Annotated in this window: 102 protein-coding genes, 1 tRNA gene and 2 pseudogenes (1 of these 105 running past the window's edge); 34 read left to right on the top strand and 71 right to left on the bottom strand. The window is 71.3% G+C overall.

Annotated features, from left to right (window positions below; genetic code table 11):
- Both rimO and htpG read right to left on the bottom strand, forming a co-directional pair.
- Positions 1-1152: the 5' portion of a 30S ribosomal protein S12 methylthiotransferase RimO gene (gene rimO, locus KA217_06665; protein MBP7712134.1), read on the bottom strand. 261 nt of this gene lie to the left of the window's left edge; 1152 of the gene's 1413 nt are visible here — the first part of the coding sequence; the start codon lies at positions 1150-1152; its stop codon lies off the left edge, out of view.
- Positions 1145-3028 carry a molecular chaperone HtpG gene (gene htpG, locus KA217_06660; GenBank protein ID MBP7712133.1) on the bottom strand — a complete coding sequence of 628 codons (1884 nt, stop codon included), beginning with the start codon at positions 3026-3028 and terminating at the stop codon, positions 1145-1147. Before htpG ends, rimO begins: the two co-directional genes overlap by 8 nt.
- 102 nt (positions 3029-3130) lie before the next feature.
- Here htpG and mutS point away from each other — a divergent pair, with 102 nt between their 5' ends.
- The 4 genes from mutS to KA217_06640 all read left to right on the top strand — a co-directional run bounded on the left by mutS (position 3131) and on the right by KA217_06640 (position 9069).
- Positions 3131-5707 (top strand): DNA mismatch repair protein MutS, encoded by a 2577-nt coding sequence (gene mutS, locus KA217_06655; protein ID MBP7712132.1) that lies wholly within the window; start codon positions 3131-3133, stop codon positions 5705-5707.
- Positions 5708-5880: 173 nt separating this feature from the next.
- Entirely contained in the window at positions 5881-6987 is a 1107-nt protein-coding gene (locus tag KA217_06650; GenBank protein ID MBP7712131.1) for a hypothetical protein, read from the top strand.
- Positions 6984-8177, top strand: coding sequence for an ankyrin repeat domain-containing protein (locus tag KA217_06645; protein MBP7712130.1), 1194 nt, complete (start codon positions 6984-6986; stop codon positions 8175-8177). The genes KA217_06650 and KA217_06645 overlap by 4 nt, the downstream gene beginning before the upstream one ends.
- Positions 8170-9069 carry a ZIP family metal transporter gene (locus KA217_06640; GenBank protein MBP7712129.1) on the top strand — a complete coding sequence of 300 codons (900 nt, stop codon included), beginning with the start codon at positions 8170-8172 and terminating at the stop codon, positions 9067-9069. Before KA217_06645 ends, KA217_06640 begins: the two co-directional genes overlap by 8 nt.
- Before the next feature lie 21 nt (positions 9070-9090).
- Here the strand turns inward: KA217_06640 and cysK are convergent, their stop codons facing one another.
- The 6 genes from cysK to pstC form a co-directional block, all read right to left on the bottom strand.
- Positions 9091-9978 carry a cysteine synthase A gene (gene cysK / locus KA217_06635; GenBank protein ID MBP7712128.1) on the bottom strand — a complete coding sequence of 296 codons (888 nt, stop codon included), beginning with the start codon at positions 9976-9978 and terminating at the stop codon, positions 9091-9093.
- 17 nt (positions 9979-9995) lie between these two features.
- Positions 9996-11207 (bottom strand): hypothetical protein, encoded by a 1212-nt coding sequence (locus KA217_06630; GenBank protein ID MBP7712127.1) that lies wholly within the window; start codon positions 11205-11207, stop codon positions 9996-9998.
- A gap of 93 nt (positions 11208-11300) precedes the next feature.
- Positions 11301-12041, bottom strand: a complete 741-nt coding sequence (gene phoU / locus KA217_06625; protein MBP7712126.1) for a phosphate signaling complex protein PhoU — start codon at positions 12039-12041, stop codon at positions 11301-11303.
- Positions 12042-12075: 34 nt separating this feature from the next.
- A complete protein-coding gene (locus tag KA217_06620) occupies positions 12076-12897 on the bottom strand; it encodes a phosphate ABC transporter ATP-binding protein (GenBank protein MBP7712125.1) in 822 nt (273 codons plus the stop codon).
- 99 nt (positions 12898-12996) lie between these two features.
- Entirely contained in the window at positions 12997-14331 is a 1335-nt protein-coding gene (pstA, locus tag KA217_06615) for a phosphate ABC transporter permease PstA (GenBank protein MBP7712124.1), read from the bottom strand.
- Complete coding sequence (gene pstC / locus KA217_06610; protein MBP7712123.1) at positions 14324-15712, bottom strand: phosphate ABC transporter permease subunit PstC; 1389 nt, start codon at positions 15710-15712, stop codon at positions 14324-14326. The genes pstA and pstC overlap by 8 nt, the downstream gene beginning before the upstream one ends.
- 136 nt (positions 15713-15848) lie before the next feature.
- Between pstC and KA217_06605 the strand changes: the two genes are divergently transcribed.
- Complete coding sequence (locus KA217_06605; GenBank protein MBP7712122.1) at positions 15849-16172, top strand: ferredoxin family protein; 324 nt, start codon at positions 15849-15851, stop codon at positions 16170-16172.
- A gap of 70 nt (positions 16173-16242) precedes the next feature.
- Complete coding sequence (locus KA217_06600) at positions 16243-17199, top strand: CHAD domain-containing protein (GenBank protein ID MBP7712121.1); 957 nt, start codon at positions 16243-16245, stop codon at positions 17197-17199.
- A gap of 6 nt (positions 17200-17205) precedes the next feature.
- Here KA217_06600 and KA217_06595 read toward each other — a convergent pair whose 3' ends face one another.
- On the bottom strand, positions 17206-17721 hold the full coding sequence (locus KA217_06595; GenBank protein ID MBP7712120.1) for a histidine phosphatase family protein: 516 nt from the start codon (positions 17719-17721) through the stop codon (positions 17206-17208).
- A 225-nt stretch (positions 17722-17946) separates the two neighbouring features.
- Here KA217_06595 and KA217_06590 point away from each other — a divergent pair, with 225 nt between their 5' ends.
- Both KA217_06590 and KA217_06585 read left to right on the top strand, forming a co-directional pair.
- Positions 17947-19455, top strand: coding sequence for a 50S ribosome-binding GTPase (locus tag KA217_06590; GenBank protein ID MBP7712119.1), 1509 nt, complete (start codon positions 17947-17949; stop codon positions 19453-19455).
- Positions 19373-20740, top strand: a complete 1368-nt coding sequence (locus KA217_06585; GenBank protein MBP7712118.1) for a GTP-binding protein — start codon at positions 19373-19375, stop codon at positions 20738-20740. The genes KA217_06590 and KA217_06585 overlap by 83 nt, the downstream gene beginning before the upstream one ends.
- Positions 20741-20797: 57 nt before the next feature.
- Here the strand turns inward: KA217_06585 and KA217_06580 are convergent, their stop codons facing one another.
- The 6 genes from KA217_06580 to tilS form a co-directional block, all read right to left on the bottom strand.
- The gene (locus KA217_06580; GenBank protein MBP7712117.1) at positions 20798-21457 is read right to left on the bottom strand and encodes a membrane integrity-associated transporter subunit PqiC; all 660 of its coding nucleotides are present in this window, start codon (positions 21455-21457) and stop codon (positions 20798-20800) included.
- 5 nt (positions 21458-21462) lie between these two features.
- Positions 21463-22407: an MCE family protein gene (locus KA217_06575; protein ID MBP7712116.1), complete on the bottom strand. Its 945-nt coding sequence runs from the start codon at positions 22405-22407 to the stop codon at positions 21463-21465.
- Positions 22392-23177 carry an ATP-binding cassette domain-containing protein gene (locus tag KA217_06570; protein MBP7712115.1) on the bottom strand — a complete coding sequence of 262 codons (786 nt, stop codon included), beginning with the start codon at positions 23175-23177 and terminating at the stop codon, positions 22392-22394. The genes KA217_06575 and KA217_06570 overlap by 16 nt, the downstream gene beginning before the upstream one ends.
- Entirely contained in the window at positions 23178-24296 is a 1119-nt protein-coding gene (locus KA217_06565) for an ABC transporter permease (GenBank protein MBP7712114.1), read from the bottom strand. It abuts the gene before it with no gap.
- 24 nt (positions 24297-24320) lie between these two features.
- Positions 24321-24983, bottom strand: a complete 663-nt coding sequence (locus tag KA217_06560) for an ABC transporter substrate-binding protein (protein ID MBP7712113.1) — start codon at positions 24981-24983, stop codon at positions 24321-24323.
- Between the two features lie 127 nt (positions 24984-25110).
- Positions 25111-26592: a tRNA lysidine(34) synthetase TilS gene (tilS, locus tag KA217_06555; GenBank protein MBP7712112.1), complete on the bottom strand. Its 1482-nt coding sequence runs from the start codon at positions 26590-26592 to the stop codon at positions 25111-25113.
- Between tilS and KA217_06550 the strand changes: the two genes are divergently transcribed.
- Positions 26591-28225, top strand: a complete 1635-nt coding sequence (locus tag KA217_06550; protein MBP7712111.1) for an alpha-D-glucose phosphate-specific phosphoglucomutase — start codon at positions 26591-26593, stop codon at positions 28223-28225. The genes tilS and KA217_06550 overlap by 2 nt on opposite strands.
- Positions 28226-28255: 30 nt before the next feature.
- On the opposite strand, the gene accA is transcribed toward KA217_06550, so the two are convergent.
- The 17 genes from accA to rpsB all read right to left on the bottom strand — a co-directional run bounded on the left by accA (position 28256) and on the right by rpsB (position 47144).
- On the bottom strand, positions 28256-29212 hold the full coding sequence (gene accA / locus KA217_06545) for an acetyl-CoA carboxylase carboxyl transferase subunit alpha (protein MBP7712110.1): 957 nt from the start codon (positions 29210-29212) through the stop codon (positions 28256-28258).
- Between the two features lie 82 nt (positions 29213-29294).
- Positions 29295-32753, bottom strand: a complete 3459-nt coding sequence (gene dnaE / locus KA217_06540) for a DNA polymerase III subunit alpha (protein ID MBP7712109.1) — start codon at positions 32751-32753, stop codon at positions 29295-29297.
- Positions 32754-32835: 82 nt separating this feature from the next.
- Positions 32836-33414: a ribonuclease HII gene (gene rnhB, locus KA217_06535; GenBank protein MBP7712108.1), complete on the bottom strand. Its 579-nt coding sequence runs from the start codon at positions 33412-33414 to the stop codon at positions 32836-32838.
- A gap of 6 nt (positions 33415-33420) precedes the next feature.
- The gene (gene lpxB, locus KA217_06530; protein MBP7712107.1) at positions 33421-34686 is read right to left on the bottom strand and encodes a lipid-A-disaccharide synthase; all 1266 of its coding nucleotides are present in this window, start codon (positions 34684-34686) and stop codon (positions 33421-33423) included.
- Positions 34586-35359: an acyl-ACP--UDP-N-acetylglucosamine O-acyltransferase gene (gene lpxA / locus KA217_06525; protein ID MBP7712106.1), complete on the bottom strand. Its 774-nt coding sequence runs from the start codon at positions 35357-35359 to the stop codon at positions 34586-34588. The genes lpxB and lpxA overlap by 101 nt, the downstream gene beginning before the upstream one ends.
- A 10-nt stretch (positions 35360-35369) precedes the next feature.
- Entirely contained in the window at positions 35370-35810 is a 441-nt protein-coding gene (gene fabZ / locus KA217_06520; protein ID MBP7712105.1) for a 3-hydroxyacyl-ACP dehydratase FabZ, read from the bottom strand.
- A gap of 20 nt (positions 35811-35830) precedes the next feature.
- Entirely contained in the window at positions 35831-36880 is a 1050-nt protein-coding gene (gene lpxD, locus KA217_06515; protein ID MBP7712104.1) for a UDP-3-O-(3-hydroxymyristoyl)glucosamine N-acyltransferase, read from the bottom strand.
- A 10-nt stretch (positions 36881-36890) separates the two neighbouring features.
- Positions 36891-37412, bottom strand: a complete 522-nt coding sequence (locus tag KA217_06510; protein ID MBP7712103.1) for an OmpH family outer membrane protein — start codon at positions 37410-37412, stop codon at positions 36891-36893.
- 35 nt (positions 37413-37447) lie between these two features.
- Positions 37448-39748, bottom strand: a complete 2301-nt coding sequence (bamA, locus tag KA217_06505) for an outer membrane protein assembly factor BamA (GenBank protein ID MBP7712102.1) — start codon at positions 39746-39748, stop codon at positions 37448-37450.
- A 23-nt stretch (positions 39749-39771) separates the two neighbouring features.
- The gene (gene rseP / locus KA217_06500; GenBank protein ID MBP7712101.1) at positions 39772-41136 is read right to left on the bottom strand and encodes an RIP metalloprotease RseP; all 1365 of its coding nucleotides are present in this window, start codon (positions 41134-41136) and stop codon (positions 39772-39774) included.
- Between the two features lie 3 nt (positions 41137-41139).
- Positions 41140-42330, bottom strand: coding sequence for a 1-deoxy-D-xylulose-5-phosphate reductoisomerase (locus KA217_06495; protein ID MBP7712100.1), 1191 nt, complete (start codon positions 42328-42330; stop codon positions 41140-41142).
- Positions 42327-43157: a phosphatidate cytidylyltransferase gene (locus KA217_06490; protein ID MBP7712099.1), complete on the bottom strand. Its 831-nt coding sequence runs from the start codon at positions 43155-43157 to the stop codon at positions 42327-42329. The genes KA217_06495 and KA217_06490 overlap by 4 nt, the downstream gene beginning before the upstream one ends.
- Positions 43158-43166: 9 nt before the next feature.
- Positions 43167-43934, bottom strand: coding sequence for an isoprenyl transferase (locus KA217_06485; protein ID MBP7712098.1), 768 nt, complete (start codon positions 43932-43934; stop codon positions 43167-43169).
- 14 nt (positions 43935-43948) lie between these two features.
- Positions 43949-44509: a ribosome recycling factor gene (gene frr / locus KA217_06480; GenBank protein MBP7712097.1), complete on the bottom strand. Its 561-nt coding sequence runs from the start codon at positions 44507-44509 to the stop codon at positions 43949-43951.
- A gap of 18 nt (positions 44510-44527) precedes the next feature.
- Positions 44528-45271: a UMP kinase gene (locus KA217_06475; protein MBP7712096.1), complete on the bottom strand. Its 744-nt coding sequence runs from the start codon at positions 45269-45271 to the stop codon at positions 44528-44530.
- Between the two features lie 43 nt (positions 45272-45314).
- Positions 45315-46199: an elongation factor Ts gene (locus tag KA217_06470; GenBank protein MBP7712095.1), complete on the bottom strand. Its 885-nt coding sequence runs from the start codon at positions 46197-46199 to the stop codon at positions 45315-45317.
- 90 nt (positions 46200-46289) lie between these two features.
- Positions 46290-47144, bottom strand: a complete 855-nt coding sequence (gene rpsB / locus KA217_06465; protein MBP7712094.1) for a 30S ribosomal protein S2 — start codon at positions 47142-47144, stop codon at positions 46290-46292.
- Between the two features lie 228 nt (positions 47145-47372).
- Between rpsB and map the strand changes: the two genes are divergently transcribed.
- The gene (gene map / locus KA217_06460; GenBank protein MBP7712093.1) at positions 47373-48140 is read left to right on the top strand and encodes a type I methionyl aminopeptidase; all 768 of its coding nucleotides are present in this window, start codon (positions 47373-47375) and stop codon (positions 48138-48140) included.
- Positions 48137-50809, top strand: a complete 2673-nt coding sequence (gene glnD / locus KA217_06455; GenBank protein MBP7712092.1) for a [protein-PII] uridylyltransferase — start codon at positions 48137-48139, stop codon at positions 50807-50809. Before map ends, glnD begins: the two co-directional genes overlap by 4 nt.
- Positions 50810-50869: 60 nt before the next feature.
- Here glnD and KA217_06450 read toward each other — a convergent pair whose 3' ends face one another.
- Positions 50870-51310 (bottom strand): molybdenum cofactor biosynthesis protein MoaE, encoded by a 441-nt coding sequence (locus KA217_06450; GenBank protein ID MBP7712091.1) that lies wholly within the window; start codon positions 51308-51310, stop codon positions 50870-50872.
- A 4-nt stretch (positions 51311-51314) separates the two neighbouring features.
- Positions 51315-51545 (bottom strand): MoaD/ThiS family protein, encoded by a 231-nt coding sequence (locus KA217_06445; GenBank protein MBP7712090.1) that lies wholly within the window; start codon positions 51543-51545, stop codon positions 51315-51317.
- A gap of 75 nt (positions 51546-51620) precedes the next feature.
- Here KA217_06445 and moaC point away from each other — a divergent pair, with 75 nt between their 5' ends.
- Entirely contained in the window at positions 51621-52112 is a 492-nt protein-coding gene (gene moaC / locus KA217_06440; GenBank protein ID MBP7712089.1) for a cyclic pyranopterin monophosphate synthase MoaC, read from the top strand.
- 31 nt (positions 52113-52143) lie between these two features.
- On the opposite strand, the gene sfsA is transcribed toward moaC, so the two are convergent.
- The gene (gene sfsA, locus KA217_06435; GenBank protein ID MBP7712088.1) at positions 52144-52857 is read right to left on the bottom strand and encodes a DNA/RNA nuclease SfsA; all 714 of its coding nucleotides are present in this window, start codon (positions 52855-52857) and stop codon (positions 52144-52146) included.
- A 264-nt stretch (positions 52858-53121) separates the two neighbouring features.
- On the opposite strand from sfsA, the gene KA217_06430 reads away from it, so the two are divergent.
- Positions 53122-54678, top strand: a complete 1557-nt coding sequence (locus KA217_06430) for a dynamin family protein (GenBank protein ID MBP7712087.1) — start codon at positions 53122-53124, stop codon at positions 54676-54678.
- Between the two features lie 127 nt (positions 54679-54805).
- On the opposite strand, the gene KA217_06425 is transcribed toward KA217_06430, so the two are convergent.
- Positions 54806-55228, bottom strand: a complete 423-nt coding sequence (locus KA217_06425) for an NUDIX domain-containing protein (protein MBP7712086.1) — start codon at positions 55226-55228, stop codon at positions 54806-54808.
- Between the two features lie 443 nt (positions 55229-55671).
- Here KA217_06425 and KA217_06420 point away from each other — a divergent pair, with 443 nt between their 5' ends.
- The 3 genes from KA217_06420 (at position 55672) to KA217_06410 (ending at position 57371) form a co-directional block, all read left to right on the top strand.
- Positions 55672-55974, top strand: a complete 303-nt coding sequence (locus KA217_06420) for a hypothetical protein (GenBank protein MBP7712085.1) — start codon at positions 55672-55674, stop codon at positions 55972-55974.
- Positions 55975-56035: 61 nt separating this feature from the next.
- Positions 56036-56111 (top strand) — tRNA-Thr (locus tag KA217_06415).
- A gap of 213 nt (positions 56112-56324) precedes the next feature.
- On the top strand, positions 56325-57371 hold the full coding sequence (locus tag KA217_06410; GenBank protein MBP7712084.1) for a DUF4325 domain-containing protein: 1047 nt from the start codon (positions 56325-56327) through the stop codon (positions 57369-57371).
- Between the two features lie 371 nt (positions 57372-57742).
- Here the strand turns inward: KA217_06410 and KA217_06405 are convergent, their stop codons facing one another.
- The 7 genes and pseudogenes from KA217_06405 to KA217_06375 all read right to left on the bottom strand — a co-directional run bounded on the left by KA217_06405 (position 57743) and on the right by KA217_06375 (position 62729).
- Positions 57743-58138 carry a recombinase family protein gene (locus KA217_06405; protein ID MBP7712083.1) on the bottom strand — a complete coding sequence of 132 codons (396 nt, stop codon included), beginning with the start codon at positions 58136-58138 and terminating at the stop codon, positions 57743-57745.
- A 13-nt stretch (positions 58139-58151) separates the two neighbouring features.
- Positions 58152-59469, bottom strand: a pseudogene (locus KA217_06400) (DUF499 domain-containing protein).
- Positions 59470-59640: 171 nt separating this feature from the next.
- Positions 59641-59877, bottom strand: coding sequence for a thioredoxin family protein (locus tag KA217_06395; protein MBP7712082.1), 237 nt, complete (start codon positions 59875-59877; stop codon positions 59641-59643).
- A gap of 13 nt (positions 59878-59890) precedes the next feature.
- Positions 59891-60952: a permease gene (locus KA217_06390; GenBank protein MBP7712081.1), complete on the bottom strand. Its 1062-nt coding sequence runs from the start codon at positions 60950-60952 to the stop codon at positions 59891-59893.
- The gene (locus KA217_06385) at positions 60949-61455 is read right to left on the bottom strand and encodes an arsenate reductase ArsC (GenBank protein MBP7712080.1); all 507 of its coding nucleotides are present in this window, start codon (positions 61453-61455) and stop codon (positions 60949-60951) included. The genes KA217_06390 and KA217_06385 overlap by 4 nt, the downstream gene beginning before the upstream one ends.
- A 108-nt stretch (positions 61456-61563) precedes the next feature.
- Complete coding sequence (locus tag KA217_06380; protein ID MBP7712079.1) at positions 61564-61767, bottom strand: hypothetical protein; 204 nt, start codon at positions 61765-61767, stop codon at positions 61564-61566.
- Positions 61768-61787: 20 nt separating this feature from the next.
- Positions 61788-62729 (bottom strand): sulfur oxygenase reductase family protein, encoded by a 942-nt coding sequence (locus tag KA217_06375; protein MBP7712078.1) that lies wholly within the window; start codon positions 62727-62729, stop codon positions 61788-61790.
- 400 nt (positions 62730-63129) lie between these two features.
- Here KA217_06375 and KA217_06370 point away from each other — a divergent pair.
- Positions 63130-64941 (top strand): annotated as a pseudogene (locus tag KA217_06370) (SulP family inorganic anion transporter).
- Between the two features lie 10 nt (positions 64942-64951).
- Here KA217_06370 and KA217_06365 read toward each other — a convergent pair.
- Both KA217_06365 and pdxA read right to left on the bottom strand, forming a co-directional pair.
- On the bottom strand, positions 64952-65482 hold the full coding sequence (locus KA217_06365; protein ID MBP7712077.1) for a flavin reductase family protein: 531 nt from the start codon (positions 65480-65482) through the stop codon (positions 64952-64954).
- Positions 65482-66513, bottom strand: a complete 1032-nt coding sequence (gene pdxA / locus KA217_06360) for a 4-hydroxythreonine-4-phosphate dehydrogenase PdxA (protein MBP7712076.1) — start codon at positions 66511-66513, stop codon at positions 65482-65484. The genes KA217_06365 and pdxA overlap by 1 nt, the downstream gene beginning before the upstream one ends.
- Before the next feature lie 155 nt (positions 66514-66668).
- Here pdxA and KA217_06355 point away from each other — a divergent pair, with 155 nt between their 5' ends.
- Positions 66669-67592, top strand: a complete 924-nt coding sequence (locus tag KA217_06355) for a TIGR01777 family oxidoreductase (GenBank protein ID MBP7712075.1) — start codon at positions 66669-66671, stop codon at positions 67590-67592.
- 159 nt (positions 67593-67751) lie between these two features.
- Positions 67752-68054: a PilZ domain-containing protein gene (locus tag KA217_06350; protein MBP7712074.1), complete on the top strand. Its 303-nt coding sequence runs from the start codon at positions 67752-67754 to the stop codon at positions 68052-68054.
- Positions 68055-68159: 105 nt separating this feature from the next.
- On the opposite strand, the gene KA217_06345 is transcribed toward KA217_06350, so the two are convergent.
- The 4 genes from KA217_06345 to KA217_06330 all read right to left on the bottom strand — a co-directional run bounded on the left by KA217_06345 (position 68160) and on the right by KA217_06330 (position 70729).
- Entirely contained in the window at positions 68160-68360 is a 201-nt protein-coding gene (locus tag KA217_06345) for a hypothetical protein (protein MBP7712073.1), read from the bottom strand.
- A gap of 231 nt (positions 68361-68591) precedes the next feature.
- On the bottom strand, positions 68592-69935 hold the full coding sequence (locus tag KA217_06340) for an ammonium transporter (protein MBP7712072.1): 1344 nt from the start codon (positions 69933-69935) through the stop codon (positions 68592-68594).
- A gap of 30 nt (positions 69936-69965) precedes the next feature.
- Positions 69966-70304 carry a P-II family nitrogen regulator gene (locus KA217_06335; protein MBP7712071.1) on the bottom strand — a complete coding sequence of 113 codons (339 nt, stop codon included), beginning with the start codon at positions 70302-70304 and terminating at the stop codon, positions 69966-69968.
- On the bottom strand, positions 70301-70729 hold the full coding sequence (locus KA217_06330) for a TorF family putative porin (GenBank protein MBP7712070.1): 429 nt from the start codon (positions 70727-70729) through the stop codon (positions 70301-70303). The genes KA217_06335 and KA217_06330 overlap by 4 nt, the downstream gene beginning before the upstream one ends.
- Before the next feature lie 340 nt (positions 70730-71069).
- Between KA217_06330 and KA217_06325 the strand changes: the two genes are divergently transcribed.
- From KA217_06325 to KA217_06315, 3 genes are read left to right on the top strand one after another with little or no spacing between them, the layout of a single operon-like run.
- Complete coding sequence (locus tag KA217_06325) at positions 71070-72593, top strand: YifB family Mg chelatase-like AAA ATPase (protein ID MBP7712069.1); 1524 nt, start codon at positions 71070-71072, stop codon at positions 72591-72593.
- Between the two features lie 9 nt (positions 72594-72602).
- A complete protein-coding gene (apaG, locus tag KA217_06320; GenBank protein ID MBP7712068.1) occupies positions 72603-72989 on the top strand; it encodes a Co2+/Mg2+ efflux protein ApaG in 387 nt (128 codons plus the stop codon).
- A 21-nt stretch (positions 72990-73010) separates the two neighbouring features.
- Positions 73011-73847, top strand: coding sequence for a symmetrical bis(5'-nucleosyl)-tetraphosphatase (locus KA217_06315; GenBank protein MBP7712067.1), 837 nt, complete (start codon positions 73011-73013; stop codon positions 73845-73847).
- Here the strand turns inward: KA217_06315 and folA are convergent.
- A complete protein-coding gene (gene folA, locus KA217_06310; GenBank protein MBP7712066.1) occupies positions 73844-74347 on the bottom strand; it encodes a type 3 dihydrofolate reductase in 504 nt (167 codons plus the stop codon). The genes KA217_06315 and folA overlap by 4 nt on opposite strands.
- Before the next feature lie 3 nt (positions 74348-74350).
- Positions 74351-75145 carry a thymidylate synthase gene (locus tag KA217_06305; GenBank protein ID MBP7712065.1) on the bottom strand — a complete coding sequence of 265 codons (795 nt, stop codon included), beginning with the start codon at positions 75143-75145 and terminating at the stop codon, positions 74351-74353.
- A 66-nt stretch (positions 75146-75211) separates the two neighbouring features.
- On the opposite strand from KA217_06305, the gene KA217_06300 reads away from it, so the two are divergent.
- Both KA217_06300 and pap read left to right on the top strand, forming a co-directional pair.
- A complete protein-coding gene (locus tag KA217_06300; GenBank protein ID MBP7712064.1) occupies positions 75212-75418 on the top strand; it encodes a hypothetical protein in 207 nt (68 codons plus the stop codon).
- Between the two features lie 35 nt (positions 75419-75453).
- On the top strand, positions 75454-77004 hold the full coding sequence (pap, locus tag KA217_06295; protein MBP7712063.1) for a polyphosphate:AMP phosphotransferase: 1551 nt from the start codon (positions 75454-75456) through the stop codon (positions 77002-77004).
- Here the strand turns inward: pap and KA217_06290 are convergent.
- The 4 genes from KA217_06290 to feoB all read right to left on the bottom strand — a co-directional run bounded on the left by KA217_06290 (position 77001) and on the right by feoB (position 82867).
- Positions 77001-79052: an elongation factor G gene (locus tag KA217_06290; protein MBP7712062.1), complete on the bottom strand. Its 2052-nt coding sequence runs from the start codon at positions 79050-79052 to the stop codon at positions 77001-77003. The genes pap and KA217_06290 overlap by 4 nt on opposite strands.
- Positions 79053-79231: 179 nt before the next feature.
- On the bottom strand, positions 79232-80113 hold the full coding sequence (locus KA217_06285) for a cytochrome c (protein MBP7712061.1): 882 nt from the start codon (positions 80111-80113) through the stop codon (positions 79232-79234).
- A gap of 49 nt (positions 80114-80162) precedes the next feature.
- A complete protein-coding gene (locus KA217_06280) occupies positions 80163-80612 on the bottom strand; it encodes a cytochrome c (protein MBP7712060.1) in 450 nt (149 codons plus the stop codon).
- A 134-nt stretch (positions 80613-80746) separates the two neighbouring features.
- Positions 80747-82867 carry a ferrous iron transport protein B gene (feoB, locus tag KA217_06275; GenBank protein MBP7712059.1) on the bottom strand — a complete coding sequence of 707 codons (2121 nt, stop codon included), beginning with the start codon at positions 82865-82867 and terminating at the stop codon, positions 80747-80749.
- 129 nt (positions 82868-82996) lie between these two features.
- On the opposite strand from feoB, the gene KA217_06270 reads away from it, so the two are divergent.
- The 7 genes from KA217_06270 to KA217_06240 all read left to right on the top strand — a co-directional run bounded on the left by KA217_06270 (position 82997) and on the right by KA217_06240 (position 90332).
- Entirely contained in the window at positions 82997-84202 is a 1206-nt protein-coding gene (locus tag KA217_06270) for an MFS transporter (protein MBP7712058.1), read from the top strand.
- A 135-nt stretch (positions 84203-84337) separates the two neighbouring features.
- On the top strand, positions 84338-86260 hold the full coding sequence (locus tag KA217_06265; protein ID MBP7712057.1) for a TonB-dependent receptor plug domain-containing protein: 1923 nt from the start codon (positions 84338-84340) through the stop codon (positions 86258-86260).
- A gap of 24 nt (positions 86261-86284) precedes the next feature.
- Complete coding sequence (locus KA217_06260; protein MBP7712056.1) at positions 86285-86899, top strand: class I SAM-dependent methyltransferase; 615 nt, start codon at positions 86285-86287, stop codon at positions 86897-86899.
- The gene (locus KA217_06255) at positions 86896-87531 is read left to right on the top strand and encodes an ATP-binding cassette domain-containing protein (protein MBP7712055.1); all 636 of its coding nucleotides are present in this window, start codon (positions 86896-86898) and stop codon (positions 87529-87531) included. The genes KA217_06260 and KA217_06255 overlap by 4 nt, the downstream gene beginning before the upstream one ends.
- Positions 87528-88352: a metal ABC transporter permease gene (locus tag KA217_06250; protein ID MBP7712054.1), complete on the top strand. Its 825-nt coding sequence runs from the start codon at positions 87528-87530 to the stop codon at positions 88350-88352. Before KA217_06255 ends, KA217_06250 begins: the two co-directional genes overlap by 4 nt.
- Entirely contained in the window at positions 88349-89293 is a 945-nt protein-coding gene (locus tag KA217_06245) for a hypothetical protein (GenBank protein ID MBP7712053.1), read from the top strand. The genes KA217_06250 and KA217_06245 overlap by 4 nt, the downstream gene beginning before the upstream one ends.
- 133 nt (positions 89294-89426) lie before the next feature.
- Positions 89427-90332 (top strand): TonB family protein, encoded by a 906-nt coding sequence (locus tag KA217_06240; GenBank protein ID MBP7712052.1) that lies wholly within the window; start codon positions 89427-89429, stop codon positions 90330-90332.
- A gap of 107 nt (positions 90333-90439) precedes the next feature.
- On the opposite strand, the gene KA217_06235 is transcribed toward KA217_06240, so the two are convergent.
- The 3 genes from KA217_06235 to KA217_06225 form a co-directional block, all read right to left on the bottom strand.
- Positions 90440-91162 carry a 3'-5' exonuclease gene (locus KA217_06235; protein MBP7712051.1) on the bottom strand — a complete coding sequence of 241 codons (723 nt, stop codon included), beginning with the start codon at positions 91160-91162 and terminating at the stop codon, positions 90440-90442.
- Positions 91159-93087, bottom strand: coding sequence for a CBS domain-containing protein (locus tag KA217_06230; protein MBP7712050.1), 1929 nt, complete (start codon positions 93085-93087; stop codon positions 91159-91161). The genes KA217_06235 and KA217_06230 overlap by 4 nt, the downstream gene beginning before the upstream one ends.
- Positions 93088-93159: 72 nt before the next feature.
- A complete protein-coding gene (locus KA217_06225) occupies positions 93160-93540 on the bottom strand; it encodes an RNA-binding protein (protein MBP7712049.1) in 381 nt (126 codons plus the stop codon).
- Between the two features lie 704 nt (positions 93541-94244).
- Between KA217_06225 and argA the strand changes: the two genes are divergently transcribed.
- Complete coding sequence (gene argA / locus KA217_06220; protein ID MBP7712048.1) at positions 94245-95579, top strand: amino-acid N-acetyltransferase; 1335 nt, start codon at positions 94245-94247, stop codon at positions 95577-95579.
- Here argA and pyrF read toward each other — a convergent pair.
- The 13 genes from pyrF to mtnA all read right to left on the bottom strand — a co-directional run bounded on the left by pyrF (position 95560) and on the right by mtnA (position 111190).
- Positions 95560-96264: an orotidine-5'-phosphate decarboxylase gene (gene pyrF, locus KA217_06215; GenBank protein MBP7712047.1), complete on the bottom strand. Its 705-nt coding sequence runs from the start codon at positions 96262-96264 to the stop codon at positions 95560-95562. The two genes, argA and pyrF, sit on opposite strands and share 20 nt — an antisense overlap.
- Positions 96257-97426 (bottom strand): lipopolysaccharide assembly protein LapB, encoded by a 1170-nt coding sequence (gene lapB, locus KA217_06210; GenBank protein MBP7712046.1) that lies wholly within the window; start codon positions 97424-97426, stop codon positions 96257-96259. The genes pyrF and lapB overlap by 8 nt, the downstream gene beginning before the upstream one ends.
- Positions 97427-97518: 92 nt before the next feature.
- A complete protein-coding gene (locus KA217_06205; protein ID MBP7712045.1) occupies positions 97519-97896 on the bottom strand; it encodes an integration host factor subunit beta in 378 nt (125 codons plus the stop codon).
- A 45-nt stretch (positions 97897-97941) separates the two neighbouring features.
- Positions 97942-99612, bottom strand: coding sequence for a 30S ribosomal protein S1 (rpsA, locus tag KA217_06200; protein MBP7712044.1), 1671 nt, complete (start codon positions 99610-99612; stop codon positions 97942-97944).
- Positions 99613-99742: 130 nt separating this feature from the next.
- A complete protein-coding gene (locus tag KA217_06195; GenBank protein MBP7712043.1) occupies positions 99743-100456 on the bottom strand; it encodes a (d)CMP kinase in 714 nt (237 codons plus the stop codon).
- The gene (gene aroA, locus KA217_06190; protein ID MBP7712042.1) at positions 100453-101784 is read right to left on the bottom strand and encodes a 3-phosphoshikimate 1-carboxyvinyltransferase; all 1332 of its coding nucleotides are present in this window, start codon (positions 101782-101784) and stop codon (positions 100453-100455) included. The genes KA217_06195 and aroA overlap by 4 nt, the downstream gene beginning before the upstream one ends.
- Before the next feature lie 85 nt (positions 101785-101869).
- On the bottom strand, positions 101870-102748 hold the full coding sequence (locus tag KA217_06185) for a prephenate dehydrogenase/arogenate dehydrogenase family protein (protein MBP7712041.1): 879 nt from the start codon (positions 102746-102748) through the stop codon (positions 101870-101872).
- Positions 102745-103839, bottom strand: a complete 1095-nt coding sequence (locus tag KA217_06180) for a histidinol-phosphate transaminase (GenBank protein ID MBP7712040.1) — start codon at positions 103837-103839, stop codon at positions 102745-102747. Before KA217_06180 ends, KA217_06185 begins: the two co-directional genes overlap by 4 nt.
- A gap of 32 nt (positions 103840-103871) precedes the next feature.
- Complete coding sequence (gene pheA / locus KA217_06175; protein ID MBP7712039.1) at positions 103872-104945, bottom strand: prephenate dehydratase; 1074 nt, start codon at positions 104943-104945, stop codon at positions 103872-103874.
- Between the two features lie 63 nt (positions 104946-105008).
- A complete protein-coding gene (locus KA217_06170) occupies positions 105009-106175 on the bottom strand; it encodes a phosphoglycerate dehydrogenase (GenBank protein MBP7712038.1) in 1167 nt (388 codons plus the stop codon).
- A gap of 7 nt (positions 106176-106182) precedes the next feature.
- Positions 106183-107265, bottom strand: a complete 1083-nt coding sequence (gene serC, locus KA217_06165; GenBank protein ID MBP7712037.1) for a 3-phosphoserine/phosphohydroxythreonine transaminase — start codon at positions 107263-107265, stop codon at positions 106183-106185.
- A gap of 174 nt (positions 107266-107439) precedes the next feature.
- Complete coding sequence (gene gyrA, locus KA217_06160) at positions 107440-109995, bottom strand: DNA gyrase subunit A (GenBank protein MBP7712036.1); 2556 nt, start codon at positions 109993-109995, stop codon at positions 107440-107442.
- A 151-nt stretch (positions 109996-110146) separates the two neighbouring features.
- Entirely contained in the window at positions 110147-111190 is a 1044-nt protein-coding gene (gene mtnA, locus KA217_06155) for an S-methyl-5-thioribose-1-phosphate isomerase (protein ID MBP7712035.1), read from the bottom strand.
- A 154-nt stretch (positions 111191-111344) separates the two neighbouring features.
- Between mtnA and KA217_06150 the strand changes: the two genes are divergently transcribed.
- Both KA217_06150 and ubiG read left to right on the top strand, forming a co-directional pair.
- Entirely contained in the window at positions 111345-112760 is a 1416-nt protein-coding gene (locus tag KA217_06150; GenBank protein MBP7712034.1) for a TRZ/ATZ family hydrolase, read from the top strand.
- A gap of 19 nt (positions 112761-112779) precedes the next feature.
- Positions 112780-113499: a bifunctional 2-polyprenyl-6-hydroxyphenol methylase/3-demethylubiquinol 3-O-methyltransferase UbiG gene (gene ubiG / locus KA217_06145; GenBank protein MBP7712033.1), complete on the top strand. Its 720-nt coding sequence runs from the start codon at positions 112780-112782 to the stop codon at positions 113497-113499.
- The last annotated feature ends 434 nt before the right edge of the window (positions 113500-113933 follow it).

Raw genomic sequence — 113933 nt, 5'->3', positions numbered from 1 at the left:
CGCGCTGATCCGGGCCTGCAGTTCCATCAGGCGCCGGCGCCGCTCTTCGCGCACCGGCTCGGGCACGGCGCCCGGCAGGGCGTTGGCCGCCGCACCCTGCACCGGTGAGTAGGCGAAGCAGCCGACGCGGTCGAGCTCCGCCGCGCGCAGGAATGCGAGGAGCTCCTCGAACTCCTCCTCGGTCTCCCCGGGAAAACCCACGACGAACGTGCTGCGCAGGGTCAGCTCCGGACACTCCGCGCGCCAGGCCTGGATCCGGGCCAGGGCGTCCTCGCTGTCCGCGGGCCGGCGCATCGCCCGGAGGACCCGTGGGCTCGCGTGCTGGAGGGGCACGTCGAGGTAGGGCAGGACCCGCCCCTCGGCCATCAACGTGACGAGCTCGTCCACGTGGGGGTAGGGATAGACGTAGTGGAGCCGCACCCACGCGCCCAGCCCCCCCAGGGCCTCGGCGAGGTCCCGGATGTGCGTGCGCACCGCCTTCCCTCCCCAGGTCTCCCGCCGGTGCCGGACGTCCACCCCGTAGGCGCCCGTGTCCTGGGCGATGACCAGCAACTCCTTCACCCCCGCCGCGACCAGCGTCTCGGCCTCGCGCATCACCTCCGGGAACGGGCGGCTCTGCAGGTCACCGCGCAGCGACGGAATGATGCAGAAGGTGCAGCGGTGGCTGCAGCCCTCGGAGATCTTCAGGTAGGCGTAGTGAGGCGGAGTCAGGCGCACGCCCTGGGGCGGGACCAGGTGCTCGAAGGGGACGTGGGCGGGCGGGAGGTGGGCGTGCACCGCCGCCATCACCTCCTCGAGGGCGTTCGGCCCGGTAACGGCCAGCACCTCCGGGTGCGCCCGGAGGACGACCTCGCTGCGGGCGCCGAGGCAGCCCGTCACCACGACGCGCCCGTTGGCCGCGAGCGCCTCGCCGATGGCCTCGAGCGACTCCTCCACCGCGGGGTCGATGAACCCGCAGGTGTTCACCACCACCAGGTCCGCTTCCGCGTAGCTCGGCACGATGCGGTAACCCTCCGCCCGCAGGCGGGTGAGGACCAACTCCGAGTCACGCGTCGCCTTGGGGCAGCCGAGGCTCACGAAGCCGACGCGGGGCGCGGTCCCGGCGGGCCTCGCCGCCCTCCCCGCCCTGCGGCGCCCACCCCCCTCAGGCACCTCCGCTCAGCTCCAGGAGCATGCGGTTCAAGCGGCCGACGAAGGCCGATGGGTTCTCCAGTTGACTGCCCTCCGCGAGCAAAGCCTGGTCGAAGAGGATCTCCACCCACTCGCCGAACCGGTCACCCGTCTCCTGCTCCAGGCGCTTCACCAGGGGGTGGGTGGGGTTGAGCTCGAGGACCGGCCGCGCCGCCGGGAGTTCCTGGCCCGAGGCCCGCAGGAGGCGCTCCAGGTGACGCCCGAAGTCGTGCTCTCCCGCCACCAGGCACGCGGGAGAGGTCAACAGCCGCTGGCTCACCCGGACCTCCTGCACCCGGTCGCCGAGCACGGCCTTGACCCGCTCGGCAAGGGGCTTCAGGGCGTCCGCGGCCGCCTCGGCCGCCTGCCGGGCCGTCTCGTCCCGGAGCTTGCCCAGGTCGAGCTGCCCCTTCGCCACCGAGCGCAGGGGCTTGCCCTCGAACTCGGTCAGGTTGCTCACCACCCACTCGTCGATGCCGTCGGTGAGGAGCAGCACCTCGATCCCCTCCTGCTCGAAGACCTCCAGGTGCGGACTGTGGCGGGCGGCGGAATAGGAGTCGGCCGTGATGTAGTAGACGGCGTCCTGCCCCTCCTTCATGCGGGCGACGTAGTCGCCGAGGGAGACCGAGGGCTTCTCGCCTTCGCCCCGGGTCGACGCGAAGCGCAGGAGCCCGGCGATGCGCTCCCGGTTGACCGGGTCGTCGACCACGCCCTCCTTGAACACCCGGCCGAACTCCTTCCAGAACGTCGCGTACTTCTCCGGCTCCTCCTTCGCCAGGTGCTCGAGCAGTCCGAGCAGCTTCTTCACGGAGCCGGAGCGGATCGAGTCGATCTGGCGGTTCTGCTGGAGGATCTCCCGGGAGATGTTCAGGGGCAGGTCCTGGGCGTCGATGACCCCGCGCACGAACCGAAGATAGGGCGGCATCAACTGCTCGGCGTCGTCCATGATGAACACCCGGCGCACGTAGAGCTTCACGCCGTGGCGCTCGCGCCGGTCCCAGATGTCGAAGGGGGCGCGCGCGGGCAGGTAGAGCAGGGAGGTGTACTCGAGGGCACCCTCGACCCGGTTGTGGGTCCAGGCAAGCGGCTCGCCAAAGTCGTGGCTGACGTGAGGGTAGAACTCCCGGTACTGCTCCTCGGTCACCTCGGCCTTCGGCCGCGCCCAGAGGGCGGTGCCCTGGTTCACCACCTCCCACTCCAGCGGGTTGCCCTCCTTCGGCATCCGGATCGGGAGCGCGATGTGGTCGGAGAACTTGCGCAGGATGGCGCGCAGGCGCCAGCCGTCGAGGAACTCGTCCTCGTCCGGCCTCAGGTGCAGCACCACCTCGGTGCCCCGCTCCGCCCGCTCCAGGGTCTCCAGCGTGTATTCGCCCCCGCCGGTCGACTCCCAGCGCACCCCGTGCTCCGCCCCGAGCCCGGCCCGGCGCGTCGTCAGGGTGACGCGGTCGGCCACGATGAAGGCGGAATAGAACCCGACCCCGAACTGGCCGATCAGCTGGCTGTCCCTGGCCTGGTCTCCGGTCAGGCTCTGGAAGAAGGCCCGCGTGCCGGAGCGGGCGATGGTGCCGATGTGGTCCACCACCTCCTGGCGGCTCATCCCGATGCCGTTGTCGCGGACCGTTACGGTGCGGGCCTCCTTGTCGTAGGTGACCCAGATCTGCAGCTCGCCCTGGCCTTCGTAGAGGGCGTCGTCGGTCAGCGCCTCGAAACGCAGCTTGTCTGCCGCGTCGGAGGCGTTCGAGACGAGCTCGCGCAGGAACACCTCCTTGTTGCTGTAGAGCGAGTGGATCACCAGATCCAGCAGCTGGCGGACCTCGGTTTGAAACCCGAGGGTCTCCTTGTGGGCTTCGACGGTCATGGCTGTGCCTATCCTCCCGGGGGCTCGACGCGCTCTACCGAAGGTGGGGTGCCCACCGCCGTTTTCAACCCCCGGCCGGTCCGCCTCCGGTACACTGGTCCCATGCGGAGCAGCCCCGAGGACCTCTCCCGCCACACCCCCGTGATGCAGCAGTACCTGCGGCTGAAGGCCGAGCACCCCGACTGCCTGCTCTTCTACCGCATGGGGGACTTCTACGAGCTGTTCTTCGACGACGCCCGGCGCGCCGCGGCGCTGCTCGACATCGCGCTCACCCGCCGGGGACAGACCGCGGGCGAGCCCATCCCCATGGCCGGGGTGCCGGCCCACGCGGTCGACGGCTACCTGGCACGGCTGCTGCGCCACGGCGAGTCGGTGGCGATCTGCGAGCAGTTCGGGGAGGTTCCCGGGCGCGGTCCGATGGAACGGAGGGTGACGCGGGTGGTCACCCCCGGCACGGTCACCGAGGACGCCCTCCTCGAGGAGCGCCGGGACAATCTGCTCGTCGCGGCGCACGTGCTCGGTGGGCGCTGGGGCGCCGCGGCGCTCGACCTCGCCAGCGGGCGGTTGACCGTCATGGAGGGGGACGCCTCCGAGGGGCACGGCTCGGAGGGACTGGCGGCCGAGCTCGCCCGGCTGCAGCCTGCCGAACTGCTCGTCCCGGAGACCGGTCCGTTGCCGGCCGGGGCCCCGGGCGCCGCCCTGCGCCGGCGCCCACCCTGGCACTTCGACCCCGAGGCGGCGACGCGCCTGCTCTCCGAGCACTTCGGGACCCGCGACCTCGCCGGCTTCGGCTGCGCGGGCCTCGCTGCGGCCGTCGGGGCCGCCGGCAGCCTGCTCATCTACGCGCGCGAGACCCAGCGCTCTGCGCTGCCCCACGTCCGGGGCCTGCGGGTCGAGCGCCGGGAGGACAGCCTGTACGTCGACCCCGTCGCCCGGCGCAATCTCGAGGTCGAGGTCAATCTCGCCGGGGGCCGGGAGAACACGCTGGCGCAGGTGATGGACGCGACGCGGACCCCGATGGGCGCCCGCCTGCTCCGGCGCTGGCTGGCCCGCCCCTTGCGCGACCGGGCCGCGCTCAGGGGGCGCCAGCAGGCGGTCGAGACGCTCCTGGGTGACCGGCTCTGGGAGGCGCTCGACTGCGCGTTGCGGGCGGTGGGCGATCTCGAGCGGGTGCTCGCCCGCGTGGCCCTGCGCTCCGCCCGTCCCCGCGACCTCGTCCAGCTCCGGCTCGCCCTCGCGGTGCTTCCCGAGCTCCGGGACGTCCTGGGCGCCGCCGGGGACCCGCGGCTCGGCGCCCTGGCCGAGGCGGTGCGCCCGTTCCCGGAGCTGCGCGAGCGCCTGGAGCAGGCCCTGGTCGAGTCGCCTCCGCCCACGGTGCGCGACGGGGGCGTGATCGCGGACGGCTACGACCCGGAGCTCGACGAGCTGCGCGCCCTGGACCGGGACACGGGACAGGCGCTCGCCGACTTCGAGGCCCGGGAGCGCGCCCGGAGCGCAATCCCCGGCCTGCGCGTGGGCTACAACCGCGTCTCCGGCTTCTACATCGAGCTGAGCCGCGCCCAGGCGGCGAACGCCCCGGCCGACTACGTCCGCCGGCAGACGTTGAAGGGCGTCGAGCGCTACGTCACCCCCGAGCTGAAGGCCTTCGAGGACCGGGTGCTCAGCGCGCGGGAACGAGCGCTCGCGCGCGAGCGTACCCTGTACGCGGACCTGCTGGAGGGGGCCGCGGGGCATCTCGCGGATCTGCTGGCCTGTGCCGAGGCGGTGGCGGAGGCCGACGTCCTCGCCAATCTCGCGGAGCGGGCCGACGCGCTGGACCTGACCCGGCCGGAGCTGACCGAAGAGCCGGGGATCCTGGTGACGCGGGGCCGCCACCCGGTCGTGGAGCGTTGCCTCGACGGACCGTTCGTGCCGAACGACCTGGAACTGGCTGCGGGACGCCGGATGCTCGTGGTCACCGGCCCCAACATGGGCGGGAAGTCGACCTACATGCGCCAGGCGGCGCTCATCGTGCTGCTGGCCCACACCGGCAGCTTCGTGCCCGCGGAGCGCGCCGTCATCGGGCCCGTGGACCGCATCTTCACCCGCATCGGGGCGGCGGACGACCTGGCGGGAGGGCGCTCCACCTTCATGGTGGAGATGACCGAGGTGGCCAACATCCTTCACAACGCGACCCGGGAGAGCCTGGTCCTTGTGGACGAGGTGGGCCGCGGGACCAGCACCTTCGACGGCCTGGCGCTCGCCTGGGCGAGCGCCGAGCACCTCGCGCGGGAGATCGGCGCCTTCACCCTGTTCGCCACCCACTTCTTCGAGCTGACCGTGCTCGCCGACACGCTCGAGGGAGTGGCGAACGTGCACCTGGACGCGCTCGAGCACGGCGATCGAATCGTCTTCCTGCACGCGGTCAAGGAAGGGCCGGCCAGCCAGAGTTATGGTTTGCAGGTGGCGGCGCTGGCCGGCGTACCCGCCCCCGTGGTCGGCAGAGCGCGGGCTCGCCTGGCGGAGCTGGAGACCCGCCCCCTCGACGCCGGTGCCCCCCGGCGGCAGCTCGACCTGTTCGCCACCGCGGACCCCGCACCGGCCCTGGACGCTTTGCGCCGGGTGGACCCCGACCGCTTGACCCCGCGCCAGGCCCTGGACACGCTCTACCGTCTGCGGGAGCTCGCCGGGCGGGGGTGACCGGGACCGCGCCCCCCCGCGGCCGAGTCGCGGGCGGCCCGCCGCCGCTCACCGGAAGACCTGCCGCTGCCCGGGCCAGGATGCGCTAAAGTTTCACCAGGAACCCCGGGGGTGCTGCCTCCCGGGCTTCCTGGCGGACCGGTACAGGAAGTCTTGGGAGGCTCGCACGCAACATGCTGATGGATATGCCGTTGTTCCGCCGGCTGCTCCCTCTACTCCTCCTCCTGGCGACGACTCCGCTCCCCGCGCACGTGGAGCCGAGTGGTGACGCCGCCATCGAGCTCGAGGAATGCCGGTTCCTCTCGCCGACCCGCGGCGAGGACGAGACCCGGACCCCTCTCTCTCCGGAGCGCGTCACGGTGCTCTATGAAGTCCTCCGGGGCACGCATGTGGGCAGTCTCGTCGTCAGCGCAATCGAGCGCTTCCGCACACACGGGATTGGCGGTGCAGGTCACCACCTGCGCCTGGTCGAGGTGCGCCGCGACGGTGGGCCAGCCGCCGAGTACTTCGAGAGCGGAGAGCTCGCCGTCAGCGCGAGCCTGTTCGAGGGGTCTGGCGGGGATACCCCGGAGGCCCGCGGGCGCCTCTACACCGCCGCGAGCTTCGTCGTCCACGAGGCGGTGCACGCGATCGCGCACCACCTGTTCCTGGAGGGGCGCTTCGCGCCGTACAACTCCGAGACCAAGGTGAATGAGGCGCTCGCCTATTTTATCCAGGGGCTGTATCTGGAGGAGATCCGGGAGCGTGACCCGGATTACCTGGAGCCCGACGCCGTGCCTTCCTGGGACCGGTGCACGGCCCACATCGTGCGCATCCTGCGCCAGTACGGGATCACCCCGCAGACGGGGTTCGACGAGGCCTACGACCACCTCGCCGAACTGCAGCTCGAGGCGGACGAGGCCACCGCCCAGATGCTGGCGAAGCTCTGGCAGTACTTCCAGTTCATCCACGGGAGCGGCGAGGCCGCCGAGCTGTGGAAGCTCGGCGACCAGAACCCTCCGCGTTTCCGGGTGGTGGAGAGGCTCACGACGATGATCGCGAGGGACGTGGAACAGCGGCGCTGCAACCTGGACGAGACCTTCGCGTTCATGACCAACCGCATCATCCTCTACGGACACTACCCGGACACGCCGCCGGAGACGACGGCCTGCCAGTACTTCGGCGACTTTCTGCGGGCGGTCCGCGTCGAAGGGGAGCTCACCGACGTCCTGCGGGAGCAGATCGACCGCTGGCTCGCTCGGCGAGGGCTGTCCTCGAAGCCGCCGAGGGCATCGAAGTGAACCGGGGCTGGTGTCTCGCGTGCGGCACGCTCGGGGCCTTCCTGCTCCTCGACAGCGGCTGGGCACAGCCGCCCCCGGTTTCCGGGGTCGCCGAGGAGGCCGGGCAATTGCTCCAGCCCTGGGTACCCTTCTTCTCGTCGGCTGCGCCGACCCAGGGGCCGGCGCCCGACCGGTTGTCCAACGCAGCGGCCGACGGCGACGAGCAGGAGGTCCGGCGGCTCCTCTCCGAGGGCGCGAGCCCGAACGGCACGGGTGCCGGCGAGCCGCCGCTCGTGACCGCCGTCCAGCGAGGCCACACCGGGGTCACCCGCGTGTTGCTGGAGGCCGGGGCCGACCCGAACCGCCTGCCCCCCGGAACGGGGGACCCCCTGCTTCACCTGGCGGTGCGCACCCGGGACCTCGCCCTGGTGAAGCTCCTGCTCGAGCACGGCGCCGCCGTCGGCGCCGTGAGCCAGCGCGAGGACCGCCAGAACCCCGACCACGCGGGGGACAGCGCCCTGCACGAGGCGGCGGCGTTCGGGGAGTCAAAGCTCTGCGAGCAGTTGATCCGCGCCGGCGCGGACCCCAACGCGGTCAACCGCCGGGGGCTCACGCCGTTGCACCACGCGGCGGGCGCCGGGCACGTGGAGACCGCGGCCTGCCTGCTCGACCGCGGGGCGCAGATCGACCGGCAGAACCGGATTGGCGTCACCCCCCTGCACTGGGCGGTGCGCCACGGGCAGGTCGGGACGGCCCGGCTACTCACCGACCGGGGGGCCTCGGTGAACGTCGCCAGCCAGCACGGCAGCTCCCCGCTGCACAGCGCGGTCGCGAGGCGGGACGCCGAGATGGTCAAGCTCCTGCTCGCGGCGGGGGCCGACCTCGGGGCCGTGGGCATGAGCGGAGAGACGCCGCTCAATCTCGCCCGCCGCCTGGGTGCGCCGGAGTTGGTGGGCCTCCTGGAGACTGCCGCAGCCGCACCACGTCCCGACGACGCCGGCGCACCCCGCGCCGAGGCCCGTGGGGGGACAGCGACCGGTCCGGGCAACTCCCCCGCCACCCTCGTCGGCGCCGTGGTGCTCGGGGTGGTGCTGACGGCCCTGCTGCTCTATTTCCTTCTCCGCCGGGCCGCCGTAAAGGAGAGGTCGCGCCTGCAGCGCCTCCTGGAGGCGCTGCGCGGACTGCACCAGCGCTTCGGGCGGCATGCCTGAGCCCGGCGCGGGACCACGCGGGGCGCCCCCAGGGTGGGGAGTCGCCTGGTGGGGGCCCGGCGTGGCGCTGACCCTGGGCATCGTCTGGGTCGCCGTGCAGCAGGGGGCGACCGACCTCGCCACCCCCATGGGCAAGGCCGTACAGGGGGGATTCCTGGCCGCCCTGGCGACGGCCCTGGGCGCCCTTCCCGCGGTGTTGGTCGAACGCATCTCCCCCCGCTCGGAGGACGTCATGCTGGGCTTCGGTGCCGGGGTCATGGCGGCCGCCTCGTGCTTCTCCCTGATCATCCCGGGCGTCGAAGCAGCCGACGGCATGCTCGGCCACCGCGCCCTCGGAGCGGGCTGGGTGTCTTTCGGGCTCGCGCTCGGTGCGCTCGCGCTCCTCTTCGCCAACCGGCTGATCCCTCACGACCACGTGGCCGTGGGTCATCACGGCCCTGACGTGGCGGGTCTGCGGAAGCTCTGGCTGATGGTCTTCGCCCTTGCCCTGCACAACTTCCCGGAGGGCATGGCGATCGGGGTCGCCTTCAGCGGAAACGACAACGCCGTCGGCATGCCGCTCACGGCGGCCATCTCCGTTCAGGACGTCCCGGAGGGTCTCGTGGTAGCCGTCGCCCTGCGCGCCGCGGCCGTCAGCCCGTTCCGGGCCGCCGGGGTCGCAGCCCTCACGGGGTTGGCGGAGCCCATCGGCGCCGTCGTCGGTAGCCTGCTCACCACCGGGCTCGCCCTGCTCTACCCCCTGGGCCTCGGCTTCGCCGCCGGTGCGATGATCTGGGTGGTCTCGCACGAGATCATCCCGGAGACCCACCGCAAGGGCCACGAGCAGTTCGCATCCCTGGGCCTGATGGGCGGCTTCATCGTCATGATGCTGCTGGACACGGCGCTCGCGTAACGCCCCGGACGGCGCACCGCCCTACATGAGGGAGGTGCTGAAATAGCGCTCCGCCCGGTCCGGCAGCACCGTCACGATGTTGCCCGGGATCCGCTCCGCCAGCCGCCGCGCGGCCCACACGTTGGCCCCCGAGGAGATGCCCACGAGCAGCCCGAAGTCCCGGTTGAGCTCGCGCGTAGTGGCGATGGCATCCTCGTCCGTCACCTCGATCACCTCGCTGATCATCGAGACGTCGAGGACCGCGGGGACGAACCCGTCACCGATCCCCTGGATCTGGTGCAGCCCCGGCTCGTGGCCGAGGAGGGCCGAGACGTTCTTCGGCTCGACCGCGGCGATCACCACGCCGGGCTTGTGCTCGCGCAGGAACTGACCGATCCCCTGCAGGGTACCTCCGCTGCCCACCCCCGCAACGAAGCACGCGATGTCCCCGTTCATCTGCCGCCAGAGCTCGTGGGCCGTCTCCTCGTAGTGCACGCGCGGGTTGTCGGGGTTCTCGAACTGCTGGGGGACGAAGACGCGGGGGTCCTCGCGCTGCATCTCGCGGACCTTCTCCACCGCCCCGGCAATGCTCTTCTGCGCGGGGGTCAGCACCAGCTCCGCCCCGAGGGCCCGGATGAGCTTCTTCCTCTCGTCGCTCATGTTCTCCGGCATGACGATGCGGACGTGGTAGCCCTTGAGCCGGCCCACCAGGGCCACACCAATCCCGGTGTTGCCGCTCGTGGGCTCCACGATGATCGAGCCGGGCTTCAGCAGGCCCCTGCTCTCCGCACCGTCGAGCATGGCCATGGCCACGCGGTCCTTGATGCTCCCGCCGGGGTTCAGGAACTCGGCCTTGGCAAAAACGGACTCTCCCCGCAGCCGAACGACCGGGGTATTGCCAATCAGGTCCAGGACGTTGTCGGTGAACACGGTATCCCTTCAGTGAGTCAGGCCCGCTTGCGCGGCGCCTCGGGGCTCCCGAAGACATGCCGCGGCGTGGCCCGGAAGCCAATCATGAGGGTGTCCACCACCCTCGCCAGGATCGCCTGCACGGCGCGGTCCTTGTCTTCGTTCACGATGATGGGGATCTGCTGGCGGTCCGCCCCCGAGAGCAGGAACTCCTGCAGCCCCCAGATCGACTCGAAGCTCCGGAGATAGCGCTCGGCCCGGCGCTGGACGGCGCGCGCGGCCCGCCCGCGAATGCGGGCCCGCAGGAGGTCCGGCTTCAGCACGGCCAGCATCACCGGCACCACCACCGCGTCCCCCTCGGCCGGGACGCGCGAGATCAGGGACGGGCACACGTGCACGCCCTCCATGATGAGCGACACACGCTCCTTCAGGGCGCGTCGGATGACGGCCTCGCAGGGCAACGCGATCAGGTCTGCCTGGCTCTGGTAGCCCTCCGCGAGGAGCGCCACGCGGTCCGCCGCCGGGTCCTGCGCCCGCGGCAGGGTGCGCCAGGCCTCGAAGGAAGAGGCGTAGAGCACCGGCAGGAGCCGTTGCGGGAGCATCATGCGCATGACCTCCCGCAGCATGTCGGTCGACTGGGTCCGCGGGATGTCGAGCCGGGTGGCGAGGTCCGTGGCCACCGTGCTCTTGCCGACGCCAGCGGTCCCGCCCAGCAGGATGACGAGGGGCCGCCCACTGTGAAGGAAGTCGACCCACGCGAGGTAGCGGCGTGCCACGGCCTCACCGAGGTCCTGGGCGAGCCAGTGGTGGGTGGTACGCCCGAGGGTGGCCGAGCTGACCTCAGCCTCCGCCCGCTCGGCGAGGAAGCGCGAGACCCGCGCGGCCATGACGGCGGCCGTGTCGTCGGACAGCCCGCAGATCTGGAGCGTGCGCCGGTAGAGGGCGTCGGAGAACGGAACCGCCTGCTCCGCGCCGTCCCGCACCAGAACCGCCGCCGCGGGCCCGGCCGGCTCCTGGTAGCGGCGCACCGCCTGGGCTCCGTGGCACTCCTGGACGTAGGCGGCGACGCGCCGGCGCAGTTCTGGAGCCGTGATCTCCGGGATGCTGCCGAGGTCCTGGCGGACCCGCGACGCGAGCTTGTAGGCGTCCTCGAACGAAAGACCCGAGTCCTGGAGGGAGCGCGTGAGGATCCCGCGCAGGAACGGAGCCCGCGTCCCCTCCTCCGGGTCGATGACCAGCGTCTTCGCCATGGAGCGCCACCTCGATACCGACCAGATTGTCGGCACGAGCAGGCAAAGATACAAGCTGACGCCCCGGGCGTTGAGAGCCTGCGCCGGTTGGGCTCAGGCGTCCGGCTTGCCGGCGACGATCTCCTGGGCGACGGTCTCGAGGTCCGCGTGGCGCACGTCGCGGCCAGTGCATAGGTAGATGACGTAGCCCGCGATGTTCTTTGCGTGACCGCCAATCCGCTCCAGCGCCCGCAGGCCGAGCACGGCGTCCACCATGTGTCCGATGGTGCGGTGGTCCTCCAGCACGAAGGTGGTCACGCGGCGCAGCGCCGACTGGAACTCCGCCTCGAGCCGCTCGTTCTCCTGGATGACCTCCACCGCCTTGCCGAGGTCGAACGCATCGAATGCCTGCATGGCTGTGCGCATCATGCGCACAGCGATCGCGGCCAGCCGGTGGATGTCCTCGAGCAGCCCGGGCTTGGGGGCGGTCGGCCCCTCGGTGTAGAGGTGCTGGACCAACCGGGCCACCCGGCGGGTCTGGTCCCCCACCCGCTCCAGGTCCACGACCGACTTGGCCACCGTCATGATGGCTCTCAGGTCGCCCGCCATGGGCTGGCGGCGGACCAGGAGCTTGACGACCTCCTCGTCGATCCGCATGTCCAACTCGTTCACGAGGCGGTCGCGCTCAATGACCTCGCGTGCCCCCTCGGGGCTCTCGTCGTCGAGCGCCTTCAGCACCCGCTCGACCTGCTCGATGGCGAGCGCACCCATCTCCAGCACCAGGCGGTGCAGGTTCATCATCTCACCGTCGAAGCGCCTGACGGTGTGTCCCGATGTCGGCCCGCTCGTGATCATGGAATTCCCTGCTGCTCGATCCTGGGCGCCTGCGTCAGCCAAAACGGCCTGTGATGTAGTCCTCGGTCAGGGGGTGCCGGGGATTGGTGAAGATGTGGTTGGTGTCGCCGATCTCGATGAGATTGCCCAGGTGGAAGTACGCGGCCCTCTGGGATACCCGCGCCGCCTGTTGCATGGAGTGCGTGACGATTGCGATGCTGAACTGCTCGCGCAGCTCGTCGATCAACTCCTCGATCTTCGCCGTCGCGATGGGATCGAGCGCCGAACAGGGCTCGTCCATCAGGATCACCTCGGGGTTGACCGCGATCGTCCGTGCGATGCAGAGCCTCTGCTGCTGACCACCAGAGAGCCCCGTGCCCGGCTGGTCCAGACGGTCCTTGACCTCCTCCCAGAGTCCCGCGCGCTCGAGGCTTCTCTGCACGACCACGTCGAGCTCGGCCCGCGTGGAGGCAAGCCCGTGGATCCGTGGACCGTAGGCGACGTTCTCGTAGATCGACTTCGGGAAGGGGTTCGGCTTCTGGAACACCATCCCCACCTGCGCCCGCAGCGGCACCACGTCGAGCTTGTCTTCGTAGACGTCCTGCCCGTCCAGGGTGATCGTCCCCGTGACGCGGCAATTGTCGATGGTGTCGTTCATCCGGTTCAGGCAGCGCAAAAAGGTGGACTTTCCGCAGCCCGACGGCCCGATCATCGCGATGACCTCGTTGGCCCCGATGTCGAGGCTCACGTCCTTGATGGCGTGCTTGTCCCCGTAGTAGACATCCACGTGGCGAGCCGTCATGCGCGGGTGCGGGTGGGTGTAGTCCCCCACGGTCTCGCGGCTGCTCCGGTCGATCACGGAGGACCTTCCCGCCATCCGGAGATGATCGGCCGGCCTCGCGACTCTGACGTCGATTTCGTGCGCGGGGACCTTTTCAGTCTCAGACATCGGCTTCTTTCCCTCGAACCCTGCGGGTCACCAACGCCGCTCGAAGCGCCTGCGCAGAATCACCGCGAGCGCATTCATGACGATCAAGAAGGCGAGCAGGACCATGATCGCCGCCGCCATCTTCTCGACGAAGGCCCGCTCGGGGCTGTCCGCCCACAGATAGATCTGCACCGGCAGCACGGTGGCCGGGTCCATCACCCCGCGCGGGATGTCCACGATGAACGCCACCATCCCCACCATCAGCAGGGGGGCGCTCTCTCCGAGGGCGCGGGCCATCCCGATGATCGCCCCCGTGAGCATGCCGGGCATCGCCAGGGGCAGGACGTGGTGCATCACCATCTGCATCTTCGAGGCGCCAACCCCGAGGGCCGCCTCCCGAATCGAGGGGGGGACCGCGGTCAGGGCCGCCCGGCTCGCGATGATGATCACCGGCAGGGTCATCAGGGTGAGCACGAGCCCGCCGACCAGCGGCGCCGAGCGGGGCACACCGAAGACGTCGATGAAGACGGCGAGTCCGAGCAGACCGAAGATGATCGACGGCACGGCCGCCAGATTGTTGATGTTCACCTCGATCAGGTCGGTCCAGCGGTTCTTCGGCGCGAGCTCCTCGAGGTAGATGGCCGCCGCGACCCCGAGCGGGAACGACAGCGCGAGGGTCACGAGGAGCGTGTAGAGGGAGCCGACGACCGCCCCACCGATCCCCGCGAGCTCCGGCTCCCGCGAGTCGCCTCCGATGAAGAACTGCCCGTTGAAGCGGGTCGCGACGCGACCCCGTGCCTGCAGGTGGTCGAACCACCCCACCTGGGCGTCGCTCAGGCGCCGCTCCCCCTCGGGGAGCTCGCGGTCGACGTACCCCTTGGCGAGCATGTCGTACTCGTCGTCCAGGGGGACCCAGAGGGTGCGGGTCTGGCCGATCACCGAGGGGTCCTTCAGCGCTGCGTCGCGCAACTGCAGGGCGGCGGCGGAGCTGACGAGACCGTACAGGGCGCGCAGCGCCTGGCGCTCGCGCACCTCGGGGAACGCATCCCGCAGCGCCTGCTTGACCGCTGCTCCGTAGTCGGCTGCGGCCAGCGCCTCGGGGTCGCGCCGCTCCTCCAGCGCGAGGGCCGCCGGGTCGAAGGGCACGTCGAGGGCAACCTCCGTGCGCAGGAAGGCCCGGTAGCCCGTGCCGATGACGCTCACGAAGAGGACCGCGAGGAAGACGAGCCCGAGGATGATGGCCCCGAGGCCGTACAACCGGAACCGCCGTTCGGCGGAGTGCCGGCGGGCGAGCGTCGCGGTAACGATGTCGATGGTGCGCGGGCTCGCTCGCTCGGAGGCTGGCGAGCGCCCGCCGGGCGCCCTGGCCGCGTCGCTACTCATATTGCTCCCGGTACCTTCGCACGACGTGCAGGGCGATCACGTTCAACACCAGCGTCATCACGAAGAGGGCGAGCCCCAGGGCAAAGGCGGCGAGCGTCTTCGGACTGTCGAACTCCTGGTCGCCCACCAGCAGGGTCACGATCTGCACCGTCACGGTGGTCACGGCCTCCAGCGGGTTCGCAGTCAGATTCGCCGACAGTCCCGCAGCCATCACCACGATCATGGTCTCGCCGATGGCGCGTGAGACCGCCAGCAGGATCCCGCCGACGATCCCCGGCAGGGCCGCCGGGATGACGACCCGCCGGATCGTCTCCGAGGACGTGGCCCCGAGGGCGTAGGACCCGTCACGCATGGACTGGGGTACGGCGTTGATCACGTCGTCGGAGATCGAGGAGACGAAGGGGATGATCATGACCCCCATCACCAGCCCCGCCGCGAGCGCGCTCTCCGAGGCCACCTCGAGCCCCAGGGACTGCCCGGCGTCCCTCACGAGGGGCGCGACCACGAGCGCGGCGAAGAACCCGTAGACGACCGTGGGCACGCCGGCGAGGACCTCGAGCAGCGGCTTGGCGACGCTGCGAAAGTGCTTGCCCGCGTACTCGGACAGGTAGATCGCCGCCATCAACCCGATCGGCACCGCCACCAGCATCGCGACGGCGGCGACCAGCAGCGTGCCCGTGAACAAGGGCACGGCGCCGAAGGCGCCCGAAGAGCCGACCTGGTCGGCGCGGATCGCCAGCTGGGGGCTCCAGCGCGTCCCGAACAGGAACTCGGTGACGGGCACGACCTGGAAGAAGCGGATCGACTCGAACAGGACCGAGAGGACGATGCCGATGGTCGTCAAGATCGCGATGCTGGAGCTGCCGATGAGGAATCCCCGAACCACCCCCTCCACCCGGTTGCGCGCACGCAGGGAAGGGGCGATGTGGGTGCGCGCCAGCAGCATGCCCCCGGCCGCCAGGACGAGGACCGACACGCCGAGCGCCGCCCGGCTGGTGAAGAGGAGGCTGCGGTAATGGTCCACCGCCGCCTGCATCGCCGGCCCGGCCTGCGCGGAGACGATGTTCCCCTTGACCAGGTTCCTCAGGTCGTTGACCAGGAGGTTCAGCCGGTCCGGGGGCACGTCCCTCACCTCCGGGGGCAGACCGGCCAGCACGATCTCGGTGACGACCGACTGCTCCAGAACGAGCCAGAGCAAGAGCACCAGGAGGGCGGGGACCAGGGTCCACAACGCGGCGTAGGCACCGTAGTACGAGGGCCGCGAGTGCAGCGCCCGGGCGTTGCCGAGCCCACCCACCAGGGCCAGGGAGCGGTGGCGCCCGGCCTGGTACCCGAAGGCGGTCAGGCCGAGCAGCACCGCGAGGAAGATCAGGGGATGCATGGGCGCGGATTATATCGCCGCCCATGTTACAGCCTCGTGTCAGCCCGGGGCGTCTTCGCGCCGGGCGCCGGGACTCGCCACGCCGGGCTTCACGGGATTAAGATGGATTCCCGTCTCACAGGGGGGGGAGTTCGTCATGGCTTATGTCGTGCTCGAGAACTGCATCCGCTGCAAATACACGGACTGCGTCGATGTCTGCCCGGTGGACTGTTTCCACGAGGGCCCCAATTTCCTCGTGATCGACCCGGACGAGTGCATCGACTGCGCGCTCTGCGAGGCGGAGTGCCCGGCCGAGGCGATTCGCGCCGAGGACGACGTGCCGGACGAGCAGCGTGAGTTCATCGCCCTGAACGCCGAGCTCGCCAAGGTCTGGCCGAGCATCACCGAGAAGAAGGAGCCTCTGCCCGACGCCGCCGACTGGGACGGCAAGAGGGGCAAGCGCCAGTACCTCCAGCGCTGAGCCTGCCGGGCACGCCCGCCGGCCCGCCCCCCGAGCCCGGTGACGGGCGGGGGGACGGAGGCGCCTCGACATGACCCCACCCATCCCGCTCACCGCGGACCAGCGCACGGACGCCGCCCTGCAGCTCGTCCTGCAGCGCCAGCTGGACAGCCTGCTGGCCAACGTGCCTGGCGTGCGCGATCAGGTCGACACGGAGTTCCTTCACGACCTTCGGGTCGCGGTCCGCCGCGCCCGGTCCCTGCTCGGACAGGTTCGCGGTGTCTTTCCGGCCCGGCGGGTGGAGGGCCTGCGCGCGGACCTGGGCTGGCTCGGGCGCTGCACGAACGCCGCCCGGGACATGGACGTCTTCCTCCTGGCGCTCGACGAGTACACCGCCCGGCTCCCGCCGGCGTCCCGCCCCCACCTCGCGCCGTTCCGGCGCTTCCTGACCACCCAGCGGGTCAGCGCCTACGCCGAGGCGGCCCGCTGCTTCGAGTGCGCGCGCTATCGCCGCATGGAAAAGCGTTGGCACTCCCTCGCCCACGGGCCCCTGCCCCGCAAGCCCACTGCGCGCCGGGCCCTGAGCCCCGTCGGCGAGGTGGCGCGCAAGCGCGTGTGGCGGGCGTACCGGCGCCTGATGAAGCTCGGCTCCGCCATCGGCCCGGAGTCGCCGGCGCGCGACCTGCACGCGGTGCGCATCGCCGGCAAGAAGCTGCGCTACCTCATGGAGTCCTTCCGCAGCCTCTTCCCCCGGAAAGCCTTGGGCACGCTCATCCGGTCGCTCAAGACCTTCCAGGACAACCTGGGCGAGATGCAGGACCTCCAGGTCCAGCAGGAGCGCCTGCGGGGCTTCGGGAAGGCGATGGCCGACGAGGACGACCTCCCCGCGCAGGCGCGCGAGGCGATGGACCGCCTCGTCCGGGAGCTCTCGCGCCGCGAGGCCCGGGTGAGGCTCGAGTTCGCCGAGCGCTTCCAGACGTTCTCGGCGCCCGAGACGGTGGGCACCTTCCGCGAGACCTTCCGGGCTCGGCCCGGCACGGACCGGTAGGGGAGGTCAGTCGTCCATCTCGTCGGGCCGCGTGAGGGAGCGCAGCGCACCCGACCCGGACCCCAGGCGGGACCAATCCTCCGGTAGCTCGAGCCCCGCGAGGGTCGCCGTGGGCAGGATCCTACCGTCCGCCGGCACCCTGGTGGTTTCGCCCCCAAGGTAGGCGAGCAGCACCTCCAGGCCGGGGTTGTGACCCACCAGCAGGACCCGCCGGGCACCGGCCGGCAGCGCCCCGAGGACCTCCAGGAGCGTGTCGGGCTCGGCCCCGTAGATGCGTGGCTCCCAGAGCACGGAGCCGGTGTCGAAGCCCACCTCCTCGCACACGCGCCGCGCGGTCTGCCGCGCCCGCCGGGCTGGCGAGCTCACCACCAGGTCGGGGACGAGGCCCCGGCGGCGCAGCCACCGGCCAACCTTCGGCGCCTCCTGCTTGCCGCGGTCCGTGAGCGGACGGTCGAAATCCCCCTCGGCGGCGTGGGAGAGGCCCGCCTTGGCGTGGCGCAGGAGGAACAACTCTCGGGCCATCGATGCCTCCGACTGCGGCTGCGGCTGCGGCTGCGGCTGCGGCTGCGGCTGCGGGTGAGACCTGGGCGACTTCGCCCCGTGCCACGCCACACGGCGTCCCGGGCGAGCCCCGGTGCGAGGATATCAATCCCCGGCGGCGTCGGGCCACCCGCTGCCAGGACGCCCGCAGTCGTCGGCAGGCGCGTGGCCGACTATGATGGGCGCCTTCGGGAAACACCGGACAACATGCGATCCTCCCTGCCCCTGCGCCTGCTCATCGCCGTCGGGCTCTCGCTCGGTCTCGCCTTGCTGCTGCTCGTCGTGCTCTACGCGACCAGTATCGCCTTCCAGGTCTGGGACCACCTGCGGGAATCACCGGTCTGGTTCGTTGCACTGTACGTGCTCGGGCTGGCCCTGCTCACGGGATTCGGCGCCCGCCTCATCTGGCGCGTGCTGACCCCCCGCCGGCGGCGGCGCGCGCGCCGCGAGGCCGAAGCCCCGCCCGCACCCACCGAGGCCGAGATCCACGCCCGGATCGAGCGGGCGGTGTCGAAGGGGGCCGTAGCAGAGGCCGAGGAGGCGCGCCAGGAGCTCGAGGAACTGGCCGCCCGGCGCGAGGCGGGACAGATCCACGTGGCGCTGCTCGGCCCCGTCAGCACGGGAAAGAGCTCGCTGGTCCGTGCCCTGCTGCCCGGGGCGACCGCGGCGGTGAGCCCGGTGGGGGGTACCACTCGGGAGATCACCCGCCACACCTGGGAAAGCCCCGCCGGAGACCGCCTCGTCATCAGCGACCTCCCGGGGCTCCTGGAGGCGGACGGGACGCTCGACACGGTCGCGCGGGAAGAGGCCCTGCGGGCGCATCTGGTGGTGTACCTCATCGAGGGCGACCTGACCCGGGACCAGCTGACCGCCCTGCACGAGGTGCTGGCCCTTGGCAAACCGGTGATCCTGGCGCTCGGGAAGAGCGACCTGATGAGCGCCGAGGACCAGGAAACCCTGCGCGCGCGGCTCGCGGCGAGGGTGGCCGGTGGAAGCCGGGTCGAAGTCGTCTCGGTGAGCGCCGGGGCCGAGCGGGAGCTCGTCCGGATGCACAGCGACGGCCGCGAGGACGTCGTGACCCGCGTTATCCCGCCCCGCACGGACGAACTGGCCCAGGCGATCCAGCGGCGCATCGACGGCGACCGCAAGGTGCTGGACGGGCTACGCGACGCCGCGGTGTTCGTCCTGGCGTCGCGCAAGCTGGACGAGTCGCTCGCTGCCCACCGACGCACGCGCGCCCTCGAGGTCGTCGCGAGCTCGACCCGCAAGGCCATTCTCGGTGCGATGGCGGCCGTAAGCCCCGGGACCGACGTCGTCATCCAGGGCTACCTGGGCTTCCAGATGCTGCGGGGCCTCACCGACGTCTACGAGGTCCCGCTGTCGAAGGTCGACGTGGAGCGCTTTCTGCTGAACGCGAGCGGTCGGGTCAACAAGACCGTCCCGGTGCTGCTCGCGGTCGCCGGCAACGCCCTGAAGGCGTTTCCGGGGGTCGGCACCCTCACCGGCGGCCTGGTCCACGCCGTCGCCTACGGATTACTGTTCGACAGCCTGGGGCGGGCCGTCGCCGATACCCTGGCCGCGCGGGGCACCCTGCCCGAGCAGGTCGCCCTGAAGACGTTCGAGGAGAGGTTGAGTGAAGACGTGGAAGGACGCGCTCGTCGCCTGGCGAAGCTCGCTCTGGCCGAAGTCCGCCTCACGCGCTCCCAGCGCTCCTGAGGCCGGCGACGAGCACCTGGAGCGGGCGCGCGATTCCCTGCGCGCCCTGGTGAGCGACACCGACGTCCCGGCGCCGGTGCGCCGGGCCCTGTCGGGCGAATTCGCCCGGGTCCAGGCGATGCTGGACAAGCTCGAGCACGGCCAGATCCACATCGCGGTCTTCGGCCGGGTCGGCGTCGGCAAGTCCGCGCTCCTGAACGCCCTGCTCGGCGAGCCACGCTTCGCGACGAGCCCGCTGCACGGGGAGACGAAGGACGCCCGCATGGCCCACTGGCGGACCGAGTCGGGCGGTGGAGGCGTCTATCTCATCGACACCCCGGGCATCAACGAGGTGGACGGCGAGGCCCGGGAGCGGCTGGCGCACGAGGTGGCGGGGCGGGCCGACCTGGTGCTCTTCGTGGTGGACGGCGACATCACCCAGCCCGAGATCGCCGCCCTGCGGCGCATCGCGGCCGAGTCCCGCCCGATGCTGCTCGTGTTCAACAAGGCCGACCGCTACACCCGGGCCGACCGCGCCCTGGTGGTCGAGTCGCTCGCCCGTCGCACGGCGGGCATCGTTCCCCCCGCGAACATCGTCACCTCGGCCGCCGCGCCCGCGCCGAGGGTCTACCTGGAGGTGGACGCCCAGGGCAACGAGCGGGAGACCCAGCGGACCCCCCCGAGAGAGGTGCAGGACCTGCGCGACCGGCTCTGGACCATCCTGGAGCGGGAGGGCAAGACGCTCGCCGCCCTCAACGCGACCCTGTTCGCCGGGAAACTGAGCGACACCCTCGCCCGGCGGGCGGTGGACGCCCAGCGGGACCTCGCCGAGCGCATCCTGCGCAACTGGAGCCTGGCAAAGGGCGTCCTCGTCGGCCTCAACCCCGTGCCGATCTCCGACCTGATGGCGGCCGTCGCGGTGGACGTGAGCCTCGTCTGGCATCTGTCCCGGGTCTACGGACTGCCGGTCACCCACAACGAGGCCGGCGCGTTGGTGCGCACCATCGGCGCCCAGATGGGGCTGGTGCTGGGGACCGTGTGGGGCGTCAACCTGGTGTCCTCCCTCCTGAAGGGGGGAACCTTCGGGTTGTCGACGCTCGTGACCGGAACGGCCCAGGGTGCGGTCGCCTACTTCGCCACCTACGTGGTCGGCCGGGCCGCCCAGCGCTACTTCCAGCAGGGCCGGTCCTGGGGCGACCTCGGCCCGAAGCGAGCGGTGCAGGAGATCCTCGACACGCTGGACCGGGACTCGCTCCTCACCTCCGCCCGCACCGAGATCCTCTCCCGGCTCCGCACGCAGGCCTAGCGGGGGTCGAAGGGATCGAGCGCGCCCGCGAGAACCCAGCCCGCCGGCACCCGCCCCTCAGCGCGCAGCACCCCGCCCGAGCCGCGACACGAAGGCCGTGAGCTCGGCGAGCACCCGGCCGAGCGCCCGATTGGTGGCGACCACCCCGCCATAGGGGTCGGCGGAATCGGCCGGCTCCACGGCCTCGAAGGTGTCGGTCGCCACCACCCGGCGCGAGGCAGGGTCGACGACCTGGGCCCGCAGTGCAACCCGGGCGACGCTCGGTGTCGAGAGGAACTCCTGTTGGAGCGCGAGAACCTCGGTCTCGAGCCGCAGGTCCGCCACCGCGGGGCTCGGCCCCGCCACGACCGCCTGGAACGCCCCGCTTCCCTCGAGCGACTGCACCAGCAGCGGCTGCAGCATGCGGGCCGGCGTGTCGGCCCACTCGCTGCGGGCGAAGTAGCTCAGCTCGAAGGGCCGCTGGACGTAGGCGATGCGCGGAGAATCGAGCCCGGCGCGCACCCCGGGGGGTGAGACGAGCAGGACCGGTCCGGCGGAGGCCGGTGCGACCCGGGGCGCCGCAGGCACCCAGAGCAGGTGCGTCTGCACGCTGTCCTGGACCAGCCGCCCACCCGAGGCGCAGCCGGCGAGCCACGCGACGACCAGGACCAGCGCCCCCAGGCCCACCGCCCTGCGCCGGCCCCGAGCGACTGGCGCCGAGTCGAGCAACCGTCCCATCGGCATCATTCCCCGGGTCCCTTCTCCCGCCCCCTGCGCCCGAACAGCAGCAGATTCGGGTCGCGCTCGATGTCGGCCCCCAGACGCTGGAACGTGCGGGTCAGCTGCTGCAACTCCACCAGCAGCGCCTCAAGCTGGGCCAGCGTGTCCGTGGAGGCCCGCACCAGGTCCCTGCGGGTGTCCCCGACCATGCGGTCGATCCCCCCCGCCGCGCGGTTCACACCTCCCAGGGCCTCGTGCACGGAGGTGGCTCCATCCTTCAGGCTGCTGACCAGCGCGGGAAGGTCCTGGCTCGCCTTGGCCCAGTTGGAGAGCAACACCCGCCCCTCGCGGATCCCGTCGCCCAGGTCGCCCACCCGCTCCGCCACGACCCGCGTCACCTGTTCCAGGTGGCGCAGGGTGCCGCCGGCGGAGGCCACGGTCTCGGGATCCAGGAGCGACGTCATCCGGTCCGTGACCTTCGAGAGGTCTCCCGCGACCTGCCCCAACTGCGTCATCAGGGTCGTGGCGGCCGTGTCGATGCGCATCATCAGGGAGGGTCCGGTCCGGATCTGCGGGTGCTCCTGCCCCGGTGGGGCCACCAGACCCTCGGCCTCGCGGCTCCCCCCCGTCAGGTCCACGAACGCCAGACCGGTCACGCCCTGGGTGGCGAGCACGGCTACGGTGTCCACCTTGATCGGGGTGCCCCGCTCGATCTCGAGGAGCAGGCGTACGCGCTCCGGGTTGTCACGGTCGAGCGCGATCTCCCGGACCCTGCCCACGTCGACGCCCCGGTACTTCACCGCCGCCTTCGGGCTCAGGCCGGACACCGACTCCGCCGTGTAGGCGACGTAGGTGTCGTAGGTCTTCTCGTCGCCGGCGGCGGCGAGCCAGGTGACCACCCCCACGAACACCGTGCTCAGCACCACGACGAAGAGCCCGATCAGGGCGTAGTTTACCCGCTCTTCCACGCGCACTCCCTCGCCGCGCGGCCGCGCGGCCCGTCGAAGAAGGACTTCACCAGGGGATGGTCCAGGCCGCAGAGGCCCCGCATCGTGTCGAGGGCGATCACGCGCCGCTCGCCGAGGAACGCCACCCGGTCGGCGGTGCGCCAGAGCGTGTCCAGGTCGTGGGTGACCATCACCACCGTGAGACCGAGCGAGTCGCGCAAGTCCAGCACCAGCTCGTCGAAGGCCGACGCGCTGTCCGGATCGAGGCCCGCCGTGGGCTCGTCGAGGAAGAGGACCTCGGGGTCGAGCGCCAGGGCGCGGGCGACCGCGGCCCTCTTCGTCATCCCGCCGCTCAGCTCCCCGGGCTGCTTGTCGGCGGCGGAGGCCGGGAGGCCGGCCAGCGAGAGCTTGAGCCGGGCGATGTCCCGCACCAGGGCCGGGGGCAGCGCCGTGTGCTCGCGCAGCGGCAGCGCCACATTCTCCAGCACGCTCAGGGAGCTGAACAGGGCCCCGTGCTGGAAGGTGACCCCGATGCGTTCGCGCAGCCGGGAGGCCTCGGCCGGTGAGGCGCCCCTCACGTCCTCGCCCAGCAGACGCACCGTGCCCGCGGCCGGGCGGAGCAGCATGACCATCGCCCGCAGGAGGGTGGTCTTGCCCGTGCCGCTGCCGCCAACGATCGCGAGCACCTCACCCCGGCGCACGTCCAGGTCGAGGGCCTCGTGCACGGTGACTCCGTCCAGCCGGGTGGTGAGCCCGCGGACCTCGACGACGACCTCGCGCGCCCCGCCCACTCAGACACCCATCCAGCCGAAGAGGACCGAAAAGGCCGCATCGGCCACGATGATGAGGAAGATGGCCTGCACGACGCTCATCGTGGTGTGCCGCCCCACGCTGTCGGCCCCCATGCCGACGCGAAAGCCCTGGAAACACCCCACGGTGGCCACGACGGCCGCGAAGACGGGGGCCTTGCTCATCCCCACCAGGAACGAGGAGAGGGTGCCCGCCTGGGGCGCCCGCTGCAGGAAGTCGTGGAACCCGACGCCGAGCTGCCCCGCCGCCATGACCATCCCGCCCGCCACCCCCATCACACCGGCCAGCACGGTGAGCAGCGGCAGGGCGAGGACGAGCCCCACGACCCGGGGCGCAACCAGCAGTTCCACGGGGTCGATGCCGATGGTGCGCAGGGCGTCCACCTCCTCGTGGACCTTCATGGACCCGATCTGGGCGGTGAAGGCCGAGCCGGTGCGCCCGGCCACGATGATCGCGGCGATCATCGGCGCGAGCTCGCGCAGCACCATCAGGATCACCAGGTCCACCACGTAGACGTTCGCCCCGTAGGCGCGTAGCTGCACGCCCCCCTGGTAGGCAACCACGACACCGATGAGGAAGGCCAGCAGCGAGATGATGGGGACGGCCTCCACGCCGGCCGACTGCAGCGTCGCGAGGAGCGCCCGCCACCGGAAGCGGGCCGGGCGGACCACGGCGCGGGCGAGCGCGCTGGTGGTCTCCCCGATGAAGCCGAGCAGGGCCCAACCCTCGGAGAGGTGCCGCCAGGTCTGGCGCCCCAGCGCCTCCACGCGCGGCTCGGGGGCCGCAGGCGGCACCGGTGACCCGGCCGCCGCCGAGCGCGAGCGCACGAGCTCCAGCAGCCGATGGTGGGCCGGGGTGAGCCCGGTCACGTCGACCGCCAGGCCCGAGCCGCCGAGGGCGTCCAGCAGCCGCTGCAGCAGGAGGGCCCCGCCGGTGTCGAGGGCGGTGAGCCCCGCCGCGTGGACCGTGACCCGTACCGGGCGGCGGGAAGGAGCGGCAGGCGCCGCCTCGACCGCCGGGATCGCGCGGGTGGTCCAGTCGCCCTTCAGGAGCCAGCGGACGTCGCCCGCGCCCGGGTCATCGACCTCGAGCCCACCCACCGGCAACCAGAGGCCTGCCACCGCTCAGCCGCAGCAGGCGCGGGGGCCCGCCTCGCCCGGGGCGACCGTGCGGTTGTGGGTCGAGAGGCGGGCCGTCAGGCCCTCGACTCCGGCCGACTCCAGCTCGCGCGCGAACGCGGCCTGGTTGGCCTGCACGAGACTGACCCCCGCGACCAGCACGTCGTAGATCTTCCAGGCCCCCCCGACCTCGCGGACCCGGAAGTCCACTTCCAGCGGCACGCCCCCTTCCAGGGTGACGCGGCCACGCACGGCGGCGGTGCGCTGGCCCTCGCCCCAGCGAGTGGGCAGGAAGCGCACCCCCTGGCCATAGCGGGCGACCCGCTCGACCTGCTCCACGAAGCCGCTGGCCAGGGTGTTGACCACGAACTCCCGGTACTCCGCCGCGAAACGGTCGAGCTGCTCGGCGGTCGCCCGCCGGCCGTGGGCGCCCAGCACCCGCCTCCCGATCCCGGTGAAGTCCACCAGCGGCGCCAGCAGCTCCCCGGCCAGGGCCCGGGCGCGGTCCGGCTCGCGCCGGTACTCCTGGCCGTGACGCGACGCCTCCTGGACCAGACGGTCCGTCACCCCCGCCAGAACGCTCGCAGGGTCCGTGGGCTCGGCGCGCGCGGCGGGCCCCGCCAGGACAACGAGACAGAACACCAGGGCCGACCCGAGCCACCCGCTCACGATTTCCCCCGCGCCTCGCGTGCGACGCCCATCGGCATCGAAACCTCTACCCCCCACGTTACACCCCCTCGTTCCCGAACAGCGGCCACCGCAGCGGCCGTGGTGGAATTCTCGGCGACCGCGACCCTCACGGCCAGCCCGCCGGACGTTGCCAGCGCAGGGCCCACCCGGCCTCACCAGGACCGGCGGCCCAGGGCTCGCACACCCAGAGATCGGCGACGGCCAGCAACTCTTCACCCCGGTAGACGAGCGGCAGACAGGACCGTACCCAAGGTGGGACACCGTGGGCCTGCAGCAGTTTCTTCAGGGCGCTCGTGTGGCCCCGGCGCGGGAGGCGGCAGCGTTCCCCGCCCGTGCGCAGCCGGACCTGCAGCGGGCCGTCCGCGAGGCGCGCGGCGGCGAGCCCCTCGCCCACGGTCACCGTCGCGCTGAGCGTGCCGGCCGGAAGCGCGAGCGGGGCCGGCGGCCGCCAGTCCCAGACCTGCGCCGCGGAGACCACCGGCGCCGGGGGCAGCGCCGCGAGCGTGTCCCGGTAACGCCAGACCTCGACGCCGGGCCAGGCGACCCGGGCCTCGGCGTCCCACCGGGCGCCCAGCACGTCGCGGACGACGTGGTCCAGGTGCGCGCTCCCGGGCGGCGGCAGGCCCCGCTGGCGCAACCACTCCCGCAAGGCCTCGACCCGTCGGGCCGGCGAAAGCTCGAGCAGGGCCCGCACGGACAACGTCCCCGCACCGGGACCGCGGGCAGCCTGCGCGTCGCCCCGCGCCAGGTCCTCGAGGACCGAGGCCGCCTCGGCCTGCAGCAGGGCGTCCCGGGCCAGGACCCCTGCGGCACCGGGCCAACGGGTCTCGAGCAGCGGCAGCACCCGCCAGCGCAGGAAATTGCGCTCGAAGCGCTCGTCCCGGTTGCTGGGGTCCTCGAGCCAGGCGAGGCCCCGGGCCTCGGCCCAGGCCCGCAGGGCCGACCGTGGCCATCCGAGGAGGGGGCGCACCAGCCAGCCTGCACCGAGCGGACGGCGCACCGGCATCGCGGACAGCCCCCGGGGCCCGCTCCCCCTCAGGAGATGCAGGAGCAGGGTCTCTGCCTGGTCGTCCCGGTGGTGGGCGGTCAGCACCGCGTCGCCCGCTTCGAGCCCCTCGGCGAAGGCCCGGTAGCGCGCGGCGCGCGCGGCCGCCTCCGGGCTCTCGCCGGCCGAGCCCACGGCATCCGGCACCGCCACCACCCGGCAGGGGACCCCGAGCCCGGCACAGACCCGCCGGCAGTGCTCCGCCCAGCGCCCCGCGTCCCGGTGCAGACCGTGGTTCACGTGCAGGGCCTCGAGCGGCCCCGGGAGGTCCCCGCGCACCTCGGCCAGGGCGTGGAGGAGGACGGCGGAATCGAGCCCCCCGCTGAACGCCACCCGGTAGCGCGGGGCCGGCGGCAACTCCGCGAGGACCCGGGCCAACGCGACACACGAGAGCTCTCTGCCCGCCACCCTGCCTCCCCCTGCGTCGATACCGTGGAACCGCACCGCACCCCTCCCCTGGCAGCACGCCCCGGTGGCCCGGCCGAGTCCGTTACGGTTACAGTAACCCGAGCCGCGGCGGACGCCGCACAGGGGGCACACCATGGACATCCGCACGGTGCCGACCCGGCCCTTTCCGGGGCAGCGCCCGGGAACGTCGGGCCTGCGCAAGAAGGTCGAGGTCTTCCGCCAACCCCATTATCTCGAGAACTTCGTTCAATCGGTCTTCGACTCCCTCGAGGGGTTGCGGGGCAAGACCCTGGTGCTGGGCGGGGACGGGCGATACCTCAACCGCGAGGCGATCCAGACCATCGTCCGGCTGGCGGCCGCCAACGGCGTGGGACGCCTGGTCATCGGGCGCGACGGGATCTTCTCCACGCCCGCCGCGTCCGCGGAGATCCGCGAGCGCAAGGCCTTCGGCGGGATCATCCTCTCCGCGAGCCACAACCCGGGCGGTCCGGACGGGGATTTCGGGATCAAGTACAACATCGAGAACGGCGGGCCCGCCCCGGAGAAATACACCGAGGCCTTCTACCGGCGCTCCCAGGCGATCGGCGACTACCGGATCGCGGATGCGCCGGCGGTGGACCTGGGGCGCCTCGGGGACACGCAGCTCGGCGGCCTGACCGTGGAGGTCGTCGACCCGGTGGCGACCTACGCCGGGCTCATGGAGACGCTGTTCGACTTCGAGCGGGTCCGCTCCGCGCTCGGCTCGGGAGCGCTGTCGGTCCTCTTCGACGCGATGCACGCGGTGACCGGACCCTACGCGACGGAGATCCTCGAGAGGCGCCTCGGAGCGCCGGCGGGCAGTGTGGTGAACGGCATTCCCCGGGAGGACTTCGGCGGAGGACACCCCGACCCGAACCTCGTGTACGCCGCGGAGCTGGTGCGGTCCATGAACGGGCCGGGCGCCCCCCACCTCGGGGCGGCCTCGGACGGCGACGGCGACCGCAACATGATCCTGGGGCGGGGCTTCTTCGTCACCCCGAGCGACAGCCTCGCGGTGATGGCGGCCAACGCCCACCACCTGCCCGGGTACCGGGCGGGGCTGAGCGGGGTGGCCCGCTCGATGCCCACCAGCGCCGCGGTCGACCGGGTGGCCGAACGGCTCGGGATCCCGGCCTACGAGACCCCCACCGGCTGGAAGTTCTTCGGCAACCTGCTGGACGCCGGGCGGGTCACCCTGTGCGGCGAGGAGAGCTTCGGCACCGGCTCGGACCACGTCCGGGAGAAGGACGGACTCTGGGCGGTGCTCTTCTGGCTGAACCTCCTGGCCGTGCGCGGGGAGTCGGTGGAGTCCATCGTCCGCTCCCACTGGCGCGCCTACGGGCGCAATTACTATTCGCGCCACGACTACGAGGGGATCGACCCGGAGCGCGCCGAGGGGTTGATGCGGGACCTGCGCGGGAGGCTCCCGGCGCTGCCCGCCGAGGGTCTCGGGGGCCGCCCCGTGCAGTACGCGGACGACTTCGCGTACACCGACCCCGTGGACGGCAGCGTGAGCGAGCGCCAGGGCATCCGCATCGGTTTCCGGGACGGGTCGCGCATCGTGTTCCGGCTCTCCGGAACCGGCACCGAGGGTGCCACCCTGCGGGTGTACCTGGAACGCTACGAGCCCGACCCCGCCAGGCAGAACCTGGACACCCAGGAGGCGCTCTCGGACCTCGTCGCCGCGGCGGAGGCCGTCGCGGGCATCCGCGAGCGGACCGACCGCGAGGCGCCAACGGTCATCACCTAGGGACGCCCGGCGCGAGCGCGAGCCGGGTTCTCACCCCTGGTAGGCCCCGTACTGCCTCAGCCGGCGGTAGCGGCTCTCCACGAGGTCGTGCAGCGGCACGGCGTTCAGGAGGTCGAGCTCCTGGATCAGGCGGTTGCGCAGGGCCGTGGCCATCGCGCCCACGTCCCGGTGTGCCCCCCCGAGGGGCTCCTCGATCACCCCGTCCACGAGACCGAGCTCCAGCAGCCGGGCCGAGGTGATCCCCAGGGCTTCGGCGGCATCGGGCGCCTTCTCCGCGCTCTTCCAGAGGATGGAGGCACAGCCCTCCGGCGAGATCACCGAGTACGTCGCGTACTGCATCATCAGCACCCGGTCCCCGACCCCGATGGCCAGCGCGCCCCCGGACCCCCCCTCCCCGATGACCGTGCAAAGCACGGGCGTGCGCAGCTCCGACATGACGAACAGGTTCCGGGCGATGGCCTCGCTCTGGCCGCGCTCCTCGGCGCCCACGCCCGGGTAGGCGCCCGGCGTGTCGATGAAGGTGATGAGCGGCAGGCGGAAGCGCTCCGCCATCTGCATCAGGCGCAGTGCCTTGCGATAGCCCTCGGGGCGCGGCATGCCGAAGTTGCGGTGGATCTTCTCCTTCGTGTCGCGCCCCTTCTGGTGCCCGATCACCACGACGGGCTGTTTGTCGAGACGGGCGAGCCCTCCGACGATCGCCGGGTCGTCGGCGAAGGCCCGATCCCCGCGCAGCTCCTGCCAATCGGTGAAGATCCGGTCCAGGTAGTCCAGCGTGTAGGGGCGCTGGGGGTGGCGCGCGAGCTGGGAGACCTGCCAGGGCGAGAGCGACGAGAAGATCGACCGGGTAAGGTCGTCGCTCTTCTTCTTGAGCCGCGCGACCTCGTCGGAGATGTTGAGCTCCGCGTCCTTGCCGACGTAGCGCAGCTCCTCGATCTTCGCCTCGAGCTCGGCGATGGGCTGCTCGAAGTCGAGAAAGTTCAGGTTCATGCCGGGGAATCGTCCTGCGCGTGCGGGCAGAGCGCAGACATTAAACGCCACCCCCAGCGATGGCAAGGCGACACCCGGGCGCTCAGTACTCGATGCGCACCCGGTCCGGCCCCGCCAGCTCCCCGAGGCTCCGCAGGAGCTTCTCCGTCGGACTCACCCGCCACTCCTCGCCGAGGCGCAGGCGGGCCGACGCGTCGGGGCGCCGGTATTCGATGTACACCGGCGTCGGCCCCTCCTGGAACGGCCTCAGCACGGGGGCGAGCCCGGCGAGGATCCCCTCGCTGGAGGGCCCTGCGTCGAGCTGGATGAGGAGGCGCTTTCCGTAGAGGGCCCGGGCCTGGTCCAGGTCCTGAACTCGGGTCGCGATGAGGGAGGCCCCCCCGGTGCGCTCGTCCAGTGTCAGCTCGCCCTCGGCGACCAGCACCCGGTCGGGCCCCAGGACCTCGCGGCACTGGGTGAAGAGCTCGGAGTACACCACCAGGTCGAGGCGCCCGCTGCGGTCGTCGAGGGTCGCCACCGCCATCCGCCCCCGCCGGCTGTTGATGGCCCGGACCTCGGTGCAGAGCCCCGCCACCAGCACCGTGCCCCCCTGTCCGGGGGCCAGGTCGGCGATGCGCCCGGACACGAACTGGCCGAGCTCCTGGGCGTAGCGCTCGATGGGGTGGCCCGTGAGGTAGAGCCCCAGGGTCTCCTTCTCGCCCTCGAGCCGCCGGTCCTCCGGCCACTCGGGAACCTCCAGCATGACCTCTGCCGCTGCCGCGGGCCCCTGCCCGCCGCCCCCGCCGAAGAGGTCGGTCTGGCCCGCGGCGCTCGCCTCACCGGCGCGGGCCGCCGCCTGCAGCGCGCGGGGCAGTGAGGCCGTCAGGGAGGCGCGGTTGGCCCCGAGCCCGTCCATGGCCCCGGCGCGGATCAAGGCCTCCAGCGTGCGCCGGTTCAGGCGCTTCATGTCCGAGCGCCCGCAGAAGTCGCTCAGGTCGCGATACGGCCCGTGGGCCACGCGCTCGGCGGCGATCCCCTCCACCGCGCCCTGACCGACGCCCTTGATGGCCCCCAGCCCGTAGCGCACGGTCCGGTCGTCGGCGACCGTGAAGCGGTATTCGCAGCCGTTCACCTCGGGGGGCAGCACCGCGAGCCCCATCCGGCGGCACTCGTCGATGAGCCCCACGACCTTGTCGGTGCGGTCCATGTCCGCCGAGAGCGTCGCGGCCATGAAGGCGGCGGGATAGCGGGCCTTGAGCCAGGCGGTCTGGTAGGCAACCAGGGCGTACGCCGCCGAGTGCGACTTGTTGAACCCGTAGCCCGCGAACTTCTCCATCAGGTCGAAGATATAGGCCGCGGTCTCCCCGGCGACGCCCCTCGCCCGGGCACCCTCGAGGAACACCGCCCTCTGCTTGGCCATCTCCTCCGCCTTCTTCTTGCCCATCGCCCGGCGCAGCAGGTCGGCCCCGCCGAGGGTGTAGCCAGCCAGGACCCGGGCGATCTGCATCACCTGCTCCTGGTAGAGGATGACGCCGTAGGTGGGCTTCAGGATGGGCGCGAGGTCGGGGTGCGGGTATTCCACCCGGGCTTTGCCGTGCTTGCGGGCGATGAAGTCCTCCACCATCCCCGACTGGAGGGGGCCCGGGCGGAACAGGGCGACCAGCGCGATGATGTCCTCGAAACAGTCGGGCTGGAGCCTGCGGACCAGGTCCTTCATGCCGCGCGACTCGAGCTGGAAGACGGCCGTCGTCGCCGCGCGCTTGATGAGCTCGAAGGTCGGCCGGTCGTCGATGGGGATCCGGGAGATGTCGATGGGCCCCTCGCCCTGCGCCAGACGCCGGGCATTCACCGTCTTCACGGCCCAGTCGATGATGGTCAGGGTGCGCAGTCCGAGGAAGTCGAACTTCACCAGCCCCATCGCTTCGACGTCGTCCTTGTCGAGCTGGGTGACGATCGCGCTCGAGCCCTGCTCGCAGTAGAGCGGGGTGAAGTCGGTGAGCACCGAGGGCGCAATCACCACGCCGCCCGCGTGCTTGCCCGCGTTGCGCGCCAGCCCCTCGAGCTTCTTCGCGAGGTCGATGAGGGCGCGCACGTCCTCCTCCTGCTCGTAGCGCCGGCGCAGCTCCTCCTCGTCCTCGAGGGCCTTGTCGAGCGTCATCTTCAGGTCGAAGGGGATGAGCTTCGCGATGCGGTCGCAGAAGCCGTAGGGGTACCCCAGCACCCGCCCCACGTCCCGCACGACCGCCTTCGCGGCCATGCTGCCGTGGGTGATGATCTGGGAGACGCGCTCGCGGCCGTAGCGCTCGGCCACGTACTCGATCACCCGGTCCCGCCCCTCCATGCAGAAGTCGACGTCGAAGTCGGGCATGGAGACGCGCTCGGGGTTCAGGAAACGCTCGAACAGCAGGTCGTAGGCGAGCGGGTCGAGGTCGGTGATCCCGAGGCAATACGCGACCAGCGAGCCGGCCCCGGAACCGCGCCCGGGCCCGACGGGGATGTCGTTCTCGCGGGCCCAGCGGATGAAGTCGGCCACGATGAGGAAGTAGCCCGCGAAGCCCATGCGGGCGATGACGCCGAGCTCCTCCTGCAAGCGCGCGTCGTAGGGCGCCCGGCCTGCGGCGCGCCCCTGCTCCTCGGGGAAGAGGGCCGCCAGGCGCCGCTCGAGCCCCTCGCGCGCCTGGCGCGCGAAGTACTCCTGCTCGCCCTCTCCGGGCGGGACCGGGAAAGCGGGCAGCGAGGTCTTTCCGAGCGCGAGCTCCAGATTGCAGCGGCGCGCGATCTCGACGCTGTTCTCCAGCGCCTCGGGCAGGTCGGCGAACAGCACCTGCATCTCCGACGCGGAGCGCAGATACTGCTGGGCGCTGTAACGGCGCGCCCGGTGCGGGTCGTCGAGGGTACGCCCGTCGTGGATGCAGACCCGCGCCTCGTGCGCCTCGAAATCCTCCGGGGCGATGAACCGGACGTCGTTCGTGGCGACCACCGGCACGCCCCGGGCCAGGGCAAGGCCCACCGTGGCCTGCAGGGAATCCTCCTCCCCGTCGCGGCCGGTCCGCTCCACCTCCAGGTAGTAGCGATTGGGGAAGACCCGCAGCCAGTCCTCGACCAGACGCCCCGCCTCCTCCTCCCGCCCCGCCGCCAGGGCGTGACCCACGTCACCCGCCGCGCCCCCCGAGAGCGCGATCAGGCCCTCGCTGGCGTCCTCGAGCCACCGGCGCTGGACAGTGGCCACCCCGCCCACCTGCCCCTCCACGTAACTGCGCGAGATGATCTCGGTGAGGTTGCGGTAGCCGCGGGCGTCCTGGCAGAGCAGGACCATCCGGTGCGGCTGGGCCCGATCCGCGGGGTTCTCCAGCCAGAGGTCCACCCCGACGACGGGTTTCACCCCGGCGGCGAGGGCCGCCCGGTAGAACTTGACCATCCCGAACAGGTTGCTCTGGTCGGTGACGGCCACCGCGGGCATCCCCGCCGCCCGCACCGCCTTGACGAGCTCCGGCACCCGGATCAGGCCGTCGACCAGGGAATACTCGGTGTGGACGCGAAGATGGACGAATCGGGCGGACATGACCGGACTACCTTACCAGGGAGCTGGAGAGGCTTGCCAGGAGCCCCGGGCGCGCGCTCAGACCCAGGGGCCCGGCACCCGCTCAGACGGTGCGTGCCGCCCTGGCCACGGGACCGAAGGAGCGGCGGTGGACCGGCGCGGGGCCGAGCCGGGCGAGGGCCTCCAGGTGCTCCCGGGTCGGATAACCCTTGTGCCCCGCCAGCCCATAGCCCGGGTAACGGGCCTCGAGCTCGACCATCTCCGCGTCCCGGGCGACCTTGGCCACGATCGACGCGGCGCTGATGGCCTCGACCAGCCCGTCGCCCCCGACGATCGCCTCGACGGGGTACGGCACCCGGGGGCAGCGGTTGCCGTCCACGAGCACCCTGTCCGGGGCGACCGGCAGGGCCAGTACGGCGCGCTCCATGGCGAGCAGAGTGGCCCGCAGGATGTTCCAGCGGTCGATCTCCTCGACCTCTGCCCGCCCGAGCGCCCAGGCGAGCGCCCGCTCGCGAACGAGGAGCGCCAGGGCCTCCCGGCGGGCCGGTGCGAGGGTCTTGGAGTCGCGCAGCCCTGCGATGGGGCGGGCCGGGTCGAGGATGACGGCGGCGGTGACGACGGGCCCCGCGAGCGGGCCCCTTCCCACCTCGTCGACCCCGGCCACGAGAACCGTCCCCCCCACGGCCCCTCACCCCTGCCCGAGGAGCTCGAGCACCGCCTCCGCCGCCCGGTCGTCGGCGCCGAGGCGCAGGGTGCGGTGCAGCGCCCGAAACGTTTCCTGCAGGCTAGCCCTCGCCCCGGGGTCCTCCAGGAAGGAGAGAACGGCCGCCCCCAACCGCTCGGGGGTCGCCCGGTCCTGGAGGAGCTCCGGCACCAGCGCCCGGCCGGCCAACAGGTTCGGCAGCGAGACGTGCGCCACCCGAACCAGGCGCCGGGCCAGGGCGTAGGTCAGCGGGTGCACGTGGTAGGTGACGACCATGGGCCGCTTGAGGAGGAGCGCCTCCAGGGCCGCGGTGCCGGACGCCAGCAGGACCACGTCGGCCGCCGCCATGACGGTACGGCCGAGGCCGTCGAATACCCGCAGGGGCAGGTCCGCCCCCGCCCGGCGCCACTCGGCCTCGAAGAGCACCCGGGTCTCCGGGCTCGCCGCAGGCACCAGGAAACCAAGCCCAGGGCGCCGGGCGCGCAGCCAGGCTGCAGCACCGAGGAGCGGTGCCGAGAGCCGCGCGACCTCCCCCGGCCGGCTCCCGGGCAGCAGGGCGACCCATTCACCACCGGCCGGCAGCCCGAGCTCCCGGCGCGCCCGGGCGGCGTCCGGCTCCATGGGGATCTGGTCCGCCAGCGGGTGACCCACCAGGCGCACCGGCACCCCGTGGCGCTCGTAGAAGTCGGCCTCGAAGGGGAACAGGACCAGCAGCCGGTCCACCGCGCGGGCCAGCTTGCGCACCCGATAGCGCCGCCACGCCCAGACGGAGGGACTGACGTAGTGAACGGTGGGCACACCCCGTGCGCGCAGCTGGCGTTCCAGCCCCAGGTTGAAGTCCGGGGCGTCGACCCCGACGAAGACCCCGGGGGGACTCGCGGCCCAGCGCGCGAGGAGGCGCCGGCGCACCCTGAGAAGCTCCGGAACGCGGCGGACCACCTCCGCCAGGCCCACGACCGAGAGCCGCTCCATGGGGTAGAGGCCCTGGCAGCCCGCGGCCAGCAGCCGCGGCCCCGCGATCCCCTCGCAGCGAAGGCTCGGGAGCCGCCGCGCGAGCGCGCCCAACAGCCCCGCCCCGATCAGGTCGCCGGACAGCTCGCCCGCGACGAGGCCGAGCCGGGGGGGCGCACCCCCCGAGACGGTCCCCGCCTCAGCGGACGATCCCGTGGCGGCTTTCCCCCTGCAGGAACTCGAGGAAGCGGGCCACGTCGGGAGTCGCCGCCGCGAGCTCCGCCAGTTGGCCGCGGGCATCCTCCAGCGTGAGGCCGTCGCGATAGAGGACCTTGTAGGCGTGGCGGAGCGCCGCGATGGTGTCCTGGGGCACCTTCCGGCGCCGCATGCCCTCGGTGTTCAGCCCGTGGGGCTCGGCCGGCTGGCCGGCCACGACCACGAAGGGCGGCACGTCCTTGCGCACGTGGCTGCCGAACGCGCACAGGCTGTGGGCCCCCACGCGGCAGAACTGGTAGACCAGGGCGAACCCGCCGAGGATGGCGTAGTCCTCGACCCGCACGTGCCCGGCGAGCGACGCACCGTTCGCGAAGACGGTGCCCGAGCCGACCACGCAGTCGTGGGCGACGTGCACGTGGGCCATGAGCCAGTTGTCATCCCCGAGCCGGGTGACGCCCGCGTCCTGCGCGGTGCCCCGGTTCAAGGTGCAGTACTCGCGGATGACGTTGCGGTCGCCGATCTCGAGCCACGTGCGCTCGCCCGAGTACTTCTTGTCCTGCGCCTGCTCGCCGATGGACGAGAATTGATAGATGCGGTTGTCGCGCCCCATCCGCGTGGGGCCGTTGACGACCACGTGGGGACCGACCCAGGTCCCCTCCCCGATTTCGACCTCAGGACCGATGATGCTGTAGGCCCCCACGCTCACGCCCGGCATCAGCCGGGCGCTGGGGTCCACGACCGCCGTCGGGTGGATCATGGGCGACGCCTCAGTCGCCGACTTCCTTCAGGACCGACATGACCTCGGCGCTGGCGACGACCTGCCCGTCGACCCTGGCCTCGCAGCTGAACTTCCAGACCCCGCGGATCGCGCGCTGGAGCTCTGCCCGCAGGACGACCTGGTCGCCGGGCTCCACCGGGCGCTTGAAGCGCGCGTTGTCGACGCCCACGAGGTAGTACAGGTGACGGTCGTCGACGCGCACCCCGGTGCTCACCTGCGCCAGGATCCCGGCCGCCTGGGCCATCGCCTCGATCAGGAGGACACCCGGCATGATGGGTCGCTCGGGAAAATGCCCGGTGAATTGGGGCTCGTTGTAGGTGATGTTCTTGATCGCCGTGAGGTACTCCCCCGGGACGTAGTCGAGGACGCGGTCGATCAGCATGAAGGGGTAGCGGTGCGGCAGGTACCGGCGCACCTCGTGGATGTCCATGGCTCTGGAGCCCGAATCGCTCACTGTTCCTCCTCCGCTCCCGAAAAGGCCGCCCGCGCCGATGCTTCCTGCTCGAGCCGCTTGACCCGGCGGGCGAGGTCCTCCAGCTGGCGGTATCGCTGGAAGGTCCGTGCCCACGTCTCCTGGGGCAGCAGGGGCACGCCCGAGGCGTACTGGCCGGGCTTCGTGATCGACTGATAGACCACGGACCGGCCCGAGATCACCGCCCCGTCGCAGATCTCGATGTGGCCGTTCACGCCGACCCCACCGCCAATCATGCAGTGGCGCCCGATGTGCGCGCTGCCGGCGATGCCGGTGCAGCCCGCGATGGCGGTGTGCGCCCCGATGTGACAGTTGTGCCCGACCTGGATCTGATTGTCGAGCTTCACCCCGTCCTCGACGACCGTGTCGTCCAGGGCGCCCCGGTCGATGGTCGTGTTGGCCCCGATCTCCACGTCGTCGCCGATCACCACCGAGCCGAGCTGGGGGATCTTCACCCAGGCGCCGCCCGCGTGGGCGAACCCGAAGCCGTCCGCCCCGAGGACCGCCCCGGGGTGGACCAGGACCCGCGCGCCGAGCCTCACCCGCGCACCGATGGTCACGTTCGCCACGAGCCGCGTGCCCGCGCCCACCACGGCCCCCTCGGCCACGACGCAGCCCGGCCCCACCTGCGCCTGGGGACCGACCTCCGCCCCGGCCTCGACCACGGCGTGCGGGCCGACCCAGGCCGTCTCGTGCACCCGCGCCTCGGGGCTCACCCACGCCATCGCGTCCACGCCGCTGCGCGGCCTGTCCTGGGGCCCGAGCAGCGCAGCCGCCCGAGCGTACCCGAGGTAGGGGTTCTCCATCACCAGGGCCGCCACCGGACACGCCGGTGCGTCCTCGGCAGAGAGGATCACCCCGGCGGCCCGGGTGGAGCCGAGGAGACGGCGATACTGCCGATTGGCGAGGAAGCTGACGCAGGCACCGTCCGCGCCCTGCAGGGTCGCCACGCGCTCGACGACGAGCCCGGGCTCCCCTGACAGCTCTGCCCCGATCGCGCGCGCGAGATCCCCGAGGCTCAGGCCCACGGCGGCCCCCTCAGTTCCCGCCCCGGCGCTCGGCCGCCTGGCGCAGGCGCTCGAGGACCCTGTCGGTGACGTCCACGCGGCCGCTCGCGAAGATCACCCCTTCGCTCAGCACCAGGTCGTAGCCCTCGCGCTTCGCGAGCCCCTGGATGGCGTCGATGACAAGCCGCTGGATGGCCGCCAGCTCCTGGCTCTTGCGCAGGTTCAGGTCCTCCCGGAACTCGTCCTGCTGGCGCTTCAACTCCCGCTTGCGGCTGCGCACGTCCAGCTCCAGGCCACCGCGCGCCACGTCGGTCATGCCCTGCCCCTCCCGCAGGAGCCGCTCCTCGAGCTCGCGCACCTCGCGCTGCAGCGCGACGATCTCGCGCTCCCTCGGCGAGAACGCCTGCTCGAGCTTCGCCGAGGCCTCCGTCGCCTGGGGAGCGTCCTCCAGGACCTTGGTCATGTTCACGTAGGCGACGCGCAGCTCTGCGCCGATCGCGCTCGTGCCCACCAAGCAGAGGAGGGCCGCCGCGGCCCCGCGCGCACACCTCACGATATGGCCACCCTCTCCGGTCCGGACGGTAAGCGTCAGAACATTGCACCCAGAGTGAACTGGAACACCTGCGTGTCGTCGCCGCTCTGCTTGTTGAGGGGCCACGCAAAGCTCACGGAGATGGGTCCGAGCGGAGAATACCAGTTCGTCGCCACGCCGGCCGAGTACCGTATCGGCCCCTCGTCCTCCGTGCTGACCTGGTCGTCCGTGATCCAGACGTTGCCCGCGTCCACGAACGTGCTGAGCCGCACGGACTTCGAGTCCTTCGCGAAAGGCATGGGCATCAGGAGCTCGGCCGAGGCATAGGCCCGGAAGTTTCCGCCCGTCGGGTCGTCGTAGTTGTCGCGCGGACCGAGCGTGTTGTCCCGGAAACCGCGCACCGAGCGGATGCCGCCCGCGTAGAAATACTCGAAGAACGGCAAGCTCTTGGTGCCACCGAAGCCGTCCCCGTAGGCCGCCTCGCCGGTCAGGTGGAAGGTGAACCGCTCGGTGAGGGCCTGATACCACTCCTGGCGCAGCGTCAGCTTGTAGTACGACAGGTCCCCGCCGGGGATGTCGACCTCACCGCTCACCCGCGTGATGCCGCCCTCGTCGGGGAAGATCGCGCGGTTGCGCGTGTCGTGCGCGTACCCGAGCGTGACGGGGACCACGGTGTACTCGTCGCCCTCCTCATCCAGGAAGTCCTGCACGACGTTCGAGGGATAGGTCCCGGTCTTGATCTTGATGTGCTCGCCGCCGACCCCGAGGTTGATGGTGTCGTGCTCCGTCAGCGGGATCCCGAAGTGCACGTTGCCGCCGTAGCGGTCCGCGGTGTAGTCGCTGATGTTCGCGTCGTTGGCGTCCACCTTGCGCTTGTAGACGTCGAACCCACGGCTGACCCCGTCCGCCGTCCAGTACGGGTTCGTGTAGGAAAAGAGGTAGGTCTGCAGGACCTTGCTGTTGTTGAAGATGAGCTGGACCCGCTTTCCAGTGCCGAGGAAGTTCTCCTGGCTGATGCTCGCGTTGAAGATCAGGCCCTGGGTCTGGGCATAGCCGATGCCCGCCATCAGGTTGCCCGACGGGCGCTCCTTCACGCTGTAATTGACGTCCACCTCGTCCGTGGTTCCGGCGACGGCCGGGGTCTCCACGTTGACCTCCTCGAAGAAGCCGAGCCGCTCCAGGCGCTGCTGGGAGCGCTTGACCTTGCTCGTCGAGATGGGGGCGCTCTCCATCTGGCGCATCTCGCGCCGCATGACCTCGTCGGAGGTGCGGGCGTTGCCCTTGAAGGCGATGCGGCGCACGTACACGCGCTTGCCCGGATCGACGAAGAAGGTCAGGTTGACCGTCTTGGTCTTCTCCTGGATGTCCGGGATCGCGTTGATGTTCGCGAAGGCGTAGCCCTCGTCCCCGAGGCGCTCGGCGATCTTGCTGCTGGTCTCGGTCACCTGCTTGCGCGAGAACTCCGCGCCCTGCCGGATCCCCACCAGCTTCGAGAGCTCGTCCGCCGCGACCGGGAGCTCCCCCGCAAGCTTGACCTCGCCAATCCGGTATCGATCACCCTCGGAGAGGTTGACCGTCAGGAAGACGTCCTTCTTGTCCGGGCTCAGGGAGACCTGCGTCGAGTCGATGTTGAAGTTGATGAAGCCGCGGTCCAGGTAGAAGGAGCGCAGCGCCTCGAGGTCGCCCGAGAGTTTCTGCTTCGAGTACTGGTCGTTCTTGGTGAACCAACTGGTCCAGGTCGGCGTCGACAGTTGGAAGAGGTCGAGCAGCGTGTCTTCCGAGAAACTCTGGTTCCCGACGATCCGGATCTGCTCGATCCGGGCGATGTCTCCCTCGGTGATGTCGAAGTTGACGCCCACGCGGTTGCGCTCGAGGGGCGTGACCGTGGTCTCCACCTTCACACCGTAGCGGCCCTGGGAGAAGTAGAGCTCGCGCAGGTCCTGCTGCACCCGATCGAGGATCGCCTGATCGAAGATGCGGCCCTCCGCGAAACCGACCTCCTTCAACGAGTCCTTGAGCTTGTCGGTCTCGAGATTCTTGTTCCCGGAGAAGGAAATCTCTCCGATCGCCGGCCGCTCGACGACGTTCACGACCAGCACCTGGCCCTCGCGCAGGAGCGTGACGTCCTGAAAGAATCCCGTCTTGAACAGGGCCCGCACCGCCTCGGCGGAGCGCGCGTCGTCGAAGGTCTCCCCGGCCTTGACGGGAAGATAATTGAACACCGTGCCGGCCGAGATCCGCTGCAACCCGTCCACGCGGATGTCGCGCACCACGAAGCTCTCCGCCGCCAGAGCGGCCGGCGAGACCCAGAGTGCGATGAGAAACGGGGCGAGGAAAGCCCGGGCAAACGAGGTCATGTCGTGATCAGAGGTACCGCGGTCTAACCCAGCACGCGCGCCAGGTCGTTCATGAACGCCAGACTCATGAGCCCGATGAGCATGGCGAGCCCGACCCGCTGACCGATCATCTGCACTTCCTCGGACACGGGCCTACCCTTAATCAGTTCAACCAGATAATACATCAGGTGCCCCCCATCCAGTAGCGGAATCGGGAGCAGGTTCAGGACCGCCAGGCTGACGCTGACGACCCCGAGGAACTCCAGAAAGCGCGAGAGGCCCCCGCGCGCCGAGTGTCCCGCGTATTGGGCGATGCTGATGGGACCGCTCAGGTTGTCGACCGAGACCTGCAGGGTCAGCATCTTGCCGATCATGCGCAGGGTGAGCGTGGAGACCTCCCAGGTCCTGGCCGCCGCCCGCCCGAAGGCCGCGAAGGGGCCATACCGTTCGGTCGTGTAGTAAGCGGCCTCGATGTCCTCGTCGACCCGCACCGCGGCGCCGACCCGGCCCACCTGCCCCTGCGCTCCCTCGACCAGGTCGGGACGCACTTCGAGGGTGACGGTGGCGCCCTCGCGCTCCACTTCCAGTACGATGTCGCGTCCCCCGTGGGAACGGACGTACTCGACCCAGCTCTGCCAGTTCCCCACGGGCTGGCCGTCTGCGCTCGTGAGCCGGTCGCCGGGCCTCAGACCGGCCCTGGCGGCGGCTCCACCGGGCTCGACCTTCCCGATCGCCGGGGCCAGTTCCTGCCGTGCCGGCCGCACCCCCAGACGCTCGAGGACCGAGCCGGCGGCGAGCTCCTCGAGCTCGGTCCCCCGGAGATCCAGCTCCACCTCCCGCGTGGCCCCACCGCTGCGGCGCACCTCCAGCAGGACGGGCGTGCCGTCGAGGGCCGCGTCGATGAGCCCCTGCAGCACCCCGTCCCAGCTCACGATGGGCTCACCGGCGACGGCCAGCACCTCGTCCCCTGCCTTGAGGCCCGCTCCCGCTGCCGGGGAGCCCGCCTCGACCGAGCCGACGAGCGGCCGCAGGCCCGTCACGCCCACGACGAACATCAGCCAGTAGGCGAACAGGGCAAAGGCGAAGTTGGCGGCCGGGCCCGCCGCGACCACGGCGAACCGCACCCACAGGGGCTGGCGGTTGAAGGCCCGCCCCCTCTCCCCCGCTGCCACGGGCCCTTCCCGCTCGTCGAGCATCTTGACATAGCCGCCGAGCGGCAGGGCCGCCACGACGTACTCGGTGCGGTCCGGCCCGTACCGGCGCATCCACAGCGGCCGCCCGAAGCCCAGGGAGAATCGCAGCACCTTCACGCCCAGCCGCTTGGCCACCGCGAAGTGGCCGGCCTCGTGCACCGTGATGAGGATGCCGAGCGCCACCAGGAACCAGACGAGGCTGGAGAGCGCTTCCATGGCTCAGGCGGGCCCGGGCTCGAGCCGGCGCACGACGGCGAGGGCAAACTCCCGCGACCTCCGGTCGTCATCGAGGATCACGCCGAGCTCCTCGGCCGGACGCGCGGGCAGGGCCGACAGGGCCGCCTCGATGACGCGCGGGATGTCCGTGAAGCGCAGCCGGCGGCCGAGAAAGGCCTCCACGGCGACCTCGTTGGCAGCGTTGAGGATCGCGGGGGCCGTGCCGCCCGCCCCCGCCACCTCGCGGGCGAGCCGCAGGCAGGGGAAGCGGTCCGGGTCGGGGGGCTCGAAATCCAGCCGCCCGATGGACACCAGGTTCAGGGTTGCGACGCCCGATCCGATGCGCTCGGGCCAGGCCAGCGCGTGGGCGATGGGGGTACGCATGTCGGGGTTCCCGAGTTGCGCCAGCACCGAGCCGTCCTGGTATTCGACCATCGAGTGGATGACGCTCTGGGGATGCACCAGGACCTCGACCCGATCGGGAGTGGTGCCGAACAGCCAGCAGGCCTCGAGCACCTCCAAGCCCTTGTTCATCATGGTGGCCGAGTCCACCGAGATCTTGCGCCCCATCACCCAGTTCGGGTGGGCGCAGGCCTCTTCCGGCGTCGCCGCAGCGAGACTCGCCAGCGTGCGGGTGCGGAACGGCCCCCCCGACGCGGTCAGCAGGATACGGCGCACGCCGACCGAATCCAACCCGCGGCCGTAGTCGGGCGGCAGGCACTGGAAGATGGCGTTGTGCTCGCTGTCGATGGGCAGGACCTCGGCACCGTGGCGGCGCGCGGTGTCCAGGAACAGGCGCCCCGACATCACAAGCGCTTCCTTGTTGGCGAGCAGTATGCGTTTTCCTGCGCGCGCCGCGGCAAGCGTCGGGAGCAAGGCTGCGGCACCGACGATCCCGGCCATCACGCTGGAGACCTCGGGCAACTGGACGACGGTCTCCAGACCCGCGACGCCCGAGAGCACCTGGACCGTCGGTGCCGAGGCGCTGAGGCGCTGCGCGAGGCGCCGGGCCGCGTCCGCGTCGGCCATGACCGCGAAGGCAGGCGTCCAGCGCTCGCACTGCTCGGCGAGCCGGGCGTCGTCGGTATTCGCCGTGAGGGCCACGACGCGGAAGCGGTCCGGGTGGCGGGCGACGACATCCAGGGTGTTCAGGCCGATGGTGCCCGTCGCGCCGAGGACAGCGACGCCCTTCACGGCGGCCCCCCGGCCCAGTGCACGAGCAGCAGGAAGACCGGCGCCGCCGCGGTCAGGCTGTCGATGCGGTCCAGAACGCCGCCGTGGCCCGGCAACAGGTCGCCGCTGTCTTTGACCCCGGCCTCGCGCTTGAAGAGGCTCTCGGTCAGGTCACCCAGCACCGACGCGGCCACGGTGCCCGCCGCCACCAGCAGCAGGGCGGGCCACCGCGCGGGCGGCAGCCCCGCCACGAGGGCGGCGGTGAGGGTCCACGCGAGCGCGGCCAGCGTGCCGCCAACGACCCCTTCCCAGCTCTTCGCCGGGCTCACCCGGACGGCGAGGCGCCGGCGGCCCCAGCGCCGTCCCGCGAAGTAGGCTCCGATGTCCGCGAGCCACACCAGGGCGGCCAGGAAGAAGACCCACGCGGGTCCCCGCGCCCCCTGCCCGTGCAACGCCACCAGGGCCAGCCAGGCCGGCACCAGCGTCAGGAGACCGGCCAGCGCCCGCAGCCCTGCCGAGGCCGGGAGCCCTGTGCCGGATCGCTCGTAGCGCAACACCAGGCCCAGGGCGGCGAGCCACCAGAGGGCCCCCGCGAACAGTACGAGGGCGAGCCCGCCCCGGTGCACGAGGAGTGCCGCCGCCCCGAGGACCGCAGCGAGCACGAGCAGGAAGACCCAGCGGTGGGCTGCGTCGGTCCAGCCGGCGAGCCGCGACCACTCCCAGCCCCCCGCGAGGACCACCCCCGCGGTGACGGTGGCGAATGCAGGGGTCGGAAGCCAGAAGATGGCCGCGAGCGCACCGAGCCCCAGGACCACGGCGGTGAGGACGCGCTGTCTCAGACCGCTCACCGTCGGCCTTCAGCCGTGCTCGCCTTCGCCCTGCTCGGCCTGTTTCCCCGTCTTCCCGAACCGCCGCTGGCGGGCCGCGTAAGAGGCGAGGGCCTGGTCGAGAGCCTCGGCGTCGAAGTCGGGCCAGAGCGTGTCCGTGAAATAGAGCTCCGTGTAGGCGAGGTCCCAGAGCAGGAAGTTGCTGATCCGCCGCTCCCCCCCGGTCCGGATGAAGAGGTCCGGCTCCGGCACGCCGTGGAGGCAGAGGTGGGAGGCGAAGGCCTCGAGGTCGACCTGCCCAGGGGTGAGCGTGCCGGAATGCACTTCCTCGGCCACCCGCCGCGCGGCCTGGACCACGTCCCAGCGCCCCCCGTAATTGGCCGCGATGATCAGTTGCAGCCCATCGTTCGCCAGGGTCAGGCGTTCCGCCTCGTCGATACGCTCCTGGAGCTTCGCGTTGAACGCGGTGCGCTCCCCGACGACCCGCACGCGGACGTTGTTCTCGTGGAGCTCCTGCACCCGCTGCTCGAGCGCGGTCAGGAACAGCCCCATCAACAGGCCGACCTCCTCTTCAGGCCGGCGCCAGTTCTCGCTGCTGAAAGCGAAGACGGTGAGGACCTTCACACCGCGCCGGCCCGCGGTCTCGACCGCGGCCCTCAGGGCATCCACGCCGGCCTTGTGGCCGGCAAACCGGGGAAGGTGACGGCGCTCGGCCCAGCGGCCGTTGCCGTCCATGATGATGGCGACGTGCCTCGGAACCCGCTTCTCGCGCCGGGCGGTCTGCTCGACGACTGGCATGGCGGGGCCCGACCTCAGATTTCCATCAGGTCCGATTCCTTCGCCTGCAGGACCTTGTCGACCTCTGCGATGAACCGGTCGGTCAGCTTCTGGACCTCTTCCTCGGCCCGCCGCTCCTGGTCCTCGGAGACCAGCTTCTCCTTGACGAGCTCCTTCAGCGCGTGGTTGGCCTCCCGGCGGACGTTGCGCACCGCGACCCGAGCCGCCTCGGCCTCGTGGCGTACGACCTTGATCAGGTCCCGGCGACGTTCCTCGGTCAGGGCCGGCAACGGAACCCGGATGAGGGTCCCCGCGGTGACCGGGTTGAGTCCCAGGTCCGAGTCCCGGATGGCCTTCTCGACCGCGCTGACCATCCCCTTGTCGTACGGCGAGACCCCCAGGGTCCGGGCATCCTGGACCGACACGTTCGCCACCTGGTTGAGGGGCATGTCGGACCCGTAGTAGGAGACCCGGACGTGGTCCAGCAGGCTCGGGTGTGCCCGCCCCGTGCGGACCTTGCTCAGCTCCTGGCGCAGGGCGTCGATGCTCCGCGTCATCCGGGTCTTGGCATCGGTGGTGACGTCGTTGATCGTCATGGAACTCTCTCCACGTACTCAGGCGCCGGGGCGTGTCGCGCTCACCAGGGTCCCCACCGGCTCCCCGGAGACGACACGCATCAGCACACCGGGCTGGTTCATGTCCACCACCCGCAACGGCAGGCCGTGGTCACGGCAGAGGACGACGGCGGTGGCGTCCATCACCTTGAGCTTGCGCTCGATCACCTCGTCGTATCCGAGCCAATCGTACCGCTGGGCCGAGGGATTGCGAACCGGGTCGTCGGAGAACACCCCGTCGACCTTGGTCGCCTTGATCATGAGGTCCGCGTTCACCTCGACCGCGCGCAGGGCGGCCGCGGAGTCGGTGGTGAAGAACGGGTTGCCGGTCCCCGCGGCGAAGACCACCACCCGCCCCTTCTCCAGGTGGCGTACCGCCCGGCGCCGGATGTAGTCCTCGCAGACCTCCTGGATCCGGATGGCGGACATCACGCGCACGAACAGACCGGTGCGCTCGAGCGAGTCCTGCAGGGCGAGGGCGTTGATGACCGTGGCCAGCATGCCCATGTGGTCGCTCGTGACCCGGTCGAGCCCCGAGGCCGCCAACGCCGCACCCCGGAAGATGTTGCCCCCGCCGATCACCAGGGCCACTTCGACGCCCGCCGCCCGGACCTCCCCCACCGCCCGCGCCACGCGGGCGAGGACGAGCGGGTCGATCCCCCACTCCCCCTCGCCCATCAGCGCCTCGCCGCTCAGCTTGACCAGAATCCGGCGATAGGCCGTGGAACCCGTCCCCTGCTCCATCTTCGCTTCCATCACGCTCCGTCCTCGCAGGGGCCGGGGCGCGTCAACGACCCACCTGGGCCATGACCTCTTCCGCGAAGTTGCCCGACTTCTTCTCCAGGCCCTCGCCGACGGCAAAACGCTCGAAGGCGAGCACCCGCGCCTTGTGCTTGGCCAGGAGTTGGGCGACGGTCGTCTCGGGGTCCTTGACGAACGGCTGACCGAGGAGCGTCACCTCCTGCATGAACTTCTTGACCCGCCCCTCGACCATCTTCTGGACGATGTCCGCGGGCTTTCCGCTCTCCTGGGCCTGGGCGAGGTAGATCTCCCGCTCCTTGGCGACCAGCTCCGCCGGCAGCCCCGCGGCGTCGATCGCCACCGGGCGGCTGGCCGCCACGTGCATGGCGATGTCCTTCGCGAGCGCGGCGTCACCGCCTTCCAGGTGCACGACGACCCCGATCCGGGTTCCGTGCCGGTAGACACCGAGCACCCCCGCCCCACCCTCACGCCAATAGACGCGGCGCACGTTCATGTTCTCGCCGATCTTGGCGATGAGCTCGCGCCGGCGTTCCTCCACGGTGAGCCCGCTGCGCCCCGGCAACGCCACCGCGCCCAGGGCGTCCACGTCCGCGGGCGCGGCCGCGAGCGCCGCGGCGGCCACCTCCTGGGCGAACGTCTGGAACTCGTCGCCCTTGGCGACGAAGTCGGTCTCACTGTTGACCTCGACCATCGCAACGGCAGCGCCGCCCGGCGACGTCTCGAGGGTCACCACACCCTCGGCCGCGACCCGGCCGGCGCGCTTGTCCGCCTTTGCCGCACCGGACTTGCGCATCAACTCCACGGCGGCCTCGATGTCGCCCTTCGCCTCCACCAGCGCCTTCTTGCAGTCCATCATGCCGGCGCCGGTCCGCTCGCGCAGCTCGCGCACGAGTGCTGCGTTGATTTCCATAGGAACAGGCCTCGCTATCCGCGCGGGAGGGGGTCCTCCCGCGGACGTGGAATCCGACCCGGCAGGCCCCTCGGAGCCCCCGGGCGTCCGTCAACCCCCTGCGGCGGCTTCCGCGGCCAAGTCGTCGGCAGCCGAATCCGGCTCCGCCGCGTCTCCTGCCGCGCCGCGCACGGGCGGGCGTGCCGCCGCCGGGCGGCGCCGGGCCGGCCGCCGCGCGGAGCCCTCGTCCGCCTCCTCGGGCTTGCCCGTCAGAACGGCCTGGGCCCGATCGCGCCCGTCGATGATGGCGTCGGCGACGCCGCCCACGTAGAGCTGGATCGAGCGAATCGCGTCGTCGTTGCCGGGAATGACGTAGTCCACGCCGTCCGGGCTGTTGTTGGTATCCACCACGCCCACCACCGGGATCCCGAGCTTGGCGGCTTCGCTGATGGCAATCTTCTCGAACCCCACGTCGATCACGAACAGCGCGTCGGGGAGCCCGCCCATGTCCTTGATTCCGCCGAGGCTGGCCTCGAGCTTCTGCAGCTCGCGCCGCAGCAGCAGGCCTTCCTTCTTGTTCACGCGGTCCACGCTGCCGTCTTCCATCATCGCCGACAGCTCCTTCAGCCGGGCGATGGACTGCTTGACGGTCTTGAAGTTCGTGAGCATGCCGCCGAGCCAGCGCCGGTTCACGAAGGGCATGCCGCAGCGCTGCGCCGCCTCGCGCACCGCGTCCTGGGCCGAGCGCTTGGTGCCGACGAACAGGATCATGCCGTTGTTCGCGGCCATGCGGCCGCAGAAGTTCACGGCGTCGAGGTAGAGAGGAAGGGACTTCTCGAGATTGATGATGTGGATCCGGTTGCGGTCGCCGAAGATGAAGGGCGCCATCTTGGGGTTCCAGAACCGGGTCTGGTGGCCGAAGTGCACGCCGGCCTCCAGCATGTCGCGCATCGTCACTGCTGCCATCGGATTCGTCCTCGCGGGTCGGGTTGAGCCTCCACGCGCCCCGCGCGCCAACCCCGGGCTTTGAGCCACGGGGCACCCCGGCGCACGTGACGGCACGTGTGAGTCGTTTCGGCCCGCTGCTCGATGCCGAGCCCGGGCCTCGGTTTGCCTTTACGGGGCGCCGGTTTATACCATAGCGCCCCTTGTGGCGACAATCGGCCTGCCGCGCCAGCCCGAGACCCGAGACCCATGGCCGTCACGATCAAGACCCCCGAGGAGATCCAGAAGATGCGCGTCGCCGGGCGCCTCGCCGCCGAGGTGCTCGAGGTCGTGGCGCCCCACGTCCAGGCGGGCGTCACCACGGCCGAGCTCGACCGGGTCTGCCACGACCACATCGTGAGGGTGCAGGGCGCCGTGCCGGCGCCGCTCAACTACCACGGGTTCCCGAAGTCGATCTGCACCTCGGTGAACCAGCAGGTCTGCCACGGCATCCCCGGCGAGCGCGTGCTGCGCGGCGGGGACATCGTCAACATCGACGTGACCGTCATCAAGGACGGCTACTACGGGGACACGAGCCAGATGTTCCTCATCGGCGACGTCTCCGTGCAGGCCCGCAGGGTCTCCCAGGTGAGCCGGGAGTGCCTGCTTCTCGGCCTCGCCCAGGTCCGCCCCGGCGCGTCCCTACGCTCGATCGGACGGGTGATCCAGCGCCACGCGGAGGCGAACGGCTGCAGCGTCGTGCGCGAGTACTGCGGGCACGGGATCGGCCGGGAGTTCCACGAGGACCCGCAGGTGCTGCACTACGACGACCCGAAGTCCTCCCTCGTACTGCAGTCCGGCATGACGTTCACGATCGAGCCCATGCTGAACGCGGGCAAACGCCAGGTGAAGGTGCTGCCCGACGGTTGGACGGTCGTCACCAAGGACCACAGCCTCTCGGCCCAGTGGGAGCACACGGTGGTGGTCACCCCCGAGGGCTGCGAGGTGCTCACGCTGCGCTCGGACGAGAGCCTGTGAGCGAGGGCGGGCCCGCCCCCGACGACGACACCCCCAGCGGCGCCCCCCCCCTCGACGTGCGGGCGCTCGCGTCGGCGCTGCCGGCGGCCCGCCTCGCCGCCGGCCTGCGCGAGGCCCTGAGGGGCGCACGCCGGGAGATCCAACTCCGCTACCAGGCCGGGCTCGCCGTGGGCGAGCGGCTGCACCAGACCTCGGACCTGGCCGACCAGGTCCTGACGGGCCTGTGGGACCACGTCCTGGGTCCCCACGCCGGGGCGGCGGCGCTGGTGGCCGTGGGGGGCTACGGGCGGCGCGAGCTCTTCCCGTCCTCCGACATCGACGTCACGGTCGTGATCGAGCCCGATTGCCGGGAGCGTTGCGCGGGCGAGGTCGAGCGCTACCTCACCCTGCTCTGGGACGTCGGCCTCGAGGTGGGGCACAGCGTGCGCACCGTGGAGGACTGCGCGCGCGAGGCCCGCGCCGACCTCACTGTGGTCACGAACCTGATGGAGGCGCGCCACCTCGCCGGCTCGCCGGCGCTCTTCGAGGGGATGCGCGAGGCGACGGGGCGCGAGCGCGTCTGGCCGAGCGCCGAGTTCTTCGCCGCAAAGCTCGCCGAGCAGCAGGGACGCCACGCCAGGCTCGACGACGCCGTCTACAACCTGGAACCGAACGTCAAGGAGGGCCTCGGAGGCCTGCGCGACGTCCAGCTCATCGGCTGGGTCCTGAAACGGCACTTCGGCGCGAACGACCTCGGCGACCTGGTCCGCACCGGGTTCCTGAGCCGCAGCGAGCACGCCACGCTCATCGAGGCGCGCGACTTCCTGTGGCGCGTGCGCTTCGGCCTGCACGACCTGACCGGGCGGCGCGAGGACCGCCTGCTGTTCGACCATCAGCGCGCCCTGGCGCAGTCCTTCGGCTACCGCGACGACGGCCACCAGCTCGGCGTGGAGCGCTTTATGAAGGACTACTACCGGGCGATCGGCGAGATCGACCGCCTCGCGGAGCTGCTGCTGCAACTCTTCCGGGAAGCCATCCTGACGGCCGACGAGCCGGGCGGGACCACGCCGATCAACTCCCGTTTCCGTGCGCGCGGCGGGTACGTGGAGGCCACCGCCGAGCGCCTCTTCGAGCGCTACCCGTTCGCGCTGCTGGAGGTGTTCCTGGTCCTGCAGCAGAACCCGAGCCTGCGGGGGGTGCGCGCCTCCACCATCCGTCTCATCCGCGACCACCGCCACCTCATCAACGACACCTTCCGCGCCGACATCCGCAATCGCAGCCTGTTCCTCGAGATCCTGCGCCAGCCCCGGGGCGTGACCCACGCCCTGCGCGCCATGCACCGCTACGGCGTGCTCGCCGGGTACGTCCCCGCGTTCGGGGCCATCGTGGGCCAGATGCAGTACGACCTCTTCCACGTCTACACGGTCGACGAGCACACGCTCGCGGTGGTGCGCAACCTCCGCCGCCTCGCCTCCGGGGGGGGCATCGAGGAGACACCCCGCGCCGTGGAGGCGATGAAGGCCCTACCGAAGCCGGAGCTGGCCTACCTCGCGGCGCTGTTCCACGACATCGCCAAGGGGCGCGGCGGGGACCACTCCGAGCTCGGCGCGGGGGATGCGCTGCAGTTCTGCCTGCGCCACGACCTGAGCGCCCACGACGCGCGCCTGGTGGCCTGGCTGGTGCGTCACCACCTGACGATGTCGGGCACGGCCCGGCGCGAGGACATCACGGACCCGGCCGTCGTGGACCGCTTCGCACGGCTCGTGGGCAACGAGGTCCACCTGAACTACCTCTACGTGCTCACGGTCGCCGACATCCGCGGCACCAGCCCCAGGGTCTGGAACGGCTGGAAGGCAGCGCTGCTCCTCGAGCTCTACGAGGCCACGCTGCGCGCCCTGCGCCGTGGGCTCGAAAACCCGGTGGACAAGGCCGAGCTCGTCGCCGAGGCGAGGGACGAGGCGTGGGGACGGCTGACCGAGCTCCGGCGCACCGACGTGCGCGTCGCGCGTTTCTGGGGCGGGCTGCCGGAGGACTATTTCCTGCGCCACTCGCCGGAGGAGATCGCGCGCCACACGCGAGCGGTGCTCTACAGCTCGCCCGAGGACTTTCCCCTGGTCGAGGTCAGCCCCCGCAGCCGGCGCGGCGGCACCGAAGTCTTCGTCCTCACCCGCGACCGGGACTATCTCTTCGCGACCGCGACCACGGTGATGGACCGGCTCGGCCTCGACATCCAGGACGCCCGGATCGCCACCTCCCGCAACGGCACGGTGCTGGACACCTTCATCGTGCTCGACGAGAACGGCGGGCCCCTCACGGACCCGGAGCGCCTGCGCGAGGTCTCGGAGACCCTGCGCCGGGAGCTCGCCGCCATCTCCGGCCCGCCGGCTCCGGTGAGCCGCAGGGCGCACCGCCGCCTGCGGCACTTCCCGGTGGCCACCGAGGTCCGGTACCGGGACGACGTCGCCGGACGCACCGTCGTCGAGGTGACGGCCACCGACCGGCCGGGCGTGCTGGCGCGGATCGCCGTCGCCCTGAGCGAGAGCGGCGTGAGCCTGCACAGCGCCCGTATCGCGACCTTCGGGGAACGGGTCGAGGACCTCTTCTACGTCACGGACGGGAACGGCAAGCCCCTCGCGGCGCCGGCGCGCGCGCGCCTGGGGGACCACGTTCTAAGGGCGCTGGCGGACTGAGCCCCACGCCCCGCGGCGGGGCGACGCCCCGGGCCACCCGGGCCCCAGCGGCCCCTCCGGTCACCCGGGCGTGTTGCTCTCCACCCAGCGTTCGCCCCCGGGGGTCACCTCCTTTTTCCACAGGGGCGCCCGATGCTTCAGCTCCTCGATGAGGTAGCGGCAGGCATCCAGGGCGGGCCCCCGGTGGGCCGACCGCGCGGCCACGAGGACGATGGGGTCCCCGGGCAGCAGGTGTCCCACCCGGTGCACGACGAGCACGTCGAGAAGCCCCCAGCGCTCCGTGGCCTCCCCCGCGATGCGCTCGAGGTAGCGCTCGGTCATCCCCGGGTAGTGTTCGAGCGTCATCTCCCGCACGGCATGGGGACCGTTGAAATCGCGGGTGGTGCCCATGAACACCGCCGTGGCGCCGGAATTGCCCGCGCCTCCCTCCCCGGCCGGCGAGGTCCAGGCCGCGAGCTCGGCCCAGGGGTCGAAGGGCGTGGGTCGAATCTCTACCCGCATGGCCTCAGCCCCCCGTGACGGGCGGGAAGAAGGCCACCTCGTCGCCGTCGCGCACCGGGTGCGAGAGGTCGACGTACTCCAGGTTGACCGCCACGAGCGTGTGGGGCGGCAGGGGCCCGCCGCCGACCTGCTCCCAGACCTCCCGCACCGTGCCGACGGTCCCCGGCCCGAGGGAGTCCCCGGCCCTTCCCATCCGTTCCTTCAGGCTGGCAAAGTACCGTACCGTGATCGCCACCCTCACCTCCTCCCGCCCCGCCGAGGGCTGCCCCCCGGGGTGTCCAGTATGCCCCGCACCGCAAGGCACATGAGTATGCGCGAGCTGACCCATTTCAACGACGCGGGCGAGGCCCACATGGTCGACGTCGGCCCCAAGCCTGCGACCCACCGAGTCGCCGTCGCCGAGGGCACCATCCGGATGGCTCCCGCCACCCTGCGCCTCATCGTCGAGGGCGGCCACAAGAAGGGCGACGTGCTCGGCGTGGCCCGGGTGGCGGGGATCATGGCCTCCAAGCGGACCGCCGACCTCGTCCCACTCTGCCACCCCATCGCCCTCACCCGGGTCGAGCTCGACCTCGAGCCCCACGACGACCCGCCATCGGTCCACTGCCGGGCCCGGGCCGAGACGGTCGGCCCCACCGGCGTGGAGATGGAGGCCCTCACCGCGGTGCAGGTGGCCCTGCTCACCGTATACGACATGTGCAAGGCCGTCGACCGGGGGATGACCCTGACCGACATCCGCCTGCTGGAGAAATCGGGGGGCAAGTCGGGCACCTGGCGGCGGCCACCGGCCGAGACCCCCTGACCGCCCCCGGGCGAGGCCGCTCCCGGCTCGCTCACTCGCAGACCACGGGAACCCGGTCGGTGAGCTCGATGCCCGCGAGGCTCACGCGGGCGCGGTAGGCCAGGACCTCCACCCCTGCGGCCACCGCCTCCCGAAGCGTGCGCCCGTAGACCGGGTCGATGGCGTCCGCGGGGCGGACCTCGCTCACGTCGGCGCGCTGAACGCAGAAGAGCAGGGCTGCCCGCTCGCCCGCCGCCACCACGGCCATCAGTTCGCGCAGGTGCTTGCTCGCCCGCCGGCTCACCGCGTCGGGAAAGAGCGCGACACCCCCCTGCACGGCCGCCGTGACATTCTTCACCTCGAGGAAGCAGCGCGCCCCACCCTCCGGCCGGGACAGCAGCAGGTCCACCCGGCTCCCCTCACTGCCGAACCGGACCTCCCCGCGCACCTCCCCGTAGCCTCCGAGCTCCGGGACCACACCCGCGCGAATCGCCTCGCGCACCAGCCGGTTGGCGAAGAGCGTGTTGACACCGACGAGGGCGCCGCCCCCCACCTCCACGAGGTCCCAGCGCAGGGCCAACTTGCGGCCCGCCCCGGACACGTCGCTCAGCCAAACCCGGAGTCCCGGGTCCGCGCAGCCCATGAGCGAGCCCGTGTTCGGGCAGTGGGCGGTCACCCGTCGGCCGTCCGGCAGGTCCACGTCCACGAAGAAGCGCTGGTAGCGCCGCGCCAGGCGGCCCCCGGTCAGCGCCGAGGAGAACTGCATCGGTCTCACTCCCCGGGGGCCGCACCCCCCGCCCGCGCGCCCTCTCCGAAACCGGGCGGCCCGCGGCCGCGGGCCCCGGACCCCGACCCCTTGCCCCGGCCGCCGGCCGGGGCCACCCCTGGGGTATACTGGCCCCGCGGCCTTGCAGTGCCAGACCGTGCCGGAAACCTCCCCACGCCCCGAGCGGGTGCACGGGTGGTTCTCCCAGAAACCCACGCCCACCGCAGCCGCCGATGCCCTGGCGCCGGCCACAGGAGCGCAACCATGAGCCACGCCGTCGAACCCCGTCAGATCGAGCAGCGCATCCGCAGCCTGGAGCACCACCTGGAGCGGGAGAACCCGATCCTGCTCGAGTCGGTGCGCAGCTTCCGCGAGCTGGACGCCGTAGCCTACCGCCTCGGACTGCTCGGTCGCGACGAGTCCTATGCCACCCGCGTCTCCTGGTGGCCACTCATCTCCATCCTGGGCACCTTCTCCTCGGGCAAGTCGACCTTCCTCAACAACTACCTCGGGGTCCGCCTGCAGTCGACGGGCAATCAGGCGGTGGACGACAAGTTCACCGTGATCACCTACAGCAACGACGGCACGAGCCGCGTCCTGCCCGGGCTCTCGCTCGACGCCGACCCGCGGTTCCCCTTCTATCAGGTGAGCGCCGACATCGAGGCCGTCGCGACCGGCGAGGGCCGGCGGGTCGACGCCTATCTCCAGCTGAAGACCTGCCCGAGCGAGAAACTGAGGGGCAAGATTCTGATCGACTCCCCGGGCTTCGACGCCGACGCCCAGCGCACGTCGACGCTGCGGATCACCGACCACATCATGGACCTCTCGGACCTGGTGCTGGTCTTCTTCGACGCCCGGCACCCCGAGCCCGGGGCGATGCAGGACACCCTCGAGCACCTGGTCACCAACACCTTCCACCGGCCCGATTCCAACAAGTTCCTCTACGTCCTGAACCAGATCGACACCGCAGCGCGCGAGGACAACCCCGAGGAGGTGTTCGCTGCCTGGCAGCGGGCCCTCGGCCAGCGCGGCCTCACCGCCGGCCGCTTCTACCGGATCTACAGCCCGGAGGCCGCCGTGCCCATCGAGGACCCGGTCAAGCGCCAGCGCTTCGAGGCCAAGCGCGACCAGGACCTGGCCGAGATCCACGGTCGCATGCAGCAGGTCGAGGTGGAACGCGCCTACCGGCTCGTCGGCGTGCTGGAGAAGACCGCGAAGAACATCGAGGGGGACTGGGTGCCGCGGCTGCGCCAGGCCAAGGAGGCCTGGAAGCGCCGGGTACTCTGGACCGACGCCGCGATCGCCGGTGTCGTGCTGGTCCTGGGGCTGGCCCTGGCCCTGTACACCGGCCTCTGGCAGGACTTCTCGCTCGAGGCCTGGCGCAAGGGCGAGACGTCCCTCGCCTGGATCATCGGGGCCTCGGTCGGGGTGCTGGCCTTGCTGACCTTGGCGCTCTACGCCCACTTCACCGCCCGGCGCGTGCACGCCCGGCGCATCGGCCAACAGCTTGGCGCCGACATCCCGCACCTGCTCACCCGGGAGTCCCTGCGCAAGGCGTTCGCGCGCAACACCGCCCCCTGGCGCTCGATCTTCTTCACCCGCCCGGCCGGCTGGGGCAAGCGCGCGCGCCGGAGACTCGCCGCGGTTCTCGCCGAGGCCGACCGTTACGTACAGAGCCTGAACGACCGCTTCACCAATCCGTCGGGGCTGAAGGCGCCCGGGGTGACAGCGGCCGAGGTGGCGGCGGCCTCCAAGCCCGCCGCGGCCCCCGGACCGGCAACGGCGCCGGAATCGCCCGCGGCAAGAGCCGGGGCGGTCTAGCCCGTCTCAATCGGGGGCGTCAGGACATCGAAGCGCCGTCCGGCGGGTCACCTGCCGGGTGGCGCCGGTGCGAGCGAGCCCTCAACCAGCGAGCCCACAACCAGCGGCCCACAACCCCGGAGTCCGGTTAGCACCCGGCGACGGACGCCGCCCAGTCCAGGATGACCGCGACCCGCGGCACCACCAGGTCGCGCGCGGCGGCCCGGTTCACCCACCGGAACTCCTCGTGCTCGGCACGCCCGAGCGCCGGGTTCACCGAGAGCGTCACCTGGTGCTCGGCGGTCTCCGCCACGTAGTACCGGGCGACCTTGCCGCGCCCGTAGGGTGGGGTATCCCTGTAGTCGAACCCCCAGCGAAAATCCAGGTCCGTGATGCCCGTCTCCTCCATCACCTCGCGACGGGCGGCGTCGATGGGCTCCTCCCCCGGCTCCACCTGGCCCTTCGGGAAGTCCCAGTAGCGGAAGGCACGCAGGAGCAGGAAGCGGCAGGTCTCCCCCTGCCGGCGCAGGACGACCACCCCGGCGGAAAAACGGGAAACGCCCTCACCCATCCTCGCACCCTCCGTCACGTGCACCGGAACCATGGTAATCCATCTGCCGTCGTTCTCGTGACGGCCCTCGACGGTGGCCCCCGCGAGCCACAGCGAGGAGGAGAAAGCGTGACGACCCCCCCGGCCCAACCGCCCGCTCCGTCGCCGGCGAACAAGAATCTATCTGAGATATCCTCCAAAACCAATTGACTTTAAAGGCTCCGACAGGTTGAAAAAGTGTCAAGCGCGTGTCAAGTTTTCCGATGAGTGCCCGGGAATGCCGCGATCTCCGTGAGGACCATCACAGATTGGAACGGTCAGGGCGCACGCGCTGTCGAGACAGTTGACGGGCGAGCCGACAAAGGGTAGGGAAGAACGGCTCATCCCCTTGTGATTGCGGGCTTTCGGAACCCCTTGCACGCTTGTTGCATCACGAGAGTCGGCATCCATTCGAGCGCACCGACATGAGACGCTGGAGCATCTGGGCGAGTTACCGCGACGTGGAAGGCCGGGGCCTGGCGGAGACCTATCACGCGCTGCTCGAAGCGCCGAGCCGCGAGGAGGCGTTGACGCTGGCGGTCACCGCGCAACGCCTGCCCGTCGGGTTCACCTGCGACGACGACGTCCCGGAACCGGAGTGGCACACGCCGGGACGGCACGTACTGCTCGAGGCCCGGGAGTCGTTCCAGACCTGGGCCGACCAGGAGGGCCACGCCTGGGAGATCGGCTTCGACTGGGTCGAGGAGCTCGCCGAGCCCGCCGCTTGAGGGATCAGACCCTGTCCCGCGTTGCGCCCGCCGCGTTCCGACACCTAGAATCCGCCGGGACGCCGGTTTAGCTCAGCTGGTAGAGCAGCCGCCTTGTAAGCGGCAGGCCGGGGGTTCGACTCCCTCAACCGGCACCACCCCCCTCCCGTAGCCATCGACCCAGCACTCGTGCCCGGCCTCCTCTCCGGTACCGGTGCTCATGAGTGCTCTCCATTATCCGCCCGTCGGCACCCCGCGGGCCCTCGGGGCCCATGCCGTTGCGGCTCGCCTCGACCGAGGGGTTAGGCATCACCGAGGTTGACAAAGTGGTGAGAAAGGTTGACAATATGACTCATGAACGTTGACAAAGCATGAGCAAGGTCCGTTCGGGCGGAGAGCCGGTCAGGAGGTTCTTGATTGAGAACGTCGAGGACCACCCCGCTGACATTGTGCGCCTGACCGCAGAAAAGTTCGGGTGCTCGCGGCAGGCCGTGCACAAACACTTGCAGCGCCTCATCGCCGAAGGCGCAGTGGTCGAGAGCGGGCAAACGCGAAACAAGCGCTACGCGCTTGCACCGTTGGAGAGGTGGGACAAGCACTACGCCGTAGGCCCATCACTGGCAGAGGACGCAGTATGGCGCGGCGAGATCGCCCCCCTGCTTGGAAAGCTGCCAGAAAACGTGCTGAGCATCTGGCACTATGGCTTTACGGAGATGTTCAACAACGTGATTGATCACTCCGGCGCGCGCCATGTATTCCTCTCCCTCTCGAAGACCGCCGCGGCGACGACTGTGGACATCTACGACGACGGGGTCGGCATCTTTAAGAAGATCCAGGCGGCATTGGCGCTTGAGGACGAGCGGCACGCTGTTCTGGAGCTCGCGAAGGGCAAGTTCACAACGGATCCGGCTAACCATTCAGGCGAAGGCATCTTCTTCGCCTCGCGAATGTTCGATCGCTTCGTCATTGCCTCTGCGGAGGTCTACTTCTCGCACCACTTTGAAGAGAAGGAGGACTGGATCCTCCAGGCCAGCTCTGCCCAGGGTGGAACGCTCGTACGTATGGTCCTTCACAACCATACCGCGCGGACAGTGAAAAAGGTCTTCGACAAGTTCACGTCTGACGAAGACTACGGCTTCACCAAGACTGTTGTGCCTGTCAAGCTCATGCGCTACGGCGACGACAACCTTGTCTCCCGGTCACAGGCGAAGCGGCTCTTGGCTCGGTTTGATCGATTCAAGGTGGTCGTCCTTGACTTCTCTGGTGTCGCATCCGTTGGTCAAGCGTTCGCCGATGAAGTCTTCCGCGTGTTCAGCTTAAAGCACCCAGAGGTTGAGGTTGTCCCGGTACGCGCGTCGTCCGAGGTCAAGCGGATGATTTCTAGGGCGCTGACGCTCGGCGCAGACCATGGCATGTGACGCCTCACCAGATTTCGATGGACGAACCGTCCGCATAGGCGGGCTTCGTGTAGGCCCTGGAGCACAGGTTGTTCCGCTGGTCAATGGCTTAGCGTCGCCGTCCGAGCTTCTTCTTAGAGCGTTATGCGGCGGTCTGGCGGCATAAGCACCGTCGCTGGCGACCGGTCCCGCAACCGGGCCTGTCAGGGGGAACGGCAGCTTGTTGATCCAGAGGGGTCCTTCGAGGCGGAGCCGCCCATGGCCGCAGTGCGTCGGGACCCGCCCTTCCCTGGCCGGGTCCAGCCGCCGCCGGAGTGTAAAGCTGGCCGACACCGGCGAATGACTGGGGCCCCAGAGGCGAGGGCATCGGGCTGTCGACGGCTGTCCGGTCATCACGCCGCCAGCACCCGCTGCACCACCGACACCCCGACACCCAGCGTGCGGGCGATCTTGCCGATGCCGGCGCCCTTCGCCCGCGCCTCCCGGATCTGCTCCTCGACCTTGGCCGACACCCTGGGCCGCCCGAGCCGCTTACCCTCCATCCTCGCCCGCTGCAGCCCGGCCTTCAACCGCTCCTGGATGAGCGCCCGCTCGAACTCCGCGAACACCCCGAGCATCTGGAACAGAGCCTTGCCGGAGGGGGTGGTGGTATCGACGCCCTGCTGGTGCAGGGAGAGGTCGATGCCAAAGGCGTGGACCTCGTTCAGGAACCCCACCAGGTCCTGCAGGCTGCGCCCCAGGCGGTCCACCGACCACGCGACCGGGTGACCCTGACCGCAGACGACCACGACAGAGCCAGTCCTACTTCGAGGCTACCGAGATGCGGTCGTTCAGCTGAACCCGCACCTCGCCCCGGTCCACCGTCTGCTCCTGGCGCCGGACCATCTGGGTCAGGTTGGCTTCGGTCAGGAAGCGCAGCGGGACGTTCGGGCGGTCGTCCAGGTAGGCCGAGGTCTCGACCAGGCGGCGGATGGCGTCGTCGATGAAGCTCGGGTCCACGCCCGGGGAGAGGATGGCGTAGCGCACCTCCTCGCGGGCGGCACCCTTCAGGGGCTCGTTGTAGGCCAGCGTTTGGAACAGGATCACCCTCGCCACGTAGGACCCGTAGGGCGGCATCCCGGCGTAGTGCTGGGCGTCCAGCTCTTGGGCGAGCGCCGGCTGGTCACCCGCGACCGCCGCCACGTCCGCCTTGATGGCGGGCGCCAGGGCGCGCTGGCCGAGGCGCGTCACGATCTCCTGGCGGATGGGCTCGTAGCCCGGGTCGACGTGGTGCAGGTGGATGGCGTAGGCGTCCTGCGGGCGCTCGGCCCACATCCGCGCCACGGTGCGGGCGAGGAGCCGCAGCATCCCTCGCACCCGCTGGAAGTTGTCCAGGGTCGAGGTCTTCTCGCGCAGGGTGTCGATCAGCTCCGGGTGGAGCGGAAAGCCGCTGCGGAAGAGATCGAGGCGCTTGTCGGTGGCGCCGTAGACCGCCAGGTGCTCGCGGTGGCTCTCCCAGAGGTGCTGGTAGGGGGCGATCACTTCGGCGGCGCGGGCGTCGTCCACCTCGACGAAGAGCCGGCGACGCAGCACCTTGACGGTCTCGTCCTCCTCGGTCGGATCGAGCAGCGCCGCTTTGCGGGCCGACACGCTCTCGGCCTCGGCCATGCAGTCAGCGATGAAGCGGTTCTCGGCGCTGTAGGCGTCGATGGCGGCCCCGCCCTTGCCTATCGCGAGCGTGTAGACGAGCGCCGCCCTCCTCGTCGCTGCGGCGCACCCGCTCGTAGCCCGCGCGCCCCGCGAGCGCGTAGGCCAGCTCGCCCCAGGGGGTGTAGGCGCGCACCCCTTCGCCGAGGGGACGACCGTTGGAGGGATCGGCGTTCTCGCCGTCGAAGGCCGCGATGCGCACCGCCCCGGTGGGCAGCAGGCCGGGGTCGACGAACTCCCTCACGTTCGGCACGCGGGCGGCGCGGCGGGCGACGTGGGAGAGCGCGATCAGGGCGTAGGTCTTGCCGCTGACCCCTCCCGGGAACGCGCCCCCAGCGGAGCGCCGGTGCGAATGCGCCGGGCTTCCGTCGCGCTGAGGTAGCCCGCGCTTGTTGTTTCGAGGATTGTCGGCCAGCAGGAGAGCGGGTACCAGCGTCTCGAGGGGCGCGCAGCCATGCCAGCTCTGAGATCACCCGGTGGGACCTGAGGTTCACCGGAGCCGAGACTCAGTTTCGAGGCCGAGGCGAGGGAGCGGCAGGGGATGCGCTCAAGATCTCGGAGCAGACCGAGGTGTAGGGAGTAGCCGGGCGTGGCGAATCACCATTCAGTCGGTCAGCCAGCCCCGCACCGTGTCGGGACCCGGGATCCCCCCCGAGTGCACCACCTTGCCGTCAATCGCCACACCCGGGGTCTGCAGGATGCCGTAGCTCACGATCCGGGCGAGGTCCGTCACCTTCTCCAACTGGACCTCCACCCCCGCCTGACGGGCCGCCTCGCGGATCACATTGTGGGTAATCTCGCAGTTGCGGCACCCCGCTCCCAGCACCTCGATGCGCTTCACTGTCGTTTCTCCTTCACAGCACCGCGTTGAACACGTAGCCCACGACCAGCACCCCGAAGGCCACCACCCCGACGAACGCGGCAATCAGCGGCCAGCGCAGCACCTTGCGCAGAATCAGGATCTCCGGCGCCGAGAGCGCGATCACGCTCATCATGAAGGCGAGCGTCGTGCCGAGCGCCGCGCCCTTGCCGATCAGCGCCTCCACCACCGGGATGATGCCGGCGGCGTTGGTGTACATGGGCACCCCGAGCAACACCGCCGCCGGCACCGCCCACCACACGTCCGCGCCCATGAACGAGGCGAGGAAGTCCTCGGGCACGTAGCCGTGGATCCCGGCGCCAAGCCCGATGCCCACCAGGACGTAGGGCCACACGCGGCCCACGATCTCGCGCAGGTGTCGGCCACCGGCCTCGAAGCGCTCGACCCACGTGTGGGCGGCTCCCTGAGGGGCCGCGGCCTCACCCAGGTGGATCGCGCGCACCCAGTCTTCCAGGTGGCGCTCCATGCGCAGGCGACCGATCACGAGCCCGGCGAGGACAGCGACCGTCAGCCCCAGCCCCAGGTAGAGCGCTGCCACCTTCCAGCCGAAGAGTCCCAGCAGCAGCGCGAGCGCGACCTCGTTGACCATCGGCGCGGAGATCAGGAACGAGAAGGTGACCCCCAGGGGAACCCCGGCGGAGAGGAAGCCGATGAAGAGCGGGACCGCCGAGCAGGAACAGAACGGGGTGACGATGCCGAGCAGCGCCGCCAGGGAATTGCCGACCCCGAGCCTGCGGCCCGCCAGCAGAGCGCGGGTGCGCTCCGGGGCAAAGAACGTCTGCACCACGCCCATGACGAAGACGACCCCGACCAGCAGGAGCAACACCTTCGGCGCGTCGTAGAGGAAGAAGTGCACGGCCTCGCCGAAGCGGGTGGCGCGGGAGAGGCCGAGCAGGGCGACGGTGGCGTCCGCAAAGTCCGTGAGGTGGACGTAGGCGAGCCACCAGAGCGCACCGGCGAGCGGCAGCCCCAGGAGCCAGGCCGGCCGCCGGGGCAGGTCACGCAGGCGGGCGGTGCCCTCACCCTGCCAGGTCATGGTGAGCCCCGGCGCCGGCCGATGGCGCTCAACTCACGCTTGAGCGCGAGGGGGTCCAGCTCGTCCACCGGGAGGGCCACGAAGCCCTGGATCCGCTCGTACAATTGCTGATACGCCCGGGCAAACGCGAGACGCTTCTCCTCGTCGGAGCCCTCCACCGCCGCAGGGTCCGGCACGCCCCAGTGGGCCGTCACGGGATGGCCCGGCCAGACCGGGCAGACCTCGTTCGCCGCGTCGTCGCAGACGGTGAACACGAAGTCGAGCGCAGGTCCCCCGGGCGCGGCCAATTCGTCCCAGCTCTTGCTGCGGTACCCATCGGTCGGCGCCCCGAGACGCTCACGGGTCTGCTCCAGGGCGAGCGGGTTGACCTTGCCGGTCGGGTAACTGCCCGCACTGAAGGCGTGAAACCTGCCCGCCCCAAGGGCTTTCAGGATGGCCTCGGCCATGATGGAGCGGGCCGAGTTCCCGGTGCACAGGAACAGCACGTTGAAAGGGCGGGTCATCCTCGGTCTCGTGTCGCACTCCTTACTTTTAAAATCCTAGAATAGTCGTGCTGCGTCAATCCCCCTCCGTGTCCGGCCTGCCCGCCGCGATGAGACCACCCCGAGCCCCTACCCGCCCCCGGACTCCCCACCCTCGTCCTCGGCCGAGTCGCCGCCGGACTCGTGCTCCGCGGACGGGGCACCCGACGCCTCGCCCGGAGTCTCGCGGCGCCTCGCCTCGGTTTTCGCCTGTTGTTTGGCCTGGCGTTTGGCGGCCTTGGCCTTGGTGCGTTGGTTGCGCTCGAATGCGTAATTGGGCTTGCGGGTTGCCATGGGCGGCTCTCCTTTGGGTTTCAGCGCAGATGGTCGCGCCAGCCGGGCTCTTCCATCATGGGACGGAAGAACTTGATGTAAGGGCCCTTGATGAGGTGGGCCATGACCCCGTCGTCGTGGATCTTCCGGATCCGGTGGTTGACCAGCACCTTGGCGAAACCGAGCTTGGCCAGCTCGGGCGAATCCCACTCGGTGTGTACCAGGTACTCGGGCGGGGTGGGCCGGGCCTCGGGAGTGGCAAAGGCCGGCCTGGGGTTGTCCGGCGGGTTGGCGCCGAGCGTCATCAGAGCCTGGGCCATGGACTCGGGGTCCAGCATCAAACTGCCGAGGGCGCAGACGCCCATCTGCTTGAGCACCATGTAGCCCAGGAACCCCGTGGAGTCCGAGAGGGCCTCCAGGGTCTCCACCACGCCCTTCTCGAAGGCAGCCTCCGTCCCGGGCTTGACGGTGTGGGGAGCCAGCGTGACGCAGCGCCCAGGGGTGGCGAAGCGCACGAAATCCTTGCCCTGCTGGAGGTCCTGGGCGAGCTTCGTGATCTCGCCCATGGAGCGGACCTGGGGGATCCTCGCCTTGACGACCCGGTACACGGGCTCCCACGGTCCCTCGACCACGGTGGGCAGGCACGCCGTGCAGAGCTCGAAGACCCGCTTGAACTGGCGGCTGTGGAAGTCGTCGTGGTCCTGCCACGTCTTCCACATGGTGTACTGGTAATTCCCGATGGGGTTGAGCTCCTTGTCCATGTCGACCCTGGCCCCGCCGTAGCGGCCGGCGATGGACATGGCGCCGGTCTGCACGTTGGCCTGGAAGCCGAGGAAACCGGGGTGGCTGGCCGTGGTGATGCACACCTTGGGCCCCACCTCGCGCATCAGCCGGAAACTCTCTTCGTTGTTGAGCACCCGCGAGATGTTCAGGGCCAGATAGATGGGGCTGTCGGGCTCGTCCGGCGCCTGCGGGGCCGCCATGCCCCGCCCGCTCACACCCATCATCGTCGCACCGCCGGCCGCCATCGCAGTCATCTTGAGAAATTTCCTGCGCTCCAGGTCGCTGCTCTTGTGTGTCATCCGACTCTCCTCCCTCCAGGGGTAAACCCACACGACCGGCCCCGGCGGGACCGGCACCACCCTGCACGCGGTTGCGGCGGGCCATGACGAGCCGCACCGCCGGGGGATGCCCCGCACACCGCGCGGACCGTTCGAAGGCTCGTGGGGCCAAGGCTATAGGGACACCCGCCGCGAGGCAATCGCGACGCGCCGCTTCGGCCTGCGGGGCTAGACTTCGGGAAATCGGTCAGAATCGTTTCCCGAGGTGCCCGGGAGCGCAGGCCCGCGCGCAGGCGCTCTCGAGGAAGACCGGAGAGTACCCATGTCCCATTCTCCCCCCGAGGTGCAGGCGCCCGTCCCGCCACCCCGCCCCAGCGCGGTCCCCCATCGGCACGGGCGGCGCTGGCTCGCGCGGCTGTTCCCCTTTCTCGCCTGGCGTGATCGGATCGACGCCGGAACCCTGCGCTCCGACCTGGCGGCCGGCCTCACCGGCGCCGTCGTCGTGCTCCCCCAGGGGGTCGCCCTCGCCACCATTGCCGGCATGCCCCCGGAGTACGGGCTCTACGCCGGGATGGTGCCGGCCATCGTGGCGGCGCTCTGGGGCTCGTCCTGGCACCTGGTGTCCGGGCCGACCACGACAGCCTCGCTCGTCGTCTTCTCCAGCCTGAGCGGCCTCGCCGAGCCGGGCAGCGCCGACTACGTCCGCCTCGCGCTCACGCTGACCCTCCTGGTGGGGGCGATCGAGCTGGCCATGGGCCTCGCACGGCTGGGGGCGCTCACCAACTTCATTTCACACCCGGTGGTGCTGGGCTTCACCGCGGGTGCGGCGCTCCTCATCGCCGCCCAACAGGCCGGAACCTTCTTCGGGGTCGACGTGCCCCGGGGCCTGCCGGTCCACGGGGTGCTGGGGACGCTCCTGTCGCGAGCGCGGGAGGTGAATCCCTTCGTAACCGCGGTCGCCGTCCTGACCCTCGTGAGCGGTCTCCTCGCACGCCACTGGTGGCGACGCGTTTCCCACCTCGTGGTCGCCATGCTCGCGGGCAGTCTCTCGGCCCTGCTGCTGAACGCCGTCTTCGGCCCGGCGCACACCGGCATCGGGACCCTCAGCGCCCTGCCAAGCGGCCTGCCGCCGCTCTCGCTTCCGGACCTCTCCCTCGAGACCATCCGGGCGCTCGCGCCGGCCGCGCTCGCGACCACCCTGTTCGCCCTCACGGAGGCCGTTTCCATCGCCCGCGCACTCGCCTTGCGCACGCACCAGCACATCGACGGCAGCCAGGAGTTCATCGGCCAGGGGCTCTCGAACCTCGCCGGCAGCCTCTTCTCCGGCTACGTCGCCACCGGTTCCTTCAATCGCAGCGCCGTCAACTTCGAGGCCGGCGCGCGCACCCCCCTGGCGGCCGTGTTCGCGGGGGTCTCTCTGGTGGTCGTACTCTGGGCCGTCGCCCCGCTCGGCACCTACCTTCCCCACGCGGCGATGGCCGGCCTGCTCTTCCTCGTGGCCTGGGGCCTTCTCGACTTCCACCACATCCGCCGGGTCGTGCGGACCAGCCGCCAGGAGACGGCGGTGATGGGGGTCACGTTCGGGGCGACCCTGGTGCTGGACCTCGAGTTCGCGATCCTCGCCGGCGTGCTGCTTTCCCTGGTGCTGTACCTTAGCCGGACCTCCCGCCCCACCATCCTGCCCCGGGTCCCGGACCCGCGCAGCCCCGACCGGCACTTCGTGACCGACCCGTCGCTGCCCGAGTGCCCGCAACTGGGGATCGTCCGGCTCGACGGCTCGATCTTCTTCGGAGCGGTCAGCCACGTGGCCGAGACGTTCCGCCGCATCGAGGCGGACCCGCCCTCCTGCAAGCACCTGGCGGTCGTCGCCACCGGCATCAACTTCGTCGACGTCGCGGGCGCCGAGTTCCTGTCCGCGGAGGCCGAGCGCCGCAGGGCCCGGGGGGGCGGCCTGTACCTGATCCGCCCCAAGCCCGGCGTCCGGGACCTCCTCGCGCGTGGCGGCTACCTGGAGGAGATCGGGAGCGGGAACCTCTTCGGAGGCAAGACCGAAGCGATCGCGAGCATCGTGCCGAGGCTGGACCCCGAGGTCTGCCGCCGCTGCCGGGTGCGGATCTTCCGCGAGTGCGCGCAACGCCCCGGGGTCAGGGCTTGCGGGAGGGGACCCGGACGATGTCCCCGTCCAGCACGAAACGGCCATGGCCCTGGTGGTGCAGGGTCTTCTCGCCCCGCAACCGGGGCTCGACCCAGGCCTGCAGGACCTCCAGGACGAACAGGCAGAAGGCGTTCACCAGCCGGGTCTCGATGACCCGGCACTCCAGGTTCGCGATGCAGGCGGGAAGGAGCGGCGCCGCGACCCGGCGGGCGGGCTTCGTGTCGAGGCCGAAGCGCGCGAATTTGTCCACGTCACGACCCGAGCAGTTGCCGATGTCCACGACGGTGCGTGCGAGCCCGGCCGGCGGGATGGCGATGACGCACTCCCCGGTCTTGCGCAGGGGGACGAAGGACTCGTTCGCGTCGCTGACGATGCAGGCCAACTGCGGCGGCTCGAAGTCCACCATCATATGCCAGGACATGGCCATGACGTTGGCCCGGTCCCGGTGGCGGGTGGTCAGCAGCACCACGGGCCCCGGCTCGATGAGTTGGTAGACGCGATTCAGCGGCAGCGTGCGCATCACGTGAGACCCTCCCTCGCAGTGTTCCAGACCTCGTGCCAGCCCGGCGAGAGGGCCGCCGCCCGCTCCATCGCGAGCACCAGGCTCGCTTCGCGGGCAGTGCCCCGGCCGGCGATGTCGAATGCGGTCCCGTGGTCCACCGAAACCCGCACCACGGGCAGGCCGACGGTGATGTTGACGCCCTCCTCCCCGTAAACGGCCTTGAAGGGCGCGTGGCCCTGGTCGTGGTAGCAGCAGATGACGACGTTCCACTTGCCGCGCACCGCCTGGGGGACCACCACGTCCCCCGGCAGCGGGCCGGTGACGGGGACGCCCCGCGCCCGGGCCGCCTCGATGGCGGGGGCGAGAATGTCCGCCTCTTCGTCCCCGAAGAGCCGGTTCTCGCCCGCGTGCGGGTTGAGCCCCGCCACCGCAATCGGCTCCCCGGGTCTCCCCAGCGCCCGGCAGAAGGCCGCCGCGAGGTCGATCACGGAGGTGGTCCGCGCCCGGGTGATCAGCTCGATGGCGCGGCGCATCGGCAGGTGGGTGGTGAGGTGGAAGAAGTACAGGTCGCCGGCCGAGAGCACCAGGGAGTACTCCTCGACCCCGAACCGTTCGGCCAGGAGCTCGGTGTGACCCGGGTAGTCATGCCCCGCCGCGTGCAGTGCGGCCTTGTTGAGCGGCGCGGTGACGATGCCGTCCACCGCACCGGCCCTGGCGAGGTCGCACGCGGCCACGACGAAACGGTACGCGCCCGCACCCGCGTCCGGGTGGATTTCGCCGGGCGGGACGTGCGCCAGCGAGGGCCCGGTCTGGATCACCTCGAGGGTCGCCGGGTCGTTCCTCGCCTCCGACGGCTCCCGGATCACCCGGACCGCACCCGGCTCGAGGCCCGCGACCCGCGCCCCTGAGCGCAGGGCCGCTTCGTCGCCGATGACGACGGGCACGCAACGCTCGCGAAGGCGCGGGTGGCGAAGGAGCGCCCTGGCGGTGATCTCGGGGCCGATCCCCGCGACGTCGCCGAGCGTGACGGCGAGCACTGGCTTGGACATGTCGACTCCTTGCGCTCCCCCGGAGCTCGAAGCTTGCACTGCGGCTCCGGTCTGCGCCAAGCGTATAGTGAAACCTCGTTCCCCGTCGGGCCGCGAAGGCATCGGGCTCGAGCGCACCGGCGGCGCCGCGGGCGGAACTGCAAGGAGGGTCCACCATGCACATCGTCATCTCTGGGGGTACGGGCCTCATCGGCGGCGCGCTGAGCCGCTCGCTGCTGGAGGGCGGTCACCGGGTCACGTGGTTGGGGCGGGACCCGGCCCGGGCCAAGCCCCTGCCCGGCGTCGAGGTCCGGCGCTGGGACGCCCGCTCTGCCGAGGGGTGGGTGGACCTGCTGGAGGGCGCCGACGCCTTCGTGAATCTCGCGGGGGAGAACCTGGCCGGCACCGGCCCCCTGCCCGCACGCTGGACGCAAGAGCGCAGACAGCGCATCCGGGACAGCCGGATCCTCGCCGGGGGCGCGGTGGTGGAGGCGTTTCGCGCGGCGCGCAAGCGACCCTCGGTGCTGGTGCAGGCATCGGGCGTGGGCTTCTACGGATCCCTGGACGAGACGGTGGCGAACGAGCAGACGCCGGCCGGCAGTGACTTCCTCGCCCGCCTCGCGGTCGACTGGGAGGCGTCCACGGCGCCGGTGGAAGCGCTCGGTGTGCGGCGCGCGATTGCCCGGACCGGGGTGGTGCTGACCATGGCGGGCGGGGCCCTGCCGCGGCTCGTACTCCCCTATCGGCTGTTCGCGGGCGGGCCCCTCGGCAGCGGGCAGCAGTGGGTGCCCTGGATCCACCTCGCCGACGAGGTCGCGGCCATCCGTTTCCTCATCGAGAGCCCGCAGGCGCGCGGGCCCTTCAACCTGACCGCCCCGGGCGCGGTGACCAACGCCGAGATGGGGCGGACCGTGGGGCGGATCCTGGGTCGCCCGTCCTGGGTGCCTGCGCCGGCGTTCGCCCTGCGGGCCCTGCTGGGAGAGGTCGCCGACCTCGTCCTCAGCGGACAGCGCGCCGAGCCCAGCCGGCTTCTTGAGGCGGGTTTCCGGTTCCGTTTCCCCGACCTCGAGACAGCCCTGAAGGACCTGCTCGGGGGCTGAGGAAAGGCCGCCCGCTCGAATCGCGCACAGTTTCCGCAGCGGCCGCTAAAGGAGTCCCGATTCCGGCCGACGGATCCGTGGACGGCGTGCCGGGAGGACGGCCCTGGGGCCGACCGCGGACGCCCGGATGAGAGGGCGGCAGAGATGATGGAGCGGCGCTTGGAGCAACGACACCCACTGCGCGTCGGTGTCCGGGTGCGTGACCGGTCGGGCCGGGTTTTCTTCTCTCCGACGCGGGACATCAGCCGCAGCGGTGCGTTCATCGAGACGGGCCGGGTGGACCTGTCCTGCGAAGGGGTGCTCTGGGTGGACCTCCCGGACCCCGACGCGGAAGGCGGGTGGAACGACGTCGCGGCGCTCGTGGTTCACCACCACCCGGACGGGGTCGGGGTGATGTTCAGCCACCCCTACGCCGCGCTTGAACGGCTCTCGGCGCTCCACCGACAGCCCCAGGCAGCATGAACGGCGCGCGGCGCTTCTACGGCGCCGCGCGCCCCCCTCTCCTCGACTCGGTGGACTCACGGTCCTGGCGGTCGGTCCCTCGACGCCCCGGGGGACTGCCTCCGTCTAAGGCGCCGACTTCGGCCTACCGGGCACGCGGCGGCCGCTCCTCGGTGCCGAGAGCCGGTGCTCGGCCAGGTAACGGTCCCACAGCCACTGGATCAGTTGCTCGGTCGGCCGGCGCTCCGCCGGCGCCCGGTTGGGCTTCGAGCGGGCGACCCTCCGCACCGACCGGTGCCCGGGGTCTTCAAGTGGGTCGTCCGTCATCGTTCCTCTCATCCGGGGCTCGAGGGACTCACTGGAGTCCTCTACAGCAAGACCCAGGCCAAGTCAGGTAACCCGTTGAGCCGTTTGACACCCCCCAGCCGGCAGGCGTCGCGGACTGTAAAGAACGCTCGACGGGTCCGAGAACGGGGTCGCAAACGGGCAGGGGCCGGGAGAGGTGAGCGCGGGGGGCGGCCCCGCGGTGCGCTCCCCGGGCCCGCCCCCAGCAGGGGCTCAGAGGACGTAGCCGCGCTCGTCGTGCTCGGAGAGGTCGAGGCCCAGCGCCTCCGATTCCTCGTCCACGCGGAGCCCCATGACGAGGTCGATCCCCTTCAGGATGACGTAGCTGGCGACCGCCGTGTACGCCGCGGTGAGCAGGACCCCCTGGACCTGAGCCCAGACCTGCCCGGCCAGGGTCATCCCCTCGGCCAGCCCCTTGCCCCCGAACGCCGCGTCGGCGAACACCCCGGTCAGCACGGCCCCGACAATGCCACCCACCGCGTGAACCCCGAAGGCATCGAGCGCGTCGTCGTAGCCGAGCGCCCTCTTCATCCGGGTCGCGCTGAGGAAGCACACGACGCCCGAGACCACGCCGATGGCCATCGCGCCCATCGGGCCGGCCGTGCCGGAGGCCGGGGTGATCGCCACCAGACCCGCCACGGCACCCGATGCGATCCCGAGGACGCTCGGCTTTCCGTGGGACACCCACTCCGCGAACATCCAGGCCAGGGCCGCCGCGGCGGTCGCCAACTGCGTCACCGCCATCGCCATCCCCGCGCTACCGTCCGCCGCCACCGCGCTGCCCGCATTGAAGCCGAACCAGCCAACCCACAGCATGCCCGCGCCCACCACGGTCAGGGTCAGGTTGTGCGGGGGCATGGCGGTCGTCGGGTAGCCGCGGCGCCTTCCGAGCACGAGCGCCGCCACCAGGGCCGCGACGCCCGCGTTGATGTGCACGACCGTGCCGCCGGCAAAGTCCAGCACACCGAGGTCCCACATCAACCCGCCATCGCCACCCCACACCATGTGAGCGATCGGTGCGTAGACGACGACCGACCAGATCCCCATGAACCAGAGCATCGCCGAAAACTTCATGCGCTCGGCGAAGGCCCCGACGATGAGGGCCGGCGTGATGATGGCGAAGGTCATCTGGAAGACCATGAACACCGTTTCCGGAATGGCGAGCGTGACGCTGTCCCGCGTGACGCCCCCGAGGAAGGCCTTCTCGAGCGAGCCGACGAAGGAGTGAAGGTTCACGACCCCCTTCTCCATACCCGAGTTGCCAAACGCCAGGGTGTAGCCCACCAGGGCCCAGATCACCGTCATCAGCGAGGTGATCGCGAAGCACTGCATCAGAACCGAGAGCACGTTCTTGGACCGAACCATTCCCGCGTAGAAGAGCGAGAGTCCCGGGATGGTCATGAACAGCACCAGCGCCGTCGCCGTGAGCATCCACGCGGTGTCTCCGGAGTCGACGGCAGGCGCCGCGGCCTCCGCCGCCAGCGCGGCCCCCTGCCCCACCACCAGCGCGGCGAGCGACGCCAGCGCCGCCGTACCCGTCCGGACTGCACCTCTCATCGATGGAGCTCTCATCACCGTCATCCCTACTCAGATCGCCTCAGGGCCGGTCTCGCCGGTCCGGATCCGGACCACCTGGTCCAGCGTGGAAACGAAGATCTTGCCGTCACCGATCTTTCCGGTGCGCGCGGCATTCGTGATCGTCTCGATCACGAGCTCGACCATGTCGGCCTTCACGGCCACCTCCAGCTTGACCTTGGGCAGGAAGTCGACCACGTACTCCGCGCCGCGGTAGAGCTCCGTGTGCCCCTTCTGCCGGCCGAAACCCTTGACCTCGGTGGCTGTGATCCCCTGGACGCCGACGCCGGAAAGGGCCTCGCGGACGTCGTCGAGCTTGAACGGCTTGATGATGGCGGTGATGAGCTTCATGGACGGCGATCTCCTCTCGTGAGTGAGCCGGCGGGACGCAGCCAGCGGGCCGCGCAAACCCCGAGCTCGGTGAAATTGTTCGCCGTGACGTGGTCCGGACGGTCGCTATCCGGATAGGTGTACGCGGTGACCCCCGCCTTCCAGGAAACGTCGGCGACCGAGCCCGCGAAACCGGCGTAGAGATCGAGCTCCGCGCCCTTCTCGTCGTAGTACTCCACGTTGGACGCCCAGGTGCCGACGTAGAGCCCGCTCTCGTGCCGGTAGTCGATCCCGCCCTGGATCGCGGGTCCGTCGGAGGTCTGCGTGACCCCGCGCCAGACGTTGTTGCTGGTGACCCCGACGTTCATGCTGACCTCGGCCTGCGCGCCCTGCGCAAGGGCCAGCCCCACGGCCACGGCCACGATACGTCTGTCCACGTGTTTCATGCCCTTTCCCTCCCGATGGGGTCGAGATGTGTCCCGGGTTACGCCGCGTGCTCGAGGCGCCTTGCGAAGGCGACCGCTCGCGGCTCGCGGGGAGGGCCTCTACAAGGTCCGTGCCAAACCCTCTGGATGGGCGGAACCACGCGGCGCGGCGGGCACGGCGCCGGGCGCCGGCGACCTCGGGGACCCCGTTCGGGCCCGCGCTCCGCACCAGGGGAGCACCGGGCGGGGGCCGGGTGCTCCATCCTGGTGCGCGCAGGCGGGCGACCCCCCGCCCGACCTTGCGGAGGGCAGGAAGTCGGGGCTACCGTAGCCGGGCCTTTGCCGCTCAGGGAGGGACCCCGTGAGCCTCGCCATCGTCAGGACGCGCGCCCAGGTCGGCGTGGAAGCACCCCCGGTGACCGTGGAGGTGCACCTCACCAACGGGCTGCCCGGCCTCGCCATCGTCGGCCTGCCCGAGGCGGCGGTCCGGGAGAGCAAGGACCGCGTGCGCAGCGCGCTGCTCAATGCCCAGTACGAGTATCCGCTGCGGCGCGTCACCATCAATCTCGCCCCCGCCGACCTCCCCAAGGAGGGCGGACGGTTCGACCTGCCCATCGCGCTCGGCATCCTCGCCGCCTCCGGACAGGTCCCCGCCGCAGCCCTGGCCGGGTGCGAGCTCATCGGAGAGCTCGCCCTCTCGGGTGAGCTGCGGCCGGTGCGGGGCGTGCTTCCGGCCGCGCTGCAGACCCGCCGCGCCGGGCACAGCCTCGTCGTCCCCCGGGCCAACGCGGCCGAGGCCAGCCTGGCCGAGGGCGCCGTCGTCCACGGGGCCAGTCACATCCTGGAGGTGTGCGCCCACCTGAACGGCTCGGCGCGACTGCCTCCGGCCCGGCACGCGCCACGCCCCGAGCGGCCGGCCCCCGGGGGCGACCTCGCCGACGTCCTGGGTCAGTTCCACGCGAAGCGGGCGCTCGAGGTCACCGCGGCCGGACACCATCACCTCCTTTTCGTAGGGCCCCCAGGCACCGGCAAGACCATGCTGGCCACCCGCCTGCCGGGGATCCTCCCGCCGATGACCGAGGAAGAGGCCATGGAGTCGGCCGCGATCCAGTCGGTCAGCGCGCGCGGGTTCGACCCGGACCTCTGGGGCGCGAGGCCCTTCCGGGCCCCTCACCACACCGCCTCCGGCGTGGCCCTGGTCGGCGGCGGCAACATCCCCCGGCCGGGCGAGGTCTCCCTCGCCCACCACGGCGTGCTGTTCCTGGACGAGCTGCCCGAGTTCGACCGCCGGGTCCTCGAGGTGCTCCGCGAGCCCCTCGAGTCGGGCTCCATCGTGATCTCCCGCTCCGCCCACCAGGCGGAGTTCCCGGCGCGCTTCCAGCTCGTCGCCGCCATGAACCCCTGCCGGGGGGCGGGACTCGACGCGGGCGAAGAGGACTGCCCACCCGCCGAGGCCCGCCGCTACCTCTCCAGGCTGTCCGCACCGCTCGTGGACCGTTTCGACCTCCAGGTGGAGGTGCCCCGGGTACCCCGGGACCACCTGTTCGCCGGCGCGGGCCCGCCCCCGGAGACCAGCCGCGAGGTCCGGGCGCGGGTCATGGCAGCACGGGAACGCCAGCTCGCCCGGGCCGGAAGACCGAACGGCACCCTCAGCGTGCCGGAGGTCGCCCGCGACTGCGCCCTCGCAGCCCCCGAGCGGCGCTTGCTGGAGACGGCGGTCGAGCGCATGGGCCTCTCCGCGCGCGCCTGGCACCGGGTCATGAAGGTCGCGCGCACGGTCGCGGACCTGGCGGGCGCGACCCGCATCGAGGCCCCGCACCTGGCCGAGGCCCTCGGCTACCGCTCGCTCGACCGCCGCCTTGCAGGGGGCACCCGATTCGGGTGAAATGCGGTCATGCGCAAGAACCCGAGCCCCTACCGGATCGAGGTGAACGCCGAGACCTCCTACGTCGAGGAACAGTCCTCGCCGGAAGAGTCCCGCTACGTCTTCGCCTATACGATTACGATCCGCAACACCGGCTCGGTCCCGGCCAAGCTGCTCGGCCGGCACTGGTACATCACCAATGCCGACGGAAACGTGCAGGAGGTCGTTGGCGACGGCGTGGTCGGAGAGCAACCCCACCTGGAGCCGGGAGAGGGCTTCCGCTACACGAGCGCGGCGATGATCGCCACCCCCGTGGGCACCATGCACGGCAGCTACCGGATGCTGGCGGACGACGGGGTTCGGTTCGACGCGGAGATCCAGGCCTTCCGGCTCTCGGTCCCCGTCGTCTTCCACTGACCGCCGGGGCGCTGGGCGCCGGTGGCCACCTACGCGGTCGGCGATCCCCAGGGCTGCTTCGAGCCCCTCCAGCGGTTGCTGGAAGAGGTCGCTTTCGACCCCTCGCGTGACCGTCTGTGGTGCGTCGGCGACCTCGTCAACCGGGGTCCGGCCTCCCTGGAGGTCCTGCGCCTCTTCCACTCCCTGGGGGACCGCGCCGTCTGCGTGCTCGGTAACCACGACCTCCATCTGCTCGCGGTCGCCGCCGACGTGGGCGAGACCCTGCGTGCCCGGGACACCCTCGACGACGTCCTCGGCGCCCCCGACCGGGAATCCCTCCTCACGTGGCTCCGGCACCGGCCCCTCGCCCACCACGACGATTCGCTCGGCTTCACCCTGGTGCACGCGGGGCTCCCCCCCCAGTGGGACGTCAGCGAGGCCCTGGCCAGGGCCGCCGAGGTGGAGCGCGTGCTGCGGGGGCCGGAGCACCGGTCCTACTTCGCCGCCATGTACGGCGACACGCCCCGGCGCTGGTCCGAGGACCTCGAGGGCTGGGAGAGGCTGAGGTTCCTCACCAACTGCTTCACCCGTATCCGTTACGTCGGGCGCGACGGAGGGCTGGAGCTGAAGTCGAAGGGACCGCCGGGCACGCAGGCGAAGGGGCTCGTGGCCTGGTTCGAGGTGCCGGACCGGCGCAGCGCGGGGACCCGAATCGTCTTCGGCCACTGGTCGACGCTGCAACTGCACGCCCGCGTGCCGCCTCGCCACCGGGTCTACCCGCTGGACAGCGGCTGCGTGTGGGGCGGCGCCCTGACGGCCCTGCGCCTGGACGACGAGCGCACCTTCAGCGTCCCCTGCCCCCAGGGCGGCGCCGGTTAGCGGACCGGCACCGGCCTCGCCCTCTCCAGCACCTCGAAGCGGTAGGGATAGGGGTTGCGCTCGTCGGGCGCGAACTGCCGGCGCTCGACCTCCCGCCATTCCTCGGGATTCCAGGCCGGGAAACGGGCGTCACCCGCGAAATCAGCCTCGATCCGGGTCAGGTACATCCGACCGGCCCGGGGCAGGCAGTGGGCGTAGACCGAGGCACCGCCGATGACCATCAACTCCGGCGCCGCCCCGGCCGCGGCGATGCCGGCTTCGACCGAATGCACCACGGTGCACCCCTCGGCCTGGAACCCCGGGTCACGGGTGATCACGATGTTGTGACGCCCGGGCAGGGGCCGGCCGATGGACTCGAACGTCCCCCGCCCCATCAGCACCGGCTTCCCGAGGGTGATCCGCTTGAAGTGCGCGAGGTCCGCGGGCAGGTGCCAGGGCAGGCGGCCGTCCACGCCGATGACGAGGTTGCGGTCCATCGCGGCGACGAGCGACAGGAGCATCGCCTACACCGCCACGGGTGCGGGGATGTGCGGGTGCGGGTCGTACTCCTGCAGCTCGAAGTCCTCGAAACGGAAGGCGAAGATGTCCCGCACCTCGGGCGCGAGGCGCATGCGCGCAAGCGCGCGCGGCTCCCGGGAGAGTTGCAGGTCCGCCTGCTGCAGGTGGTTGGAGTAGAGGTGCGCGTCGCCCAGCGTGTGCACGAATTCCCCGGCCCTCAGGCCCGTCACCTGGGCGACCATCTGGGTGAGGAGGGCGTAGGAGGCGATGTTGAAGGGCACACCCAGGAAGACGTCGGCGCTGCGCTGGTAGAGCTGGCAGGACAGACGGCCATCGGCCACGTAGAACTGGAACAACAGGTGGCAGGGCGGGAGGGCCATCCGCGGCAGGTCGGCCACGTTCCAGGCCGAGACGATGAGCCGCCGGGAGTCGGGGTCGCGGCGGATGCGCTCGATGACCTCCGCGATCTGGTCCACGTGTCCGCCGTCGCAGGTGGGCCAGGAGCGCCACTGGAAGCCGTAGATCGGCCCGAGCTCCCCGCCCTCCCCCGCCCACTCGTCCCAGATGGTCACGCGGTTCTCGCGCAGATAGCGTACGTTGGTCTCGCCGCGCAGGAACCACAGGAGCTCGTGGATGATCGAGCGCAGGTGCAGACGCTTCGTCGTGAGGAGCGGGAAGCCCGCCTCGAGGTCGAAGCGCATCTGCCAGCCGAAGGTGCTGAGCGTCCCCGTGCCGGTCCGGTCGGATTTGGGCACCCCGTGTTCCCTCACGTGGCGCAGCAGTTCAAGATAGGGTTTCATGAGCGTGAACCGTCGGACCGCAACCGCAAACACCATACGGCCCGTGCCGGGCCGCGGGGTACCCGTATGAAGACCGGACTCCTGCTCAAAGCGTCCATCTGGCTCATGGTAATCGGCGCCGTCGCCCTGGTCACGCCGAAGCCTGCCTGGCCCGCGTGGGCCGCTTGGGTCGCGCTCATCGGGGGCGCCGTCCTCATCCCCGTGGGCATGGTCTACCGGGGCCGCCACGCCCCGCAAGAAAAGGGCTCCCGCGCCGCCAGGAAGAGAGGTTAGCCGGGAGCAGACACAGCCGAGGAGACCGACCACACGTGTTCAGGACTGCCGAGCTGGGGCGAAAGGTCACACGAGAGCTCTACAACGAACAGGCGACGGAGCTGCGCCAGGACCTGCTGGAGCTTCAGCAGACGCTGCGCGGCGCCGGCTTCCCCGTCATCGTGGTCTTCGCCGGCGTGGACGGGGCCGGCAAGGGGGAGACCGTCAATCTGCTCAACGAGTGGATGGACCCCCGCTGGCTCATCACGCGGGCCTACGACGACCCCTCCCAGGAGGAGGCCGAGCGTCCCGAGTACTGGCGCTACTGGCGCGACCTTCCCCCTCGGGGGCGGATCGGGTTCTTCCTGCGCGCCTGGTACTCCAGGCCCGTCCTCGACCTCGCCCACGGCCACATCACACCCGCGGAGTTTGACGACCGTCTGGACCGCGTGGTCTCGTTCGAGAAGGCGCTCGCCGACGACGGCGCGCTCCTCGTCAAATTCTGGATGCACCTGGGCAAGGCGGCCCAGAAGAAGCGCCTGAAGGCCCTCGAGAAGGACCCGGCGCTCAGCTGGCGGGTCACCGAGAGCGACTGGCGCCACTGGAACATGTACGACGCCTTCATCAGCGCCGCCGAGCGCACGGTCATGCGCACGAGCACGGGACACGCCCCCTGGCACATCGTCGAAGGGTTCGACGAGCGCTACCGGGGTCTCACGGTGGGAACCATCCTCCGTGACTCGATCCGCCAGCATATGGCCCACCTGGAGGCCGAGCGCCGGGTCACCGCCGAGTTGCAGGCCCTGCACGTGCCCCCCCCACCGACCGAGGGGCGGGAGCTCCCCGACGGGGCCTCGCCCCCCCCCACCCTCGGCAAGATGCCCACGGTGCTCTCGGCGCTCGACATGAAGCTGGTCCTCGGCAAGCAGGCCTACGAACAGCAGATCAACAAGTACCAGGGCGAGCTCAACCTGCTGCACCGGGAGGCGTTGAAGAACGGCGTCTCCACGCTGGTGGTCTTCGAGGGCTGGGACGCGGCAGGCAAGGGCGGGTCGATCCGCCGCTGCACCGGCGCGCTCGACGCGAGGCACTTCGAGGTCATCCCGTTTGCCGCGCCGACGGACGAGGAGCGCGGGCACCACTACCTCTGGCGTTTCTGGCGGCATCTGGGGCGCGCCGGGCGCGTCACCTTCTTCGACCGGAGCTGGTACGGGCGGGTGCTGGTGGAGCGCGTGGAGGGCTTCGCCAGGGAGAAGGAGTGGATGCGGGCCTACGCGGAGATCAACGACTTCGAGGAGCAGCTCGTGGAGCACAGGATCGTCCTGGTGAAGTACTGGCTGCACATCACCAAGGACGAACAGCTCGCCCGCTTCAACCAGCGCGTCGAAGTGCCGTGGAAGCGCTGGAAGCTCTGCGAGGAGGATTGGCGCAACCGCGAGAAGTGGGACCAGTACGAGCTCGCGGTGAACGACATGATCGCGCGCACCAGCACGCGCCTGGCGCCCTGGACCCTGGTGGAGGCGAACGACAAACGATACGCGCGGATCAAGGTGCTGAAGGTGCTCTGCGAGCGCCTGGAGCAGGCGCTCGCGCGAACGCCTCCCTAGTCCTCTTCCTCGCGCGGCTTGAACGCCGCCACGAGCTCCTGCTGCACCTTTGGCGGAACCGGGTCGTAGTGGCTGAACTCGATCGTGTAGCTCCCCTCGCCCCCGGTGACCGACTTCAGCTTCGACTGGTAGTTGCCCACCTCGGCGAGGGGCACCAGACCCTCGATCAGCACACGCCCGCCCGCAAGCATGTCGGTGCCGTTCACCCGGCCCCGCATCGAGGAGAGGTCCCCGGTAATGTCACCGACGGCGCTCGCGGGCGTCTTCACCTGGATCGTCACCACGGGCTCCAGGATGACCGGCTTGGCCTTCGCGACGGCATCGACGAAGGCCTTCTTCCCGGCGGTGACGAACGCGATTTCCTTCGAATCGACCGCGTGGTACTTGCCGTCGTACAGGGTCACGCGCACGTCGGAGAGGGGATAGCCCGCGATGGCGCCGCCCTCCAGGACCTGGCGCACCCCCTTCTCCACGGCGGGGATGAACTGATTCGGGATCGCCCCGCCCACCACGGCGTCGACGAACTCGAAGCCCGTGCCCCGCGGCAGCGGCTCGATGCGCAGATAGACCTCGCCGAACTGCCCGGCACCGCCCGTCTGCTTCTTGTGGCGATGGTGACCCTCGGCGTTCGTGGTGATCGTCTCGCGGTACGGGATGCGGGGGGGGCGCGTCTCCACCTCCACGTTGTAGGCGGATTGCATGCGCTGGAGCACGACGCGCAGGTGCATCTCCCCGAGCCCGCGAATCACCGTCTCGTTGGTCGACGCGTTCTGCTCCACGACCAGGCAGGGGTCTTCTTCCGCGATCTTGCGCAGGGCGTCCGAGAGCTTCTTCTCGTCGCCCCGGCGCTTGACCTCGATGGCAAGCCCGAACATCGGCGAGGGGCAGCGCACCGAGCGCAGGTGGAAGTGGTCCGCCTCGTGGGAGTCGTGGAGAACGTCGCCGAAGCGCACCTCCTCGACCTTCGCCACGCCGCAGATGTCACCCGGGATGGCCGCGTCGATCTCCCGGCGGTCGCGTCCCATCAGCTGGAACAGGTGCGAGACCTTGAAGGGCTTGCGTGCCTCGCCCACGAAGAGCTGAGAGCTCGGCGTGACCGTGCCCTGGTGGACCCGGAATGCGGCGAGCTTGCCCAGGTAGGGGTCGAAGGTCACCTTGAACACGTGGGCCACCACGTGCTGGGTCGGGTCGGGCACGATCGTCGCCCGCTGCGCCTCGGCACCCTCCCCCTTGAGGAACGGCGGCACGTTGCCCTCCAGCGGGCTCGGCATCAGACGCGAGAACACGTCCAGGAGCTCCTTCACGCCGGCGCCGGTCTGGGCGGAGACGAAGCAGACGGGGATGAGATGCCCGTCGCGCAACGCCTTCTCGAACGGCTCGTGGAGCTGCTCGGGCTGGAGGTCGGCTCCCTGCTCCAGATAGAGCTCCATCAGTGCCTCGTCGACCTCCACCACCTGGTCGATGATCTGCGTGTGCGCGTCGGCCACGGAGGAGAAGTCGGCGGGCTCCTCGGAGGCCTGGAAGAAGCAATCCACGACGCCCTTTCCGCCCCGCGCCGGGAGGTTGATCGGCAGCACCTCCTTGCCGAAGGCCTCGCGCGCCTGCTGCAGCAGTGCTGGCAGGTCGACGCCCTCGGCGTCGATCTTGTTGATGACGATGACCCGGCAGAGCCCGCGCTCCGCGGCGCGCTCGAGCAGGCGCTGGGTGGTCATCTCGACACCCGCGTGGGGGTCCATCACCACCGCCACCGTCTCCACGGCAGGGAGTACCGACACGGAGCGGCCGAGGAAGTCGGGTAGCCCCGGCGTGTCGATCACGTTCAGGTGCCGGCCGCGGAACTCGAAGCTCGCGACCGCCGACTCCAGCGAGTGCAGCAGGTCCTTCTCCAGGGCGTCGAAGTCGCTGACCGTGGTCCCCTTGTCCACGCGACCGGGCTCCGAGATTGCGCCGGCCGCGTGCAGCAGCGCCTCCAGGAGGGTGGTCTTACCGGCGCCACCGGCGCCAACCAACGCGATGTTGCGGATGTCCTGCGTCGTGTAGCTGGGCATGATCTCCTCGCTTCCCTGGTCCCGGGCAGGTGCCGGTCTCGGCCGGCGACGAACGCGTGCGGGCGGTTCGTGTCAGTGGTTACAAAGCGTTTAGGATACCCCTGGGAGCACCCCCATTGGCAGGGTCGCGCCGGCCCACACCACCCGGCGCCGGGCCCCTGTGATGCGTCTCCCCCGGCTCAATCGAACTCTCCCCGGGGCTTCGTTGCGCCGCGCTCCTTGCGCCCCCCCGCGTTCTCGACCGCGGGCAGGGAGAGCACGTAGGCCGCGATGGCCGCACGGTCGGCGGCGGTCAGGTGGCGGGTGCCGTTCTCGATCACCTCGGCCATCCCGCCGCCCGCGTAGTCCCCCGAGGGAGTCGCGCCGCTCGCGAGGTACTCCGCGAGGTCACCGGGGCGCCACCGCCCGATGCCGGTGGCCCGGTCGGGCGTGATGTTCGGAACGGCCCCACCCTCGGCTCCCTGCACGGCACCCGCGTAACGCCGCGTGTCGTCCGTCCCGCCCAGGGCGTTGCGTGGGGTGTGGCACTCTCCGCAGTGCGCCATCGCCTCCGCGAGGTAGGCGCCCCGGTTCCACTCGGCGGTGCGCGAGGGGTCGTCGGCGAAGGCGCCAGGGGTGAAATAGAGCGCCCGCCAGAACCAGTTGACCCACCGGGCGCGCAGAACCAGCGGCAGCTCGTGGGGCCGGTCGGGTGCCGCCACGGGCTCGACGGTACGCAGGTACGCCCACAGCACGGAGACGTCCTCCGGACGCATCCGCGTGTAGCTCGTGTACGGGAAGCTCGGGTAATACGGGGACCCGTCCGGCGCGACGCCCCGCGTCAGGGCCCGGGCGAAGTCGGACTCGATCCACCGCCCGATGCCGTGCTCCGGGTCGGGGGTGACGTTGGGGGCGAGGAAGGTCCCGAGTGGGGTCGCGAGCGCGCGCCCACCGGCAAGCGGCGCACCCCCCGCCCGGTCCTCGGTGTGGCAGGCGAGACAGCCCGAGGCGCGATAGACGTAGGCACCTCGGGTCAGGACGTCGGCATCCGCTGCCGACGAGGAACCGGCGGCGAGCACCAGGCACGCCGCCGCCCATCGGGGCCATCCGCGTCCCACGGCGCGGCCCCGCCTATTTCGCCCTGAAATTCTGGTGGCAACCCTTGCAGGTCTGGGCAAAGCCGTCGAAGGCCCTGCCCCCCGCAGCGGAGTCACCGGAGCGGACCGCCGCCGCGAGGGCCTCTGCGGCCTTGCCCGAATCCCCGGCGGCCTTCTCGAACTCGGGCCGCTTCTTCCACACCTCCGGCCTGGCATCGCTCTCGCCGAAGTCCGAGCCGGCGGGGAACATCGCCGGGATGTCCTTCGTGAGGGACGCCGCGGCCTGGGCATGGCCGTCGAGCTGTCCGCCGAAGGGTACCTTCCCGCGGACGATCTGGGCCATCGCGGTCGTGTGGCCCCCGAGGGCCTTCATCGCCGCCTGCCGGTACTTGATCACCTCTTCGGAGTCCGCGGCCCACGCGGCTCCGGTCACGAGAACGCCACAAAGGGCCAGGGACTCTACGAAACGCTCGCGGATGGTCATCGCTCTCTGCTCCACGCGGGTCTTCGCCGCTCGACGGGGTCACCGGTTCGAAGGGTAAACGCCGGCTAGCATCTTACCCTCGCCTGCCCCGTTCCGGGCAAGCCGGCCCTTGACGCCGGCAGGCGCCCCGCCGATCAGGCCGCCGTCAGCGCCCGCGCCAGCTGGTAGAAGAGGAAGCTCGAGAGCCAGGCGAGGAGCAGGGGCCAGACCACGGCGAGCACGGTGAAACCCCAGCTCCGGGACTCCTGCCGAAGCGTCGCGACCGCCGACAGGCAGGGGGTGTAGAGGAGGACGAAGAGCATGAAGCTGTAGGCCTGGACCGCGTCCAGCCGGCTCGCGACCACCCCGGCGAGGCCGTTCTCCCCGACCCCGTAGATCACCGCCATCGCGCCGAGCACGATCTCCTTGGCGACGAACCCGAAGATGAGGCTGACGCTGAGCAGGCTGTCGAAGCCGAGGGGTGCGAACACGGGTTGGGTCCACTCCGCGAGACGGCCGGCCAGGGTCTCGGGGCCCGCGGGCACGCTACCGAAGGGGTAATGGGTGAGGAACCAGACCAGCACCACTCCCAGCACGATGAAGACCGTCGCCCCACGCAGGAAGTGGCTCACCTCCTCCCAGGCGCGCTGCGCCATCTGCCCGAGGGTCGGGGCGCGGAACGGCGGGAGCTCGAGCAGCAGCGGCTCGTCGTTCACCAGCCGCCGGCGATAGAGCAGCGCGGTGAGAAAGGCCGCGGCGAAGCTGAGGAGGTAGAGGCTGAAGAGCGCCAGCGGCGCGACGGCCGGCGTGAAGACCGCGGTGGTGAGGAAGACGAAGACCTGCAGGCGCGCCGAGCAGAGCGAGAAGGGAATGGTCAGCATCGTCAGCAGGCGCAGGCCGCGCGAGCGCATCACGCGCGTGCCCATGAGCGCGGGCACGTTGCAGCCGAACCCCATCAGTTGCATCACGAAGGAGCGCCCGTCCAGGCCGATCCGGGACATGAAGGCGTCCATCAGGAAGGCCGCCCGGGCGAGGTACCCGCTGTCCTCGACGAAGCCCATGAAGAGGAAGAAGAGCAGCAGGATCGGCAGGAACGAGGCGACCGTGCCCACGCCGTCGTACAGGCCCTCGAGGAGGAAGCTGCGCAGCACCGCCGGGGCTCCGTCCATGGCGGGCACCAGGGCGGCCGTCTTCACGTGCTCGAGCACCCAGGCCACCCCGTCCTGCAGGGGCGTGCCCAGGGTGTAAACGGCCTCGAACACGAGCCACAGGATGGCGAAGAACACCGGCAGACCGAGCCAGGGGTGCAGGAAGACCTTGTCGAGCCGGGCCGTGAGCCCCTGGGGCAGCTGCACCGGCACGTGGACTGCCCGCTCCACCAGGGTGTCCAGCCGCGCCTCCAGGGAGTCGTCCGCGGCCAGGGACTCGGCGTTGGCGCGACGCAATTCGCTGTTGTACAGCGCGTGCTCGAGCGCCCGGCTGGCGTTCGCGAATCCCAGCCCGTACTTGGCGCTCATCGCGACCACGGGGATCCCCAGCTCGTGGGCCAACGCGCCCACGTCCACCTGGATCCCGAGGTTCTGGGCCTCGTCCTGCATGTTCACCAGGAGTACGAGCGGGAGCCCGAGCTCCTTCAACTGGAGGGGCAGGACCAGCTGACGGTCCAGCTGGGTCGCGCTCACCAGCACGGCGACCACGTTGACCTCGTTGTGCTCCAGGAAGTGGCGCACGACCCGCTCGTCCTCCGCGTAGCCGTGCAGGTCATAGACGCCAGGGAGGTCCACCACCTCCACGACCCCCGTGCCCAGCGTGATCCTGGCGGAGAGGAGCTCGACGGTGATCCCGGGCCAGTTGCCGATGCGCGCGCGGGCGCCGGTGAGAAGATTGAAGAAGGTGGACTTGCCCGTGTTGGGCATCCCTACGATGGCGATCCGCCGAGGCGTCCCTGCGGCGCCCCCCCGAGGATCCGCCGTCCCTCTGCGGCCGGCGGCGCTGCCCGCGCTCACGCGGACGGGGTCCGCACGCGGACCAGGCGCGCCTCGCGGGGACGGATGATGAGGTCGGTGCCGCCCACCCGGACCTGCATGGTCCCCCCCAACCGCGAGCGGCGCACCACGACCACCTCGCGCCCGGCGCGCAGACCCATGGCCCGCATGCGCGACGTCAGCGGGCCGGACGGCTCCACTTCGTCGATGGTGGCGGGCTCGAGCAACGGGAGGGTGTCGAGGGTCATCGGGAGGCGCGCTGTGCGTGTGCGCACAATCATCCACCAACATCCCGGGGTGAGTAAATGCCGGTGCCTGACGGCGCCGGTGCACCGCAGAGACCCGGCCCGGTGGTGGACTCGCGGCCGAAAGGGCGGTTGAATCCGCGCCTGCGCACATGCGACACCGGGAGCCGAGCGAATCGTGAGCGACATCGAGTCACGCCGTCTGCAGGGGCTCGTCTTCGCCCTCGTCGCCGCCGCCTTCACCAACATCTACCTGACCCAGCCGGTGCTGCCGGTGCTCGCCGAGGAATTCGGGGTCGACGAGGCCGGGGCGTCCCTGTCCATCTCCGCCGCCATCCTGGGGATCGCCCTCGCCACCCTGCCCTTCGGCAAGCTCGTGGACCGCTATCCCATGCGCCCCATCATCCTCTCCGGGGGGCTGGTGGTCGGGGGGGCGGGCCTGCTCTGCGCCCTGACCACCCAGTTCGGGCTGCTGGTGACGGCCCGCCTGGCCCAGGGCCTGTTCCTGCCGGCCCTGACCACCTGCCTCGCGGCCTACCTGGCGAACCGGCTGCCGGTCGCCCGCCTGAACGTGGTCATGGGGGCCTACGTCTCCGCCACCGTGGTCGGGGGCCTTGGCGGGCGCCTGCTGGGAGGGTGGATCCACCCCCCCCTGCACTGGCGCTACGCCTTCGTCAGCGCGGCCGCCCTCGTGCTCGCCGCGGCCCTCGCCGCCGCCCGATGGCTCCCCGGGGCGGCGGAGACCCCGCCGCGCCACGGCTCCGAGGTCGGCTACCGCCAGCTCCTCACCTCCTGGCCCGTGCTGCGGACCTACGCGGTGGCCTTCGGCGCCTTCTGGGTGTTCTCGGTCACCTTCAACTACCTGCCCTTCTACCTGAGCGCGCCGCCCTTCGAGGCGTCCACCGGGCTCATCACCCTCCTCTACGTCGTGTACCTCATCGGCGCGGTGACGGGCCCCCTGGCCGGGCGGCTCGCCAACCGCATCGGGAGCGGCCCCACGCTCGCGCTCGGCACCACGGTCTTCGCCTTCGCCCTCGCCCTGACCCTCATCCCGTCCCTCGTCGCGGTGCTGGCCGGTCTGATGCTCACCTGCGCGGGGTTCTTCACCACCCACGCCGCAGCTGCGGGCGCGCTCAATCGCCGGCTCACCAGCAGCCGGGGGCGGGGCAACGCGCTCTACGTGCTCTTCTACTACGCGGGCGGCAGCGTCGGGATCACGGTGAGCGGCTACGCCTACCGGCACGGCGGCTGGCCGGCCGTCGTGGGAGCCGGGACCGTCGTGCTGGCCCTGACGCTGCTCATCGCCGTCCTCGAAGTCCGCGAGTCGGGCCGCCCGGCCCCGCAGCCGGTCGGGGACGAGGGACCCGCCGCGGGCGCGTGACACGGGCGCGTGACGCCCCTGGTAATACGATTACGGATAATGGTAATATCCCTCCGCTGTCGCGAAGGGGTCCGGGGACCGGCAGGGAACGCCGGTTGCCCGGGTCTGTGGTTCTGCAGCGAGAGGAATGACCCCATGAAGGAGATCCCCTGCGGGCGCCTGGCGCTGGCGAGTCTGCTGGTCGCACCGCTCACCGTGCATGCCGAGGCCCCGGTCGCCCTGCCGACCCTGGACGTGGTCTCGACCCCGATCATCGAGGCGAACCGGATCGACCCGTTCGCCGGTGTGTCCACGGTGGTCGGCGAGGACCAGGTCCGGGACCTGAACGCCCAGGATCTCCCCTCGGCCCTGCGCCGCACCCCCGGCGTCACCATCTCCCGCTACAACCCGGTGGGCTCCTTCGGGGGGGCGGAAGGCGGCGGGATCTTCGTGCGCGGCATGGGCTCGAGCCGCCCGGGCGGCGAGATGAAGACCTACGTGGACAGCGTCCCCCTGATGATGGGGGTCTACAACCACCCGCTCATGGACCTCCTGCCCGTGGACGCGGCCGGCTCCATCGAGGTGGTGAAGGGGGCCCAGCCCCACCGCTTCGGCAACACCTTCAGCGCCATCAACCTGCAGCCCAAGGCCCTCACGCAGGAGGGGCACCTCGCGCGGCTCTCGGCGCAGGGCGGGAGCTTCGACACCTGGGCCGAGACCCTCGACGTGGGCGTGCGTGAGGGCCCCTTCGACGCCTACGCGGCCCAGGGCTGGCGGCGCTCCGACGGGTACCGCGACCACGCGGACGGGCGGACCTCCAACGTCTACGGCCGCATCGGCTACCAGGTCTCGCCGGAGTGGAAGGCCTCGGTCATGGGCCTGCACTCCAACAACTACGCGATGGACCCCGGGGAGGTCGGCAAGCCCGCCACGCGCCAGGGCAAGTACCGGACCCGGGACTCCCTCTGGACCCTGACCCTGGCCCACGACTACGACCGGGTGGCCGGGGAGGTCAAGGTCTACTCCAACGACGGCAGGTCGGAGTGGACCGGACAGACCGGCACCGACCGCGACACCCTCATGGACTGGGAGCAGACGGGCCTGCGGGTGCGGGAGTCCCTGCAGCCCTGGGAAGGCGGCCGGATCGAGCTCGGCTTCGACAGCGACCGGGTAGACGGTGACGTGGACTTCATCAAGCAGAACGGGGTCCTGACCCACTGGCAAGCCTCGGCCTTCCGGGTCGACTCGCCCCTCGCCGTCGTGAGCCACGAGTGGGGGCTCGGGGACGGGTGGTCGATCACCCCCTCGGGGGGCGTGCGCTTCTACCGCCACAACGAGTTCCAGAACGAGTGGGCGCCCCAGGCAGGCGTGGTGGTTCGCAACGGCGAGACCACCTTCCACGGGTCCTACGCCCGCGGCGTCAACTATCCGGGCCTCGAGGTCGTCGTCTTCTCCGATTACATCATTCCCAAGCTCGGCCACTCCTGGGAGGACCTCGAGCCGGAGACCCTGAACCACTTCGAGGTGGGCGTCGACCACGCGCTCACCTCCTGGCTGCAGGCGGGCCTGAGCCTTTTCTACGACAAGGGCCACGACCGTTACCTCGTGGTGCCCGCACCGCCACCCCCGCCCCGTTACGCCAACATCGAGACCTTCCGGATCCGCGGCGCCGAGCTGACCGTCACCGCGGCGCCGAGCCAGGACGTGTCGGTCTTCGCTGGGCTGACCCTGCAGGACACCCGGCCGAGCGACCTGCCCTACGCACCGCGCACCTCCGTCTCGATGGGCACCAACTGGCAGGCCCTGCCGCGGTTGCGGGTGAGCGCCGACGCCGAGTACGTGGGGAAGATGCAGGTCCTCTCCCAGGGACGGCGCCTGAACGCCGAGAACACCGACGAGGTCGACGGACACGTCCTGCTGAACGCGCGCGTCGCCTACCAGTTGACCGACCGGCGCCACGGCCCGGGCAGCGAGGTCTTCCTCGCGCTCGACAACATCACCGACGAGGACTACGAGTACCGGCCGGGCTACCCGATGCCGGGCATCGGCGCTATGGTGGGCGTCGTCCTCACCCTCTAGAGCGCCTGACCGGACAGGAGCCCCGTGCGCGACCCTCAGCAGGTCTTCTTCGACGAGCGGGCGGAAGGCTGGGAGGCACGTTCCTACCCGCCGGAGACGCTCGCGCGACTCGCGGAGCTGGTGGGTGACCTCGCCCTCCCCCGGGACGCGGCCGTGCTCGACCTGGGGGCGGGGACCGCCGTCCTCCACCCCTACCTGCGGGCCGCCCTGGGGCCCGCGGGGACCATCGTGGCGCTGGACCTCTCCCACGCCATGCTCCGAGTCGCGCGGGGCAAACCGCTCGGCTCCCGGGACCTCCTGGTCCAGGCCAGCGCCCTGGGGCTCCCCTTCCCCGACCGGTATTTCGACGTCGTGCTGTGCTTCGCGGCCTTCCCCCATTTCCCCGACCCCCGCCGGGCCCTCGCCGAGATGGCCCGGGTGGCGCGCCCGGGCGGTGAGGTGGTGGTTGCCCACCTGCTCAGCCGGGAGGAGTTGTCCGCGCACCACGGCCGCTACCACGCCGTGCAGAGCGACCGCCTGCCCGACGAGCCGTCCATGCGCGGGCTGTTCGAGTCCGCGGGCCTCGGCGTGCCGGAGACCGTGGACCGCCCCGGGCGCTATCTCGCCCGGGGGCGCAGGCAGACCCCCGCCGCCCCGTGACGCGCCCGACCCTCGAGGTCGTGGGCCTGCGTTGCGTGCGGGGACGCCAGGTCGTGGTGGAGGACGCGAGCTTCGCGCTGCAGCCGGGCGAGCACGTGGCCCTGACCGGTGAGAACGGCTCGGGCAAATCCACGCTGCTGCGCGCGGTCCTGGGCCTGGATCGCTCCCGGGCGGGGCGCGTGTACCTGCAGGGCAAGGCCCAGGCACCCGGCTCGCCGGGAGTGCTGCGGCAGGTGGGCTGGATGCCCCAGCGCCTGCCCCTGGGGCGTTTCCCCTTCCGGGTCGACGAGCTCCTCGCCAGCAGCGGCAACCGGGCCGCCGCCCTCGAGTCCGCGGGCCGGCTCGGCGTGAGCGGCCTCGTCGCGCGGCCCGTAGCCGAGCTCTCCGGCGGGCAGCTGCAACGGGTCTTCCTCGCCCGGGCCCTGGGGTCGCTCGCCGCCCCCGGCCGGGCGCCACTGCTGGTGGTCGACGAGCCCACGGCCGCCCTCGACTTCGCCGGCCAGGCCGAGGTCGCCGATCTCCTCGTGGGCCTGGACGCCGCCGCTCTGATCGTGACCCACGACGAGCCGCTCGCCCGGCGTTGCGACCGCTGCCTGTCGCTCGCTGCGGGCCGGCTCCTGGACGCCGCGTGAACGGCGCCGACCTCCTGGACCTGCTCTCGCTCGCCCCCGTGCAGCGGGGGCTGGCGGCCATCCTCGTGTCGGGCGTGGGGATGCCCATCGTGGGCGTCTTCATCGTGGGGCTCGACATCCTGACGGCGCGCTTCGCGCTCATGCACACCGCCCTGCTCGGCGCGGCGCTCGCGCTCGTGGCCGGGGTGAATCCCCTCGCCGGCGCGCTCACGGCCTGTGCCGCGACCGGCGCGGCGCTCGTGCCGCTCAGCCGACGCCCCAGCGGGACCTCCGGCGCCATGGGCTTCGTGATGACGGTGTCCATCGCCATCGCGTTCCTGCTGCTCGCCGCCGCGGGGCTTCCCGCCTCGGCGGCGATGGAGCTCCTCTGGGGCTCGGTCCTGGCGACCCGCCCCGCGGACCTCGCGCTCCTCGCGGCGCTGAATGCCGCGGTGGCCGCCGCGTACCTCGTCCTGCGGCGGCCCCTGGCCCTGGTCTTCTTCGACCGCGAGGTCGCGCTTGCCTCGGGCGTGGCGGTGGACCGGGTGCTCGTGGTCACCCTGGTCCTCGTGGCGCTGGCCATCGGCGCCGTGATGCCGGTGACCGGGGCCCTGCTGGTGGACGCGGTGACCCTGCTGCCGGCCCTCGCGGCCCGGAACCTCGGGGCGTCCCTCGGCACTACCGTGGGGCTCGCGGTGGCGTTCGGACTGGTGGGAAACCTGCTCGGCTTCGGAATCGCCCTCGCCCTCGACCAGCCCGTGGGACCCGTGCTGGTGCTGACGGCGGGGACCATCACCTTCGGGACCTTCCTGCTGCGGCGCGCCCGCGGGGGCCCCGCGTGAGGAGCACCGGCGCCAGCCGTCGACCGGGCTGGGCAGCAGCCCTGGCCCTGGTCTTCGCGCTCGCCTGGGAGCCGGCGGCCCCGGCAGCCGAGGCAGCCCCGGGCCCGGCGGCCGGGGCGACCAGGGCGGCCCCGGCGGCCGACAGGGAGCCGCGGGTCGTCGCGTCCACCGCGTGGGCCGGGGCGGTCGCCCGGGCGGCGGGGGCGAGAGAGGTGCGGGTCCTGAGTCCGCCGACCCTGCAGCACCCTCCGGAGTACGAGCCGCGGCCCTCGGACCTGCTGGCCGTGGCCGAGGCCGACTTCCTGGTCCTCGGGGGCTTCGAGCGCTTCGCCCAGCGTCTGCGGGAGGCCGTGGGCTCGCGCGGTCAGGTCGTGCAGGTCCGCCTCGACCACGACCCGGAGGTGACCGACCAGGAGGTGCGCCGGCTCGCCGCGCTCCTCGGGGACCCCGCGGAGGCCGAGCGGAACCTCTCCGCGCTGCAACGGGAGCGCGAGCGCTTCACCGGCACGGTTGCCGAAATCCTGGGCCAGGGGGCCCGACCCCGGGCCCTCGTCCATCGATTCCTCGAGGCCTGGGCGCGCCTCGCCGGACTCGACGTCGTTGCCACCTTCGCGATGGGGCCAGCGCGCCCCTCCGACCTGCTGCGGCTGCTGGAGCGACGCCCCCAGATGGTCCTCGACAACGCCCACGCCCCCGGCGGCGCAGAGCTGGCCGAGACCGCCGGGGTCCCGCGGGTCGTGCTCGTCAATTTCCCGGGCTTGGACCTGGACCTCGCCGGGCTGGTCCGGGAGAACGCGCGGCGCTTCCGCGAGGCGCTCGGGGAAGGGAAGACACCGAAACCCTGGGGGGCGGCGGCCGTTTCCCGCGCATCGCCGGCCGAGGGGGGGCACGAAGTGCGGGTCCCTTGCGCCAGAGCAGTGTTACTGGCCTGCCATCCGTAATATCCTATTGCGTATGACGAGCGCTCGGGCGTCCATCCTCCACCCCCCGGCACCACCGGGTCGTCCCCGTCCCCCGGGGGCGAGCCTACCCCACGGCGCGCGCCCGCGCGCCGTGGCCGCTCCGACGGCGCGGGTGACGCCCCTGCGCCCCGAGGCGGCCCCCGAGGCGCTGGTCCGGCTCCCGGGCCTCGACGGGCGGATTGCCCTGGCCCTCGCCCTGGCCGCGGTGGTGCACGCCGCCGCCCTCCTGCTCGCCGACCCGAGGGGCCTGCCCGGCGCGCAGGGTCCCGCGAGGGTCGACCGGATCGAGGTGGTGCTGGCGGCCCCTGCCTCGCACCGGGCCCCGGGCGGCGGGGAACCCGCCCCTGCGAAGCCCCTCCCCGCGAACGGGCCGGAGTCCCTCCCTGAGATCCCACCGCCGGCCGCGGCGCCCGTGCCACCGGCCGAGCCCGCGCCAGCAACGATTCTGGATGCCCCCGCACCGGCCGAGCCCGCACTGGTGGCGATTCTGGACGCCCAGCCGCCGCCCGAGGCCACCCCGGCGAAACCGCGCTCCCCGTTGCCCGCCGACCGGCGCCCGCGCGCCCGGACCGCGCGAGCCACTGCGGAAGCGGCCCGGCAGCCTGCCACGCCCCCTGCGGCTCGCGAGCCGGCGACAGACTCGCTGGCTCGCTCCAGTACCGGCGAGGCCAGCGCGGCCCCGGCCGGGCCGGCACCCACCCCGGCGAAGGGCCGTTCCGGGACCGGCGCGGCGGCGGCCGGTATCGACGCCGAGGCCGCGCCCACCGTGCGGGTGCCCCCGACCTATCCCCTGGCGGCGCGCTCCAGCCGGACGGAAGGAACGGTACTGGTGGAGTTCACGGTCCTCCCCGACGGGAGCGTGTCGGACCCGAGGGTCTTGCAGGCCTCGGCGCCGGGGGTCTTCGATCTCTCGGTGCTGCGGGCGATCGTGCAGTGGCGCTTCGCCCCGCGAGTCGAGGACGGGCAGGCCGTCAGCCGCCGGGCGCGCCAGACGGTGCGCTTCTCCCTCTCCTCCTGATCACCCCTCCGGCCTGATCACCCCTCCGGCTCCCCGGACCGACCCCGGCTCCCCGCTCGCAGCCGCGCAGCCGGTCCGTCGTCCCGTGTCAGGGGTCGGGCCGCCTTTCACGCCCCGGAGACGCCCCCCCCTTCCTGCGCCGCCCGCTCCCGCAGCCGAGCGACCCGCGCGAGGCCAGCCAGGTCCCGGACACCCGCCGCACTGGCCTGGGCGAGGAGCACCAGGAACAGCTCGCCGGTGACCAGAGCGTCCGCCAGGGCCCGATGGCGGGCGTGGGCCCTCAGACCGAAGTGCTCCAGCCAGTGGTCGAGGCCCGTTCGCTCCAGGCCGAGACGAGGGTTCAACGCCGGGGCGAGCCAGGCCACGTCGAGCCAGGGGTTCGGGAGGCGCACACCCAGGCTCTGGCGCACCGCGCGCTCGAGGACAGCGCGGTCGAAGGGCGCGTGGAACGCCACGAGCGCGCAGCGGCCCGCGTACTCCAGGAACGACAGCAGGGCTTCGGGGGCAGGCTCCCCCCGCTCCCGCTCCCCGGGCGCGATGCCGTGAATCAATACGGCCTCGTCGGCTGAGGCCCCCTCCTCGCGCAGGACCACCTCGAACCCGCGGCCCACGTCCAGACGCCCCCGGCGCAGCGCCACCGCCCCGATGGCGATGAGCCGGTCGCGGCGGGGGTCGAGGCCACTGGTCTCCACGTCGACCAGGACGAATCGGGTCTCTTCGATGGGTGCGCGGTCGTCCTCGGCGCCCAGTGCCTGCCAGGAGCGCAGGCGGCCGGCCAACTCCGGGGCGAGGGGGGGCGGGCGGCGGTACAGGCTTGAGAAGAGCCTCACGGGCCGTAGTCGCGCGCGATCCGGGCCTGCAGCTTCCTGGCCTGGCGGAACGCCTCGCGCAGGATGCGCCGGTCCAACTCGTTCAGCGTGTGCGGGTCTACGCGGTCGTCGAGGGCCAGACCCGCCCGCTCCCGGGTCTGGCGGTGGCGCATGCGCAGGAGCTCGATGAAGGCGTAGGCGTCGCAGAACGCCCCGGCCTCGTCCTTCCCGACCCCGCCCTTCGCGGCGACCGCGCGCAGGCGGGCGAGCGTGCTGGTCTCGGGGACTCTCGCGCCCAGAGCCAACAGCCGCGCACCGTCCACGAACACCGCGGCTCCCTGCCCCTTCAGGTCCAGGGCATCGGGGTGCTCTCCCCCCTCGGACCCGCCGGACTCGCTCACGAGGCCCAGGGGCGGACGGTTGCGCAGGGCACTGGCGGCCATGGCGCGGAGGAACCCGGGGTGACCCGCGGCCCGTTCCAGCACGCCTCGTCGCAGGCGCTCCACGGCCCCCGAATCCCCGTAGACCGCGCGCAGGTCGAAGAAGATACCCACCTCCGCGAGCTGCTCCGGGTTCCCCTGGTCCACCCAGGTGGCAAACCGGTGCTCCCACTCCTCGGTGGTCAGGCAGAAGTCCGGGTGGCTCGCCAGGACCTGGCGCCGGCCGAGGGGATACGCGAGGTCCGACAGCGCCTGGTTGACCTCCCGGGCGAACGCCAGCAGGCGGCCCCGCGCCGCCTCCAGGTCTTCTCCTGGCGGGAGAGAGAAGAGGATCCCGTTGTCCTGGCCGGTCCGGAGGGTCTGCTCACCCCGTCCCTCGCTGGCGAAGGCGAGCCAGGCGAAGCGGGGCAGACCGTCCTCGTGGGACGCCCGCACCAGCTCGATCGCCCTCCTCGCCGTCTGGTCGTTCAGCAAGGTGACGATCTGCGCGAGCTGCTCGACCGACACCCCCTGGGCCAGCATCTGGCAGATCAGCGTCTGCGTCTGGGGACCCACCCCCATCAGGGCGTGCAGGTCGGGTGCCCGGCCGATGGTCCTCGACAGATTGGCGATCCCGACCCTCTGCAGGGAGAAGAGGTCGCGCTCGGAGACCACCCCCACCAGGCGGCAGTCGTCCACTACGCAGACGTGCCGAAAGCCGTGGCTCGCCATCAGGAGCGCGGCCTCGAGCGCGAGGCTCCGAGACCCCAGGGACGCCGGCTCGGGGGTCATCACGGCATCGATCGGGGTGTCCAGGGGCATCTCGCGCAGGGCCACCCGGGAGAGCAGGTCGTGCAGCGTGAAGATGCCGAGGGGACAGCGGTTGCCGCCGGTGACGACCACGCTGCCGACGCGTTCGCGCTCCAGCGTCTCGAGGGCCCGGCGCAGGGGCGTGCCGGGGGCGCAAGTCACGGGCTCGCGCCGGACCAGCGCCATCAGGGGGGTGTTGAACGTGCTGTCGGCGGCGAAGCGGTTCGCCACGCTGGCCTGCATCCCCCGCAGGGCCTGATCGAGCAGGCTCGCCAGGCGCCGGGCACAGAAGTCCTGGAACTCCGGGCTGCGGGCGCGAAGGGCGTCGAAGTCTTCGAGCGCGAGCTCGTAGCAGAACGTGTCCTCGACCGCCCGCTGGGTCATGCGCGCCGGCCGTTTGCCCAGCAGGGCACCGATGGGGAAGGACTCTCCGGCGAGGAGCTCCCAGGCGCCGTCCTCGGAGCCCGGGGTACCGGGGGCGGCCTCCCCCCGGACACGGCCCTGCTTGATGATGAAGAGCCGCGAGGCGGGTCCGTCCTCGGGACTCAGGACGGTGCGGCCCCGGGGGTAGAAGGCGAGGGTCAGCCGGGCCGCCAGAAATTCCAGGTCGGCCTGCGACATGTGGGAGAAGGGGGCGTGCTTGGCGAGGAACTCCAGGACCGGGGCCAGGGTGGCCGCCGATGTCCCGGCCCACGAGGAGGGAGGGGGAGGAACCATGCGGTCTCCCTGCGCAGAGCCCCTCAGGACTCCCCGGGTGCGGCCCGGACGGGCCGCACCCGGGTCTTCGGATCAGAAACGGCCGCCGCGGAAGCCACCGCCCCCCGGACCACGGCCACCACCGGGGCCACGGCCCCCGCCACCCGGGCCACGCCCGGCGCCACCGCCACCACCGCCGCCACCACCGGGGCCACCGGTGCGCGGCGCCTGGGGACGCGCCTCGTTCACGGTCAGGGCGCGCTTGTGGCTCTCCTTCCCATTCAGTTCGCGAATGGCCTTCTCGCCCTCGCTGCGGTTCGACATTTCGACGAACCCGAATCCCTTCGACTGCCCCGTAAAGCGGTCAGTGACGACCCGAGCGCTCTCGACGGTGCCAAACGGGGAAAAGAGCTCGGTCAGTTCGGCGTCGGTCATATCGTACGAGAGGTTGCCGACGTAAAGCTTCATGGCCATGGTGCAGACTCCTCGAGTCGTTCCTGAATCCAATACTGCGTGAGGGCGACGCGCTTAGTGACCGGGAACGGCACCCGAAGTGGCCAGCGTGCGCCAGGGCCAACGCCGAAGGCATCCCCCATAGGGTGGGCCGCCGCAGGCGTGGCAACCGGCAGTATAGCTTTTTTTATCCGGGGGAAAGGCTCGCGACGGTTACTGGCCCGCGGGCAGACAGAGCCCTTCCGAAAAACCTCAAGGCATCATGGAGTTCGGTCGCTAACCGGTGTATCGATGGGAGGTCAAGGGCGTAACCCTTCGCCCGGACGAGCTTCGCCCCTGAGAGTGAGAAGGCCATGGCGACTCACAAGCTGTCGAAACACGCTACCACCCTCGACCGAGACGTCCTGCCGCCCGAACCGCGGCGCAAGGGGGCAGCGAGGCGCGGCGCCGTCTCGAGCCCGCCGGTGAAGCGGCCCGTGGTGCGGCGCAGGGGAATCCGGCTCGGCCTGAACATGGCGGCACCGAGACTGGACCCCGGCGGACACGAGGACACCTGAGGACCGGAGGGAGAACCGGGCTCCGGCCCCCTGCCCGCTGCCCCCTGCTTTGGACGGGGTCTGCCGGGACGGAGCGCTTGCCGGCCTGCCCCGCCGCCGGGGACAATCGGGGTTCGGGGTCCGAGCCCGGCACGGGTGCCGCGGGGACCGCCGCACATCGAGACCGCCGTGAGCTCCAGCCCGGAATCCTTCGTCGCCTTCTTTCGCGCCGCCTCCCCCTACATCCACGCCCACCGGGGACGCACCTTCGTGGTGCAGTTCGGGGGCGAGGCCGTGGAGGACCCGCACTTCAACAACCTGGTCCAGGACCTGGCCCTCCTCTCGAGCCTCGGCATCCGCCTGGTGCTGGTGCACGGGGTCCGGCCGCAGATCGACACGCGGCTCGCCGCCCGCGGCATTCCCGGGCGCTTTCACCTGGGGTTGCGGGTAACGGACGACCCCGTCCTCACGGCCGCGAAGGAGGCCGCGGGGGCCGCTCGAGTGGAAATCGAGTCGCTGCTCTCCATGGGGCTCGCCAACTCGCCGATGGCGGGCGCCCGCATCCGCGTCGCCTCGGGAAACTTCGTCACCGCCCGCCCCGTGGGCGTGCGCGAGGGGGTGGACTTCGGCCACACGGGCGAGGTGCGCCGCATCGACCGGTCCGGGCTCGAGCACCAGATCGCCCAGGGAAACGTGGTGCTCGTCTCTCCCATCGGCTATTCCCCGACCGGCGAGGCCTTCAACCTGAGCAACGAGGAGGTCGCCACCGCGATCGCCGTGGAGCTGCGGGCCGACAAGCTGCTTCTCCTCGGGGAGCGCGGGTGCCTCGGGAGGACCGACGGCACTCCGGTCCGCCAGTTCACGCTGGACGAGGCCCACGCCCACCTCGCCGGCCTGCAGGCCGCTGGCGAGGGCCGCGAGAGTGAGCGGGTGAGGCACCTGGAGAGCGCCGTCTACGCGTGCCAGAACGGGGTCCGGCGCGCCCACCTGCTCGACCGGCGTGTGGACGGGGCGTTGCTGCTGGAGCTGTTCACCCGGGACGGCGTCGGCACGCTCGTGAGCGCCTCGCCCTACGAGCACCTGCGCCGCGCCAACATCGAGGACGTGGGCGGCCTGCTGGAGCTCATCCGGCCGCTGGAGGAAGAGGGGATCCTGGTGCGCCGGCCGCGGGAGAAGCTCGAGCGCGAGATCGAGCAGTTCACGGTGGTGGAAAGGGACGGGGCCATCATCGCCTGCGCCGCCCTGTACCCCTACCCGGGACAGGTGCTCGCGGAGCTGGCGTGCCTCGCGGTCGACCCCGCCTACCGCAATCTCGGGCTGGGGGCGCGCCTCCTGGAGAACACCGAGCGCGACGCGCTCGCCCTCGGCGCACGGGGGCTCTTCGTGCTGACGACCCGCACCTCCCACTGGTTCCGGGAGCGCGGTTTCGAGCCCGGCTCCCTCGACGACCTGCCCGTGGAGCGCAAGACTACCTACAACTTCCAGCGCGGCTCCAAGATCCTGGTCAAGTGGCTTCGGGCCTGATCTCGGCCTCGATGGCGGCGAGCGCCTCCATGGGGTCGGCAGCGGCCGTGATCGGCCGCCCGATCACGAGGTAGCTCGCGCCCAGCGCCAGCGCTTCGCGCGGCCCCAGCACCCGCTTCTGGTCCCCGGTAGACCCGCCACCGGGCCGGATCCCCGGGGTGACGAGCGCGAGCCCCGAGGGCAGCGCCGCGCGCAGGGGCGCGATCTCTCGGGGCGAGCACACCACCCCGTCCAGGCCGCAGTCGGCGGTCAGCTTTGCCAGGCGCAGCACGAGGGCCTCGGGCCCTTCGGAGAATCCGAGGTCCCGAAGATCCCCGGCGTCGAGACTGGTGAGCACGGTCACGGCGATCAACCGGGGCGGCCGGCGGGAGGCAGCCACGGCCTCCCGGGCCGCCTCGAGCATGCGCCGCCCGCCGAGGGCATGGACATTCACCATCCAGACGCCGAGCTCGGCCGCAGCCCGGCAAGCCCCGGCCACGGTGTTGGGGATGTCGTGGTACTTCAGGTCGAGGAAGACCTCGAAGCCAAGGGCGGACAGGTCCTGCACGACCCGCGGCCCGGCCGCCGTGAAGAGCTCCTTGCCCACCTTCACCCGCACCCTGGCAGGGTCCAGGCGCCTCGCCAGGGCCAGGGCCGGAGCCGGCTCGGGATAATCCAGGGCCACGATCACCCTCGGATCACTCACCTTCCACCCCCACGATCGGTTTCACGGTACCCCACAGCTTGCAGCTGGGGCACTGCCAGTGCAGCACGTGGCCATTGAACCCGCAATGCCCGCACCGGTACACGGAGCGGCCCTCGAGCAGCTTGCGGGTGAGGTCCTTCAGGCTCAGCAGATTCTCCCGGGCCGCGCCGTCGGCGCGGGCGAGGGAGAGCTCGATCAGGCGGTCGAGCCCGCGCGCCGACGGGCGCAGGCGCAGCTGTTCGGTCAGGAACCGGACCGCCGCCTCCCCTCCCTCGCGCCGGGCGCGAAGGTCCGCCAGCGCCAGCGCGGGCGAGACACCGCCGTAACGTTCCAGCAGATAGCCGAGATAGTCCTCCATCTCCCGGGACCGACCGATGGCCTCGTGGCAGCGCCCCAACGGCTCGATCACCTCAGGCAGATAGGCGGGGTCCTGTTGCTCGACCCGCTTCAGCGCCCGGATCGCCCCCCGGTGGTCCCCGCCCCGCTCCAGCAGGGCACCCTCGATCATGCTGGCCCGCACGCACTGGCTGCTCGCGTCGAGCGCACGCTGGACGCGGCCCAGCGCGCCCTCCAGGTCCCCTCCCCGGCCCCGCTCCTCCGCCTGCTCGCAATAGTAGTGCGCGATGACGCCCCCGTAGGGACGGCCCGAGAGACCCTCGAGCTGGCGGGCCGCCTGGGCCGCGCGGTCCCAGTCCTTTTCCTGCTGATAGATGTCCACCAAGTGCTGGAGGGCGCGCGCCCCGAACGGCTCGCTGCGGACCAGCTCCTGGAACAGACCCTCAGCCCGGTCGAGGAGGCCCGCGCGCATGTAGTCCTGGCCGAGCTCGAGCAACGCCTCGCCCCGCTCGCCCTGCCCGAGCGCGGGACGCGCGATCAGGTTCTGGTGGATCCGGATCGCTCGATCCACCTCACCGCGACGGCGGAAGAGGTTGCCGAGGGCGAGGTGGGTCTCGACGGTCTCGCTGTCAACCTCCAGGACCTTGACGAAGAGCTCGATGGCCTTGTCGGGCTGCTCGTCGAGGAGGTAATTGAGACCGCGGAAGTAATCCGAGCGCAGCGAAGGTGGACCGGGAGGCGCCGCCGCACCGCGCGCACCGCGCGTCGCCGCAAGCCATCCCGAGGCTGCTGCCACGGGGAGCAGGAGCCAGAGCAGCTCGTACATGCGCTACCCCCGATCCCGACCGGGATGCCCGAAGGCCCCCGCCCGGGCGGGCACCCCTGCTCTGCGGGGCCCGCGCGGACGCACGGCCCCGTCTAGCGAGTCACACGGCGTCCCGAAGCGACGGCGGCCGCCAGGGCCGCCGCCTCTGCCGCAGCCGCCGCGGCATCCACGCGATCCCGCAGCTCCTTGCCGGGCTTGAAGTGCGGCACGAACTTCTCCGGCAACGACACCGGCTCGCCGGTCTTCGGGTTACGGCCGACTCGCGACGGCCGGTGGTGCAGGGAGAAACTGCCGAAGCCGCGGATCTCGATCCGCTCTCCGCTGGCGAGGGTCTGGGCCATGAGCTCGAGGATGCTCTTGACGGCAAGCTCCACGTCCTTGTAGCCCAGCAGGGTCTGTCGCTCGGCGATCCGCTCGATCAGCTCCGACTTGGTGACAGTCCCCTTGTTGCCGCCCTCTGACAACGCCATAGCCCTTCCCCCGCTAGCCTCCGCCCGGCCGCCGATGCCGCCGCTTCACTTCCGGTCGAGCTGCTGACGCAGCAGGTCCCCGAGGGTCGCCATGCCGCCGGTGGCCTCTGCGCTGTAGTCGCTCAGCACAGCGGCCTCCTCGTCGGACTCCTTAGCCTTGACCGACAGGGAGATCACCCGCTTCTTGCGGTCCACACCGACGAATTTCGCCTCGATCTCCTCGCCGACGGTGAGCACGTTGCGCGCATCGTCGACCCGGTCGCGGGTCACTTCGGAGGCCCGGATGTAGCCCTCGACCCCGTCGATGAGCATCACCGCGGCGCCCTTGGCGTCGACCTCGGTGACCTTGCCCCGCACCACGCTGCCCTTCGGATTCTCGACCAGGAAGCGCGAGAAGGGGTCGTCGGCGAGCTGCTTGACACCCAGCGAGATCCGCTCGCGCTCGGCGTCGACCGCCAGAACCACCGCCTCGATCTCCTCGCCCTTGCGGAAGCTGCGGATCGCCTCCTCGCCCGGGGTGTTCCAGGAGATGTCCGAGAGGTGCACCAGGCCGTCGATGCTGCCGTCGAGCCCCACGAAGATCCCGAAGTCGGTGATCGACTTGATCGTCCCGACGACCTTGTCGCCCTTGTTGTGACTGGTCGCGAACTCCTGCCAGGGGTTGGGCTGGACCTGCTTGATGCCGAGCGAGATGCGGCGGCGGTCCTCGTCGATGTCGAGCACCATGACCTCGACCTCGTCGCCGACCTGGACGACCTTGCTCGGGTGGATGTTCTTGTTCGTCCAGTCCATCTCGGACACGTGGACGAGCCCCTCCACGCCCTCCTCGATCTCCACGAACGCACCGTAGTCGGTGAGGTTCGTGACCTTGCCGAAGAGCCGCGTGCCGACGGGGTAGCGCCGCGCGATGTTCTGCCACGGGTCCTCGCCGAGCTGCTTCAGGCCGAGCGAGACGCGGTTGCGTTCCCGGTCGAACTTCAGGACCTTCACGTCCATCTCGTCGCCGACGTTCACCACTTCGCTCGGGTGCTTGACGCGCTTCCAAGCCATGTCGGTGATGTGCAGCAGGCCGTCGATGCCGCCCAGGTCGACGAACGCGCCGTACTCGGTCAGGTTCTTCACCACGCCGCGCACGACGGAGCCTTCCTGCAGGTTGTCCAGCAGGGCCTGGCGCTCGGCACTCGTCTCGGCCTCGACGACCGCACGGCGGGACACCACGATGTTGTTGCGCTTGCGGTCCAGCTTGATCACGCTGAACTCGAGGGGCTTGCCTTCCAGGTACGTGGTGTCGCGCACCGGCCGCACGTCCACCAGCGAGCCCGGCAGGAAGGCCCGGATGTCGTTGATGTCGACCGTGAACCCGCCCTTCACCTTGCCGGTGATGATGCCGGTGACCGTCTCGGCCTTCTCGAACGCCCGCTCGAGGTCGCCCCAGGCCTGGGCGCGCTTCGCCTTTTCCCGCGACAGAACCGTCGTGCCGTAGCCGTCCTCGACGGCGTCCAGCGCGACCTCCACCATGTCGCCCGCCTTGACCTGGAGCTCGCCCCGTTCGTTGTAGAACTGGGCGGTCGGGATCACGCCCTCCGATTTCAGTCCGGCGTTGACGACCACCACGTCCGGACCGACGGAGACGACCAGCGCTTTCACGATAGCGCCGGGACGCATCTTCTGCTCCACCTGACTCTGCTCAAACAGCTCTGCGAAGCTCTCGCTCATTACACCCTTACCCTGGCCGCGAATTCCGCCGCGACACCGTCCGTTGAGCGGGCCGAGGACTGCCCGCACCTCACCCTGAACACCCACCTCGCCACCGTTCGGCGCGAGGACCCTTCAGCAGGTCTCCCTGCTAACCCTTCACCTCGGGGAAGGCCGTGCGCGCCACTTCCAGCACACGCTCGACCACCGCGTCCAACGCCATCGACGTGGTGTCCACGACCACCGCGTCGTCAGGCGCGCGCAACGGCGACACGCTCCGCCCGCGATCCCGGGCGTCGCGTTCCGCCACCTCCCTCTCGAGATCCGGAAGGCTAGCACGCAACCCTTTTCTCTTCAACTGGTTATAACGTCTCAGGGCCCGTTCCTCGACGCTCGCGTCGAGGAAGACCTTGGCCCGGGCGCCCGGGAACACCACGGTTCCCATGTCGCGGCCGTCCGCGACCAGACCCGGGGCCTGGCGGAATTCCCTTTGCCGCTCGAGCAGCGCCCCGCGCACAGACGGGAGGGCCGCGACCCGCGACGCGTCCGCGCCCGCCTCCTCCGTGCGCAACTCGAGCGACACGTCGCGCCCCTCGAGCCAGACCTGCGGCTCCTCGCCGTCCTCGCCGCCCGTGAAGCGCACGTCCAGTCCCAGGGCGAGCCGCGCCAGCGCCGCTTCGTCCCCCAGCGCGACGCCGCTGGATCGCGCGGCGAGCGCGAGCACCCGGTAGAGCGCCCCGCTGTCCAGGAAGTGCCACCCGAAGCGTGCAGCCACCAGACGGCTCACGGTGCCCTTTCCGGACCCGCTCGGCCCATCCACGGTGAGGACCGGGATCTCCCCGCTCCTGCCCCCGCCCCCGCTCACCCCGGCTCGCCCGTCAGGACTTCGATGTCGAGACCCGCGCCCCGGGAGAGCTCGGGGAAGCCGGGGAAGGAGGTCTGGACGTTGGCGCAGTCCTCGACGAGGACGTCGCCCTCGGCGGCCAGGGCCGCCATCGCGAAGGCCATCGCGACCCGGTGGTCGCCCCGGCTGTCGACCCGCCCCCCCGCGATGGGCCCGCCCCGGACGACCATGCCGTCGGGCGTCGGCCGGGCGTCGACGCCGAGCGCCCGCAGGCCCTCGGCCATCACCTCGATCCGGTCGCTCTCCTTGACCCGCAGCTCGGCGGCGCCGCTGACCACCGTCTCGCCCTCCGCGCAGGCGGCCGCCACGAACAACGCGGGGAATTCGTCGATGGCGAGCGGCACCAGCTCCGGCGGGATGACCGCCCCCCGCAGGCGGGCGCTGCGCACCCGCAGATCGGCGACCGGCTCGTGGCTGGACACCCGCTCGTTCTCCACCGTGATGTCGGCCCCGAGCAGGCGCAGGGCGTCGATCACGCCAGTCCGCGTGGGGTTCATGCCCACCTGCTCCAGCACCACGTCGGAGCCCGGGGCGATGCTCGCACCGACCAGGAAGAAGGCGGCGGAAGAGATGTCGGCGGGGACCCGCACCTCGCACGCCGCGAGCCGCCCCCCGCCCGTGAGGCACACCCGCCCGGGCGACCTCCGCAGAGCGTAGCCGAAGCCCTCGAGCATGCGCTCGGTGTGGTCCCGGCTCGGCGCAGGCTCCCGCACGCAGGTCTCGCCCCGGGCGTAGAGACCGGCCAACAGCAGGCAGGACTTCACCTGTGCGCTCGCCACCGGCATCGCGTAGTCGATCCCCCGCAGCCCGGGCACCGGGTGGATCACGAGGGGCGGCGTGCCACCTGCGCTCGTCTCGACCCGCGCGCCCATCGCCGCCAGCGGCTCGGTGACCCGGCGCATGGGGCGCCGGGTGAGGGAGGCGTCCCCGACCAGCGTGACAGCGAAGGGTTGCCCGGCGAGCAGGCCCGCCAGGAGCCGCATGGAGGTGCCGGAGTTGCCGAGGTCCAACGGCCCGTCGGGCGGGCGCAGGCCCTGGAGACCCACCCCGTGGACGACGACCCGGCCCGCGTCCGGGCCCTCGATGCGCACCCCCAGGCGCCGGAAGGCCTCGAGGGTGGCCAGGCTGTCCTCGCCCTGCAGAAAACCTTCCACCCGCGTGACGCCCTCGGCAACCGACCCCAGCATGACCGCGCGGTGGGAGATCGATTTGTCCCCCGGAACGCGCAGACGCCCCCGGAGGCGGCCACCGTGCCGGACCGCGAAACGCATCTGGGAGGAGACAGTCATGGGGCGAGGCCGGGAGACGAAAACGGCCCGGAAGGATAGCGGCCCGGGTCCACCGCCGCAAATGGGACCGGCCGGGGCTGCGCCCTCACTCCGGACTCGAGGCGCCGCCGTCGACGAAACGGTCCCGCGCCCGCTTGGCGCGGGCGAAGATCTCGAGCAGTCCCTCCCCGTCGCCCCGTTCCACCGCGGCGGTCAGCTCGGCGAGCTCCCCCGAGAAGCGGGCGAGCATTCGCGCCAGGGCCTCGCGATTGGCGATGCAGATGTCCCGCCACATGACGGGGTTGGACGAGGCAATCCGGGTGAAGTCCCGAAATCCCCCGGCCGCGTAGCGGAAGACCTCGTCGTGCTCATCGAGCCGGGCCAGGGAGTCCACCAGTGCGTAGGCGAGCATGTGGGGCAGATGGCTGGTGGCGGCGAGCACCTCGTCGTGGTGCCCCACCGTCATGTAGCTCACCTCCGCCCCGCACGCGCGCCACATCTCCTCGACCCGGGCGACCGCGCCGGGGTCCGTCTCGTGCAGAGGGGTCAGGATGACCCGGCGGCTGCGGTAGAGCGTCGCGAAGGACGCCTCCACCCCGTTCTTCTCGGTCCCGGCGATCGGGTGGCCGGGCACGAAGAAGGGCGGAACCGCCCCGAAGACGGCCCGGGCGTCCGCCACCACGCTCGCCTTCGCGCTGCCCCCGTCGGTGATCACCGCCCCCGGGGCCAGCCGGCCCCGCAGGGCCTCGAGCGCCGGGCGCATAGCGCCCAGGGGGACCGCGAGGAACACCAGGTCGGCCCCGGACACCGCCTCGCCGACGTCCTGGGTGAAGCGGTCCACGACGCCGAGGGCCACCGCGCGCTCCAGGTTCGCCCGCTCGCGCCCACAGCCGACGACCTCGCGGACCGCGCCGGCCGCGCGCAGGGCGCGAGCGAGCGACCCGCCGATCAGGCCGACGCCGACGACGCAGAGGCGCTCGATCACCGCTTCGCCAGGACCTTCTCCAGTGCGGCGAGGAAGCGCCGGTTCTCCTCTTCGAGGCCCACGGTCACCCGCAGGTGCTCGGGCATGCCGTAGTTCTCGACCGGACGGACGATGACCCCCTCGCGCAGGAGCCCGTCGTAGACCGGCCCGGCCGGGCCGCCCACGTGGACGCAGACGAAGTTTCCGAGCGACGGGATGTAGTCGAGGCCCATCCGCCCGAAGGCCTCGGTGAGCTGACGCATGCCCTGGCGGTTCATCCGGATGCCCCGCGCCGCGTGCTCCTCGTCCTCCAGGGCCGCCTCGGCCGCCGCCAAGCCGACGCTGTTGACGTTGAACGGCTGGCGCACGCGATTCAGCAGGTCCGCGACGGCGGGGTGCGACACCGAGTAGCCGACGCGCAGTGCCGCGAGCGCGTAGATCTTCGAGAAGGTGCGCGCCACGACCAGGTTCGGGTAACGGGCGACCCACGGCACGCAGTCGGGGAGCGACGGCTCCTCCACGTACTCGATGTAGGCCTGGTCGATCACCGTGACGACGTGCGCCGGCATGGCGTCGAGGAACGCCGCGAGCGAGGCGGCGTCGTTCCAGGTGCCGGTCGGGTTGTTCGGGTTGGCGATGAAGACGAGACGAGTGCGCGGCCCCACGGCCCGGCGCATCGCCTCGAGGTCGTGCCCCCACTCGCGCGAGGGAATGGCCACCGCCTTCGCGCCCACGGCCCGGGCGACGAGAGGGTAGACGGCAAAGGCCTGCTCCGAGAACACGACCTCGTCGCGCGGCGTGGCGAAGGCCCGGGCGAGCAGCTCGAGGACGTCGTTGGAACCGTTGCCGAGCGTGATCTGATCCACGCTGACCCCGAGCCGGCGCGAGAGCGCCTGCTTGAGGGCGAAGCCATTGCCGTCGGGGTAACGCGCCAGCTCGGCGAGCGCGGCCTCGGCGGCCTTGAGGGCGTGGGGGCTGGGGCCGAGGGGGTTCTCGTTCGAGGCCATCTTGATGGCGTTCGAGATCCCGAGCTCGCGCTCGAGCTCGGAGATCGGCTTCCCCGGCCGGTAGGGCGTGAGCCCGCGCACGCCGGGCGCGGCGAGCGGCAGCATCGGGTTGGTTCCGGCAGACCGTCGTCTCGAAATCACAGGATCATCCTCGGGTAGGAGCCCAGCACCTTGAAGATCGCGGAGCGCTCGCTCACCTCGCGCAGCGCGCCCGCGAGATTCGGGTCCTGGACGTGGCCGTCCACGTCGACGAAGAAGACGTAGTCCCACTTTCCGCGGCGCGAAGGCCGCGACTCGATCCGCGTCATGTTGATGCCGTAGCGCGAGAACGGCTCGAGCAGCTCGTAGAGCGCGCCGGGCTGGTTGCGGGCGGCCAGCATGAGGGAGGTCTTGTCCGACCCGGTCGGCGGCACGGCGCGCTGCCCGACCACGAGGAACCGTGTCGTGTTCTCGGGCTCGTCCTCGATCTTTGCGGCGAGGGTCCCGAGGCCGTAGAGGTGCGCCGCGACCTCACCGGCGATGGCCGCGGTGCCGGGCTCCACCGAGGCGAGGCGGGCGGCCTCCGCGTTGCTCGCCACGCCCACCCGCTCGGGCCGTGGCAGGTGCTCGTCGAGCCACTTCCGGCACTGGGCGAGCGACTGGTAGTGGGAGTAGACGCGGCGCACGCGCTCGAGGCTGCCCTCGCGGGAGAGCAGGAAGTGGTGGATCGGCAGCCCGATCTCGCCGCAGATCTGAAGCGACGACTGCATGAACATGTCGAGGGTGTGGCTCACCACCCCCTCGGTCGAATTCTCCACCGGCACGACCCCGTAGTGCGCCGCTCCCGAGGTCACTTCCCGGAACACGCCCTCGATCGTGTCGAAGGGCAGCGTCCGGGCGGAGTGCCCGAAGTGCTTCAGCGCCGCCTCCTGGGTGAACGTCCCGGCGGGGCCCAGGAACGCGACGTGCGGCGGCTTCTGCAGGGCAAGGCAGGCGGAGATGATCTCCCGGAACAACTGCACGAGAGTGCCGTCGTCGAGCGGCCCCGCGTTGCGCTCCACGACGCGCCGCAGGATCTCCGCCTCCCGCTCGGGGCGATAGAAGTCCTCCTCGGCGCCCGCGTCGCGCTTGGCGCGCGCCACCTCGAGGGCGAGCGCCGCCCGCCGGGCGATGACCGCCTGGATCTCGCGGTCGGCCTCGTCGATGCGCGAGCGCAGCTCGTCGAGCCCCACGGGCGGCGGGAGGCCGCCGCCCGAGGGGGGAACGCCGTCTCCGCCCGCGCTCACGGCTGCACCCTACAGCGACCGGACGGCGAGCACGCCCTGGGTCGAGGCGATGTCGGCGATCACCTCCTGAGGCACCTGGGACTCCACGTCGGCCAGCGTGTACGCCAGTTCCCCGCGGGACTTGTTCAGCATGTCCACGATGTTCAGGCCGGCGCCCGCGAGCTTCGTCGAGATCTGGCCCAGCATGTTCGGGACGTTCGCGTTCACCACCGCGAGCCGGTGGCTCCCGCTGCTGCGCGCCATCTCCACTTCGGGGAAATTCACCGAGTTGTGGATGGTCCCGTCCTCCAGGTAGGCCCGCACCTGGTCCGCCACCATCACGGCACAGTTCTCCTCCGCCTCGGCAGTGGACGCGCCGATGTGCGGCAGCATGACGACGCGGGGGTTCCCGCGCAGGGTGTTGCCCGGGAAATCGCACACGTAGGCCCGGACCTTGCCGTGGGCGAGCGCGCTCGCCACCGCGTGCTCGTCGACGATCTCCTCACGCGCGAAGTTGAGCAGCACGACCCCGTCGCGCATGGAACCGAGGCGCTTCGCGTCGATCATCGCCCGGGTCTTGTTCGAGAGCGGCACGTGCAGCGTCACGAACTCCGACCGCGCGAGCAGGTCGTCGAGGCTGAGCGCCTGCTGCACCTGGGAGGAGAGCTCCCAGGCCCGGGCCACGGTGATGTCCGGGTCGTAGCCGACCACCTTCATGCCAAGCGCAATGGCGGCGTTGGCCACGCGGACCCCGATGGCCCCCAGACCGACCACGCCGAGCGTGCGCCCGGGGAGCTCGAAGCCGACGAACTGCTTCTTGCCGGACTCCGCCGCCTTGCGGATCTCCACGTCGGTGCCCTCGAGACCGCGGGCGAAGTCCCACGCCTGCACGATGTTGCGGGCCGCGATCAGCATTCCCGCGATGACGAGCTCCTTCACCGCGTTGGAATTCGCGCCGGGCGCGTTGAACACCACGATCCCGCGCGCGCTCATCTTGTCGACGGGGATGTTGTTCACTCCGGCCCCTGCGCGACCCACCGCCTTCAGGGTCGAGGGGATTTCCATCTCGTGCATGTTGAAGGAGCGCACGAGGACCGCGTCGGGATGCTGGATCTCCGAGGCAACCTCGTAACGCTCGCGCGGCAGCCGGCGCAGGCCGGAAACGGAGATGTTGTTGAGCGTCAGGATCTTGAACATGGCCGCTTCAGCCCTTGCGCTGCTGGAAATCGCGCATGAATGCCACGAGCGCGTCGACGCCGGATTCCGGCATCGCGTTGTAGATGCTCGCGCGCATCCCTCCGACCGAGCGGTGGCCCTTCAACGTCACGAGTCCGGCCGCCTTCGCCTCCTTCAGGAACGGCTCGTCGAGCGCCGAGTCACCGAGCGTGAACGGCACGTTCATCCACGACCGGCAATCCTTCGCCACCGGGTTGCGGTAGAAGCCGCTCGCGTCGATGGCCCCGTAGAGCTTCTCCGCCTTGCGGCGGTTGACCTCCGCCATCGCGGAGAGCCCACCCTTCTGCAGGAGCCACTCGAACACGAGGCCCGCGATGTACCACGAGTAGGTCGCCGGCGTGTTGTACATCGACTCGGCATCGGCGTGGGTCTTGTAGTTGAGCATCGCCGGGACAGCCGCCCCCGCGCGCCCGATCAGGTCCTCGCGGATGATCACGATGACGAGCCCCGCCGGCCCGATGTTCTTCTGCGCCCCGGCGTAGATGAGACCGAAGCGGGAAACGTCGATCGGCCGCGAGAGAAGGGTCGAGGACATGTCGGCCACGAGCGGGACGCCGCCCGTCTCCGGCACCCAGTGGAACTCCACGCCGCCGATGGTCTCGTTGGGGGTGTAGTGCACGTAGGCCGCGTCCGGGTCGAGCTTCCACTCCGCGCGGGGCGGGATCGTCGTGTACTTCGACGCCGCCGCGTCCGCCACGACGTTGACTTGGCCCTGGCGCTTGCCCTCGCCGATGGCCTTCTTCGACCACTCGCCCGTGTGGACGTAGTCGGCCTTGCCCTTCTCGCCCATCAGGTTCAGGGGCACCATGGCGAACTGCTGGCTCGCGCCGCCCTGCAGGAACAGCACCTTGTAGTTGGAGGGGATCCCGAGGAGCTCGCGCAGGTCCGCCTCGGCCTTCTGGGCGATGGAGAGGAAGTCCTTTCCGCGGTGGCTCATCTCCATGACCGACATGCCCGAGCCGCGCCAGTCGAGCATCTCCTCGCGCGCCCGCGTGAGCACCTCTTCCGGCAGCACCGCCGGACCCGCACTGAAGTTGTAAACCCGTGCCATCGATCGATCTCCCTCTTCCACGTGTGGGTCCGCCGCACGGGCAGACCCGTGCGCGCACCCCTCTGCGCCACCCTGCGCGGGGCGCGAACCCGCTCGCCCCGCCACCGTGACCGTAACCGTAACCGTAACCGTCGGACCCTCGCGGGCCCGTGGACCTTTCCGGGCCGCCCCGCCCTACTCCTGCGCAGCGGCCTCCGGTTCGTTCTCCTCCACCACCGGCGCCAACCCCACCAGCCGCTCCTCCTCGGCCAGGCTGATGAGCTTCACGCCCTGGGTATTGCGGCTCAGCACCGGGACCTCGTGCACCCGGGTGCGCACCAGCGTGGCGCCGTCCGTGATCAGCATGATCTCGTCTTCCTCGCGCACCAGCACCGCGCCCACGAGCGGCCCGTTGCGGGCGCTCGTCTGGATCGCGATGAGCCCCTGTCCGCCGCGCCCCTGGGGCCGGAAGTCCTCGACCGTCGTCCGCTTGCCGTAGCCGTTCTGGGTCGCGAGCAGCACCGTCCTGTCGGGCGTGGGCACGATGAGCGCGATCACCCCGGCCCCCTCGGCGAGGTGCACACCCCGCACGCCGCGCGCGGAGCGGCCCATGGGGCGCACCTGCCGCTCGGCGAACCGGATCATCTTGCCGTCGCTCGCGAAGAGCATCACGTCGCGTTCCCCGTCCGTCAGGTCGACGCCGACCAGCTGGTCGTCCTCGGCGAGGTCCACCGCGATGATGCCGCTCGTGCGCGGGCGGGAGAAATCGTCGAGCGGAGTCTTCTTCACGACTCCGCGGGCCGTTGCCATCAGCACGAAGCCGCCGCGGGTGAAGTCCTTGACGGGGAGAACGGCGTTGATGCGCTCGCCCTCCTCGAGGGGCAGGAGGTTCACGATGGGCTTGCCCCGCGCCGAGGGACCGGCCTGGGGCAGCTCGTAGACCTTGAGCCAGTACACGCGCCCACGGCTCGAGAAGCAGAGCACCCAGTCGTGGGTGTTGGCGACGAACAGGTTGTCGATGAAGTCCTCTTCCTTCATCGCCGTCGCCGAGCGGCCCTTCCCGCCGCGCCTCTGCGCCCGGTAGAGGTCGAGCGGCTGGCTCTTCGCGTAGCCGGCGTGGGACAGGGTGACGACCACGTCCTCCGGGCTGATCAGGTCCTCGAGCCCGAGGGCCTGGTGCTGGTCCAGGATCTCGGTCTTGCGCCGGTCCCCGAACTGCTCGCGCAACGCCTCGAGCTCTCCGCGAATGACGGCCATCAGCCGGTCGGGGTCCTCCAGGATCGCCAGCAGCTCGGCGATCCGCGCCAGCAGCTCGCGGTACTCCGCCGTGATCCGGTCCTGCTCGAGGCCGGTCAGGCGCTGCAGGCGCAGCTCGAGGATGGCCTGGGCCTGGGTCTCCGAGAGCCGGTACCCCTCGGGGCCCAGCCCGAGGCCCGGCGCGAGCCCCTCGGGCCGCGCGGCGTCGGCGCCCGCGCGCTCCACCATGCCCACGACAGCGCCCGGGGGCCACGCCCGCCGGAGCAGCCTCGCCTTGGCCTCCTCCGGGCTCGGCGAGGTCTTGATGGCCTCGATGACCGGGTCGATGTTGGCGAGCGCCACCGCCAGACCCTCGAGCACGTGCGCGCGGTCGCGCGCCTTGCCGAGGTCGTAGACCGTGCGCCGGGTCACCACCTCGCGGCGGTGGCGCACGAAGGCCTCGATGAGCTGCTTGAGGTTGAAGAGCTTCGGCTGCCCGTCCGCGAGGGCCACCATGTTGATGCCGAACACCGTCTGCAGCTGGGTGTGCTGGTAGAGGTTATTCAGCACCACCTCCGCCACCTCGCCCCGGCGCAGCTCCACCACCATGCGCATGCCGTCCTTGTCGGACTCGTCGCGCAGCTCGGTGATGCCTTCGAGCTTGCGCTCGCGCACCAGCTCGGCGATCCGCTCCAGCAGCTTCGCCTTGTTGACCTGGTAGGGGAGCTCGGTGACGACGATGCGCGGCTTGCCGTTCGACTCGTCGGTCTCGACGTGGCTCTTGGCGCGCACGAAGATGCGCCCGCGCCCCGTCTCGTAGGCCTCGCGGATACCGGCTGCGCCGTTGATGTAGGCCCCGGTGGGGAAGTCCGGCCCGGGAAGGTGGCGGATCAGCTCCGCCACCCGGATGGCGGGGTCTTCGATGTACGCGAGGCAGGCGTTCACCACCTCGGTGAGGTTGTGGGGCGGGATATTGGTCGCCATCCCCACGGCGATCCCCGCCGACCCGTTCACCAGGAGGTTCGGCAGGCGCGCCGGCAGGACTGTCGGCTCGCGCTCCGAGTTGTCGTAGTTCGGCGCGAAATCGACCGTTTCCTTGTCGAGGTCCGCCAGCAACTCCTGGGTGATGCGCGCCATGCGCACCTCGGTGTAGCGCATCGCCGCGGGGGCGTCGCCGTCCACCGATCCGAAGTTGCCCTGGCCGTCCACCAGCACGTAGCGCATGGAGAACGGCTGCGCCATGCGCACGATGGTGTCGTAGACCGCCACGTCGCCGTGCGGGTGGTACTTGCCGATCACGTCGCCGACCACGCGGGCTGACTTCTTGTACGCGCGGTTCCAGTCGTTGCCGAGCTCGCTCATGGCGAAGAGCACCCGGCGGTGGACGGGCTTGAGCCCGTCGCGCACGTCGGGCAGCGCTCGCCCGACGATCACGCTCATCGCGTAGTCGAGATACGACTGCTTCAGCTCCTCCTCGATGTTGACCGGGAGGACTTCCCTGGCGAAATCAGGCATGGGGTTGCGGGGCGGCTCGGCGCGGGTAAGCTCCTGTCAGGGGGCAGATTGTACCATCCCCACCGCACCGGCAGGTCGCCGGAGCCGCCGGCGACCCGCAAAACTGTTTTCCACGGCAGCCGGCGCCCAACGCCATCAGGCCATCAGGCCATCAGGCCATCAGGGCGGCGATCTTCTCCCGGTCCGGGCACAGCACCACGCCGCGCTCCGTGACCAGGGCGTCCACCAGCCCGGCGGGGGTGACGTCGAAGGCCGGGTTCCAGGCCCCGGCCCCCGGGGCGGCGACCGGGCGCCCGCCGCAGGCGAGGACCTCCTCGGGGGACCGGTCCTCGATGGGGATCGCCCCCCCGTCCGCCGTCTCCAGGTCCACGGTGGAGCTCGGGGCGACGACCATGAAGGGCACGCCGTGGTGGCGCGCCAGGACCGCAAGACCGTAGGTGCCGATCTTGTTCGCGAAGTCGCCGTTGGCGGCGACGCGGTCGGCGCCCACGAGAACCCAGGAAACCTCGCCCCGGCGCAGCAGGGAGGCCGCGGCGCCTTCGACCAGGAGGTCCACGGGGATGCCGTCGCGCACGAGCTCCCAGGCGGTGAGCCGGGCGCCCTGCAGCCACGGCCGCGTCTCGTCCGCGTACACCCGGGTCACCCGGCCGGCGGCGGCGGCGCTGCGCACGACGCCGAGGGCCGTGCCGTAGCCCCCCGTCGCGAGAGAGCCCGTGTTGCAGTGGGTCAGCACGGCGCCGGCGCGGTCGATCAGGGCGGCGCCGAGCCCGCCCATGCGGCGGTTGGCCGCGACGTCCTCGGCCAGGATGGCGTCTGCCTCGGCGAGCAGCGGGGGCACGGGGTCGCCGGCGACCCCAGCCATCGCGAGGCGCATCCGCGCGAGCGCCCAGAAGAGGTTGACCGCCGTCGGGCGGGCGGCGGCAAGGCGAGCGAGGTCCTCCTGGGCGAGCGCACGCCAGGCCCCGGGGTCCCTGGCCCAGGCGTCACGGGCCGCCAGGACCACGCCATAGGCTGCGGCGATGCCGATCGCGGGAGCCCCGCGCACCACCATGTCCCGGATGGCGGCCGCGACGCCGGGGGCGTCGCTCGCCGTGAGCCAGGCCTCCTCGGAGGGCAGGCGGCGCTGGTCCAGCAGACGCAGGGCCCCGCCTTCCCAGAGGAGGGCACGGACGGTGTCGTGGCGGTCGTGGGGCATGGCGGCGGCGGTGCGTGACCCGGGGTTGGGCCGAGCGATTCTGGGCGAGCCGCCGGCGCCAGGCAAACCCACTGCCCAGGTCCCCTCTGCAGGGCCCGGACCGGTGCGCCCGCCCATTTTCGCGCTCTGGCCGGTAGAGCATACTCAGCCCCGGATGCGACCACCCGAAGCCAGCCCCGTGACGCCCATCGACACCCTGATCCACGCCCGCTGGGTGATCCCCGTCGAACCCCCGGGCGTCGTCCTCGAGCACCACGCGGTAGCCGTCCACGGGGGACGGATCGTGGGGGTGCTGCCCAGCACCGAGGCGAAGGCGCGCTTCGAGCCCCGGGTCGAGCACCGGCTCGGCGACCATGCGCTCATCCCCGGTCTGGTGAACGCCCACACCCACGCCGCGATGTCCCTCTTCCGGGGCCTCGCCGACGACCTGCCGCTGATGCGCTGGCTCCAGGAGCACGTCTGGCCCGCCGAGGGCCGCTGGGTCAGCGAGGAGTTCGTGCAGGACGGGACCCGGCTCGCCGTGGCGGAGATGCTCCGGGGCGGCACCACCTGCTTCAACGACATGTACTTCTTCCCCGCGGACACCGCCCGCGTCGCCTCCTCCATGGGGATCCGCGCGGTGGTGGGACTGCTCGTGATCGACGTTCCCTCGGTGTGGGCCCGGGACACCGACGAGTACCTCGCCAGGGCCATTGAAACCCACGACCGCTTTCGCGGCGACCCCCTGGTGCGCACGGCCTTCGCCCCCCACGCCCCCTACACCGTCTCCGACGCGGCCCTCGCCCGCGTCGCCACCCTCGCCGAGGAGCTGGACGTGCCCGTGCACATGCACGTGCACGAGACGGCGGACGAGGTGCGTCAGGGAGTCGAGCGCCACGGCGTGCGCCCCCTCGCGCGCCTGGAGCGCCTCGGCCTGCTGACGTACCGGCTGGCCGCCGTGCACATGACCCAGCTCGAGCCCGCCGAGATCGAGAGCGCGGCCGAGCACGGCCTCTGCGTGGTGCACTGCCCGGAGTCCAACCTGAAGCTCGCGAGCGGGTTCTGTCCGGTGCAGCGGTTGCTCGACGCCGGCGTCCCGGTGGCCCTGGGCACCGACGGTGCGGCCAGCAACAACGACCTCGACCTGCTCGGCGAGGCGCGCACGGCCGCCCTCGTCGGCAAGGCCGTCGCCGGCGACGCCGCGGCGGTGAGCGCCTGGACGGCCCTCACCATGGCCACCCTGCACGGGGCCCGGGCGCTCGGGATCGAGGAGGAGGTCGGCTCGATCGTCCCCGGCAAGGCGGCCGACCTCGCCGCAATCGATCTCTCCCACCTGGAGACCGAGCCGGTCCACCACCCCGTCTCTCAGCTCGTGTACGCGGCCAGCCGCCACCAGGTCACCGACGTGTGGGTCGCGGGCCGGCACCTCCTGAAGGGCCGGCTTCCCACCACCTTCGACGAGGCCGAGCTGCGCCAGCGGACGCGGGGCTGGGGAGCCCGCATCGCCGCCGGCGCCCGACACCGGGACACCCGTCCGGACACCGCGCGCGGCCCGCTCTCCGGTGCCGTGCCCCCTGGAGAGCGCGAATGAGCCCGGGAAACGACCTCCCATGACCGCGACCGCACCCAACGCCGACCCCCTCGAGCTCGCCCGGTTCGAGGCGATGGCCCACCACTGGTGGGACTCGAACGGGGAGCTGCGGGCGCTCCACGACCTGAATCCCCTGCGCCTCGCCTGGGTCGAGGAGCGGCTGGGGCTGGCCGGGAAACGGATCGCGGACGTGGGCTGCGGCGGGGGGATCCTGGCCGAGGCCATGGCTCGGCGCGGCGCCCACGTGGTCGGCATCGACCTCTCGGCGGGTCCCCTGGAGGTCGCCCGGCGGCACGCGGAGGAGGCCGGGGTGTCCCTCGACTACCGGCTCCTCTCCGCGGAGGCCCTGGCGCGGGAAGAACCGGGCTCCTTCGATGCGGTCACCTGCATGGAGCTCCTGGAGCACGTCCCGGACCCGGCGGCGATGGTCCGCTCCTGCGCCTCGCTGCTGCGCCCCGGGGGCCAGCTGTTCCTGGCGACCCTGAACCGCAGCCCCGCCGCCTACCTGTTCGCGGTCCTCGGCGCCGAGTACGTGCTGGGACTCCTGCCCCGGGGCACCCACGACTACTCCCGCTTCGTGCGCCCCGCCGAGCTGACCCGCTGGATGCGCGCGGCAGGACTGGAGCCCCTGGCCCTCACCGGCGTGCGCTACAACCCCTTCACCCGCACGGCGAACTTCACACGCAGTCTCGACGTCAACTACCTGGCGCAGGCGAGAAGGCCTGAGGACCCGGCCTAGGCCCCCTCGTGGCCACCCCGCGCCGGTGCCCCCCTGGCGCACCCCCCTGGGACCGCCTCGCCGCCGCCTGCCGGGAAGCCGCCGCCCCTTGCCGCCCGGCGGCCGAATCGCTGCGTCAAGGAATTGACCCCTCCTCCCGCAGCCCTCCCGCCCTGCACGCAACTCCATGAAATTTATGGGCGACCACCGGGGCACCCCCGGATCCCTGGACCTGGCACGCTTATGGCATCCCGGAAGTCGAGAGCCCAGTGGTGACCGATTCCTTATGCCGCTCCGCCTGCCTTCCGAGGTTCCGCGAGTGTCCCTGACCCCACGCCCCCGCCCCGGACGCGCGGGCGTCGCCTCCCGCGACGCCTTCGACAAGGGGTGGCTGCTCCACCTGTCCCAGAGGCTCCAGACCAAGCTCCAGGTCGAGGAGCTGATCGAGGTCTACG

The organism is Gammaproteobacteria bacterium (assembly GCA_017999615.1).
Classification (GTDB): Bacteria; Pseudomonadota; Gammaproteobacteria; order JAABTG01; family JAABTG01; genus JAGNLM01.
The sequence above is the reverse complement of the archived record's forward strand: the minus strand, read 5'-3'. Positions and strand labels throughout refer to the sequence as shown.

Excerpts from the sequence above, each read along its gene's own strand:
- htpG (MBP7712133.1), bottom strand. The coding sequence starts at position 3,028 with ATGACCGTCGAAGCCCACAAGGAGACCCTCGGGTTTCAAACCGAGGTC.
- mutS (MBP7712132.1), top strand. The coding sequence starts at position 3,131 with ATGCGGAGCAGCCCCGAGGACCTCTCCCGCCACACCCCCGTGATGCAG.
- KA217_06650 (MBP7712131.1), top strand. The coding sequence starts at position 5,881 with ATGCTGATGGATATGCCGTTGTTCCGCCGGCTGCTCCCTCTACTCCTC.
- KA217_06640 (MBP7712129.1), top strand. The coding sequence starts at position 8,170 with ATGCCTGAGCCCGGCGCGGGACCACGCGGGGCGCCCCCAGGGTGGGGA.
- KA217_06630 (MBP7712127.1), bottom strand. The coding sequence starts at position 11,207 with ATGGCGAAGACGCTGGTCATCGACCCGGAGGAGGGGACGCGGGCTCCG.
- phoU (MBP7712126.1), bottom strand. The coding sequence starts at position 12,041 with ATGATCACGAGCGGGCCGACATCGGGACACACCGTCAGGCGCTTCGAC.
- KA217_06620 (MBP7712125.1), bottom strand. The coding sequence starts at position 12,897 with ATGGCGGGAAGGTCCTCCGTGATCGACCGGAGCAGCCGCGAGACCGTG.
- pstA (MBP7712124.1), bottom strand. The coding sequence starts at position 14,331 with ATGAGTAGCGACGCGGCCAGGGCGCCCGGCGGGCGCTCGCCAGCCTCC.
- pstC (MBP7712123.1), bottom strand. The coding sequence starts at position 15,712 with ATGCATCCCCTGATCTTCCTCGCGGTGCTGCTCGGCCTGACCGCCTTC.
- KA217_06605 (MBP7712122.1), top strand. The coding sequence starts at position 15,849 with ATGGCTTATGTCGTGCTCGAGAACTGCATCCGCTGCAAATACACGGAC.
- KA217_06600 (MBP7712121.1), top strand. The coding sequence starts at position 16,243 with ATGACCCCACCCATCCCGCTCACCGCGGACCAGCGCACGGACGCCGCC.
- KA217_06595 (MBP7712120.1), bottom strand. The coding sequence starts at position 17,721 with ATGGCCCGAGAGTTGTTCCTCCTGCGCCACGCCAAGGCGGGCCTCTCC.
- KA217_06590 (MBP7712119.1), top strand. The coding sequence starts at position 17,947 with ATGCGATCCTCCCTGCCCCTGCGCCTGCTCATCGCCGTCGGGCTCTCG.
- KA217_06580 (MBP7712117.1), bottom strand. The coding sequence starts at position 21,457 with ATGGGACGGTTGCTCGACTCGGCGCCAGTCGCTCGGGGCCGGCGCAGG.
- KA217_06550 (MBP7712111.1), top strand. The coding sequence starts at position 26,591 with ATGGACATCCGCACGGTGCCGACCCGGCCCTTTCCGGGGCAGCGCCCG.
- tilS (MBP7712112.1), bottom strand. The coding sequence starts at position 26,592 with ATGGTGTGCCCCCTGTGCGGCGTCCGCCGCGGCTCGGGTTACTGTAAC.
- accA (MBP7712110.1), bottom strand. The coding sequence starts at position 29,212 with ATGAACCTGAACTTTCTCGACTTCGAGCAGCCCATCGCCGAGCTCGAG.
- dnaE (MBP7712109.1), bottom strand. The coding sequence starts at position 32,753 with ATGTCCGCCCGATTCGTCCATCTTCGCGTCCACACCGAGTATTCCCTG.
- lpxB (MBP7712107.1), bottom strand. The coding sequence starts at position 34,686 with ATGCCCGCGGCCAACTGGCGGAGCTCGCGGCGGCGACTCCCGACGTGG.
- lpxA (MBP7712106.1), bottom strand. The coding sequence starts at position 35,359 with ATGATCCACCCGACGGCGGTCGTGGACCCCAGCGCCCGGCTGATGCCG.
- fabZ (MBP7712105.1), bottom strand. The coding sequence starts at position 35,810 with ATGGACATCCACGAGGTGCGCCGGTACCTGCCGCACCGCTACCCCTTC.
- bamA (MBP7712102.1), bottom strand. The coding sequence starts at position 39,748 with ATGACCTCGTTTGCCCGGGCTTTCCTCGCCCCGTTTCTCATCGCACTC.
- rseP (MBP7712101.1), bottom strand. The coding sequence starts at position 41,136 with ATGGAAGCGCTCTCCAGCCTCGTCTGGTTCCTGGTGGCGCTCGGCATC.
- KA217_06485 (MBP7712098.1), bottom strand. The coding sequence starts at position 43,934 with ATGCCAGTCGTCGAGCAGACCGCCCGGCGCGAGAAGCGGGTTCCGAGG.
- frr (MBP7712097.1), bottom strand. The coding sequence starts at position 44,509 with ATGACGATCAACGACGTCACCACCGATGCCAAGACCCGGATGACGCGG.
- KA217_06475 (MBP7712096.1), bottom strand. The coding sequence starts at position 45,271 with ATGGAGCAGGGGACGGGTTCCACGGCCTATCGCCGGATTCTGGTCAAG.
- KA217_06470 (MBP7712095.1), bottom strand. The coding sequence starts at position 46,199 with ATGGAAATCAACGCAGCACTCGTGCGCGAGCTGCGCGAGCGGACCGGC.
- rpsB (MBP7712094.1), bottom strand. The coding sequence starts at position 47,144 with ATGGCAGCAGTGACGATGCGCGACATGCTGGAGGCCGGCGTGCACTTC.
- map (MBP7712093.1), top strand. The coding sequence starts at position 47,373 with ATGGCCGTCACGATCAAGACCCCCGAGGAGATCCAGAAGATGCGCGTC.
- KA217_06450 (MBP7712091.1), bottom strand. The coding sequence starts at position 51,310 with ATGCGGGTAGAGATTCGACCCACGCCCTTCGACCCCTGGGCCGAGCTC.
- moaC (MBP7712089.1), top strand. The coding sequence starts at position 51,621 with ATGCGCGAGCTGACCCATTTCAACGACGCGGGCGAGGCCCACATGGTC.
- sfsA (MBP7712088.1), bottom strand. The coding sequence starts at position 52,857 with ATGCAGTTCTCCTCGGCGCTGACCGGGGGCCGCCTGGCGCGGCGCTAC.
- KA217_06430 (MBP7712087.1), top strand. The coding sequence starts at position 53,122 with ATGAGCCACGCCGTCGAACCCCGTCAGATCGAGCAGCGCATCCGCAGC.
- KA217_06425 (MBP7712086.1), bottom strand. The coding sequence starts at position 55,228 with ATGGGTGAGGGCGTTTCCCGTTTTTCCGCCGGGGTGGTCGTCCTGCGC.
- KA217_06420 (MBP7712085.1), top strand. The coding sequence starts at position 55,672 with ATGAGACGCTGGAGCATCTGGGCGAGTTACCGCGACGTGGAAGGCCGG.
- KA217_06410 (MBP7712084.1), top strand. The coding sequence starts at position 56,325 with ATGAGCAAGGTCCGTTCGGGCGGAGAGCCGGTCAGGAGGTTCTTGATT.
- KA217_06390 (MBP7712081.1), bottom strand. The coding sequence starts at position 60,952 with ATGACCTGGCAGGGTGAGGGCACCGCCCGCCTGCGTGACCTGCCCCGG.
- KA217_06385 (MBP7712080.1), bottom strand. The coding sequence starts at position 61,455 with ATGACCCGCCCTTTCAACGTGCTGTTCCTGTGCACCGGGAACTCGGCC.
- KA217_06380 (MBP7712079.1), bottom strand. The coding sequence starts at position 61,767 with ATGGCAACCCGCAAGCCCAATTACGCATTCGAGCGCAACCAACGCACC.
- KA217_06375 (MBP7712078.1), bottom strand. The coding sequence starts at position 62,729 with ATGGCGGCCCCGCAGGCGCCGGACGAGCCCGACAGCCCCATCTATCTG.
- KA217_06365 (MBP7712077.1), bottom strand. The coding sequence starts at position 65,482 with ATGCGCACGCTGCCGCTGAATCGCGTCTACCAACTCATCGAGCCGGGG.
- pdxA (MBP7712076.1), bottom strand. The coding sequence starts at position 66,513 with ATGTCCAAGCCAGTGCTCGCCGTCACGCTCGGCGACGTCGCGGGGATC.
- KA217_06355 (MBP7712075.1), top strand. The coding sequence starts at position 66,669 with ATGCACATCGTCATCTCTGGGGGTACGGGCCTCATCGGCGGCGCGCTG.
- KA217_06345 (MBP7712073.1), bottom strand. The coding sequence starts at position 68,360 with ATGACGGACGACCCACTTGAAGACCCCGGGCACCGGTCGGTGCGGAGG.
- KA217_06340 (MBP7712072.1), bottom strand. The coding sequence starts at position 69,935 with ATGAGAGGTGCAGTCCGGACGGGTACGGCGGCGCTGGCGTCGCTCGCC.
- KA217_06335 (MBP7712071.1), bottom strand. The coding sequence starts at position 70,304 with ATGAAGCTCATCACCGCCATCATCAAGCCGTTCAAGCTCGACGACGTC.
- KA217_06330 (MBP7712070.1), bottom strand. The coding sequence starts at position 70,729 with ATGAAACACGTGGACAGACGTATCGTGGCCGTGGCCGTGGGGCTGGCC.
- apaG (MBP7712068.1), top strand. The coding sequence starts at position 72,603 with ATGCGCAAGAACCCGAGCCCCTACCGGATCGAGGTGAACGCCGAGACC.
- folA (MBP7712066.1), bottom strand. The coding sequence starts at position 74,347 with ATGCTCCTGTCGCTCGTCGCCGCGATGGACCGCAACCTCGTCATCGGC.
- KA217_06305 (MBP7712065.1), bottom strand. The coding sequence starts at position 75,145 with ATGAAACCCTATCTTGAACTGCTGCGCCACGTGAGGGAACACGGGGTG.
- KA217_06300 (MBP7712064.1), top strand. The coding sequence starts at position 75,212 with ATGAAGACCGGACTCCTGCTCAAAGCGTCCATCTGGCTCATGGTAATC.
- KA217_06290 (MBP7712062.1), bottom strand. The coding sequence starts at position 79,052 with ATGCCCAGCTACACGACGCAGGACATCCGCAACATCGCGTTGGTTGGC.
- KA217_06280 (MBP7712060.1), bottom strand. The coding sequence starts at position 80,612 with ATGACCATCCGCGAGCGTTTCGTAGAGTCCCTGGCCCTTTGTGGCGTT.
- feoB (MBP7712059.1), bottom strand. The coding sequence starts at position 82,867 with ATGTTGGTGGATGATTGTGCGCACACGCACAGCGCGCCTCCCGATGAC.
- KA217_06265 (MBP7712057.1), top strand. The coding sequence starts at position 84,338 with ATGAAGGAGATCCCCTGCGGGCGCCTGGCGCTGGCGAGTCTGCTGGTC.
- KA217_06230 (MBP7712050.1), bottom strand. The coding sequence starts at position 93,087 with ATGGTTCCTCCCCCTCCCTCCTCGTGGGCCGGGACATCGGCGGCCACC.
- KA217_06225 (MBP7712049.1), bottom strand. The coding sequence starts at position 93,540 with ATGGCCATGAAGCTTTACGTCGGCAACCTCTCGTACGATATGACCGAC.
- lapB (MBP7712046.1), bottom strand. The coding sequence starts at position 97,426 with ATGTACGAGCTGCTCTGGCTCCTGCTCCCCGTGGCAGCAGCCTCGGGA.
- KA217_06205 (MBP7712045.1), bottom strand. The coding sequence starts at position 97,896 with ATGGCGTTGTCAGAGGGCGGCAACAAGGGGACTGTCACCAAGTCGGAG.
- rpsA (MBP7712044.1), bottom strand. The coding sequence starts at position 99,612 with ATGAGCGAGAGCTTCGCAGAGCTGTTTGAGCAGAGTCAGGTGGAGCAG.
- aroA (MBP7712042.1), bottom strand. The coding sequence starts at position 101,784 with ATGACTGTCTCCTCCCAGATGCGTTTCGCGGTCCGGCACGGTGGCCGC.
- KA217_06180 (MBP7712040.1), bottom strand. The coding sequence starts at position 103,839 with ATGCTGCCGCTCGCCGCGCCCGGCGTGCGCGGGCTCACGCCCTACCGG.
- KA217_06170 (MBP7712038.1), bottom strand. The coding sequence starts at position 106,175 with ATGTTCAAGATCCTGACGCTCAACAACATCTCCGTTTCCGGCCTGCGC.
- serC (MBP7712037.1), bottom strand. The coding sequence starts at position 107,265 with ATGGCACGGGTTTACAACTTCAGTGCGGGTCCGGCGGTGCTGCCGGAA.
- gyrA (MBP7712036.1), bottom strand. The coding sequence starts at position 109,995 with ATGCCTGATTTCGCCAGGGAAGTCCTCCCGGTCAACATCGAGGAGGAG.
- mtnA (MBP7712035.1), bottom strand. The coding sequence starts at position 111,190 with ATGCCCCACGACCGCCACGACACCGTCCGTGCCCTCCTCTGGGAAGGC.
- KA217_06150 (MBP7712034.1), top strand. The coding sequence starts at position 111,345 with ATGCGACCACCCGAAGCCAGCCCCGTGACGCCCATCGACACCCTGATC.
- ubiG (MBP7712033.1), top strand. The coding sequence starts at position 112,780 with ATGACCGCGACCGCACCCAACGCCGACCCCCTCGAGCTCGCCCGGTTC.